120 protein-coding genes, 3 pseudogenes and 1 riboswitch (1 of these 124 running past the window's edge) are annotated in these 115,343 nt (G+C 39.1%); of the genes and pseudogenes, 22 read left to right on the top strand and 101 right to left on the bottom strand.

What is annotated here, in order from left to right:
- Positions 1–78 carry the beginning of a DNA-directed RNA polymerase subunit beta gene (rpoB, locus tag HT724_RS02590; protein WP_173276162.1) on the bottom strand. Its footprint begins 3,528 nt before the window's first position, so only the first 78 of its 3,606 coding nucleotides appear in the window; it begins with the start codon at positions 76–78; its stop codon lies beyond the left edge, outside the window.
- 390 nt (positions 79–468) lie between these two features.
- Between rpoB and HT724_RS02585 the strand changes: the two are divergent.
- Positions 469–630 (top strand): annotated as a pseudogene (locus tag HT724_RS02585) (helix-turn-helix domain-containing protein); the annotation flags it as partial.
- A 257-nt stretch (positions 631–887) separates the two neighbouring features.
- Here HT724_RS02585 and HT724_RS02580 read toward each other — a convergent pair.
- Positions 888–2,885, bottom strand: a complete 1,998-nt coding sequence (locus HT724_RS02580) for a thiol-activated cytolysin family protein (protein ID WP_173276161.1) — start codon at positions 2,883–2,885, stop codon at positions 888–890.
- Between the two features lie 579 nt (positions 2,886–3,464).
- On the opposite strand from HT724_RS02580, the pseudogene HT724_RS02575 reads away from it, so the two are divergent.
- Both HT724_RS02575 and HT724_RS10370 read left to right on the top strand, forming a co-directional pair.
- A pseudogene (locus HT724_RS02575) lies at positions 3,465–7,287 on the top strand (pullulanase).
- The gene (locus tag HT724_RS10370) at positions 7,254–7,589 is read left to right on the top strand and encodes an N-acetylmuramoyl-L-alanine amidase family protein (RefSeq protein ID WP_078748274.1); all 336 of its coding nucleotides are present in this window, start codon (positions 7,254–7,256) and stop codon (positions 7,587–7,589) included. The pseudogene HT724_RS02575 and the gene HT724_RS10370 overlap by 34 nt, the downstream one beginning before the upstream one ends.
- Positions 7,590–7,833: 244 nt before the next feature.
- On the opposite strand, the gene HT724_RS02560 is transcribed toward HT724_RS10370, so the two are convergent.
- The 9 genes from HT724_RS02560 to ruvB form a co-directional block, all read right to left on the bottom strand.
- Entirely contained in the window at positions 7,834–8,883 is a 1,050-nt protein-coding gene (locus HT724_RS02560) for an LLM class flavin-dependent oxidoreductase (RefSeq protein WP_173276160.1), read from the bottom strand.
- 118 nt (positions 8,884–9,001) lie between these two features.
- Positions 9,002–10,810: a glutamine--fructose-6-phosphate transaminase (isomerizing) gene (glmS, locus tag HT724_RS02555; RefSeq protein ID WP_173276159.1), complete on the bottom strand. Its 1,809-nt coding sequence runs from the start codon at positions 10,808–10,810 to the stop codon at positions 9,002–9,004.
- 192 nt (positions 10,811–11,002) lie between these two features.
- The gene (gene bglA, locus HT724_RS02550) at positions 11,003–12,382 is read right to left on the bottom strand and encodes a 6-phospho-beta-glucosidase (RefSeq protein WP_173276158.1); all 1,380 of its coding nucleotides are present in this window, start codon (positions 12,380–12,382) and stop codon (positions 11,003–11,005) included.
- Positions 12,383–12,480: 98 nt separating this feature from the next.
- Positions 12,481–14,334 carry a proline--tRNA ligase gene (locus tag HT724_RS02545; protein WP_173276157.1) on the bottom strand — a complete coding sequence of 618 codons (1,854 nt, stop codon included), beginning with the start codon at positions 14,332–14,334 and terminating at the stop codon, positions 12,481–12,483.
- Between the two features lie 12 nt (positions 14,335–14,346).
- Entirely contained in the window at positions 14,347–15,606 is a 1,260-nt protein-coding gene (gene rseP / locus HT724_RS02540) for an RIP metalloprotease RseP (protein WP_173276156.1), read from the bottom strand.
- Between the two features lie 21 nt (positions 15,607–15,627).
- Entirely contained in the window at positions 15,628–16,431 is an 804-nt protein-coding gene (locus HT724_RS02535) for a phosphatidate cytidylyltransferase (protein WP_173276155.1), read from the bottom strand.
- Between the two features lie 8 nt (positions 16,432–16,439).
- Positions 16,440–17,198: an isoprenyl transferase gene (locus tag HT724_RS02530; protein ID WP_000466722.1), complete on the bottom strand. Its 759-nt coding sequence runs from the start codon at positions 17,196–17,198 to the stop codon at positions 16,440–16,442.
- A gap of 345 nt (positions 17,199–17,543) precedes the next feature.
- Complete coding sequence (locus HT724_RS02525) at positions 17,544–18,116, bottom strand: nucleotidyltransferase family protein (RefSeq protein WP_173276154.1); 573 nt, start codon at positions 18,114–18,116, stop codon at positions 17,544–17,546.
- Positions 18,097–19,095: a Holliday junction branch migration DNA helicase RuvB gene (ruvB, locus tag HT724_RS02520; protein ID WP_345890303.1), complete on the bottom strand. Its 999-nt coding sequence runs from the start codon at positions 19,093–19,095 to the stop codon at positions 18,097–18,099. The genes HT724_RS02525 and ruvB overlap by 20 nt, the downstream gene beginning before the upstream one ends.
- Before the next feature lie 132 nt (positions 19,096–19,227).
- On the opposite strand from ruvB, the gene HT724_RS02515 reads away from it, so the two are divergent.
- A complete protein-coding gene (locus HT724_RS02515) occupies positions 19,228–19,344 on the top strand; it encodes a type I toxin-antitoxin system Fst family toxin (protein WP_173276153.1) in 117 nt (38 codons plus the stop codon).
- A gap of 422 nt (positions 19,345–19,766) precedes the next feature.
- The gene (locus tag HT724_RS02510; RefSeq protein ID WP_173276152.1) at positions 19,767–19,859 is read left to right on the top strand and encodes a type I toxin-antitoxin system Fst family toxin; all 93 of its coding nucleotides are present in this window, start codon (positions 19,767–19,769) and stop codon (positions 19,857–19,859) included.
- Between the two features lie 825 nt (positions 19,860–20,684).
- Here HT724_RS02510 and HT724_RS02505 read toward each other — a convergent pair.
- The 11 genes from HT724_RS02505 to HT724_RS02455 all read right to left on the bottom strand — a co-directional run bounded on the left by HT724_RS02505 (position 20,685) and on the right by HT724_RS02455 (position 33,147).
- Complete coding sequence (locus HT724_RS02505) at positions 20,685–21,101, bottom strand: GNAT family N-acetyltransferase (protein WP_173276151.1); 417 nt, start codon at positions 21,099–21,101, stop codon at positions 20,685–20,687.
- A gap of 11 nt (positions 21,102–21,112) precedes the next feature.
- Entirely contained in the window at positions 21,113–21,808 is a 696-nt protein-coding gene (locus HT724_RS02500; RefSeq protein ID WP_173276150.1) for a GNAT family protein, read from the bottom strand.
- 193 nt (positions 21,809–22,001) lie between these two features.
- Positions 22,002–24,503, bottom strand: a complete 2,502-nt coding sequence (leuS, locus tag HT724_RS02495) for a leucine--tRNA ligase (protein ID WP_173276149.1) — start codon at positions 24,501–24,503, stop codon at positions 22,002–22,004.
- A 350-nt stretch (positions 24,504–24,853) separates the two neighbouring features.
- The gene (locus HT724_RS02490; protein ID WP_164226681.1) at positions 24,854–25,942 is read right to left on the bottom strand and encodes a glycerol dehydrogenase; all 1,089 of its coding nucleotides are present in this window, start codon (positions 25,940–25,942) and stop codon (positions 24,854–24,856) included.
- A gap of 17 nt (positions 25,943–25,959) precedes the next feature.
- Entirely contained in the window at positions 25,960–26,628 is a 669-nt protein-coding gene (locus tag HT724_RS02485; RefSeq protein ID WP_164226680.1) for a fructose-6-phosphate aldolase, read from the bottom strand.
- 18 nt (positions 26,629–26,646) lie between these two features.
- On the bottom strand, positions 26,647–29,085 hold the full coding sequence (locus HT724_RS02480) for a glycyl radical protein (protein WP_173253801.1): 2,439 nt from the start codon (positions 29,083–29,085) through the stop codon (positions 26,647–26,649).
- Positions 29,086–29,245: 160 nt separating this feature from the next.
- Positions 29,246–30,535, bottom strand: a complete 1,290-nt coding sequence (locus HT724_RS02475; RefSeq protein WP_173276148.1) for a PTS sugar transporter subunit IIC — start codon at positions 30,533–30,535, stop codon at positions 29,246–29,248.
- Between the two features lie 16 nt (positions 30,536–30,551).
- Positions 30,552–30,860 (bottom strand): PTS sugar transporter subunit IIB, encoded by a 309-nt coding sequence (locus tag HT724_RS02470; RefSeq protein ID WP_000238723.1) that lies wholly within the window; start codon positions 30,858–30,860, stop codon positions 30,552–30,554.
- Positions 30,861–30,893: 33 nt separating this feature from the next.
- Entirely contained in the window at positions 30,894–31,214 is a 321-nt protein-coding gene (locus tag HT724_RS02465) for a PTS lactose/cellobiose transporter subunit IIA (RefSeq protein ID WP_000402908.1), read from the bottom strand.
- A 193-nt stretch (positions 31,215–31,407) separates the two neighbouring features.
- Positions 31,408–32,388, bottom strand: a complete 981-nt coding sequence (locus HT724_RS02460) for a sugar-binding transcriptional regulator (RefSeq protein ID WP_001070837.1) — start codon at positions 32,386–32,388, stop codon at positions 31,408–31,410.
- 12 nt (positions 32,389–32,400) lie between these two features.
- A complete protein-coding gene (locus tag HT724_RS02455; RefSeq protein WP_173276147.1) occupies positions 32,401–33,147 on the bottom strand; it encodes a DeoR/GlpR family DNA-binding transcription regulator in 747 nt (248 codons plus the stop codon).
- A gap of 121 nt (positions 33,148–33,268) precedes the next feature.
- Here HT724_RS02455 and HT724_RS02450 point away from each other — a divergent pair, with 121 nt between their 5' ends.
- The 6 genes from HT724_RS02450 to HT724_RS02425 all read left to right on the top strand — a co-directional run bounded on the left by HT724_RS02450 (position 33,269) and on the right by HT724_RS02425 (position 40,545).
- The gene (locus HT724_RS02450; protein ID WP_000406173.1) at positions 33,269–34,045 is read left to right on the top strand and encodes a glycyl-radical enzyme activating protein; all 777 of its coding nucleotides are present in this window, start codon (positions 33,269–33,271) and stop codon (positions 34,043–34,045) included.
- A gap of 174 nt (positions 34,046–34,219) precedes the next feature.
- Positions 34,220–35,869 carry a histidine kinase gene (locus tag HT724_RS02445; RefSeq protein ID WP_173276146.1) on the top strand — a complete coding sequence of 550 codons (1,650 nt, stop codon included), beginning with the start codon at positions 34,220–34,222 and terminating at the stop codon, positions 35,867–35,869.
- Positions 35,862–36,635 (top strand): response regulator, encoded by a 774-nt coding sequence (locus HT724_RS02440; protein WP_172923459.1) that lies wholly within the window; start codon positions 35,862–35,864, stop codon positions 36,633–36,635. The genes HT724_RS02445 and HT724_RS02440 overlap by 8 nt, the downstream gene beginning before the upstream one ends.
- A 111-nt stretch (positions 36,636–36,746) precedes the next feature.
- The gene (locus HT724_RS02435; RefSeq protein WP_000731166.1) at positions 36,747–37,793 is read left to right on the top strand and encodes an ABC transporter substrate-binding protein; all 1,047 of its coding nucleotides are present in this window, start codon (positions 36,747–36,749) and stop codon (positions 37,791–37,793) included.
- A gap of 12 nt (positions 37,794–37,805) precedes the next feature.
- Entirely contained in the window at positions 37,806–38,897 is a 1,092-nt protein-coding gene (locus tag HT724_RS02430) for an ABC transporter ATP-binding protein (protein WP_173276145.1), read from the top strand.
- A complete protein-coding gene (locus tag HT724_RS02425; RefSeq protein WP_173251624.1) occupies positions 38,887–40,545 on the top strand; it encodes an iron ABC transporter permease in 1,659 nt (552 codons plus the stop codon). Before HT724_RS02430 ends, HT724_RS02425 begins: the two co-directional genes overlap by 11 nt.
- A 101-nt stretch (positions 40,546–40,646) precedes the next feature.
- Here HT724_RS02425 and HT724_RS02420 read toward each other — a convergent pair whose 3' ends face one another.
- From HT724_RS02420 to HT724_RS02120, 62 genes are all read right to left on the bottom strand, one after another.
- A complete protein-coding gene (locus tag HT724_RS02420; protein ID WP_000241548.1) occupies positions 40,647–41,339 on the bottom strand; it encodes a histidine phosphatase family protein in 693 nt (230 codons plus the stop codon).
- A 244-nt stretch (positions 41,340–41,583) separates the two neighbouring features.
- Positions 41,584–42,921, bottom strand: a complete 1,338-nt coding sequence (locus tag HT724_RS02415) for a PFL family protein (RefSeq protein ID WP_049511414.1) — start codon at positions 42,919–42,921, stop codon at positions 41,584–41,586.
- 9 nt (positions 42,922–42,930) lie between these two features.
- Positions 42,931–43,197 (bottom strand): ACT domain-containing protein, encoded by a 267-nt coding sequence (locus HT724_RS02410; protein ID WP_049511413.1) that lies wholly within the window; start codon positions 43,195–43,197, stop codon positions 42,931–42,933.
- A gap of 264 nt (positions 43,198–43,461) precedes the next feature.
- A complete protein-coding gene (rplQ, locus tag HT724_RS02405; protein WP_000331493.1) occupies positions 43,462–43,848 on the bottom strand; it encodes a 50S ribosomal protein L17 in 387 nt (128 codons plus the stop codon).
- An 11-nt stretch (positions 43,849–43,859) separates the two neighbouring features.
- Positions 43,860–44,795 carry a DNA-directed RNA polymerase subunit alpha gene (locus HT724_RS02400; RefSeq protein WP_000568988.1) on the bottom strand — a complete coding sequence of 312 codons (936 nt, stop codon included), beginning with the start codon at positions 44,793–44,795 and terminating at the stop codon, positions 43,860–43,862.
- Between the two features lie 42 nt (positions 44,796–44,837).
- A complete protein-coding gene (gene rpsK / locus HT724_RS02395; protein WP_001118385.1) occupies positions 44,838–45,221 on the bottom strand; it encodes a 30S ribosomal protein S11 in 384 nt (127 codons plus the stop codon).
- A gap of 17 nt (positions 45,222–45,238) precedes the next feature.
- Positions 45,239–45,604: a 30S ribosomal protein S13 gene (gene rpsM / locus HT724_RS02390; RefSeq protein ID WP_000090781.1), complete on the bottom strand. Its 366-nt coding sequence runs from the start codon at positions 45,602–45,604 to the stop codon at positions 45,239–45,241.
- Between the two features lie 17 nt (positions 45,605–45,621).
- Positions 45,622–45,738, bottom strand: a complete 117-nt coding sequence (gene rpmJ / locus HT724_RS02385) for a 50S ribosomal protein L36 (protein ID WP_001808836.1) — start codon at positions 45,736–45,738, stop codon at positions 45,622–45,624.
- 24 nt (positions 45,739–45,762) lie between these two features.
- Positions 45,763–45,981: a translation initiation factor IF-1 gene (gene infA, locus HT724_RS02380; protein ID WP_001029883.1), complete on the bottom strand. Its 219-nt coding sequence runs from the start codon at positions 45,979–45,981 to the stop codon at positions 45,763–45,765.
- Positions 45,982–46,097: 116 nt separating this feature from the next.
- The gene (locus HT724_RS02375) at positions 46,098–46,736 is read right to left on the bottom strand and encodes an adenylate kinase (RefSeq protein ID WP_173276144.1); all 639 of its coding nucleotides are present in this window, start codon (positions 46,734–46,736) and stop codon (positions 46,098–46,100) included.
- Between the two features lie 222 nt (positions 46,737–46,958).
- The gene (gene secY, locus HT724_RS02370; RefSeq protein ID WP_049511466.1) at positions 46,959–48,269 is read right to left on the bottom strand and encodes a preprotein translocase subunit SecY; all 1,311 of its coding nucleotides are present in this window, start codon (positions 48,267–48,269) and stop codon (positions 46,959–46,961) included.
- 12 nt (positions 48,270–48,281) lie between these two features.
- Positions 48,282–48,722: a 50S ribosomal protein L15 gene (gene rplO, locus HT724_RS02365; RefSeq protein WP_000766087.1), complete on the bottom strand. Its 441-nt coding sequence runs from the start codon at positions 48,720–48,722 to the stop codon at positions 48,282–48,284.
- A 144-nt stretch (positions 48,723–48,866) separates the two neighbouring features.
- Positions 48,867–49,049, bottom strand: coding sequence for a 50S ribosomal protein L30 (rpmD, locus tag HT724_RS02360; protein ID WP_000057241.1), 183 nt, complete (start codon positions 49,047–49,049; stop codon positions 48,867–48,869).
- Positions 49,050–49,062: 13 nt separating this feature from the next.
- Positions 49,063–49,557, bottom strand: coding sequence for a 30S ribosomal protein S5 (gene rpsE / locus HT724_RS02355; RefSeq protein ID WP_173276143.1), 495 nt, complete (start codon positions 49,555–49,557; stop codon positions 49,063–49,065).
- Between the two features lie 17 nt (positions 49,558–49,574).
- On the bottom strand, positions 49,575–49,931 hold the full coding sequence (gene rplR, locus HT724_RS02350; RefSeq protein WP_000624044.1) for a 50S ribosomal protein L18: 357 nt from the start codon (positions 49,929–49,931) through the stop codon (positions 49,575–49,577).
- 83 nt (positions 49,932–50,014) lie between these two features.
- A complete protein-coding gene (rplF, locus tag HT724_RS02345) occupies positions 50,015–50,551 on the bottom strand; it encodes a 50S ribosomal protein L6 (RefSeq protein ID WP_173276142.1) in 537 nt (178 codons plus the stop codon).
- Positions 50,552–50,738: 187 nt separating this feature from the next.
- The gene (gene rpsH, locus HT724_RS02340) at positions 50,739–51,137 is read right to left on the bottom strand and encodes a 30S ribosomal protein S8 (protein ID WP_000245504.1); all 399 of its coding nucleotides are present in this window, start codon (positions 51,135–51,137) and stop codon (positions 50,739–50,741) included.
- 284 nt (positions 51,138–51,421) lie between these two features.
- A complete protein-coding gene (locus tag HT724_RS02335; protein WP_001085697.1) occupies positions 51,422–51,607 on the bottom strand; it encodes a type Z 30S ribosomal protein S14 in 186 nt (61 codons plus the stop codon).
- Positions 51,608–51,624: 17 nt separating this feature from the next.
- Positions 51,625–52,167, bottom strand: coding sequence for a 50S ribosomal protein L5 (gene rplE, locus HT724_RS02330; protein ID WP_000013542.1), 543 nt, complete (start codon positions 52,165–52,167; stop codon positions 51,625–51,627).
- Positions 52,168–52,190: 23 nt separating this feature from the next.
- Positions 52,191–52,496, bottom strand: coding sequence for a 50S ribosomal protein L24 (gene rplX, locus HT724_RS02325; RefSeq protein ID WP_000497691.1), 306 nt, complete (start codon positions 52,494–52,496; stop codon positions 52,191–52,193).
- A gap of 77 nt (positions 52,497–52,573) precedes the next feature.
- The gene (gene rplN / locus HT724_RS02320; protein WP_000616545.1) at positions 52,574–52,942 is read right to left on the bottom strand and encodes a 50S ribosomal protein L14; all 369 of its coding nucleotides are present in this window, start codon (positions 52,940–52,942) and stop codon (positions 52,574–52,576) included.
- Between the two features lie 25 nt (positions 52,943–52,967).
- Complete coding sequence (rpsQ, locus tag HT724_RS02315; protein WP_000440801.1) at positions 52,968–53,228, bottom strand: 30S ribosomal protein S17; 261 nt, start codon at positions 53,226–53,228, stop codon at positions 52,968–52,970.
- A gap of 24 nt (positions 53,229–53,252) precedes the next feature.
- Positions 53,253–53,459, bottom strand: coding sequence for a 50S ribosomal protein L29 (gene rpmC, locus HT724_RS02310; RefSeq protein WP_000772918.1), 207 nt, complete (start codon positions 53,457–53,459; stop codon positions 53,253–53,255).
- Positions 53,460–53,468: 9 nt separating this feature from the next.
- Positions 53,469–53,882, bottom strand: coding sequence for a 50S ribosomal protein L16 (gene rplP, locus HT724_RS02305; RefSeq protein ID WP_000960946.1), 414 nt, complete (start codon positions 53,880–53,882; stop codon positions 53,469–53,471).
- A gap of 3 nt (positions 53,883–53,885) precedes the next feature.
- Positions 53,886–54,539 (bottom strand): 30S ribosomal protein S3, encoded by a 654-nt coding sequence (rpsC, locus tag HT724_RS02300; protein ID WP_000529936.1) that lies wholly within the window; start codon positions 54,537–54,539, stop codon positions 53,886–53,888.
- Positions 54,540–54,551: 12 nt separating this feature from the next.
- Entirely contained in the window at positions 54,552–54,896 is a 345-nt protein-coding gene (gene rplV, locus HT724_RS02295) for a 50S ribosomal protein L22 (protein WP_173276141.1), read from the bottom strand.
- Between the two features lie 11 nt (positions 54,897–54,907).
- Positions 54,908–55,189 (bottom strand): 30S ribosomal protein S19, encoded by a 282-nt coding sequence (rpsS, locus tag HT724_RS02290; RefSeq protein ID WP_000533766.1) that lies wholly within the window; start codon positions 55,187–55,189, stop codon positions 54,908–54,910.
- Positions 55,190–55,292: 103 nt separating this feature from the next.
- Positions 55,293–56,126, bottom strand: a complete 834-nt coding sequence (gene rplB, locus HT724_RS02285) for a 50S ribosomal protein L2 (protein WP_000512910.1) — start codon at positions 56,124–56,126, stop codon at positions 55,293–55,295.
- Positions 56,127–56,143: 17 nt separating this feature from the next.
- On the bottom strand, positions 56,144–56,440 hold the full coding sequence (locus HT724_RS02280; RefSeq protein ID WP_173276140.1) for a 50S ribosomal protein L23: 297 nt from the start codon (positions 56,438–56,440) through the stop codon (positions 56,144–56,146).
- Positions 56,440–57,063, bottom strand: a complete 624-nt coding sequence (gene rplD, locus HT724_RS02275) for a 50S ribosomal protein L4 (RefSeq protein WP_173276139.1) — start codon at positions 57,061–57,063, stop codon at positions 56,440–56,442. Before rplD ends, HT724_RS02280 begins: the two co-directional genes overlap by 1 nt.
- A gap of 24 nt (positions 57,064–57,087) precedes the next feature.
- Entirely contained in the window at positions 57,088–57,714 is a 627-nt protein-coding gene (gene rplC / locus HT724_RS02270; protein ID WP_000160197.1) for a 50S ribosomal protein L3, read from the bottom strand.
- Positions 57,715–57,930: 216 nt separating this feature from the next.
- Entirely contained in the window at positions 57,931–58,239 is a 309-nt protein-coding gene (gene rpsJ / locus HT724_RS02265) for a 30S ribosomal protein S10 (RefSeq protein WP_033630409.1), read from the bottom strand.
- Positions 58,240–58,483: 244 nt separating this feature from the next.
- Positions 58,484–59,110: a phosphoribulokinase gene (locus tag HT724_RS02260; protein ID WP_173276138.1), complete on the bottom strand. Its 627-nt coding sequence runs from the start codon at positions 59,108–59,110 to the stop codon at positions 58,484–58,486.
- Positions 59,107–59,697: an anaerobic ribonucleoside-triphosphate reductase activating protein gene (gene nrdG, locus HT724_RS02255; protein ID WP_033678521.1), complete on the bottom strand. Its 591-nt coding sequence runs from the start codon at positions 59,695–59,697 to the stop codon at positions 59,107–59,109. Before nrdG ends, HT724_RS02260 begins: the two co-directional genes overlap by 4 nt.
- Positions 59,690–60,196, bottom strand: coding sequence for a GNAT family N-acetyltransferase (locus tag HT724_RS02250; protein ID WP_054367917.1), 507 nt, complete (start codon positions 60,194–60,196; stop codon positions 59,690–59,692). Before HT724_RS02250 ends, nrdG begins: the two co-directional genes overlap by 8 nt.
- Before the next feature lie 43 nt (positions 60,197–60,239).
- Positions 60,240–60,380, bottom strand: a complete 141-nt coding sequence (locus tag HT724_RS02245; protein ID WP_000521615.1) for a hypothetical protein — start codon at positions 60,378–60,380, stop codon at positions 60,240–60,242.
- An 11-nt stretch (positions 60,381–60,391) separates the two neighbouring features.
- On the bottom strand, positions 60,392–62,599 hold the full coding sequence (gene nrdD / locus HT724_RS02240; RefSeq protein WP_173276137.1) for an anaerobic ribonucleoside-triphosphate reductase: 2,208 nt from the start codon (positions 62,597–62,599) through the stop codon (positions 60,392–60,394).
- A gap of 119 nt (positions 62,600–62,718) precedes the next feature.
- Positions 62,719–64,257 (bottom strand): damage-inducible protein CinA, encoded by a 1,539-nt coding sequence (locus HT724_RS02235; RefSeq protein WP_173276136.1) that lies wholly within the window; start codon positions 64,255–64,257, stop codon positions 62,719–62,721.
- Positions 64,258–64,511: 254 nt separating this feature from the next.
- Complete coding sequence (gene cls / locus HT724_RS02230; protein ID WP_173276135.1) at positions 64,512–66,044, bottom strand: cardiolipin synthase; 1,533 nt, start codon at positions 66,042–66,044, stop codon at positions 64,512–64,514.
- A gap of 145 nt (positions 66,045–66,189) precedes the next feature.
- Entirely contained in the window at positions 66,190–66,648 is a 459-nt protein-coding gene (locus tag HT724_RS02225) for an SP_0198 family lipoprotein (protein WP_240156710.1), read from the bottom strand.
- A gap of 87 nt (positions 66,649–66,735) precedes the next feature.
- Positions 66,736–67,986: a folylpolyglutamate synthase/dihydrofolate synthase family protein gene (locus HT724_RS02220; protein ID WP_173276133.1), complete on the bottom strand. Its 1,251-nt coding sequence runs from the start codon at positions 67,984–67,986 to the stop codon at positions 66,736–66,738.
- A 259-nt stretch (positions 67,987–68,245) separates the two neighbouring features.
- Positions 68,246–68,551 (bottom strand): DUF1292 domain-containing protein, encoded by a 306-nt coding sequence (locus HT724_RS02215; protein ID WP_000017620.1) that lies wholly within the window; start codon positions 68,549–68,551, stop codon positions 68,246–68,248.
- A gap of 15 nt (positions 68,552–68,566) precedes the next feature.
- Positions 68,567–68,986, bottom strand: coding sequence for a Holliday junction resolvase RuvX (ruvX, locus tag HT724_RS02210; protein ID WP_004239076.1), 420 nt, complete (start codon positions 68,984–68,986; stop codon positions 68,567–68,569).
- A 3-nt stretch (positions 68,987–68,989) separates the two neighbouring features.
- Positions 68,990–69,256: an IreB family regulatory phosphoprotein gene (locus HT724_RS02205; protein ID WP_000507059.1), complete on the bottom strand. Its 267-nt coding sequence runs from the start codon at positions 69,254–69,256 to the stop codon at positions 68,990–68,992.
- A gap of 86 nt (positions 69,257–69,342) precedes the next feature.
- Positions 69,343–69,912, bottom strand: coding sequence for an SP0191 family lipoprotein (locus HT724_RS02200; RefSeq protein WP_173276132.1), 570 nt, complete (start codon positions 69,910–69,912; stop codon positions 69,343–69,345).
- Positions 69,913–69,977: 65 nt separating this feature from the next.
- Positions 69,978–70,376 carry a transcriptional regulator Spx gene (spx, locus tag HT724_RS02195; RefSeq protein WP_000591165.1) on the bottom strand — a complete coding sequence of 133 codons (399 nt, stop codon included), beginning with the start codon at positions 70,374–70,376 and terminating at the stop codon, positions 69,978–69,980.
- 135 nt (positions 70,377–70,511) lie between these two features.
- Positions 70,512–73,172, bottom strand: a complete 2,661-nt coding sequence (gene mgtA / locus HT724_RS02190) for a magnesium-translocating P-type ATPase (protein ID WP_173276131.1) — start codon at positions 73,170–73,172, stop codon at positions 70,512–70,514.
- 194 nt (positions 73,173–73,366) lie between these two features.
- Positions 73,367–73,517: riboswitch (M-box (ykoK) riboswitch) on the bottom strand.
- Positions 73,518–73,574: 57 nt separating this feature from the next.
- A complete protein-coding gene (locus HT724_RS02185) occupies positions 73,575–74,636 on the bottom strand; it encodes a Xaa-Pro peptidase family protein (protein ID WP_141230336.1) in 1,062 nt (353 codons plus the stop codon).
- On the bottom strand, positions 74,629–77,460 hold the full coding sequence (gene uvrA, locus HT724_RS02180) for an excinuclease ABC subunit UvrA (RefSeq protein WP_173276130.1): 2,832 nt from the start codon (positions 77,458–77,460) through the stop codon (positions 74,629–74,631). The genes HT724_RS02185 and uvrA overlap by 8 nt, the downstream gene beginning before the upstream one ends.
- Before the next feature lie 467 nt (positions 77,461–77,927).
- Positions 77,928–78,062 carry a hypothetical protein gene (locus tag HT724_RS10365; protein WP_275690479.1) on the bottom strand — a complete coding sequence of 45 codons (135 nt, stop codon included), beginning with the start codon at positions 78,060–78,062 and terminating at the stop codon, positions 77,928–77,930.
- Positions 78,063–78,115: 53 nt separating this feature from the next.
- The gene (locus HT724_RS02175; protein ID WP_173276129.1) at positions 78,116–78,508 is read right to left on the bottom strand and encodes a transcriptional regulator; all 393 of its coding nucleotides are present in this window, start codon (positions 78,506–78,508) and stop codon (positions 78,116–78,118) included.
- A gap of 111 nt (positions 78,509–78,619) precedes the next feature.
- Entirely contained in the window at positions 78,620–78,934 is a 315-nt protein-coding gene (locus tag HT724_RS02170; protein WP_049523637.1) for a hypothetical protein, read from the bottom strand.
- A 54-nt stretch (positions 78,935–78,988) separates the two neighbouring features.
- The gene (locus HT724_RS02165; protein ID WP_173276128.1) at positions 78,989–79,492 is read right to left on the bottom strand and encodes a hypothetical protein; all 504 of its coding nucleotides are present in this window, start codon (positions 79,490–79,492) and stop codon (positions 78,989–78,991) included.
- Positions 79,493–79,562: 70 nt separating this feature from the next.
- A complete protein-coding gene (locus HT724_RS02160) occupies positions 79,563–80,093 on the bottom strand; it encodes a hypothetical protein (RefSeq protein ID WP_173276127.1) in 531 nt (176 codons plus the stop codon).
- Positions 80,094–80,424: 331 nt separating this feature from the next.
- A complete protein-coding gene (locus tag HT724_RS02155; protein WP_173276126.1) occupies positions 80,425–81,948 on the bottom strand; it encodes a DNA primase family protein in 1,524 nt (507 codons plus the stop codon).
- A complete protein-coding gene (locus tag HT724_RS02150; RefSeq protein WP_049543975.1) occupies positions 81,941–82,456 on the bottom strand; it encodes a hypothetical protein in 516 nt (171 codons plus the stop codon). Before HT724_RS02150 ends, HT724_RS02155 begins: the two co-directional genes overlap by 8 nt.
- Positions 82,453–82,725 carry an XRE family transcriptional regulator gene (locus tag HT724_RS02145; RefSeq protein ID WP_173276125.1) on the bottom strand — a complete coding sequence of 91 codons (273 nt, stop codon included), beginning with the start codon at positions 82,723–82,725 and terminating at the stop codon, positions 82,453–82,455. Before HT724_RS02145 ends, HT724_RS02150 begins: the two co-directional genes overlap by 4 nt.
- Positions 82,718–83,059 (bottom strand): hypothetical protein, encoded by a 342-nt coding sequence (locus HT724_RS02140; RefSeq protein ID WP_000058832.1) that lies wholly within the window; start codon positions 83,057–83,059, stop codon positions 82,718–82,720. The genes HT724_RS02145 and HT724_RS02140 overlap by 8 nt, the downstream gene beginning before the upstream one ends.
- Positions 83,056–83,271, bottom strand: coding sequence for a hypothetical protein (locus HT724_RS02135; protein WP_045605154.1), 216 nt, complete (start codon positions 83,269–83,271; stop codon positions 83,056–83,058). The genes HT724_RS02140 and HT724_RS02135 overlap by 4 nt, the downstream gene beginning before the upstream one ends.
- Before the next feature lies 1 nt (position 83,272).
- Positions 83,273–83,782 carry a hypothetical protein gene (locus HT724_RS02130; RefSeq protein ID WP_138702106.1) on the bottom strand — a complete coding sequence of 170 codons (510 nt, stop codon included), beginning with the start codon at positions 83,780–83,782 and terminating at the stop codon, positions 83,273–83,275.
- A gap of 266 nt (positions 83,783–84,048) precedes the next feature.
- The gene (locus tag HT724_RS02125) at positions 84,049–84,675 is read right to left on the bottom strand and encodes a Rha family transcriptional regulator (RefSeq protein ID WP_173276124.1); all 627 of its coding nucleotides are present in this window, start codon (positions 84,673–84,675) and stop codon (positions 84,049–84,051) included.
- Between the two features lie 37 nt (positions 84,676–84,712).
- Positions 84,713–84,922 carry a helix-turn-helix domain-containing protein gene (locus HT724_RS02120; RefSeq protein WP_049543983.1) on the bottom strand — a complete coding sequence of 70 codons (210 nt, stop codon included), beginning with the start codon at positions 84,920–84,922 and terminating at the stop codon, positions 84,713–84,715.
- A 111-nt stretch (positions 84,923–85,033) separates the two neighbouring features.
- On the opposite strand from HT724_RS02120, the gene HT724_RS02115 reads away from it, so the two are divergent.
- From HT724_RS02115 to HT724_RS02085, 7 genes are all read left to right on the top strand, one after another.
- The gene (locus tag HT724_RS02115) at positions 85,034–85,660 is read left to right on the top strand and encodes a helix-turn-helix transcriptional regulator (protein ID WP_049543985.1); all 627 of its coding nucleotides are present in this window, start codon (positions 85,034–85,036) and stop codon (positions 85,658–85,660) included.
- A 323-nt stretch (positions 85,661–85,983) separates the two neighbouring features.
- A complete protein-coding gene (locus HT724_RS02110; RefSeq protein ID WP_173276123.1) occupies positions 85,984–86,988 on the top strand; it encodes a virulence RhuM family protein in 1,005 nt (334 codons plus the stop codon).
- Between the two features lie 185 nt (positions 86,989–87,173).
- Positions 87,174–88,340, top strand: a complete 1,167-nt coding sequence (locus HT724_RS02105) for a site-specific integrase (protein ID WP_173276122.1) — start codon at positions 87,174–87,176, stop codon at positions 88,338–88,340.
- A gap of 160 nt (positions 88,341–88,500) precedes the next feature.
- The gene (locus tag HT724_RS02100) at positions 88,501–89,445 is read left to right on the top strand and encodes a magnesium transporter CorA family protein (protein ID WP_000815623.1); all 945 of its coding nucleotides are present in this window, start codon (positions 88,501–88,503) and stop codon (positions 89,443–89,445) included.
- A gap of 11 nt (positions 89,446–89,456) precedes the next feature.
- Positions 89,457–90,134, top strand: a complete 678-nt coding sequence (locus HT724_RS02095) for a DUF1129 domain-containing protein (protein ID WP_000078011.1) — start codon at positions 89,457–89,459, stop codon at positions 90,132–90,134.
- A gap of 141 nt (positions 90,135–90,275) precedes the next feature.
- Complete coding sequence (locus HT724_RS02090; RefSeq protein ID WP_173276121.1) at positions 90,276–91,310, top strand: S66 peptidase family protein; 1,035 nt, start codon at positions 90,276–90,278, stop codon at positions 91,308–91,310.
- A gap of 105 nt (positions 91,311–91,415) precedes the next feature.
- Positions 91,416–91,679: a SemiSWEET family transporter gene (locus HT724_RS02085; protein ID WP_173276120.1), complete on the top strand. Its 264-nt coding sequence runs from the start codon at positions 91,416–91,418 to the stop codon at positions 91,677–91,679.
- Positions 91,680–91,763: 84 nt separating this feature from the next.
- On the opposite strand, the gene HT724_RS02080 is transcribed toward HT724_RS02085, so the two are convergent.
- From HT724_RS02080 to HT724_RS02045, 9 genes are all read right to left on the bottom strand, one after another.
- On the bottom strand, positions 91,764–92,327 hold the full coding sequence (locus HT724_RS02080; RefSeq protein ID WP_173276119.1) for a DNA-3-methyladenine glycosylase I: 564 nt from the start codon (positions 92,325–92,327) through the stop codon (positions 91,764–91,766).
- A gap of 9 nt (positions 92,328–92,336) precedes the next feature.
- Positions 92,337–92,930 carry a Holliday junction branch migration protein RuvA gene (gene ruvA / locus HT724_RS02075; RefSeq protein WP_000273417.1) on the bottom strand — a complete coding sequence of 198 codons (594 nt, stop codon included), beginning with the start codon at positions 92,928–92,930 and terminating at the stop codon, positions 92,337–92,339.
- A gap of 15 nt (positions 92,931–92,945) precedes the next feature.
- On the bottom strand, positions 92,946–94,895 hold the full coding sequence (gene mutL / locus HT724_RS02070) for a DNA mismatch repair endonuclease MutL (RefSeq protein ID WP_173276118.1): 1,950 nt from the start codon (positions 94,893–94,895) through the stop codon (positions 92,946–92,948).
- 326 nt (positions 94,896–95,221) lie between these two features.
- On the bottom strand, positions 95,222–96,277 hold the full coding sequence (locus tag HT724_RS02065; protein WP_173276117.1) for a lanthionine synthetase LanC family protein: 1,056 nt from the start codon (positions 96,275–96,277) through the stop codon (positions 95,222–95,224).
- Positions 96,270–97,040, bottom strand: coding sequence for an arginase family protein (locus HT724_RS02060; protein WP_173276116.1), 771 nt, complete (start codon positions 97,038–97,040; stop codon positions 96,270–96,272). Before HT724_RS02060 ends, HT724_RS02065 begins: the two co-directional genes overlap by 8 nt.
- 30 nt (positions 97,041–97,070) lie before the next feature.
- Complete coding sequence (locus HT724_RS02055) at positions 97,071–99,968, bottom strand: lantibiotic dehydratase (RefSeq protein WP_173276115.1); 2,898 nt, start codon at positions 99,966–99,968, stop codon at positions 97,071–97,073.
- Positions 99,969–100,003: 35 nt separating this feature from the next.
- A complete protein-coding gene (locus HT724_RS02050; protein WP_173276114.1) occupies positions 100,004–101,590 on the bottom strand; it encodes an ABC transporter ATP-binding protein in 1,587 nt (528 codons plus the stop codon).
- Between the two features lie 305 nt (positions 101,591–101,895).
- On the bottom strand, positions 101,896–102,030 hold the full coding sequence (locus HT724_RS10360; RefSeq protein ID WP_262081937.1) for a hypothetical protein: 135 nt from the start codon (positions 102,028–102,030) through the stop codon (positions 101,896–101,898).
- A 148-nt stretch (positions 102,031–102,178) separates the two neighbouring features.
- Positions 102,179–103,045, bottom strand: coding sequence for a helix-turn-helix transcriptional regulator (locus tag HT724_RS02045; protein WP_173276113.1), 867 nt, complete (start codon positions 103,043–103,045; stop codon positions 102,179–102,181).
- Positions 103,046–103,477: 432 nt separating this feature from the next.
- Here HT724_RS02045 and HT724_RS02040 point away from each other — a divergent pair, with 432 nt between their 5' ends.
- From HT724_RS02040 to HT724_RS02030, 3 genes are all read left to right on the top strand, one after another.
- On the top strand, positions 103,478–103,918 hold the full coding sequence (locus tag HT724_RS02040; RefSeq protein ID WP_007284769.1) for a LytTR family DNA-binding domain-containing protein: 441 nt from the start codon (positions 103,478–103,480) through the stop codon (positions 103,916–103,918).
- On the top strand, positions 103,915–104,373 hold the full coding sequence (locus HT724_RS02035) for a DUF3021 domain-containing protein (RefSeq protein ID WP_173276112.1): 459 nt from the start codon (positions 103,915–103,917) through the stop codon (positions 104,371–104,373). Before HT724_RS02040 ends, HT724_RS02035 begins: the two co-directional genes overlap by 4 nt.
- 215 nt (positions 104,374–104,588) lie before the next feature.
- Positions 104,589–105,851, top strand: a complete 1,263-nt coding sequence (locus HT724_RS02030; RefSeq protein ID WP_050214054.1) for an NRAMP family divalent metal transporter — start codon at positions 104,589–104,591, stop codon at positions 105,849–105,851.
- A gap of 282 nt (positions 105,852–106,133) precedes the next feature.
- Here HT724_RS02030 and nrdI read toward each other — a convergent pair whose 3' ends face one another.
- The 5 genes from nrdI to HT724_RS02005 form a co-directional block, all read right to left on the bottom strand.
- A complete protein-coding gene (gene nrdI, locus HT724_RS02025) occupies positions 106,134–106,604 on the bottom strand; it encodes a class Ib ribonucleoside-diphosphate reductase assembly flavoprotein NrdI (RefSeq protein WP_000849609.1) in 471 nt (156 codons plus the stop codon).
- A 77-nt stretch (positions 106,605–106,681) separates the two neighbouring features.
- Complete coding sequence (locus tag HT724_RS02020; RefSeq protein ID WP_000729017.1) at positions 106,682–107,215, bottom strand: hypothetical protein; 534 nt, start codon at positions 107,213–107,215, stop codon at positions 106,682–106,684.
- A 60-nt stretch (positions 107,216–107,275) separates the two neighbouring features.
- Positions 107,276–108,562 (bottom strand): response regulator transcription factor, encoded by a 1,287-nt coding sequence (locus HT724_RS02015; RefSeq protein WP_173276111.1) that lies wholly within the window; start codon positions 108,560–108,562, stop codon positions 107,276–107,278.
- Positions 108,563–108,573: 11 nt separating this feature from the next.
- Positions 108,574–110,244, bottom strand: coding sequence for a sensor histidine kinase (locus HT724_RS02010; protein WP_345890302.1), 1,671 nt, complete (start codon positions 110,242–110,244; stop codon positions 108,574–108,576).
- Complete coding sequence (locus HT724_RS02005; RefSeq protein ID WP_173276110.1) at positions 110,222–110,836, bottom strand: DUF624 domain-containing protein; 615 nt, start codon at positions 110,834–110,836, stop codon at positions 110,222–110,224. Before HT724_RS02005 ends, HT724_RS02010 begins: the two co-directional genes overlap by 23 nt.
- A gap of 133 nt (positions 110,837–110,969) precedes the next feature.
- On the opposite strand from HT724_RS02005, the gene HT724_RS02000 reads away from it, so the two are divergent.
- On the top strand, positions 110,970–111,539 hold the full coding sequence (locus tag HT724_RS02000; protein WP_173276109.1) for an MptD family putative ECF transporter S component: 570 nt from the start codon (positions 110,970–110,972) through the stop codon (positions 111,537–111,539).
- A gap of 194 nt (positions 111,540–111,733) precedes the next feature.
- Here HT724_RS02000 and HT724_RS01995 read toward each other — a convergent pair.
- The 3 genes and pseudogenes from HT724_RS01995 to HT724_RS01985 form a co-directional block, all read right to left on the bottom strand.
- Positions 111,734–111,952, bottom strand: a pseudogene (locus HT724_RS01995) (hypothetical protein); the annotation flags it as partial.
- A gap of 22 nt (positions 111,953–111,974) precedes the next feature.
- Positions 111,975–113,219: a transporter gene (locus tag HT724_RS01990; protein WP_173276108.1), complete on the bottom strand. Its 1,245-nt coding sequence runs from the start codon at positions 113,217–113,219 to the stop codon at positions 111,975–111,977.
- Positions 113,216–115,150, bottom strand: coding sequence for a kinase (locus HT724_RS01985; RefSeq protein WP_173276107.1), 1,935 nt, complete (start codon positions 115,148–115,150; stop codon positions 113,216–113,218). The genes HT724_RS01990 and HT724_RS01985 overlap by 4 nt, the downstream gene beginning before the upstream one ends.
- Positions 115,151–115,343 lie beyond the last annotated feature (193 nt).

The following is a 115,343-nucleotide window of genomic DNA, read 5'->3' as shown; positions in this document are numbered from 1 at the left end:
TAAGTCAAGAACTTCTTTGATTCTTGAAAAACTACGACGGGTACGATGTTTCCCGTATTGAACGTCATGTCCTGCCAAGATGATTCTCCTTTGTAAATAAGTTCCAAGCCTTGTCAATCAGGCTTTTCTAATCGTCATATGGTTTTAAAAACCCCTATCACCGTGTCCTCTTGATGAATTTTCAGAATCTTTAAATCTTTGTTACAAGCACTCAAAATCCTGAAAAAAAGCACAAAAAGAGCAGCTAAATCTGACTTTTTCAGAAGATTTAACTGCTGTGAGCCTTGTCTGGACAATATTTCAGACAAAACCTACGACAAATGATTACTCATATTATACCCTATTTAGCTAGATTTTTCAAGGGATTCAGTAGGTTTTTGGTAATTTTTTTCGTAGGTAACTTCTCAAAGTAACTTCCACTTGACTTGCCGAAGTGGAAATTAGTCTAAAACGGATTTTTATGGTGGAATTAAGTCTGAGACTTTTCGTTCCATCGTTGAGAAGACGGGAAAAGACCCGTCAACGATTTCAAAGGAAATCAAGCGCAATCGGCATCATGCATCCAACATCTATCAAATCTGATTGCACGGATTGCCCACTTCTCAAAAAGCTCCTTATGTCTGTAACAACGCATTTTTCTCATACTAAAAGCTAGGTTGTGGAAAACTGGAAGTTAGTTTTATATTGAATTGAAATAAGATATGAACAAATCTATTGGGAAAGTCAACTTAATTTCTAGAAATGTTTTAATAGCAACAACGTACTATTCTAGTTTCAATCTGCTATAGAAGTTACCCTTTTCATTCTCTCAAAAGCCAATCATAAAAGAGGAGAAATCGAAGTTTCTCCTCTTCACTGTTTACTATCGAATCAAGTAAATCAAATCGTTACTCATTCACAATTTTTTCATCAACTTTAGGGTTTAGAGTTGTTCCCCAATGTGTAATTGTACGCTGTTGTACTAGTGGTAAGTCTGTGCGATTGTAAACTGTACGCCATGGTTCCCATACAAGACCCGTCTTTTCTTGAACCTTGATACGAAGATTACGGACATTTCCTCTAAATTGAATCTCTGTTTGGAAACCTGAAGTTCTGTTTTTTCCGTTATCTTCCCATTGATGTGAACGGATTTCTGGATTGCCTTGTTCATCATATGTAATTTCATCCCAATAGATGTAGTAACGCGCAACATAAGCACCCTTATGATGAAGTTTCAAGAAACCATTTTTGTAAGAAGTAACCTTCGTTTCGATATAGTCTGTACTATTTTGTAAAGTTGCTTGGGCATTATCTTTTAGGAAGGCAGTCTTATATGAGATTGGCACAGCTGGACTTTGAGCGCTAAAGTTAGCTCCTTCTCTGATGAGTTCCTTCAAGTTTTCGACTGTTCCTGTGACAACTTTGGCGGCACCGCTAGCATTACCTCCTACAATTACCGCTGTTACAGAAGTATTCTTCAATAGACGGCTCCATTCAGAATTTGGAGCAATTGTTGCACCTTTGATAACCGCATTAATAGCTGCTTTTAATTCAGTAGACTTACTTGTTGACTCAAACTTAACATAGATTTGACGTCCGTAAGAAACGTTTGATACATATACAGGTGGAGTTTGTGAATCAACGCCTCTTTGTTTTAAATCTTCAGGTGTCACACTCTTGTCAAATACAGCTGCTGGATTGGTCGGTGCATCAAATGTCGCTGTATAGTAGATTTGTTTAAAGTTTACAACTTCAATTTGCTTTTCACCCTTTTGCACAGCCTCAAAGTCAATCTTGAGCGGTGCGCCTGCTTTTTCAAAGTCTGCACCAAATTTTGCTTTCAATTGATTCATGCTATAGGCTGTAGTTGATTCATACTGAACACGGGCAGGAACGGAATGGCTAGATGAGTAATTCTTTGTCCATCTTTCAACCAAGGTATTCATCGCAGACTGCATACCACTAGTTGTAGGAACTGCTTCAATTCGGCTGTCAGACTGAATCATACCAGGTAAATCGACGCTGACTGTCCCCTTTGCACGGGCAAGACTAATCAATTCTGGCTGATTTTCTAGCAGATTTTGGTTTGCTTTATACAAGCCACCTAGGAAGACATTTTGATTTCCATTGATGGAAACATCTGCTGTGCCTGTAGAGAGGGTTTTCTTGATTTTTTCTACAACGACAAACTCTCCATTTTGTTCCTTAGCACTTGTGTTGTAGCGATTTTCTAAGGTTTCTCCCTTGCGAGTTAAAATATCTAAAGGATTATAAGTTAAGCCAAAAAGGTAGTCTTTCAATGCTGATGTTTGATCTACTACTGGTGCAGTTCTATCCTGTCCAACTTGAGTTGTTGCTGAACGGAATACTTCCACTTCTGCCAAGCTCAATGGGGTATTTTTAGTTTTCAACTCCACTTTTACATAACGAGCGCCTTTGGCGGTGAAGAAAACTTCAAGTTCTGCCTTCCCATTCAAACTATCAAAGTGTTGACGAGCAACTTCTTGTTTTGCTTCATTTAACAAAACAACATCAAAATTAGAAAGACGATTAGCTACATTCCCATCTCCACGATTGTAAAGTTTAACTTTTCCAACATTCTCTGTTTTTCCAAGATCGACTTGCCACCAAGCATTGTCTTCAAAGTTTGTATGCGTTACAGAATGGTGCCCATAGTCACTATCAACATTACCATCCACTGCTCGTGTAGCAGCTCCTCCATAAGCAGTAGAACTTTGACTAGCTTGTTTTCCACGAGCGATGTTTTCTGTCTCAACTGGACGATTCCCTTGCTCTGTAGCCAAAGCTACTCCCTGAGCGCTCAATAAAAAGGCCGCAACAACAGCACTACACACACCGAGTCCACACTTTTTGACAAAGCGATGCAAACGTTTTTCTTGATTCATTCCTTATTCCTCCGTTTTTAAATGAATACGTTTTCCTATTTGTCTATAGTTTATCAAATTTCAAGTAAAAGTCAAGCACAAATCAGCAAAAAAGTCAAGAAAATAAGAAGAAAACGTTTGCTGAATTTTTCTGATATTTTCTTTAAATTTCCAGTAAATACTATAGTTTGGAAACTAGATAAAACTTGAGAAGCGCTTGCTTTTTCTCTTCCTATTTATAGTTTCGCTAGATGAACTTTTTAAAGAAATATTAGAGAGCAATTTCTGAATAAAAATAGCTGGGAACACATCATCTTCCTAATAATACGTCTTGTCTTATGTGACATTTTTATACTCTTCGAAAATCTCTTCAAACCACGTCAACGTCGCCTTGCCGAACTCAAGTACAGCCTGCGGCTAGTTTCCTAGTTTGCTCTTTGATTTTCATTGAGTATTATTTCCATTATTTATACTGATATATAAAATAATACGGAAAACTTCTCAAAAGTAAGAATTTCTTTGACAAACCAAAGAAAACGCTTGCACTATTTCCTACTGCATGCTATACTGGTATAAAAATTTATTGATTGGAGAATCATTATGAGAAAAACACCATCTCAAACTGAGAAAAAAATGGTTTACAGCATCCGTTCCCTCAAAAATGGGACTGGTTCTGTCCTTATCGGAGCAAGTCTTGTCCTACTTGCCATGGCTACCCCAACTATCTCAGCCAACGAAAGTACACCAACCACTAACGCAAGTAATAGTGAAACCACTACTGCCCTTGCCCAACCTCTTACTGATGCAACAAACATCGCTGGCAAGAACGAAAGCGATTTTTCTTCACCTAACAATGCAAACGCTTCCCTAGAGAAAAAAGAAGAAAAACCTGCAACAGAGCCAACAACTTCTGCTGCAACTCCCGCCGATTCAGCACCACAATCCGGACAAGATCGTTCAAATGAGCCAACTACTTCTACTAGTCCAGTAGCAACTGAAACTAAGGCAGAAGAGCCAATCGAAGACAACTACTTCCGTATCCATGTCAAAAAACTTCCTGAAGAAAACAAGGATGCTCAAGGACTATGGACTTGGGATGATGTTGAAAAACCATCTGAAAATTGGCCAAACGGAGCCTTGTCCTTCAAGGATGCCAAAAAAGATGACTACGGCTACTACCTAGATGTCAAATTAAAGGGAGAACAAGCCAAGAAAATTAGCTTCCTCATCAACAATACAGCTGGAAAAAATCTAACCGGCGATAAATCTGTAGAAAAACTGGCACCAAAGATGAATGAGGCTTGGTTGGACCAAGATTACAAGGTTTTCTCTTACGAACCACAACCTGCAGGAACTGTTCGCGTCAACTACTACCGCACAGATGGCAACTATGACAAGAAATCTCTCTGGTACTGGGGAGATGTGAAAGAGCCAAGTAGTGGTGAATGGCCTAACGGAACAGACTTTACGGCTACTGGCAAATATGGTCGCTATATCGATATTCCACTCAAAGATGCAGCTAAAGATCTTGGATTTTTATTACTAGACAGAAACAAACAAGGAGACGACGTGAAAATCCGTAAAGAAGATTATAAGTTCACAGATTTGAAAAATCATAGCCAAATTTTCCTAAAAGATGATGACGAAACGATTTACACAAATCCATACTATGTCCATGATATCCGCATGACAGGGGCTCAACACGTAGGAACTTCTAGCATTGAAAGTAGTTTTTCAACACTTGTTGGTGCTAAAAAAGAGGATATCCTCAAGCACTCCAACATCACTAATCACCTAGGAAACAAGGTAACTATCACTGATGTTGCAATCGATGAAGCTGGTAAGAAAGTGACTTACAGCGGAGATTTCTCGGACACAAAACATCCCTATACTGTTAGCTACAATTCCGACCAATTCACTACCAAAACAAGCTGGCGACTTAAAGATGAGACATACAGTTATGATGGCAAACTTGGAGCTGACCTCAAAGAAGAAGGAAAACAAGTTGATTTAACCCTTTGGTCACCAAGTGCTGATAAGGTTTCTGTCGTTGTCTACGACAAGAATGACCCTGAAAAAGTGGTTGGAACTGTCGCTCTTGAAAAAGGAGAAAGAGGAACTTGGAAACAAACTCTAGATAGCACAAACAAACTCGGAATCACAGATTTCACTGGATACTATTATCAATACCAAATCGAGCGTCAAGGTAAAACTGTTCTTGCACTCGATCCTTACGCTAAATCTCTCGCTGCTTGGAACAGCGATCTTGCAAAAACAGACGCTTCCCATAAAGTGGCTAAAGCCGCCTTTGTAAATCCAGCTAAACTAGGACCTCAAGACTTGACTTATGGTAAGATTCACAACTTCAAGACTCGTGAAGATGCCGTTATCTACGAAGCTCATGTGCGTGACTTCACTTCAGATCCTGCCATTGCAAAAGACTTGACCAAACCATTTGGTACCTTTGAAGCCTTCATTGAAAAACTAGACTATCTCAAAGACTTAGGTGTAACCCACATCCAGCTCCTTCCAGTCTTGTCTTACTACTTTGTCAATGAATTGAAAAACCATGAACGCTTGTCTGACTATGCTTCAAGCAACAGCAACTACAACTGGGGATATGACCCTCAAAACTACTTCTCCTTGACTGGTATGTATTCAAGCGATCCTAAAAATCCAGAAAAACGAATCGCAGAATTTAAAAACCTCATCAACGAGATCCACAAACGTGGCATGGGAGCTATCCTAGATGTCGTTTATAACCACACAGCCAAGGTCGATATCTTTGAAGATTTAGAACCAAACTACTACCACTTTATGGATGCTGACGGAACACCTCGAACTAGCTTTGGTGGTGGACGTTTGGGAACAACTCACCATATGACCAAACGCCTACTAGTTGATTCTATCAAATATCTAGTTGATACCTACAAAGTGGATGGCTTCCGTTTCGATATGATGGGAGACCATGACGCCGCTTCTATCGAAGAAGCTTACAAGGCTGCACGCGCCCTCAATCCAAACCTTATCATGCTTGGTGAAGGTTGGAGAACCTATGCTGGTGATGAAAATATGCCTACTAAAGCTGCTGACCAAGATTGGATGAAACATACCGATACTGTCGCTGTCTTTTCAGATGACATCCGTAACAACCTCAAATCTGGTTATCCAAACGAAGGTCAACCTGCCTTTATCACAGGCGGCAAGCGTGATATCAACACTATCTTCAAAAATCTCATTGCTCAACCAACCAACTTTGAAGCTGACAGCCCTGGAGATGTTATCCAGTATATCGCAGCCCATGATAACTTGACCCTCTTTGACATCATTGCCCAATCTATCAAAAAAGACCCAAGCAAGGCTGAGAACTATGCTGAAATCCACCGTCGTTTGCGACTTGGAAACCTCATGGTCTTGACAGCTCAAGGAACTCCATTTATCCACTCTGGTCAGGAATATGGTCGCACCAAACAATTCCGTGACCCAGCCTACAAGACTCCAGTAGCAGAGGACAAACAACCAAACAAATCTCACTTGTTGCGTGATAAGGATGGCAATCCGTTTGACTATCCTTACTTCATCCATGACTCTTACGATTCTAGCGATGCAGTCAACAAGTTTGACTGGACTAAGGCTACAGATGGAAAAGCATATCCTGAAAATGTCAAGAGCCGTGACTACATGAAAGGTTTGATTGCCCTTCGTCAATCTACAGATGCCTTCCGACTTAAGAGTCTCCAAGATATTAAAGACCGTGTCCACCTCATCACTGTCCCAGGTCAAAATGGTGTAGAAAAAGAGGATGTAGTGATTGGCTACCAAATCACTGCTCCAAACGGTGATATCTACGCAGTCTTTGTCAATGCGGACGAAAAAGCTCGCGAATTTAATTTGGGAACTGCCTTTGCCCATCTAAGAAATGCTGAAGTTTTGGCAGATGAGAACCAAGCAGGACCAGTCGGAATTGCCAACCCGAAAGGACTTGAATGGACTGAAAAAGGCTTGAAATTGAATGCCCTTACAGCTACTGTTCTTCGAGTCTCTCAAAATGGAACTAGCCATGAGTCAACTGCAGAAGAGAAACCAGACTCAAGCCCTTCCAAGCCTGAACATCAAAATGAAGCTTCTCTCCCTGCACATCAAGATCCAGCTCCAGAAGCTAGACCTGATTCTACTAAACCATCTGCAACAGTAGCTGATGCAGAAAATAAACCTAGCCAAGCTACAACTGATTCACAAGCTCAACAACCACATAAGGACAATAATACTCAATCACTTCCATCTACGCCTACTCAAACTATTGTCACTTCCTATACTCCAGCTTATACAAATAAGAAATCGGAAACTCCAAATCAGACAACTAAAGCTAGTTGGAAACAAGAAAATGGTATCTGGTATTTCCATAAAGCAGACGGTTCTCTAGCTACTGGTTGGGTAAAAGATGGAGATACTTGGTATTACCTAAAAGATGATGGCTCTATGGTTACTGGCTGGGTGAAAGATGGTAATGTTTGGTACTTCCTAAATAGTAACGGTTCTATGTCAACCGGTTGGGTTAAGGATGGAGATACTTGGTACTATCTAGATCCATCAGGAGCTATGAAAGAAAATCAATGGTTTGAAGTTTCTGGCAAATGGTACTATGTTGATTCATCAGGTAAACTTGCAGTTAATACAAGAGTTGAAGGCTATTTGGTCAATGAAAACGGTGAATGGGTCAGCTAATACTGCTACTGTATAACCTTTGCTTAGCTAGATATAACTAATTCAAATACAGGAAGCTCAACGATAACAAACTCCTGTTTGCAGGAATTAGTCTCCTTGCCCTTCTAGGTCTCGGGTTCTTGCTAAAAAACAAAAAAGAGAACTAAACTAGCCCTCCTATAGAAAAATCCCCCTAGACTTAATGCTTGGGGGATTGATTTTTGTACAATATTTGTTGTCCTAATAAACTTGATTAGATTTTTTATTAAGCCTCTTTCATGGCAAAGTAAGCTCGAACTTTTGGTGCGACTTTCGTTCCAAAGAGTTCAATAGCTCTCAGAACTTGATCATGAGGCATGGAACCAAGCGGTAGATGGAGCATAAAGCGGTCCAAACCTAAATCCTCAATCATGCGAATCAATTTTTCGGCCACCTGATCTGGATTGCCAACAAACATGGCGCCATTTGACCCTACCTGCTCCAAATATTGTTCATAACGCAATTCCTGCCAGTGCGGACGGTCTTTGGAAATAGCATCCACCACTTGCTTGGTCGGATGGAAATAATCTTTTACCGCTTGCTCGCCATCCTCAGCAATCCAACCCCAAGAATGAGCTCCAACCTTTAGTTCCTGACTGGCATAACCCGCTTCGCTCCCAATCTCACGATAAGCCTGAATCAACTTTTTAAAATAACGAGGGTTACCACCAATAATGGCATAGACAATCGGTAGGCCTGCCTGAGCAATCTTCACTGTTGATTCGACATGACCACCTGTCGCTATCCACAAGGGTAATTTGTCCTGAACTGGACGAGGATAAACTTCTTGGCCAGAGATTGTTTGGGTCAAGCGACCTTGCCAGTCTAGTTTTGTTTTTTCATTGACTAACTGAAGCAAGTCTAATTTCTCATCAAAGAGGGCTTCGTAGTCTTTCAAATCATAGCCAAACAGAGGAAATGATTCCGTGAAAGAACCCCTTCCAGCCATAATCTCCGCACGTCCATTTGACAAAGCATCGATAGTGGCATATTGTTGGAACAAGCGAATCGGATCCATACTTGAGAGAATGCTGACTGCACTGGTCAAACGGATTTTCTTGGTATTGACTGCCCCAGCTGCCAGGACAATCTCTGGAGCTGATACTGAAAAATCTGCTCGATGGTGCTCACCAATACCATACACATCCAAACCAACCTTATCAGCCAGTTCAATCTCCGCCAGCAACTGGCGAATACGTTCGGCATGACTGTAAGTTTGCCCAGTCCCTTCAAGCTCCGTTGTTTCCCCAAATGTTGAAATTCCCAATTCTACCATTGCGATTCTCCCTGTCTACCTCTGTCCTTCAATTTGAAAAATTATTCTAACACGAATCTTGAGTACAAGCAACCGATTTGCTCACAAGAAAAAGCCTAGATAACTAGACTTTTTTAGCTTATTCTACCGTTACTGACTTGGCAAGGTTACGTGGTTTATCCACATCAAGGCCACGGTGGAGTGTTGCAAAGTAAGCGACCAATTGCGTTGGCACGACCATTGAGATTGGTGAGAGGTAAGGGTGTACGGTTGTAAGGACGATATCATCTGTCTCTTTAGCAACATTTTCTTCTGCGATAGTGAGAACCTTGGCACCACGGGCTGCGACCTCTTGGATATTTCCACGAGTGTGGTTGGCAAGGACTGGATCTGACAAGAGGGCCAAAACAGGCGTTCCTTCTTCAATCAAGGCAATAGTTCCGTGCTTGAGTTCTCCTGCCGCAAAACCTTCACACTGGATGTAAGAAATCTCTTTGAGTTTGAGACTTGCTTCCATAGCTACATAGTAATCTTGACCACGTCCGATATAAAAGGCGTTGCGAGTTGTTTCAAGAAGCTCACGAACCTTGGCTTCAATGGTTTCTTTCTCTGAAAGAGTTGATTCGATCGACTGAGCTACGATTGACAACTCATGAACTAGGTCAAAGGCTTGCGCTTTAGCATTGCCGTTTGCTTGACCGACTGCTTTTGCTAAGAATGCAAGGGCTGCGATTTGTGCTGTATAGGCCTTGGTTGAGGCCACGGCAATTTCAGGACCTGCATGAAGAAGCATGGTATGGCTAGCTTCACGAGAAAGAGTTGAGCCTGGTACGTTTGTCACTGTCAAGCTTGGGATTCCCATTTCATTAGCCTTAACCAAAACCTGACGGCTATCCGCTGTTTCACCAGACTGGCTGATAAAGATGAAGAGTGGTTTCTTGCTGAGAAGTGGCATACCGTAGCCCCACTCAGAGGAGATACCAAGTTCAACTGGTGTATCTGTCAATTCTTCCAGCATTTTCTTAGAAGCAAATCCTGCATGGTAAGATGTTCCAGCTGCAAGGATGTAGATACGGTCTGCGTCTTGAACAGCCTTGATGATAGCTGGGTCTACGACAACTTGACCAGCCTCATCTGTGTAGGCTTGGATGAGTTTGCGCATAACTGTTGGTTGTTCATCGATTTCCTTGAGCATGTAGTAAGGATAAGTTCCCTTACCGATATCTGACAAATCAAGCTCAGCAGTGTAGCTAGCACGCTCACGACTATTACCATCATAGTCTTGAACTTCGACACTATCAGCCTTGACAATGACCAACTCTTGGTCATGAATTTCCATGTATTGGTTGGTCTCACGAATCATAGCCATGGCGTCTGAACAAACCATGTTGTAGCCTTCCCCAAGACCAATCAAAAGTGGTGATTTATTTTTAGCCACGTAGATGACTTCAGGATCTTGTGAGTCAACCAAGGCAAAAGCATAAGAACCACGGATAATGTGAAGAGCTTTTTTGAAGGCTTCAAGAACTGACAAGCCATCTTCTTCCGCAAATTTTCCAATCAAGTGAACGGCTATTTCCGTATCTGTTTGCCCTTTGAAGTGGTGACCTGCAAGGTATTCTTCCTTGATTTCAAGGTAGTTCTCAATCACTCCATTGTGAACCAAGACAAAACGTTCTGTCTCAGAGCGATGTGGGTGAGCATTGTCTTCAGTTGGTTTTCCATGAGTAGCCCAACGAGTATGTCCAATACCAGTTGTTCCCTCAACACCAGCTGTCTTGGCAGACAATTCTGCTATACGACCAACAGCCTTGACTAGATGGTTCTCAGCACCACCTAGGACAAAAATCCCCGCAGAATCATAACCACGGTATTCGAGCTTTTCAAGCCCTTGAATCAAAATATCAGTTGCATTTGTGTTTCCAACAACACCAACAATTCCACACATAGTATATACGACACAGACCAGCTGTGCTTTCTCCTTAAAATTGGTATAGTCTAATTCCTCTTTTATAGAATCAGCAAAAACAGTATATACTTGTTTCTTTCACTTGTCAAGAGTAAAAATTGGTATAGTTCAAATTACGCTCCTGTAAGCAAAAGACTCTGACCAATTAGGATAATCAGTCAGAGTCCTTTTTTAAAATCCATTATTATCGCTTAACTCCTTGAACCAGTGCCCTGACTTTTTCAGACGACGTTCTTGCGTTTCCAAGTCAAGCTCAACTAGACCATATCGGTTTTTATAGCTATTGAGCCATGACCAACAGTCAATAAAGGTCCAAATTAAGTAGCCCTTACAATTGGCTCCGTCTTCAATGGCACGATGCAGTTCACGAAGATGACCTTTTACAAAGTCAATACGATAATCATCTTGGATCATTCCATTCTCACGGAATTTTTCTTCCCCTTCAACACCCATACCATTCTCTGTCAACATCCACTCAATATTGCCATAATTTTCCTTGATATTTTGAGCAATGTCATAAATCCCTTGCTCATAAATCTCCCAGCCACGATGAGGATTGATTTTACGTCCAGGCATCACATAAGGCTCGTAAAAATGTTCTGGTAAGAGTGGACTCTCTGGATGCTTAGCAAATCGAGGAGCCATAACACGCAAAGGTTGATAGTAGTTGACACCAAGGAAGTCCACCGTATTGTTACGAATGAGATCCAACTCCTCCTCTGTAGCATCAGGCAAGAGACCGTGTTCATGCAAGATTTCTACTAACTCCTGTGGATAAGTACCCAAAACGGACGGATCTAAGAAAGATTGGGCCTGAAAAATGTCCGCAATACGAGCCGCCTTGACATCAGCAGGATGCTGGCTACGTGGATAAGCCGGTGTCAAGTTGAGGACAATCCCAATCTTGGAATCAGGCAAGAGTTCATGACAGGCCTTAACCGCCCGGCTGCTGGCCAATTGTGTATGATAAGCTACTTTAACGGCTGCCTCTGCATCCACCTTATGTGGGTAATGGGCATCGTAAAAATAGCCAAATTCCACAGGAACGATGGGCTCGTTAAAGGTAATCCATTGATCCACTAAATCTCCATAAGTCTCAAAACAAAAACGAGCATAGTCTTCATAGGCTGAAACAGTCGCCTTATTTTCCCAACCATCATCATCCTCTTGAAGGGCAAAAGGCAGATCAAAATGATAAAGATTGACTAAAAGACGAATTCCCTTAGCCTTAATAGCCTCAAAGACCTTACGATAAAAATCCACACCTTGAGGATTGACTTTTCCACACCCTTGTGGAAAAATCCGTGACCACTGAATAGAAGTCCGAAAGGCCGTGTGACCAGTTTCTAACAGTAGCTCAATATCCTTTTCCCAGTTTTCATAAAAGGTTGATGTTTTATCTGGACCAATCCCATTATAGTAACGATTTGGCTCCACTTGGAACCAGTAATCCCAGAGATTATCTCCCTTACCGTCACCAGCTATACGTCCTTCCGTTTGTGGTCCAGAAGTAGAGGATCCCCAGACAAAATCCTTTGGAAATCTTAGCATACATTTACCTCTTTATCTACTCATTTTTCCCATTATACAGAAAAAACAAGGTAAAAACTAGTTACATTTTTTCCTTGTTTTTCTTCTGATTATAGTTTTTATTTCTTGCTGAGGATTTCAAGCGTTTCGAGCACGTTATCTGCATGAACTTCTATGGTATCACCAGTTGCTTTAATCTTCACTTCGACGATGCCATCAGCCGCTTTTTTACCAACAGTAATACGGATTGGTAATCCAATCAAGTCGCTATCGCTGAATTTAACACCGACACGTTCGTTACGGTCATCTGTCAAGACTTCGTAACCAGCTCCCATCAAGCTTGTTTCAAGTTTTTCTGTCAGAGCTTGTGCTTCTTCGTCCTTGACATTGACAGTAATCAAGTGCACATCAAATGGCGCCAATTCTTTAGGGAAGTTGATTCCCCATGCATAACGGTATTCACCTTTTGGCGTTTTGTTAACAAAGAGACGAGCGTGTTGCTCCATAATTGCTGAAAGGAGACGGCTGACACCGATACCGTAACATCCCATGATAATTGGCACAGCACGGCCATTTTCATCCAAAACATCTGCTCCCATGCTTGCTGAATAGCGAGTGCCGAGTTTGAAGATGTGACCAATTTCGATACCACGCGCAAAGTTAAGGACACCTTGTCCGTCTGGAGAAATTTCACCCTCACGAACTTCACGGATATCCACATATTCCGCAGTAAAATCACGACCTGGATTCACACCAGTCAAGTGGTAGCCATCTTCGTTAGCACCGACAACTGCATTGCGAACATCTTGCACCTTACGATCTGCAATAATTTTAATATTCTCTGGCAAACCAACTGGGCCAAGTGAACCAAATCCTGCTTGAACAACATTTGCAATTTCTTCTTGGCTAGCAACGTCAAAGAAATCTGCTCCCAAGTGGTTTTTCAACTTGACTTCGTTGAGTTGGTCATTTCCAACTAGAAGGGCCGCAACAAGCTCACCATCTGCCATGTAGAAGAGGGTTTTAATCGTTTGTTCTTCTGGAACATTGAGGAAGGCTGCAACTTCATCAATTGATTTAACATCTGGAGTTGCAACACGAGTCACTTCTTCTTCAGCGACAACACGGTTGCTTGGTTTGTACTCGTTTGTTGCCATTTCCAAGTTAGCTGCATAACTAGACTCACTTGAGTAGGCAATAGTATCTTCACCAGAAACCATCCACTTAAGCAATTCTGCCTTAATCTCTTCTTGCACTTCTGTAGGAATTTCATCAAATGAGGCAACTGACTTGTCCAAGACAACCCAGCGGTCAAGGTCTGTACGAGCAGGTGTAATCGCCATAAATTCTTGGCTGTCCTTACCACCCATGGCTCCACCGTCACCAATGATAGCCTTGAAGTCTAAACCACTACGAGTAAAAATACGCTCATAAGCAGCCTTATACTCATCGTAAACACTGTCCAAGCTATCATAGTTAGCGTGGAAACTGTAAGCATCCTTCATGATAAACTCACGTGTACGGAGAAGTCCATTACGTGGGCGTTTTTCATCACGATACTTAGGCTGGATTTGATAAAGGTTAAGTGGCAATTGCTTGTAAGACTTAACAGAATCACGGACAATAGCTGTAAATGTTTCTTCGTGAGTTGGACCTAGGATAAAGTCTGATTTTTCACGGTTTTTTAGTTTATAAAGGTCTTCACCATAGGTTTCGTAACGACCTGATTCGCGCCACAATTCTGCACTGAGAAGGGCAGGAGCCAACATCTCAACGGCACCAATCTTGTCGAATTCTTGGCGCATGATGTTTTTGGCTTTTTCAATCACACGGTTGGCAAGTGGTAGATAAGAATAAACACCTGCTGAGACTTGACGAACATAACCAGCTCGCAACATAAGAGCATGGCTGATAACTTGAGCATCGCTTGGCATTTCGCGAAGCGTTGGGATAGGCATTTTACTTTGTTTCATAATATTCCTCGATTATCTAAAAAAGAGTCGCATAATGTCATTCCAGGTCACAGCAATCATCAAGACAACCATGATGACCACTCCGGCCAAGGTGACATAGGTTTCAATTTCTTGTTTCAATGGTTTGCGGCGGATAGCTTCTAGGATATTGAGCACAATCTTACCACCATCCAGAGCTGGAATCGGAATAAGATTAAAAATCCCGATATTGATGGAAATCATTGCTAAGAAGTACAAGACATTCTCAATTCCATTTTTAGCAGCATCACTACTTGCCTTAAAGATGGCAACAGGTCCACCTAGCTTGTTCAAATCCGGTTGGAAAATCAGGTTTTTCAGAGCTGATAGAATTCGGAGGGCCGAGTCAGCAGCAGTTGTAAAACCGCCTACAAACATGGATACAAAATCTGACTTAATCCCCGGTTGAACACCTAGAAGGTAACGGCCTTGACTTTCTTCCGGAGTAACCGTAACTTGTTTGTCACTACCCTTTTCAGAAATAGTCACATCCAAACTTGGGGCCGTCTTATCTTTGGTTTCTGTTTCCACAGCCTGAATCAAACTTTCCCAGTTGCTAATCTCATGTGAGCCAATCTTGGTAATCTGTGCCGTTTCTGGCACTCCCACCTTGGCCAAAGCCCCTTGAGGCATGACATGGAACTGGTTGGTATCAACATCTCTGACACCACCCTGCATAAAGATTAAAATCCAGAAAACAACGACACCTAAGATAAAGTTGTTCATAGGGCCTGCAAAGTTGGTAATCAGTTTGCCCCAGATAGTTGCATTTTGATATTGAACATCTAAAGGTGCAATCCGAACCTCAGTTCCATCTGCTTCCACAACCGTTGCATCGTGATCCACCGCAAATGTTTTTTCTTCTTCCAGAACCAAGCCCTTGATAAAGAGCTTATCTTCAAAATCAAACTGAGTCACCTGCATAGGGAGGGCTGTTTGATCTAATTTTTTACCTGAAAGATTGATGCGTTTAACTTTACCATCATCAGTAAGCGTCAAACTAACAGGAGTGCCTGTCTTAATTTCAGTTGTATCATCACCCCAACCGGCCATGCGGACATAGCCGCCCAGAGGCAAGATTCGGATGGTATATGCCGTCCCATCCTTGCCAATGTGAGCAAAGATTTTGGGTCCCATACCAATGGCAAATTCACGCACTAGAATTCCTGATTTCTTGGCAAAGTAGAAGTGGCCGAACTCGTGCACTACTACAATAATCCCGAAAACCAGAATAAAGGTTAAAATTCCGAGCATAGTGTTTCCTCCATCTTTTGATTAAAAGAGTCCAAACAAGTGCATGATTGGAAATACAAGCAACATACTATCGAAACGATCCAAAACACCACCATGTCCAGGGATAAATTTCCCAGAATCCTTAACACCAAAGTGACGCTTGATCGAACTTTCCAGTAAATCACCAAATTGTCCAGCAATGCTAAAGAAAATAGCAAAGACCGACATCTTGTAAATTCCATACGGAAGAGCAACTGTACTGTCAACTATCATAAAGATAATAGTTACTAAAATCGCACCTAAAATACCACCCAAGGCACCCTCAAAGGTTTTATTTGGAGAAACTGTCGGAGCTAATTTTCGTTTACCATAGTTCATCCCAACAAGATAGGCACCACTGTCTGTCGCCCAAACGATACATAAGGCTAATAGTGCCTTATCTAACCCTGCAATTCTAGCATCTAGTAAAGCATTAAATCCAAAGCCCACATAGAAACTCATAGCCAGAGGGAAAACCGCATCCTCAATCGTATACGACTTGCTAAAAACAGTCGTTCCTAACATGATTGAAATCAACACACTATAAGCAACCACATTCCCATCAACTGGCAAAAAAGTCAGGTAATTTTCCAAGGGAATGGTCAAGGCAAAGGTTGCAAAGAGGGTCAAGAGGCCCTCCATCGTCATGGTCTCTAGACCTCTCATCTTCAAAAGTTCATGCATGGCTAGCATAGCTATGATTCCAATTGCTATCTGAAGCAAGAGTCCCCCAATCATCAAAATCGGTAGGAAAATAGCCAGAGCAACCCCTGCAAACAAGGTTCTTTTCTGTAAATCCTGTGTCATATTTCCTCCTAAACTCCTCCAAATCGGCGATGACGACGATTGTAGGCAAGAATGGCTTCCTGCAAGGCCGCCTCGTCAAAATCAGGCCACAAGGTGTCCGTAAAATAGAGCTCACTATAGGCTCCCTGCCATGGAAGGAAATTGCTCAAACGCAATTCTCCACTAGTACGGATAATCAAGTCTGGGTCTCGTAACTCCTTAGGCAAATGCTGGGTGAAGAGATAGTTGCCAATCAATTCCTCTGTGATGTCACCTGGGTTGATTTTGGCATCTAACACATCCTGGGAGATCAACTTAAGAGCCTGTGTAATCTCAGCACGTCCACCATAGTTAAGAGCAAAATTAAGTATCAAACCTGTGTTGTTCTTAGTCAATTCCTCAGCCTTGGTCAGAGCTTCAAAGGTTTGCTTAGGCAGGCGGTCCGTTTCCCCAATCATTTGAATCTTAACATTATTCGCATGCAATTCAGGGACATAATTATCATAAAACTCTACTGGCAAGTTCATGATAAACTTGACTTCCTGATCTGGACGGGTCCAATTTTCCGTAGAAAAAGCATAAACTGTAATCACCTTGACGCCTAGTTTGTTGGCTGCCTTGGTCACAGTTTGCAATGCTTCCATGCCCGCCTTGTGTCCAAAGACTCGCGGTTGCATACGTTTTTTAGCCCAACGACCATTCCCATCCATGATGATGCCGATATGAGCAGGAACCTGTGTCGGAACCTCTACTTCCACAGCCTTATCTTTCTTAAAAAATCCAAACATGATCTTATTCCTATTCAAAAATCTATCGTTTCATTATACCATATTTTCCTATTTTCTTCTATCACTAAGCTATTTATACTCTTCGAAAATCTCTTCAAACCACGTCAGCTCTATCTGCAACCTCAAAACAGTGTTTTGAGCAACCTGCGGTTAGCTTCCTAGTTTGCACTTTGATTTTCATTGAGTATTATTCTCAGGCGCAAAGCCCATTTTTCAAAAAAATAAGCCGCCTGATTGGGCGACTCTATTTTTTATAGGGAGATTATTATGAAAAAGTTTTAGGAGTTTAAGTTAAGGTCTTCTTAACTTATGAACTTAGTATACACTTCCTAGCTTAAAGTTTCCTTAAGTATTTTTAAAAATCAAATTTTTCCATTTCTCCTGCCAATTTTTCTTGGATAGACGTGTTCGATAAAGTTCCATTCGGTCTTCATTTTCTAAGAAATGAGGAGTTGGACGAACTTGAAAATTCAAAATATCCTCCAAACCATAAGGTACATAGAACTCAAAATCCGATTCTTCATTCAAGCGTAGTCCAACAGCCGTACATCGTTCTGGATACTTACTCATGGCATCACGGGAACTGGTATAAGGAGCAGTATGAGGGCTATGCTGGTGCATATAGACTTGATTTTTCAATTCCCACTGATACTCAGGAAAGTCCGCTCTTAGTTTTTTCTCTAGGGACAAGGTTTCCTCATAAGAAATATCTGGATCAAAGAAAATTACATCCACATCTGTTTCACAGTCAAAAGGGGATTTGTCTGACAAGAGATTCCAGATAAAATTTCTGACAGAACCTGCTGCCAACCAGGAATCTGTCAACTCCAGGTTTTGGATGATAGTCAGAATAGCCATCATATCTGGATTTTTTCTAAAAGCCTCTAGAATTTCTTGTTCATTTTTCACTGTAATCATACCCTAAATGCTCATATGCCTTAGCTGTCGCCACTCGTCCAGAACGTGTTCGCATGATAAAGCCTTTTTGAATCAAGTAAGGCTCATACATGTCTTCTACAGTCTCACGCTCTTCGGCAATATTGACAGAGAGAGTTCCTAATCCGACAGGGCCACCACCGTACATCTCAATCATGGTCCGAAGAATTTTTTGGTCCACATAGTCCAAACCTTCATGGTCAACATCCAGCATGGTCAGAGCCCTATCGGTAATAAGATCATCGATAACCCCATCCCCCATTATCTGGGCAAAATCGCGCACGCGCTTGAGGAGACGATTGGCAATACGAGGGGTTCCACGACTCCGCAAAGCCAACTCAGAAGCTGCCTCATGAGTGATTTCCATCTCAAAAATATCTGCCGTTCGCTCGACAATTTCTGTTAAGTCAGCATGAGCATAGTACTCCATATGACCTGTGATCCCAAAACGTGCCCGTAGCGGATTGGAGAGCATACCTGCCCGAGTCGTCGCACCAATCAAGGTAAAAGGTGGCAACTCCAAATGAACACTGCGACTGCCTTCACCAGCCCCAATCATAATATCAATGTAGAAATCCTCCATAGCACTATAAAGCACCTCTTCCACCGACATGGGCAAACGATGAATCTCATCAATAAAGAGAACATCCCCAGGCTCTAAGTCATTCAAAATCGCTACCAGATCACCGGCTTTTTCAATGACAGGTCCAGACGTCTGCTTGAGATTGACACCCAGTTCGTTGGCAATAACAAAGGCCATGGTCGTTTTCCCCAAACCTGGAGGTCCAAATAAAAGGACATGATCCAGCGCTTCATCCCGCATTTTGGCAGCTTCGATAAAGATTTGGAGCTGATCCTTGACCTTATCCTGCCCGATATATTCACGTAAATACTGAGGACGGAGTGTGCGTTCTACTAACTCCTCATCCCCCATTATCTCATTATCTAAAATTCTACTCATGGCTCTATTATATCAAAAAACCAAGCCACAAACAAAAAAGCCACTGAATTGGTGCCTCCTGAGTTTAACACTTATGTGGTATAATATTCTACGGCACTGCTACAGCTCCTACGAAAGGAGGTGAGATAGCCCATGATGGATACAATACTTAAAACTATCATCGGACCAATTGTGGTCGGTGTCGTTCTTCGCTTATACTCAATGAAAATCAAAGAACAAACTAGGAAGCTAGCCGCAGGCTGTACTTGAGTACGGCAAGGTGAAGCTGACGTGGTTTGAATTTGATTTTCGAAGAGTATTAGTTGATAAATGGCTAAACAAGGACAGATAGTGTCAAAAAGACCCCAAGCTTATTTGGTCGTGAGCTTGGGGTCTTTTCTAGCCTATGATATAGACACAATACTTAATTCCCTTTTATTATCCCATAGTTCACAAAATTTGTCAAAGGTTTATATCTTCATCAATTCAGCTTCTCCAACTTTAGAATCTGTCCAATAAAGTTTATAAGATTAAGTAAAAGTTATCGGAAAATGATGTTTAAAATAGTCCCCAAAAGCCTGAAATAGAGCAAAAAAACTCCACCCGATTGGGTGACTCCTGAGTTTAGCACTTATGTGGTATAATATTATACGGCACTTCTACACCGCCTACGAAAGGAGGTGAGATAGCCCATGATGAAACTAATCCTTAAAACTATCATCGGACCGATTGTGGTCGGTGTCATCCTTCGCTTAGTCGATAAATGGCTAAACAAAGATAGATAGTGTCAAAAAAGACCCCGAGCTTAATGTGGAAGTTAGCTTGGGGTCTTTTCTAGTCCATGATATAGAACTAATCCTTAATTCCTCTCCATTATCCCACAGTTCACAAAATTTGTCAAAGGTTTATATCTTCATCAATTCAGCTTCTCAAGCTTTAACCGCTTTACAACAAGACTTTCAAGTTTAAGAGAAAATTAGGGATTCTATCAATTTCATAGAAATTTTGATTTCGTAAACGAAGAGACAATCTTACATGTCACTTCTCATTTAATACGCCACTACTAGACAAGCAAAATCATTATTACAGTAGTTCCAGTCCTTCAATTAACAGTCACTTACAATCAAATTGAGTTTGAAGTAGCTGAAGTAACAACAAACCTATTTCTTAGTCATATTTCCTAAAAAAGTCCCCGCCAATTCCCCGACCAAAATCCGAAAAATATCGAAAAATGATTTTTAGAATAGTAACCAAAAGCCTGAAATAGAGCCAAAAAACTCCACCTGATTGGGTGGAGTTAAGGGAGATTATTATGAAAAAGAAAAGTTTAGGATTTTATTAAATAAAGTTAGGAGGTCTTTATTTAATAACTATATGATACAAGACGAAGCTTAAAACTAGCTTAACTTTTCTCAAATTTTACTATTCTGCAAAAAAATTCTATCACCATCACCTACCCACGAAAAAAGCCACCTGATTAGGTGGCTTCATTAGGAGATTATGATGAAAAAAGTTTTAGAATTTCATTAAATAAAGTTAGGAGGTCTTTATTTAATAACTATATAATACTAGACCATCCTTAAACTTTACTTAAGAACAAACAAGTTTTATTATTTTTCTCTGTTTATCCAAGTCATTCCTATACAATCATAGGTAGATAAGTCTTCAAAACCCAAAGAACGATAAAATCCCACGTTTTTTTCTGTCTGTTCTGTCACCAGCTGGACTTGATAAGCATCTTTGTAATCCTCTAAAGCCTCTTTCATCAAGGAGCTACCAATCCCTTGGCGCTGATAGCTAGGCAAAACAATCAAATCCTGTACAAAAACTGATGAAAAACCATCTCCAACCAAACGAATCAATCCCACCACAGCATCACCATCAAGTGCCAGATAAATTACTAATGAATGAGACAAGGCCTTCTCCAGCATCTGAGGTTGATGGGTATAATTTGTCCAACCTACTGCCTGATAGAGATGCAAAATATCCTCTAGCTTGATAATTTCTTGCTTTCTAATAGTTATCATGTCATCACCTCTTAGAATTCTCTCAAGCTCTTGTACTGCCGTCCATTTTTATCAAAATTTTCAGGCGCCAACCATGTTTCCAAACGAGATTTGACTTTAGGCCAGTCCTTATCAATCATAGACAACCAATTCGTATCTCTCGTACGCCCCTTATAAATGACTGCCTGACGGAAGGTTCCTTCATAGACAAAGCCCAAACGTTCCGCAGCTCGTCTTGATGGCAGGTTAAGAGCATCGCATTTCCACTCATAGCGACGATAGTTAAGCTCCTCAAAGACATAGCAAGCCAAGAGATACTGGGCTTCTGTTCCTATCCGTGTCCCCCTGAGCTCTGGAGAAAAAGTGACAGCTCCCACTTCTATTACTCGGTTATTCTGGTCAATGCGCATAAGAGAAAAACTTCCCAAAGCCTTACCAGTTGCCTTGTCTATGATTGCATAGTAAAAACGGTCCTTACGAGCCAACATCTGATTTAAAAGAGTAACCAGTTCCTCTCTGTCTGCCACTGATTCCTGAAAGAGGTAGGTCCACATTTCCCGAGGCGTATCAGGGCCATAAACAGCTAATAAATCCTCCGCATGCTTTTCTACCGAGAGAGCCTCTATTCGAGCATAACGCCCTTCTAAGAAATCAATAGCAGGCAATTCACCTGGTGTATAACCTGCCATTGACTCCCCAATCATCTGACCATATTCGTTTACTGGCATTTTTTTCTCCTTGTTTTACTTTTCAAACTTTATAGTTGCACATAGTATATCATACTTTCATAAGAAGATTCAAAAAATCCTCCAGATTCTACTCTGAAGGATTCCTATCTTATTTCACAACGATATTAACGAGTTTAGTTGGCTCAAACAGTTTGGGAAACTGTTTGAGGTTGGAAATCAGCAAATAAATTGGTTATTTTACAACAATATTAACCAATTTATTTGGTACACTAATCACTTTCATGATGTCCTTACCGTCAATTTCTGCTTTGACTTTTTCATCCGCTAGAGCAATTTCTTGCAATTCTTCGCGTGACAAGTCTTTAGCGACCATGAGTTTAGCGCGAACTTTTCCTTTGATTTGGACAACGATTTCGATTTCGTCTTCAACTAATTTGCTTTCATCCCATGTTGGCCAAGCTACGTAAGAGATTGACTCACCTGTTGCTGCAACAGTTTGCCAAAGTTCTTCTGCCAAGTGAGGTGCAAATGGGGCAATCAATTGGATAAATCCTTTGGCATAGTCTACATAAAGCTTATCTTCCTTGTTAGCTGCGTTGACAAAGACCATAAGTTGGGCAATAGCTGTGTTGAATTTCATAGACTCGATTTGCTCAGTAACAGCTTTGACTGTTTCATTGTAGACCTTGTCAAGAGCACCATTGTTTTCCGCAGCGATTTCTTTACTTGTCATCAAACGGTAAACACGATCCAAGAATTTACGGCTTCCTTCCAGACCTTCTTCTGACCAAGCGATTGAAGCATCAAGTGGCCCCATGAACATTTCATAGACACGAAGGGTGTCGGCACCGTATTGTTCCACCACATCGTCTGGGTTAACAACGTTCTTAAGCGATTTAGACATCTTAGCTGGTGCTTGCTCCAACTCTTCTCCTGTTTCCACATGGAAGAAAGAACCGTCACGTTTTTCAACCTTGTCAGTCGCTACAAGAGCTCCACGGTGGTCACGGTAGCTTGTTCCCAAAATCATTCCTTGATTAAAGAGTTTTTGGAATGGTTCTTTCGTCGGAACAACACCGAGGTCATAGAGGAATTTGTGCCAGAAACGAGCGTAGAGCAAGTGAAGAACGGCATGCTCTGCACCACCAACGTAGATATCTACTGGCAACCATTGTTTAAGAAGATCCTCATCGGCCAATTTCTCAGTATTGTGTGGGTCAATATAGCGGAGGTAGTACCAGCTTGAACCTGCCCATTGTGGCATGGTGTTAGTTTCACGACGACCTTTGACACCATCTTCACGAGTCACTTCAAGCCAATCTGTCAAGTTAGCTAGTGGACTTTCACCAGTACCTGAAGGACGGATATCCTTGGTTACTGGCAAGACAAGTGGCAATTCACTTTCAGGAACAGCTGTTGACGTCCCATCTTCCCAATGAATAATAGGAATTGGCTCACCCCAGTAACGTTGACGGCTAAAGAGCCAGTCGCGGAGACGGTAGGTAACCTTCTCTTGTCCACAGCCTTTTTCTTCCAACCAAGCCACAATCTTGGCAATAGCGTCTTCTTTGTTGAGTCCATCTAGGAAGTCTGAATTAACGTGAAGGCCATCTTCTGTGTAGGCAGCTTCTTCAACGTTTCCACCTTCAAGTACTTCGACGATTGGAAGGTCAAATTGTTTGGCAAATTCCCAGTCACGTTGGTCGTGGGCAGGCACAGCCATGACAGCACCTGTTCCATAACTAGCAAGAACGTAATCCGCAATCCAGATTGGGATTTCCTTACCATTGACAGGGTTGACGGCATAAGCACCAGTCCAAACCCCTGTTTTTTCTTTAGCAAGGTCTGTACGAGCCAAGTCAGACTTGAGGCTAGCTTGGTGTTTGTAGTCTGCTACTGCCTCTGCTTGCTCTGAACTTGTGATAGCGTCTACTAATTCATGTTCAGGAGCCAAAACAGTGAAAGTCGCACCGAAAAGGGTATCAGGACGAGTGGTAAAGACTGTGAATTCCTTGTCTGTCCCCTTAACTTTAAAAGTTACATTAGCACCAGTTGATTTACCAATCCAGTTGCGTTGCATGTCTTTGATAGACTCTGGCCAGTCCAGGTCATCCAAGTCACTGAGCAAGCGCTCTGCGTAAGCCGTGATTTTGAGCATCCATTGACGCATTGGTTTGCGGACAACTGGATAGCCTCCACGCTCAGAAGTTCCATCAGGAAGGACCTCTTCGTTGGCAATGGCTGTTCCCAATTCCTCAACCCAGTTTACTGGCACTTCCGCTTCATAGGCCAAGCCTTTTTCGTAAAGCTTGGTGAAAATCCATTGCGTCCACTTGTAGTAGTTTGGATCTGTTGTGTTGACTTCACGATCCCAGTCATAAGAAAATCCAAGCGCATTGATTTGGCGTTTGAAGTTGGCAATGTTCTCCGCCGTAAATTCTGCTGGGTCATTACCTGTATCCATAGCGTATTGCTCTGCAGGCAAACCAAAAGCATCCCAACCCATTGGGTGAAGGACATTATAGCCTTGCGCACGTTTGTAACGACTGAGGATATCGGTTGCAGTATAACCTTCTGGGTGTCCTACGTGCAGACCAGCTCCAGACGGATAAGGGAACATATCAAGAGCATAAAACTTCGGTTTTGATGCATCTGTACCTGTCTCAAATGTATGATGTTCTGCCCAGTAGCCCTGCCACTTAGGCTCAATTTCTTTATGATTATAAAAACTCATGGTCTCTCTCCAATTTTGTGATGTTACTATTATACCATTTTTGAGGGAATTTGAAATGTGTTAAAAGAAAAAACTGTATACTGTATTTCATTAATTTTGATGGCTCTGAATTGCTCTGTCACCCACTTTTTTATCTTATTGTTATGCGGGAAATCAAAGAGCAAAATAAGAAGCTTATCTCTTATAACACAAAATACTAACTTTAGACCGAAGATACGACTGGAATGCTAATTAATGTATTTATAATAAATAGCCGACAACCTATGTCGCTTTTTGATTTATGAAGAACGTCGGATTCAATACGAGGATCAATAAAAGACTACCATTTGGAAAACAGTAGTCCTTATTGTTTATTTTGAATTTACATAGGCGTCTACAGCGATGATAGCTTGAGCAACATCTGAAGGCGAAATCTTAAACGGCATCTGATGGATTGTCTCACCCTCCATAGTTGCTTGTTTACCAACTTTTATTAAATCATCATATCCAACTTGATCTAAATGCATTTCTTTTAGAGTTGTTGGCATGCCAATTTTTTTGTAAAACTCAATATACTTATCAAGTTCTTCTTTAGGTCTATTTTCCAATAAAAGTTGTACCAAAGTTCCATAAGCTACTTTTTCACCATGTGTTAAATGATGAATGTCACCTGTTAATGCAGTAAAACCATTATGAATTGCATGCGCCGCAGCTAATCCTCCACTTTCAAAACCTAGACCACTCAATAGAGTATTAGCTTCAACAATATTTTCTAATGCTGGTGTCACCACTTTAGCTTCACAAGCTGCCATAGCCTGTAAACCATCTGCAAACAGCGTTTCTTCACATTTCTTCGCAATTGCAACTCCAGCCAACGTTTGCTGTTGTCCCAACATAGTTTTTCCATTTGCCTGCATAACCGCACGCGCCTCAACCCAAGTTGCTAAACCATCTGCAATACCAGACGCTAATAAACGCTTAGGGGCTTGTGAAATAACTTTTGTATCAACCAAAACTAAATCTGGATTTTTAGAATAAAATAGATAATGATCAAATGCACCTTCATCTGTATAAATAACAGATAAAGCAGATACAGGTGCGTCGGTCGATGCAATTGTTGGAGCAATAATAACAGGCTTTTCAATCAAATCTGCAATAGCTTTTGCGCTATCAATCGTCTTTCCTCCACCAAGACCGATAATACTATCACAATTTTCTTTCTCAGCCAAGGCAACAACTCGATTGATTTCATTGTCAGAAGCTTCACCATTAAACTTGGCTAGAACAATATGGAAACCATACCTATGTAGGTAATCTTCAAATCGTTTTCCAACAATATCATAAACCAACTGATCGCATAATAGAATAGGACGATTCCCCAAATCCAATATTGATTTGGCATTTTCGAACAAGGCATTTTCCCCTTGAATATATCTCGAAGGACTAGCAAAAATTCTCATGTTTGTTTCCTTTCTACCTAAATGGAACGACTATGTTGAGTAACAAACCAGTCGTCAGAAAAATCATCAACCGCCTTTTGGATAGATGGCATGGCGAAAGCTGATTCAAAAACATCTGCTCCTGCTGTAACAGCATGCGCACCTGCAGCTAAAGCATTATTTACTTGTGCTACATTTTTAAAGGATGCAGCTAAAATCTTACTAGGAGAGTTCTGTCTATCAATAGCAAGAGCTAATTGACGAATGACAGAATTTGAATCAATGTTCAGATTTTCCATTCTATTATAATATGGAGCTAGGTAATCCGCTCCTGCTTCGATAGCTAATAATCCCTGAATAACTGTATAAATAGCTGTTGCAGTGATATGGTAGCCCTCTTTTTTTAGCACCTTTATTGCACGTAATCCAGCTGGAGTAACAGGTACTTTGATAAATATATCATCTCCTGCTTGTCTCCGAATTTCATGAGCATCCTTTAAGATGCCTTCAAAATCTTGAGAAATCACCTGAACATGAATAGAGGGTGCAGAGCCAATCAATTCTCTTACATCTTTGATTCGTTCAAAAAAATTAATAGAACCCTCTCTTTTTGCAATAGTGGGATTTGAAGTTACCCCAGCTAGCGGTAAAATTTCAGACCACTTTTTAATCTCATCTAAATTTAATGTGTCAAGCATAAATTCCATAAAAAGAACCTCTTTATTTTACAAAGTATGCTCAGTACGTCCTATAATATCATCTTGGGTTGCCTTAGAAAGAACATTGAAGAATGCAGAGTATCCTGCAACACGAACAATTAAGTCTCTGTGTTTTTCAGGATGTTTCTGAGCGTCAATCAACGTCTCTCTGGAAACAACATTGTATTGAATATGGTACCCATGTAAACGATTAAAGAATGTTCGTAACAAAGCAATTAGTTTTAATTTATCTTCTTCTTTGGCTAAGGTTTGAGGATTTACTTTCTGATTTAAGAGAACCCCACCTACGATTTCATCTGTTGGTAATTTTGAAACAGATTTTAAAACAGATGTAGGGCCGTGTTGATCCATATTATGTGATGGTGAACAACCCTCTGCTAACGGTGTACCCGCGTTGCGTCCATCTGGAGTTGCTAATGTTCCACGTCCCTGCCCTACGTTGGCTGAGATAGAAGATGTTCCTGAATAACGAATTCCTCCAATAGGACCTCTTCCATAACGTGTATTAGGATATTTAGCAATTTCATCAACATAAATGTCATAAGCAGCAGTAACCAATTTGTCAGCATAATCATCATCATTACCGTACTTAGGTGCATCATGAATCAACATTTCTTGAATGACCTTACCTTCTTCTCCGGCATAATCTGTTTCCAGTGCATACCAAAGCTGACTTGGGCTTATACGTTCTTCCTCAAATACCAATTTTTTAATTGCAGCTAATGAATCCGACAAATTTGCAATTCCAACTTGCAAACCTGATATATAATCATATACTGCTCCACCTTCTTTAAGGTGTTTTCCACGACCAATACAATCATCAGTCAATGCTGAACATAGAATATCAGGAACTTCTCGTTCCAATGATAAATCAATAGAATTTTCAACAATAACACTCATTCGTGTCAAATATCTTAGTGTTTTATCCCAAGCATTTTCTAATTCAGAAAAGTTCTTCATATCCTTAAAATGACCAAAGCTTGGTGCAAACCGTTTACCCGAAGCCGGATCAATTCCATCATTCATCGTGATAAGTAGAACCTTAGGGAAGTTCATATAACTCATACCTGTGCAACGATAGCCCCATTTCCCTGGAACTGCCGTTTCAACACATCCAATGGCACTGTAATCATAAGCATCATCTTCCAATACTCCTTTTGCAATAAAAGAAGGAATGATAATCTCATCATTATTAAATGCAGGCATACCAAAACCAAGTTTCATCACTTCAATACACTCATTCATGAAACGAGCATCTAAACCTGCATGGTAACGTACAGTTAGATTAGGTTGCGGTAGATGGGTTTGTGCAACTGATTTTAATACCAAATAAGATAATGGGTTAACAGCATCCTTCTTATCTCGAGTCTGTCCACCAATTGTAACATTTTGATATAAAGGACTTCCTGCTGAAGAAAATGTATGTGCTTGACTGCGGACCTTATTAATTGTAATGGTTTTAATCCAAAGATTTGTCAGACGTTCAACAATGCTATCTTCTGTTTCTTTACCACTTTCTAAATCAGCCTTCATATATGGATACATATATTGATCAAAACGGCCATATGAAAGAGAGTGGCCATTAGATTCAATTTGTAAAATACATTGAATAAACCAAACTGATTGAATAGCTTCTGCAAAAGTAGTTGCCGGTTCATATGGGACTCGAGAACAAATATCTGCAATCTCAAGTAATTCTTTCTTACGTTTAGGATTTGCATTTTCGGCTAAACTTTTAGCAAGATCAACAAAGCGATTTGCATATACTTTAATAGCATCTATTACGATAAATATAGAGTCGTAAAAATGATATTTATCAATACTTGCTGGATCTGTTAAATCTAGTGCTGCTTTCGCTTTACGAGCCCGCTCTTCAAAACCTCTTAAACCAAATTGCAACAGTTTCTGATAGTTAACTGCTAAGTGAGCATCTCCAGAGTTCATCTTACCTTCCATACCGAAGAATCCTGTTTCCATATAAACAGACACTTCTTCAGGTAACAAGGCACCAGCTCTCGCACGTAAATTATTATTTTCCCAGAATGGAGCGATACTTCTAAGTTGTTCTTTTGTTTCTTCTGTAATATAGAAAACGTCTCCATCACGCTTTTCAAAAAGATCCAACTCATTAAGAACAAATTCTAGCGTATATTCTGGAAAAATAGGAGCATCTTTATTGGAAGAAGCTTGATTTCCCGCAATCATAGATTCTTCTTCGATATAGATAGTCATATTTTCCAAAATTTCTTTGAGCATATAGGCGCGTTTTAGGACATTAGGTTGTTCCTTATATCTATCATAAGCGCGTGTTGCTAGAACTGCTCTCTCAGCATCAATATAAGGTTTTTTATTTAAGACATCTTCTCGATATTTGTTCATCCTTTCAGTAAGGCTGCCAAAATATTCTGTCTTGATTGTTGTTCTTGCTACTTCTGTATTTACCATCGTAAGCACCTTTCTTTCGAAAATATTTTTGTTTCTTTCGAAAATATAATACCTGGTTTTTTAGAAAATTTCAAGCTTTTAACTAGAAAAACTTTAACTCTCTAATTTTTAGCACAAATGTGTGTGTTTAATGATAATACACAAATGTTTTTTAGAATTATCATGCTTCATTCTGATAAGCTAAACGATCCTGTACTTTAAAGAATGGGAAATAAACTAATATAGACATCGCTAATATCACCAGCTGAGTAATAACTCCTTGCCATCCACCAACCATAAATCCTGATATAATAGCCGGGGTGCTCCAAGGTAATGTAACTCCTGAAAATGGCTGCATGAAACCTGTTGCAATAGCTCCATATACTATCACAGCTGCAAGTACAGGAACAAGAATGAAAGGTACAAACATAACTGGATTCATGACAATCGGAAATCCAAATACAACTGGCTCATTTACGTTAAATATTGCTGGAAAAGCTGCAACTTTTCCTAAGGCTTGGTATTGTTTTGATTTTGCTGCAAAAAGCATGGCAACTACAAGACCAAACGTAATCCCTGAACCTGATAGAATTAAAAATGAATCTAAAAATTGTTGAGTAACAATATGTGCACCATTTTCTAATGATAGATTACCAGAGGCTAACATAGCTTTATTAGCATCAAGATTAGATAAAAGCAGAGCTGTCACTACTCCATTTACTACCGATTGTCCATGAACACCAAACCACCACAAAAATGATATAAAGAATGCAATTCCAATTGCACCATACAAAGATCCAGTTAAACCTTGCAATGGAACTTGAATAGCAGAATAAATCATTTCTATGAATGTTCCGCCATTAGTCAATGAGCTCGCTAAAATATATACAATCATAGAAAGTAAGAAAATTACAAATGCTGGAATCATTGCTTCAAACTGTTTCGCAATAGCTTGTGGAACTTGTTCTGGCATCTTAATAACAATTTTTCTCTTTATAAAGAAGGTATAAATACTTCCTACTACCAAACCTATAATGATAGCACCGATAATTCCTTGACCTCCAAACCAAACTTTACTAATAGCATCCCCAATTGCCTCACCTTGTTTAGGGATATAAGATGATCTTAGCAAAATAAAGAATGCAGATACAGATAGAACCCCAGCTGGCAAAGCCTCTACTCCGCTATTCTTAGCATAAGAATAGGCAATTGAAAAACAAGAAATTAGACCCATAATCGCAAAAGTTCCTGAATACACTTGCATAAACGGCTCTGTCCAATTTGCTCCAAATACACTAGCAATGCTCTTGTTTAATCCTTCAAATGGCAATTGTCCCATAATCAAGAATAAACTACCAACTACTGTCAATGGCAAAATTGCTAACATACCATCTTTTAGAGCTATAATACCACGCATATTCACAAATTTCATCATAGGTGCAATGATTTTTTGAACATCCATCTTTGCCATAATAAATCTCCTTTTCTTACCCACTAATCAAAGATAGGGCCAAATCTAATACTTTTTTCCCATCTAACATACCATAGTCCATCATCGGAATAACAGCTATCGGAACATCACACTTATCACAAATTTCTTTTGATTTATCTAATGTATAAGCAACTTGAGGCCCCAACAGTGCAACATCTAGATTTGGGGCATAATCCGCTAATTTAGACTGAGAAAACGCCTCTATTTCTGCCTCAACTCCACTAGATTGAGCTGCAATTTTCATATTATTTACAAGCATACCAGTAGAAAAGCCTGCTGCACAAAACAAACCAATCTTCACCATTATATTTTCCTCCTCTATGTTAATACTCTAGTATTATTTTTTATGAAGTTCTTTTCTCAAACTAATAATTTCTTTGATTAAATTAATCTCCGTCATGCTAGTCATGAGATGATCTTGTGAATGAACAAAGAGAGCTGTTATTTCTGTCTTTGTACCAGACGCTTCCTGTGCCAAGAATTTTGTTTGTAGATTATGGGCTTCTAATAAGGCTGCATCAGCTAACTGGATTTCTTCTTCACATCGTTCACATGTACCGTTTTTTATATAATCTAACGCTTTATAAATATGTTGTTTCGCATCGCCAGCATATAAAATTAAACCCATGATAATTTGATCTGGAACAATAATTTCCATAAATTCCTCCTCATTTCACTATGTAAAAAGCTTTTTTCATTTGAAATTTTAAAATTTTCTTTTGTAACTATAGAATACAACTACATAATAAACTTGTCAATCTAAAAACAACAAATAAACTATTTTTATTTATATAAGCACAAATGTGCAATTGATTAAAAAAAAACGATAAACTGATATCAGTCTATCATTTTCACTCGCATAAAATATTTCGAAAAGAAAAATCACCATCTTCTTCTAAAACTTTTAAAATTGTATTTTTATCTGTAATCAAATGATTTACTAGATTAGCACGCAAAACAGAAAGAATCGCAGATACTTTCGTATCACCGTAAGCAACAGCTAAACTTTGAGGAATATTTTTTAAATCTTCCAAAGAGATGGCTATTGTTCTTTCCTGTAAGTTCTCATAGACTTCTTTACCTTTTGAATCAAAAAATCGACAACAAATTTCTCCTACAGTTTTAACTTTTGTCAATTCTTTAAAGTCATCCTCTGTAAGCATGTCTAACCATTGATGTTTTCCTTTATTACTAAAATCACCAATCCCAACCACAGCTATATCTAAATCTTTCCAACTATTTTTCAAATCTTCAAAATATCTTGATTGCAAAATACCATCTGCTAACAATTTATTTTCTTGCACAATTGTTGCATTCATAAATGTACACTCTCCATGAAATTTTCTAGACATTTCATAAATCAGTGTATTCACATGGTATTTAGCGTGTATGTGACTAGGACCACCTGCTAGAGGATAGAAGTGAACATTTCGAACACTTTTGCTGTGGATTAAATCTACTAAATTACTTAAACTTTTTCCCCAAGAAAAGCCAATTTTCATATTATCATCAATTAAATTCCTAAGGACACCTGCTGCAACTTGAGAAATTCTTTCAGATAAAATTGTTGGATTGTCATCAAATTCATTTGGAATAATTTCTAAACTTTCCAGACCATATTTTTCTTTTACATAATTTTCCAACTTAAACATATTGGTATCAAAATTCTCTATTTCAATTTTAACAATTCCTGCATTCCTTGCTTCTGTTAACATTCTACTAATAGAGGTTCTATAAATTCCTAATTTTGCTGCTATTTGTGACTGATTTAAGTTTTCAATATAATACAGATAAGCAATTTTAGAGAGCAGTTTATTCCTATCTTGATTCATACACTTAACCTCTTACGAAACTACCTTAACCATTATCCCAGCATTTTCTAATGTAGCTACATTTTGTTTAGAAAGTTTTTCGTCTGTTATTACTTCATAGACTTGACTTAAAGCAAATCTTCTTACTGTACCTCTTTTATCAAATTTACTTGAGTCAGTTAGCACAATGACTTTATCCGACGCTGCTGAAATATATTGAACTACCTCACTGCGCATTAAATCTTTTCCTGTAAAACCCATCTCTTTATCGTAGCCATCTGTCCCAACAAAAGCTTGACGCACATGAAAAGTCTGTATCATTTCTTTTAATAAAGGTCCTACGGTAACCTGTGAATCTTTCTGAAACTCTCCACCAAGAACAATAACACGACATGAATCATAACCTCTTACAAAATTTGCTATAAAAAATGAATTTGTTACAATAGTGACATTTCTTTTTTGCTTGCAAATTTCCTCAGCAAGTAAAGCACAGGTTGAACCAGATTCTATCATTATTGTTTCATTATCTGATACCAATTTTACTGCTTCTTGAACAATTTTTCTCTTAATTTCATAATTAATTGACAAACGTACATTTAAGTCATCTCCACTATTTAACACAGCATATCCATGCTCTCTGTGTAATAAGCCTTTTGACTCTAATTTATCTAAATCTTTTCTAATCGTTACTTTCGATACATTTAATTTTTCCGATAATGTATTAACATCAATCTTTTCATATTCTGATACTAATTTAATAATTTGTTCCAATCTTTTCATTTTACACCTCCGTTTTATTCTACCAAAATAAAAAGCAAAAAACAACAAATTAAACTTTCGTTCGTAATTGTTTTTCTTTCGTTTTTGTGATAGGATAGAATTATAAAGAGGAGGAACTCTTATGGAAATATCTAAAGGAATTATTTTTAATATTCAACACTTTTCAATTCATGACGGTCCGGGTATTCGTACAACTGTTTTTTTAAAAGGATGTCCTCTGCGCTGTCCATGGTGTTCTAATCCTGAATCTCAAAGAATGAAACCTGAAAAAATGAAAGATGCTCAACGAGAAAAATTCACTTTAGTAGGTGAAGAAAAAACTGTAGAAGAAATTATTACAGAGGTATTAAAAGATAAAGAATTTTACGAAGAATCCGGTGGAGGTTTAACTTTATCAGGGGGTGAAATATTTGCTCAGTTTGAATTTGCTAAAGCCATCTTAAAGTCAGCTAAAGAACATCACATACACACTGCCATTGAAACTACTGCCTTTGTTGATCATGAAAAATTTGTTGATTTAATCCAATATGTGGATTTTATCTACACAGACCTAAAACATTATAATTCTATAAAACATAAAAAAGTGACTGGGGTTTTTAATCAAATGATTATTAAAAACATTCATTATGCCTTTTCTCAACATAAAACTATCGTTTTAAGAATCCCGGTTATTCCTGATTTTAACAATAGTTTAGAGGATGCAGAAGAATTCGCTACTCTATTTAACTCATTAAATATCGACCAAGTCCAACTACTCCCTTTTCATCAATTTGGTGAAAACAAATATCGTTTATTAAATCGAAAATATGAAATGGATGGAGTCAACGCACTTCATCCTGAAGATCTTATTGATTATCAAAAGGTATTTCTGAACCATCATATTAATTGTTATTTCTAGTTTATTTCCTTGAAATGCTCTAGCTATTTGCAGATAACAATCATCTATAATACATACTTAACTTTTCAAAAGGTTTAGCTAAAAAATTTTAGCCAAACCTTTTCTATTTTACCTTGCTCTAAAATTTTTAAACTGCTATACTTATAACAGAAAACCCTTCCAAGGAGGTAGCAGATGTCTCATTCCTTTAAAAAATCTCTCCAAAAAGAAATTCTCCATAGAAGCTCTATCGCAGCCTTTGTGACCTCTCTTTTACTACTCATTTTACTTTTTGGTTTTTCCTATTTTTTACAAAAGCAACAACTCTCCAAAGATACGAGACAGATTGTCAAACAAGTTCAAGAGATGAAAGAAGCAAATAATGAGCTCCTGACTACTATGAACCATAAAATGATTCCTGAATTTTTGGACGGCAAACACACAGAGCGAGAAGTCTTTAGCTTATTTTACGAGACAAAAGCTAAATTAAAACTTAGTTCTGACCTCATTATCCTAAGCGATACAGGTGAGTTACTATTTAGTACCAATCGAAATCATCAAGAAGGTATTTTATCACCCTACTATCTAAAACTGCTCATTCAAAATCCTTCTCAAGAAAAAGTGACAGAAAAAATTGCACTCTCTTCAGACAAGCAACATTACACACTCTTTATCAAACCACTACTTCAAAACCAACGAGTTAAGGCCTATACTATTGCTTTCGTAAATGAGAATGATTTTATCTCAAGTTTCCCAATGATCAATTCCAAATACATTATTACCGATGGCTTTGGAAATATGTTTTCTAACAATACAAACCAGTTCACTCGCTCCACTCTTGAAAAATTGGATGAAAAACTCCTACACTCTCGCACCCACTGGTATGCGAACGAACCACTTATTGTTCAAAAAGAAAAAGTCGGTGCTATTTTTTCAATCTATACTTTTCAATCCTTCTTTCCCATTCCTAGCTTACTTGGTCTAGCCTCCATTCTCACCTTATGTATATTCTTCCTCTACTTCTGGCAAGCAAGACGAATTGCTCATAAGATTGCTACACACAACGCTGTTCCCATTGAAAGCTTAGTTTACCAACTTCAAGAGATTCCCAAACAAGAAGAAAAAAGAGTTTATTTACAAACAGGTGATGAGTTTGAGTTTATGGCCGAAAAAATTAACGATATGCTACATGAATTAGATCAACTTCATCAAAAAATGCTAACCATCGAAAAAGAAAAGTGGATTTTTGAAAGAAAAATGCTGGAAGCTCAGTTCAATCCTCATTTTCTCTACAATACACTTGAAACGATTAAAATCACTTCTTTAATGGATGCCGCTCTCACACAAGACCTAATTCAAAATCTCACGCGCATTCTTCGCTACAGTATCACCGATTTAGAAAAAGAAACAACCATTTGCCAAGATTTAAAGATCATAGAGGATTACCTGATGATTCATAAGATTCGTTTTGAGCACTTTTCTTATGATATTGTCTGCCCAGAAACTGTTGATAATCAACCTATCCCTAAGCTTTTCTTGCTTCCTCTAGTAGAAAATGCTATAAAATATGGGATGCAATACCGTATTGATCTTCATATAGATATCCAAATTACCTTAAAAGCAGATTCTCTGACTTTTTTAGTCAAGGATAATGCCGGAGGGCTCACAAAACAAGAGCGACTCGCTATTTTAGACTCTTTAGAAAGCCCTCATACCCAGCATGGCATCGTGAACAGCTACAAACGATTGAGCAATTTCTTTTCTGATGTCCAGCTAGATTTAGGAGTCAATCGCCATGGAGAAACTTGGGTCAAATTTATAACGAAAGGACTAACTCATGTTTAAGCTCATTATCGTAGAAGACGAACACCTCATTCGAAAATGGCTAGAGATTGCCGTAGACTACTCTGCCTTGGGTATCCAAGTCGTAGGAACTGCCAGTCACGGTCAAGAGGGAATGAAACTCATCCAAGAAAAAGAACCTCATATTGTCTTAACAGACATCACAATGCCAATTATGGATGCTTTTATGATGTTTGAAGCCACTCGTACCCTTTCCTATGAAAAAGTTATCTTATCAGGTTATAACGATTTTCAAAATGCCAAAAAAGCCATGCAATATGGAGCAGTTGATTTCTTATCCAAGCCAATTGATACCAAGGAATTGACAGAATGTCTTCAAAACATTGTTTTGCGATTACAAGGTAGCACCTATCAAGAAACTCCTTTTTTAGAAGAATATCAAACTTTACTCACCTCTATCCAACAGGTTGATACACAAAACCAAATCATTCAACAAATTATTTCCTTTGTCCACAAGCATTATGCAGAGCATTTTACGATTGCGACTATTGCTGAAGCTTTAAACTATAGCGAAAGCTATCTATATAAAGTGATCAAAGAAGATTTCCCCATGACTCTAAATGAATATATCTTACAATATCGCCTGAAACAAGCTATAGAGAAGATGGCTGAATCTCCCAACTCCCCTCTAAGCGACATCTCTGACCAAGTTGGATTTTCAGACTATAAATATTTTGCCAAAGTATTTAAAAAGTATCTCCATATTTCCCCAAAGGAATTGAAATCACTCGGAAGAATAGTAAAATAAGCTATTCTTCTTTTTGTAGAGAATTTTACTCTAATAGAATAGAATTGTCGGTTTTAAAAACGCTTACATTGTTTTAAAATAAACTTAAATAACACAACGGAGGTATCCATCATGAAAAAGAAATGGATGTATTATGCTGCTTGCGGACTAGCTCTTTTTGGTCTTGCTGCTTGTTCTTCTAATGAATCTGCCGATGGCGGTTCATCTGATAAAGGAGACGGCGGTTCGCTAGTCGTTTATTCACCAAACTCAGAGGGCTTAATTGGAGCAACTATTCCTGCCTTTGAAGAAAAATATGGTATCAAAGTAGAACTGATTCAAGCTGGTACTGGAGAACTTTTCAAAAAACTAGAGTCAGAAAAAGAAGCTCCTGTAGCTGATGTCATCTTTGGTGGTTCTTATACACAATATGCTACCCACGGAGAACTCTTTGAAAACTATACTTCAAAAGAAAATGATAATGTTATCAAAGAATATCAAAACACAACTGGCTACTCTACACCTTATACACTAGATGGTAGTGTTTTAATCGTCAATCCTGATTTAACGAAAGGCATGAATATCGAAGGATATAGCGACCTTCTCAAACCTGAACTCAAAGGAAAAATTGCAACTGCTGACCCAGCAAACTCTTCTAGCGCCTTTGCTCAATTAACAAATATGCTACAAGCTCAAGGTGGTTACAAAGACGATAAAGCCTGGTCTTATGTAAAAGATCTCTTCACGCTTATTGATGGTAAAATCGGTTCAAGCTCATCTGGTGTCTATAAAGCAGTCGCTGACGGAGAAATGGCTGTTGGTCTCTCTTATGAAGATCCAGCAGTTAAACTCTTAAATGACGGAGCTAACATTAAGGTAGTCTATCCAAAAGAAGGAACCGTCTTCCTACCTGCTAGTGCTGCTATCGTTAAAAAAGCGAAAAACATGGAAAATGCCAAGAAATTTATCGATTTCATTATCTCTCAAGAAGTACAAGATACACTTGGTACAACCACTACTAACCGTCCTGTTCGTAAAAATGCCAAAACAAGCGAAAATATGAAACCAATTGACAAAATCAAAACACTCACTGAAGATTATGATTATGTCATCAAAAATAAATCAGATATCGTTAAGAAATACAACGAAGTCTTTACAGATATCCAATCTAAACAGTAAAAGAGGTTCACTATGAGTGAGATCAAAATTATTAACGCCAAAAAAATCTACCACGATGTCCCTGTTATTGAGAATTTGAACATTACAATTCCAAAAGGAAGTCTCTTTACCCTTCTTGGGCCTTCAGGGTGTGGGAAAACGACCCTTCTTCGTATGATTGCAGGTTTCAACAGTATCGAAGGCGGAGAATTTTACTTCGATGATACAAAAATCAATAATATGGAACCCAGCAAACGCAATATCGGGATGGTTTTCCAAAACTACGCTATTTTCCCACATTTGACTGTTCGAGATAATGTTGCTTTTGGTCTCAAGCAAAAGAAAGTCCCTAAAGAAGAATTGATCCAACAGACCAATAAATATCTTGAACTCATGCAAATTGCTCAATATGCGGATCGGAAGCCCGATAAACTCAGTGGTGGACAACAACAACGTGTCGCCTTGGCACGTGCCTTAGCAGTTAATCCAAGTGTTCTCCTCATGGACGAACCACTTAGTAACCTAGATGCCAAACTTCGCTTGGATATGCGTCAAGCTATTCGAGAAATCCAACACGAAGTGGGAATTACAACTGTTTATGTGACCCACGACCAAGAAGAAGCTATGGCTATTTCAGACCAAATTGCTGTTATGAAAGATGGGGTGATCCAACAAATCGGCCGACCAAAAGAACTCTATCATAAACCAGCTAATGAGTTTGTAGCAACCTTTATCGGACGCACAAATATTATCCCTGCCAATCTCGAAAAACGGAGCGATGGCGCTTATATCGTCTTTTCAGATGGCTATGCCCTTCGAATGCCAGCTCTTGATCATGCTGAGGCACAAGCTATTCATGTAAGCATTCGTCCAGAAGAATTTATCAAAGATGAATCTGGAGATATTGAAGGAACTATTAGCGATAGCGTCTATCTTGGACTAAATACGGAGTATTTCATCGAGACAGGCTTTGCCTCAAAAATTCAAGTTAGTGAAGAATCAACTTTTGAAGAAGATCTACAAAAAGGCGATCGTATTCGTCTACGAATCAATACCCAAAAATTAAACGTCTTTTCTGCAGATGGTTCCCAAAACCTGATAAAAGGAGTCAACCATGGAACGTAAAAAACTAAATATTTGGACAGCCTCCTCTTTCTTCATCTTTCTTACCTATCTTGTCTTTCTCGTTTATCCTATCGTTACCGTGCTCAAGCAAGCACTTATACATGAAGGGCAATTCTCACTAGCTAATTTTGTCACTTTCTTTGGTAAAGCCTACTACTCTGAGACACTTGTCAACAGTTTCAAGGTTTCCATTACCGCTACTGTCACTTCCTTAGTTGTAGGAACCCTATTAGCTTATCTCTTCTCTATGTATGACTTCAAGGGGAAGAAATTTCTACAAATATTGATTATCATTGCTTCCATGTCAGCTCCTTTCGTGGGAGCCTACTCCTGGATTCTCTTGCTGGGACGAAATGGGGTCATTACTAAATTCCTGACAAATACCCTTCATCTTCCAGCTATCGATATTTATGGATTCAAAGGAATTGTACTTGTCTTTACACTGCAACTATTCCCACTGGTATTTCTATACGTTGCTGGAACAATGAAAAGCATTGACAATTCCCTACTTGAAGCCGCTGAAAGCATGGGGTCCTTCGGATTTAAGCGTATCGTAACGGTTGTTTTACCTCTCCTCGTTCCAACCTTACTAGCTGCTGCCCTGCTTGTATTTATGAGAGCATTCTCAGACTTTGGAACACCTATGTTGATTGGCGAAGGATATCGGACTTTCCCTGTCCTGATTTATACCCAATTCATTAGCGAGGTTGGAGGAAATTCTGCTTTTGCATCTGCTTTAGCCATTATGGCGATTATCATTGCCTTGGCGATTTTCCTTATCCAAAAATACATTGCAAACCGCTACAGTTTCAGCATGAATTCGCTCCATCCAATTGAGCCTAAAAAAACTACAAAAGGAAAAATGGCTGCCATTTATGCAACAGTCTACGGAATTATCTTTATCTCTGTTTTACCTCAAATCTACTTGATTTATACCTCTTTCCTAAAAACATCAGGTATGGTATTTGTCAAAGGCTATTCTCTAAACAGTTACAAGGTAGCTTTCAATCGTATGGGATCTGCTATTTTCAATACTATTCGTATCCCTTTGATTGCCTTAGTCCTAGTTGTCCTTTTCGCAACATTTATCTCCTACCTAGCTGTTAGAAAACGGAATTTGTTTACAAACTTAATTGACAGCCTCAGTATGGTCCCTTATATTGTACCAGGAACCGTTCTAGGGATTGCCTTCATTTCTTCCTTCAATACTGGCCTATTTGGAAGTGGATTTCTTATGATTACAGGAACTGCTTTCATCTTGATTATGTCCCTATCTGTCAGAAGATTACCTTATACTATTCGCTCATCTGTTGCTAGCTTGCAACAAATAGCCCCAAGTATTGAAGAAGCCGCTGAAAGCTTAGGAAGTAGTCGTCTCAATACCTTTGCTAAGATTACAACTCCAATGATGCTATCTGGTATCATTTCTGGAGCCATCCTATCTTGGGTCACAATGATTTCAGAGCTCTCCACTTCTATCCTCCTCTACAATGTCAAAACAAGAACAATGACTGTAGCCATTTATACAGAGGTTCTCAGAGGAAATTACGGTGTAGCCGCAGCCTTGTCAACTATCTTGACTATTCTAACAGTAGCTTCCTTGCTCTTGTTTATGAAAATCTCTAAAAGCAATAGCATTACACTTTAGTTTCCCCATCAAAAACAGCCGAAAGGATTACCCTCGGCTGTTTTTTCTTGTCTTGATATTCTTATCAAATCCCTAGTTCAGAGCAAGCAAGTCTAGACTGATTAAATAGAGGCTTCCTCCATCTTCTCCCGTCCTAGTTCTCGGTAACTACGATCGCCGACAACCTCAACGCTAAACTGACCGTCCTCATATTCAAGAATTGTCACGCTACCATTATCGAGACCATGCGGATGCATACCATTGATCAGATAAACAATGGTTCCAATAGTCATTCCGTGACTCACGACAAGAGCATTGCCCCCACCTTGCTCTTCCATTTCTTTGGCAATCGCTTCAAAACCTTCCTTGATTCGACCACTGAGTTTTTCCCAACCTTCAGCCCAACCAGCTGTATCAACCTCTACCAAGCCCTCAGCCAGTTCAGCATAAGACAATTGGTGAACGTGGTCCACATTAAAGATACGAGGAATAATGCCCATGAAAAGATCGCCATCGTAAGCTCCGTCAAAGCTACCAAAACACCATTCTCTGATACGCTTGTCCATGCGATAAGGGATTTTCCCCTGCAGGCCAAGTTCATCAAGGATAATTCCCATAGTCTGAATGGTGCGACCAGAATCACTGGAATAAGCACGCTCAAACTGTAGACCAGATTCTCGCAAACCGATTCCTAATTCTTGAATCCCTCTCTCACCTTCAGCTGTTAAGGGAGTATCGCTCCAACCTTGCGCGCGACCAATCGTGTTAAACATGGTCTTGCCATGACGTACCAAATACAATCGTACTTTTACCATTTTCCGTCCTCCGTTTGCTTCTATTATATCATGGATGATAAAACAAAAGCCACCCAGACAGGTGACTTTTGCAGGAGATTATTATGAAAAAGTTTAGGAGTTCTATTAAATAAAGATATTAGATGAAAATCAAATTCAAACTAAATCAGTGTTATCTGTTTCAAATAATATTAGGAGGTCTTTATTTAATGATTATAGTATACACATCCAACCTTAAATAGAACTTAAAATTTCTCCTATTTTCTTAATTTTTAAAACTATGAATTGGTGCTGGGATTTGTCCTCCACGAGAGATGAAATCAACAGACGAAGCCTCATTGACCTTCATAACGGGTGCAGTTCCTAATAGGCCACCAAATTCAATCATATCGCCTTCTTTTCCTTTTGGAATGATACGAACAGCCGTTGTTTTCATATTAATGACACCAATTGCAGCCTCATCTGCAATCATAGCCGCAATGGTTTCAGCAGGCGTATCTTCTGGTATAGCAATCATATCCAAACCAACAGAACAGATAGCCGTCATAGCTTCTAGTTTTTCCAAATTAAGAGAGCCATTTTGCACTGCAGCAATCATCCCCTCATCCTCAGAAACAGGGATAAAGGCACCAGACAAACCACCAACTTGGTTGCAGGCCATCACTCCACCCTTCTTAACTTGGTCATTCAAGAGAGCCAAGGCAGCCGTCGTTCCGTGCGTACCAACTGTTTCTAGCCCCATTTCTTCAAGGACACGTGCAACAGAATCTCCAACCGCAGGAGTTGGCGCCAAACTCAAGTCCACAATACCAAACTCCACACCCAGTCTCTCACTGGCCAACTGACCAACCAATTGACCGATACGAGTGATTTTAAAGGCAGTTTTCTTAACTGTTTCTGCTACTACATCAAAGCTCTGTCCACGAACTTTTTCCAAGGCACGCTTGACCACGCCAGGACCAGAAACTCCGACATTGATGATAACATCTGCTTCCCCAACACCATGGAAGGCACCAGCCATAAATGGATTGTCCTCAACAGCATTAGCGAACACAACCAACTTGGCCGCTCCCATATCTGATAGATTAGCCGTTTCCTTGATAACTCGTCCCATATCCGCCACAGCCGTCATATTGATACCAGACTTTGTTGAGCCGATATTGACTGACGAGCAGACCTTGTCCGTTTCAGCCAAAGCACGAGGAATAGAATTGATGAGAATCTCATCTCCCTTTTGGTACCCCTTTTGTACCAAGGCAGAGAAACCACCAATAAAATCCACACCGATTTCTTTCGCAGCCTTATCAAGCGCTTTTGCCAGAACTACATAGTCTGTCGCATCTGTCGCTGCTCCAATCAAAGAAATAGGTGTCACCGATACACGCTTATTAACGATTGGAATTCCCAACTCAGCTGCAATTTCATCACCAACAGCCACTAAATTAGCCGCCTTGATCGTTATCTTTTGATAAATTTTCTCCGCAGCACGATTGATATCTGGATCGATACAGTCTAAAAGGGAAATCCCCATGGTAATGGTTCTAATATCGAAGTTTTGCTCCTCAATCATGGCAATGGTTTCAGTAACTTGTCTAATATCCATGTGCACCTCCTAGATATTATACATAGCTTCGAAAATCGCTGCACTCTGAATGTTGATTTTCACATTTAAAATTTGCCCAAAAGTTTCAAACTCATTTCTCAGATAAGTAAAATCTTGCTTTTTATCACTAGAGACGACAGCCATCATCGTGAAATATTCATCTAAGACAGTTTGAGAAATATCGTCTATGTTCAAACCCAATTCTGCAATTTTACCAGAAACACCTGCAACAATTCCAGATTTATCTTTACCAACAACAGTTATAATCGCTTTCATAAGCAAACTCCAATTCTTCTTAAAATAAGAAACCTGAACATTAAACAGGATTCTTTTCAAATAGTATAGCATAATTCTAACGAAAATACTCAAAAACGCCTGCTTACGAAGTTGTTCTTAAGCAAAAAACAATTTCGTAAACAAGCGTCTACTATCCCAACTTATGATGAGTGTTCCCGCTAGGACCGAAATCCTAGCGGTAGACCAGAGCTAGACTAAGAGCACAAGACTCCATCATCATAACACTCAACAAAATTGATGATTTTATACTAATTCGATGATCGCCATTGGCGCTGCATCACCACGACGTGGTTCAGTTTTAAGGATACGAGTGTATCCACCGTTACGTTCAGCATAACGAGGTGCGATTTCTGAGAATAATTTTTGAAGTGCTGTAGTAGAAGTGTACTTATCAGTTGCTTCATCATAGTTTTCAGATGCGATTTCATTACGTACGAAAGCAGCTGCTTGACGACGTGCATGCAAATCACCACGTTTACCTAGAGTAATCATTTTTTCAACAGTTTTACGGATTTCTTTAGCACGAGCTTCAGTTGTCACGATTGATTCGTTGATCAAAAGGTCCGTTGTCAAATCGCGAAGCATTGCTTTACGTTGTGAGCTAGTGCGTCCTAGTTTACGGTAAGCCATGTATTCCTCCTTTATTTATCTTTTAATCCAAGACCCAAATCAATGAGTTTGAGTTTCACTTCTTCCAAACTCTTGCGTCCAAGATTTCGTACTTTCATCATCTCTGCTTCAGATTTTTCTGTCAAATCATGCACAGTATTGATACCGGCACGTTTCAAACAGTTGTATGAACGCACAGACAAGTCCAGTTCCTCAATCGTACGATCCAAAATACGGTCGTCAGATTCAGTGTCAGCTTCTTTCATCACTTCAGTTGACTTAGCAATCTCAGTAAGATTTGTAAACAAATCAAGATGTTCTGTCAAAATACGTGCTGAAAGCCCTAAAGCATCTTCTGGAATAATTGTTCCATTTGTCAAGATTTCAAGGGTTAATTTGTCAAATCCATCATTGCTACCTACACGAGCAGGTTCCACTTGATAGTTGACTTTTGTAACTGGTGTATAAATAGAATCTACAGCAAGTGTTCCAACTGGTGCATTATCCTTTTTATTTTCATCAGCAGGTACATATCCACGACCACTGTTAACAGTCATAGTCGCTTTTAGAGAAGAACCTTCACCGATTGTAAAGAGATAATGATCTGGATTTACAATTTCAATATCGCTATCTGTCAAAATGTCACCAGCTGTTACTTCAGCAGGACCTTCAACATCCAGTTCGATGATTTTTTCGTCTTCAACGTACGATTTCACTGCAATTCCTTTAATGTTCAGAATGATTTGCATCACGTCTTCACGAACACCTGGAACTGTGTCAAACTCATGTAACACACCATCAATGTTGATAGATGTCACAGCTGCTCCTGGTAGAGAAGCTAGAAGTACACGACGAAGAGAGTTACCAAGAGTTGTACCGTAACCACGTTCAAGTGGTTCGATTACAAACTTGCCATAATCTTTATTTTCATCAATTTTTGTTATATTTGGTTTTTCAAACTCGATCATTTAGTTACTCCCTCTTAAACGAAAAGCAGTGTAATGCGATGATTATACACGGCGACGTTTTGGAGGACGAGCACCATTGTGTGGCACTGGAGTCACATCACGAATTGCTGTTACTTCAAGACCAGCGGCAGCAAGCGCACGAATAGCTGACTCACGACCAGAACCTGGACCTTTTACAGTAACTTCAACTGATTTAAGACCGTGTTCTTGTGCAGATTTAGCAGCAGCTTCAGAAGCCATTTGAGCAGCGAATGGTGTAGATTTACGAGAACCTTTGAAACCAAGAGCACCAGCTGATGACCAAGCAATTGCATTACCATGCACATCAGTAATCATAACAATAGTGTTATTAAATGTAGCGTGAATATGAGCAATACCAGATTCGATATTCTTTTTCACACGACGTTTACGTGTTGGTTTAGCCAAGACTTTTACCTCCTATATTATTTTTTCTTACCAGCAATCGCAACAGCTTTACCTTTACGAGTGCGAGCGTTGTTTTTAGTGTTTTGTCCACGGACAGGAAGTCCACGACGGTGACGGATACCACGGTATGAACCGATTTCCATCAAACGTTTGATGTTCAAGTTTACTTCACGACGAAGGTCACCTTCAACTTTGATTGCATCCACTTCACGACGGATAGCATCTTCTTGATCTGATGTAAGATCACGTACACGAACATCTTCTGAGATTCCAGCAGCAGCCAAAATTTTCTTAGATGTTGCAAGTCCGATACCATAAACATAAGTCAATGAGATTACTACGCGTTTGTCATTTGGAATGTCAACTCCAGCAATACGAGCCATGTTTTCTCCTTTCTATCTTATCCTTGACGTTGTTTGTGTTTTGGATTTGCTGGGCAAATTACCATAACACGACCATTACGACGAATAACTTTACAGTATTCGCAAATTGGTTTGACCGATGGTCTTACTTTCATTTCTTATCCCTCCAAGTTTTTCGATTATTTAAAGCGGTAAGTGATACGTCCACGTGTCAAGTCATATGGACTCATTTCGACAGTAACACGATCTCCCGCTAAAATACGAATATAGTTTTTACGAATTTTACCAGAAACTGTTGCTAAAATCTGATGTCCATTTTCAAGTTCAACCGTAAACATTGCATTCGGCATTGTATCAACTACTTTGCCTTCAACTTCAATCACATCGTCTTTTGCCACGCAAAAGCACCTCCATAAATTTCGATTCGATGCCTCTAGACACAGAGACAACAATTATAAGTCAGACTATCTCAGTATAACATTTGTAGCGGATTTTTGCAAGTGTGAAAAACGCTTTATTTCAAATTTGTCAATACTTTTTCAATATCTGAGAAGACATCATTGATATCTTGATTACCTTCGATGTCATGAACCAAACCTTTGGCACGGTAGTGAACAATGATTGGTTCTCCTTGAGCAATATTCACATCCAAACGACGTTTGACTGTCTCAGGCTTATCATCTTCACGTTGGTAGTAATCTTCTTCTTTATAGTCAACTGGTGGGTTAAAGACCTTGTGGAAAGTTTCTCCAGTTACGCGGTGGATGATACGGCCACTCAAACGTTCCAAGAGGCTGTCTGGATTCACTTCGATGTTAATAACACCTTCTAGTTCGATGCCAAGTTCAGCCAATGTTTTGTCCAAGGCATGAGCTTGTTCGATCGTACGTGGGTAACCATCCAACAAGAATCCTGTTTCTTTAATATCATCTTGTGAAAGACGTTCTTTTACGATCCCATTTGTAACTTCGTCAGGAACCAATTCACCCTTGTCAATATATGACTTAGCAAGAACACCCATTTCAGTTTGATTTGCCATAGCAGCACGGAACATATCACCTGTTGAGATATGTGCAACATGGAATTGTTCTACGATTTTTGCTGCTTGAGTTCCCTTACCTGCACCAGGTAAGCCCATAATCAAAAGATTCATGATTTGATCTCCTTATTTTATTTTTAAATAGAAGCAAAAAGTCTTTTCACCCCTATTTAAAAACAAAATAGAAGAGGGGAGACCAAACTCTCACAAATGTCAGAGTTTAAACCTCCACTCCCTCAGCATTTACTGCTTCATACTCAATGAAAATCNNCTTTGAGGTTGCAGATAAAGCTGACGTGGTTTGAAGAGATTTTCGAAGAGTATCAGTAAATACTTTTATTCTGTTCTATCCATGAAACCAACATACTTACGTTTCAATAGGTAACCTTCCAATTGCTTGATTCCTTCAATACCTGTAGAGATAATGATCAAAAGACTTGTTCCCCCAAAGGCAACAACATCAGAAAGACCAAATACATCTTTAGCTGCAATCGGCAAAATGGAAATCACACCAAGGAAGAGGGAACCAACCGTTGCAAGACGACGAAGAAGTTTAGACATATATTCTTCTGTACCTTTACCAGGACGAACTCCATGGATATAGGCACCGCTCTTTTGTAGGTTCTCTGCCGCTTTTTCAGGATTAATCTGTACAAACGTATAGAAGAATGTAAAGAGAATAATCAATAAAGCATACATGGCAATACCAGTTGGTGAAGTGGTTGCCAACATCTCTTGTGCTACCCTTACCCAAGCCCAATCATGACCTGTAGCGCTCAAAAATTGAAGAATCGCCGCAGGCGCTGCAGTAATCGAACTGGCAAAGATAACAGGGATAACTCCAGCAGGGTTTACCTTCAAAGGAAGATAAGAGCTAGATGGAGCACCTTGTGCAACCTTAGTATATTGGATTGGAATTTTGTATTCTGCTTGTTGAACATAAGTTGTAAAGTAAATAATCAACAATACAGTAATAATCAAAATGATTACGAAAATGATAGATGAAGTGATACGGCTACTTGGGACGTTCACAAAGTAGTCCACATAGATGCCCTGAATCATCTCTGGAATTGAGGCAACAATCCCGGCAAAGATAATCATGGAAACACCGTTTCCGTATCCCTTATCTGTAATTTGCTCACCCAACCAAGTGACAATCATACTACCAGCTGTTAAGATGATACCAATCGTCAGAAAAACTTGTGGAGTTAAAGCAGTTTTAATCAATTGAGCTCCAGCCAAGGTATTAAAACCAGCTGTAATCCCGATAGATTGCACAAAAGCGAGAACTAGAGCAATATAACGAGTAGCTTGATTCAATTTTCTTCGGCCTACTTCCCCTTGTTTTCCCCACTCTACAAACTTGGGTAAAATATCCATTTGCAAGAGTTGGACAACGATAGAAGCAGTGATATAGGGACTCACTCCTAGGGCAAAAATCGAAAAGTTTTTTAGGGCATTCCCTGAGACCAAGCTCAACATGTTTAAGAAGGATAATCCACTTAAAGCATTCAAGCTATTGGCATTCACACCAGGAACTGTAATGCTAGTCCCGATACGAAAGACCAAAACGATAAAAATTGTAAATAAAATTTTTGATCGAACCTGCTTGACTTTAAGAGCTTCTCTTAATAATTTAAAAAACATAGGTCACCTCTCTTAGATGACTTCTACTGAACCACCTTTAGCAGTGATAGCTTCTTCAGCTGATTTAGAGAATTTAGCTGCTTTCACAGTCAATTTCTTAGTCAACTCACCGTTACCAAGAATTTTAATACCTGATTTTTCAGCTTTAACAATTCCTGCTTCGATAAGAACAACTGGAGTTACTTCAGCACCATCTTCAAAGACGTTCAATTGGTCAAGGTTCACAATTGCGTATTCTTTAGCGTTGATGTTAGTGAATCCACGTTTTGGAAGACGACGGAACAATGGAGTTTGTCCACCTTCAAAACCAAGGCGAACTCCGCCACCGCTACGAGCTTTTTGACCTTTTTGACCACGACCAGATGTTTTACCGTTACCTGATGAAGTACCACGACCAACGCGGTTACGTACTTTACGAGAACCTTCTGCAGGTTTCAATTCATGAAGTTTCATTTTTATTTTCTCCTCTTTTGTAAAATGCTAGCGCCGATAAGGGAGAAAAGGTTGTCTCCCCCATCAACTCGCCTATACGACGTCATCATAGATGACTATATCTAGTTTTAGGGGATGGTATAGTGCACATCCCCTAAAAATTCATTAGTTTACTTCTTCAACTGTTACCAAGTGAGATACTGCAGTGATCATACCACGGATAGCAGCGTTATCTTCTTTAATAACAGAGCTGTTCAATTTGCCAAGTCCAAGTGCTACAACAGTTTTACGTTGTGATGGAATGCGTCCGATTGGAGACTTAGTCAAAGTAATTTTAATTTGAGCCATTTTATCCCCTTTCTTATGCCAAATCAGAAACTGAAATACCACGAAGGGTAGCAACTTCTTCAGCGCGTTTCAATTGTTTCAAACCTTCAACAGTTGCACGAACAATGTTGATTGGAGTGTTAGAACCAAGTGATTTAGATGTAATATCTGCCACACCTGCCAATTCCACAACGGCACGAACTGCACCACCAGCGGCAACTCCAGAACCTTCTACAGCAGGTTTCAACAATACTTTAGCTCCACCGAATTCTGAAAGAACTTCGTGTGGGATTGTTGTTCCAACCATAGGAACTTCGATCAAGTTTTTCTTAGCATCATCTACTGCTTTACGGATTGCTTCTGGAACTTCTTGAGCTTTACCAGTACCAAATCCTACGCGACCGTTGTGGTCACCAACAACAACAAGAGCTGCGAAACGAAGACGACGTCCACCTTTAACAACTTTTGTAACACGGTTGACAGCAACTACGCGTTCTTCTAATTCAACTGCATTGTCTTTAAATGCCATTTTCTAGTGTCCTCCTATTAGAATTTCAATCCGTTTTCACGAGCTGCATCAGCCAAAGCTTTCACACGTCCGTGATATAGATATCCACCGCGGTCGAACACCACTTCTGAAATACCTTTAGCGTTTGCACGTTCTGCAACGAGTTTACCGACAGCAACGGCTTGTTCAGTTTTAGTTCCTTTTGAAACTTCTTTGTCAAGAGTTGAAGCACTTGCGAGCGTTACACCCGCTACGTCATCAATCACTTGAGCGTAGATGCCTGTATTAGAACGGAATACGTTCAAACGTGGGCGATCAGCAGTTCCAGAGAGTTTTCCGCGAACGCGACGGTGGCGTTTTTGGCGGAGTTTGTTTTTATCTGGTTTTGAAATCACAGTTTTCACCTCTTTAGTTTTAAATCGTGTGCTATGCACAAAGTTGGAAAATAGGTCGGTGGTTGAGAATCAACCACTCAACATTATTTACCTGTTTTACCTTCTTTACGGCGAACGAATTCACCAACGTAACGGATACCTTTACCTTTATATGGTTCTGGTGAACGAAGGCTACGTACGTAAGCAGCTGTTTGACCAACTACTTCTTTTGAAATTCCGCTAACAACGATTGTTGTTGGGTTTGGAAGTTCAAAAGTAATTCCTTCTGGAGCTTCAACTTCGTCTGGATGAGATTTACCAACAGCCAAAACAAGTTTAGATCCTTGAAGTTGTGCACGGTAACCAACCCCGCGCATTTCAAGTTCTTTCTTGAATCCTTCTGATACACCAACAACCATGTTGTTCAAAAGGGCACGAGTAGTTCCGTGGATAGTTTTCATTTCTTTTGAATCGTTTGGACGGTGAAAAGTTACTTCAGTACCTTCCACACGGATTTCAATATCTTTTGAGAACTCACGAGTAAGTTCTCCTTTAGGTCCTTTTACAGTTACAACGTTGTCATTGTTAGTGATTTCAACACCAGCAGGCAACACGATAACTTTATTACCAATACGTGACATGTTTATTTTCTCCTGTTAGATTGTCAGGCCAGAACGGCCAGTTTTCACGGGGTTAAATCGATTTCTCGATTTAAAGGAACATTTAGGTTTCAATTTCAAAGTGAATCTAGGCATCGTCTCGCAGGCATAACTTTGGGTTAGACAAGAGACGATAACGAAGAGTCACAAAGAAATTGGGAGCTAAATATTACCAAACGTAAGCGATAACCTCACCACCAACATTCTTTTGGCGTGCTTCTTTATCAGTAAGCAAACCTTCAGAAGTTGAAAGGATAGCAATTCCAAGTCCATTAAGAACTTTTGGAAGGTCTTCACGTTTTTTGTAGACACGAAGTCCTGGTTTAGAAACACGTTTCAAGTTAGTGATAACTTTCTCACCGTTTGGTCCGTATTTAAGGAATACACGGATGATGCCTTGTTTGTCATCTTCGATGATTTCAACGTTTTTTACAAAACCTTCGCGTTTAAGGATTTCAGCAATCCCTTTTTTGATGTTTGATGCAGGTACTTCAAGTACTTCGTGTTTAGCTTGGTTAGCGTTACGAATACGAGTTAGGAAGTCTGCGATTGGGTCAGTCATAACCATTTTGTTTTTCTCCTCTTACTAGTAGTTTGCAAGTTGCACTTGCTAGTTAATACATGATACAAAGAGCGTAACAGCAAGAGCAAAAATAGGCAAGTTGACGCAGGAGCGATGCCCCAAAGAAAATTGGTCTTTTTTGCCAAAGCTGTAGCTCGTGTTCAAATTGGCAAGCCCAACTGAACCCGGGCTAAACTCTGTGTGAAAAAGATAAACTTTCCTAGAAACTTCAGTTTCTTCGTCAAGTTTCCTATTTTCACTTAGAGTTTTGACGCCCTTGATATCTTAAATTACCAAGATGCTTTTGTTACACCAGGAATTTGTCCTTTGTAAGCTAATTCACGGAAGCAAACACGGCAAAGTTTAAATTTGCGGTAAACTGAGTGTGGACGACCACATTTTTCACAACGAGTATAAGCTTGAGTAGAGAACTTCGCTGGACGTTTGTTCTTAGCAATCATTGATTTTTTAGCCATTAGATTTACCTCCTATATTATTTTGCAAAAGGCATTCCAAGGCCTGTAAGCAATGCACGTGACTCTTCGTCAGTGTTAGCAGTTGTTACGATAACGATGTCAAGACCACGAGTTTTGTCAACGTCATCGAAGTTGATTTCTGGGAAGATCAATTGTTCTTTCACACCAAGTGTGTAGTTTCCGCGTCCATCAAATGATTTTGTTGGAACACCGTGGAAGTCACGTACACGTGGAAGTGAAACTGAAACCAATTTATCCAAGAATTCGTACATACGTTCACCACGAAGGGTAACTTTTGCACCGATCGCAACACCTTCACGAAGACGGAAGCCGGCGATTGATTTTTTAGCTTTAGTGATAAGTGGTTTTTGACCTGAGATAAGTGCCAATTCTTCAGCAGCTTTTTCAAGGCTTTTAGCGTTTGATACAGCTTCACCAACACCCATGTTCAAAACGATCTTATCTACTTTAGGCACAGCCATCACTGATGAGTAGTTGAATTGTTCTGTCAAAGCAGGAACTACTTCATTAAGATATTTTTCTTTTAAACGATTTGCCATTATACTTCTCCTTTCCTTCGTGATTAATCAAGCACTTCGCCTGATTTTTTGTTGTAGCGAACTTTTTTACCGTCTACAAATTTGTAACCAACACGACCAGCTACACCATTTTTGTCCAATACTTGAACGTTTGATACGTGGATAGCTGCTTCTTTCTCGATGATACCACCTTGAGGAAGTTCGTTAGTTGGACGTTGGTGTTTCTTAACAATGTTAACACCTTCAACGATAACTTTGTTTACTTTTGGAAGGGCAGTAAGGACAACAGCTTCTGTTCCCTTATCTTTACCAGCGATTACGCGAACTTTGTCGCCTTTTTTTACAAACATTAGGTTTCTCCTTGATTTTTCTTACGCCCATAAGGGCACCCTAGCTTGAAGCTAGGGGACTAGTTTGTTTCTAAAAATTAAAGTACTTCTGGAGCAAGTGACACGATCTTCATGAAGCCACCTTCACGCAATTCACGTGCAACTGGGCCAAAGATACGTGTTCCGCGAGGAGTTTTGTCTTCACGGATGATAACTGCTGCGTTTTCGTCAAATTTGATGTATGAACCATCAGCACGACGAGCACCTGATTTAGTACGAACGATAACTGCTTTAACAACGTCACCTTTTTTAACCGCACCACCAGGAGTAGCTTGTTTTACAGATGCCACGATAACATCACCGATGTTTGCAAATTTACGTCCTGAACCACCAAGAACTTTGATAGTCAAGATTTCGCGAGCACCGCTGTTGTCTGCGACTTTCAAACGAGTTTCTGTTTGAATCATTTCAGTTTTCTCCTTTCAGGTTTGATTAGATGATGACCGCTTCTTCAACAACTTCTACAAGACGGAAACGTTTTGTAGCTGAAAGCGGGCGAGTTTCCATGATACGTACGATATCGCCTTCTTTGGCAACATTGTTTTCATCATGAGCTTTGTATTTTTTAGAGTAGTTAATACGTTTACCATAGACTGGGTGGTTACGTTTTGTTTCAACTACAACTGTGATTGTCTTGTCCATTTTGTCAGATACAACACGTCCAACAAGAACTTTACGATTATTGCGTTCCATTGAAATTTCTCCTTCCCTAGTCTATTATTTCGCTTCAGATTGAACTGTTTTGATACGAGCGATTTGTTTTTTAACTTCTTTCAAGCGAGCTGTTTGTTCCAATTGACCAGTAGCAGCTTGGAAACGAAGTTCAAACAATTCTTTTTTCAATTCGTTTTCGCGCTTCGCGAGTTCTTCTTGAGAAAGACCACGAAGTTCTTTAACAAATTCTTTTACTTCATTAAGTTTCATGCCTTCTCCTTATTCTGCTTCACGTTTTACGAATTTACATTTAACTGGCAATTTGTGGCTAGCAAGACGAAGCGCTTCGCGAGCGATCTCTTCAGATACACCAGCGATTTCGAACATCACTTTACCACGTTTAACTGGTGCTACCCAACCTTCAGGTGCCCCTTTACCAGATCCCATACGCACACCGATAGCTTTAGCAGTGTATGATTTGTGTGGGAAGATTTTAATCCAAACTTTACCACCACGTTTCATGTAACGAGTCATGGCGATACGAGCAGCTTCGATTTGGCGGTTAGTGATCCAGTGGCTAGTTGTAGCTTGAAGACCGTATTCACCGAATGCTACTTCTTTTCCACCTTTTGCTTCACCGCGCATTTTTCCACGGAATTCACGACGGTGTTTAACACGTTTAGGTACTAACATTGGTTATTTACCTCCTTTAGTGTTTTTGCGAGCTGGAAGAACTTCACCACGGTAGATCCATACTTTAACACCAAGTTTACCGTATGTAGTATCTGCTTCTTCCCAAGCGTAATCGATATCTGCACGAAGTGTGTGAAGTGGAACAGTTCCTTCAGAGTATCCTTCAGCACGGGCGATATCTGCACCGTTCAAACGACCTGATACTTGAGTTTTGATTCCTTTAGCTCCAGCACGCATTGCACGTTGAATTGCTTGTTTTTGTGCACGACGGAAAGCAACACGTTGCTCCAATTGACGAGCAATACCTTCACCTACAAGGTGAGCATCCAAATCAGGTTGTTTGATTTCGATGATGTTGATGTGTACTTGTTTTCCAGTCAATTTGTTAAGTTTTGCACGGAGTGCATCAACGTTAGCACCACCTTTACCGATAACCATACCTGGTTTAGCAGTGTGAAGTGAAACGTTAACTTTGTTTACTGCGCGTTCGATTTCAATAGTTGAAACTGCTGCGTCAGCAAGTTCTTTTTGAACGAATTTACGGATTGCAAGATCTTCATGAAGGTAATCCGCGTATTCTTTTTCAGCATACCATTTGGCATCCCAATCACGGATGATGCCGACACGCATACCAATTGGATGTACTTTTTGACCCACGATTTTACCTCCTTATTTTTCTGCAACAGCTACAGTGATATGAGCTGTACGTTTGTTGATTGGTGAAGCTGAACCTTTCGCACGTGGACGGAAACGTTTCATAGTTGGTCCTTCGTTTGCGAATGCTTCAGATACTACCAAGTTAGCTTTATCCAAACCAAAGTTGTTTTCAGCGTTAGCTACAGCTGAGTTCAAAACTTTCAAGATGATTTCAGCAGCTTTGTTTGGAGTGAATGTCAAGATTGCGATTGCATCGGCTACGCTTTTACCACGGATGTTATCAAGAACAAGACGTGATTTACGAGATGAAACACGTACTGTACGAGCCATTGCTTTAGCTGAAGTAATTTCTGCCATTTATGTTCTCCTTATTTTCTACGTGTTTTCTTGTCGTCTGCAGCGTGACCTTTGTAAGTACGAGTTGGTGCAAATTCACCAAGTTTGTGACCTACCATGTCTTCTTGGATGTAAACAGGTACGTGTTTACGTCCGTCATAAACCGCAATAGTGTAACCAATGAAACTTGGGAAGATCGTTGAACGACGTGACCAAGTTTTAATAACTTTTTTCTTTTCGTCGTTAGCTTGAGCTTCAACTTTTTTCATCAAATGCTCATCGACGAAAGGTCCTTTTTTAAGACTGCGTCCCATTTTTATATTTTCTCCTTTAAATGTTGTACCACAGCGGCTTGCGCTCCTATGGAGCGCTACCGAGCTGGCGGATTTACTAGTTGCTTAGGCGACTAGTTTAATATTATTTCTCGTTGCGACGACGAACGATAAGTTTGTCAGATTTCGCTTTCTTGTTACGAGTTTTAAGACCAAGAGCAGGTTTGCCCCATGGAGTAGATGGTGCTTTACGACCAACTGGTGCTTTACCTTCACCACCACCGTGTGGGTGATCGTTAGGGTTCATTACAGAACCACGAACTGTTGGGCGGATACCTTTCCAACGGCTACGTCCTGCTTTCCCAAGGTTTACAAGTCCGTGTTGTTCGTTTCCGACAACACCAACTGTAGCGCGGCAAGTTCCAAGAATCATACGAACTTCACCTGATTGAAGACGAACAAGAACGTATTTACCTTCTTGACCCAATACTTGAGCAGATGCACCAGCAGCACGTACCAATTCACCACCACGACCTGGTTTCAACTCGATGTTGTGGATCAAAGTACCAACTGGGATGTTAGCAAGTGGAAGAGCGTTTCCGACTTTGATATCTGCTTCTGGACCTGAAACGATACGTTGACCTACTTCAAGACCTTTTGGAGCGATGATGTATGCTTTCACACCGTCAGTGTAGTGTACAAGAGCGATGTTTGCAGAACGGTTTGGATCGTACTCGATTGTTTTAACAACTGCTTCAACGTTGTCTTTGTTACGTTTGAAGTCAACCAAACGGTAGAAACGTTTGTGTCCACCACCTTGGTGACGAACTGTGATACGACCGTTGTTGTTACGACCAGCCTTGCTCTTCAAAGCAACAAGCAATGATTTTTCAGGAGTGCTTGTTGTGATTTCAGCGAAATCCAAAGAAGTCATATTACGGCGACCGTTTGTTGTTGGTTTATAAACACGAATTCCCACGATATTTCCTCCTTAGATTATTCAGCTTCAGCAGCAAACAACTCGATTACTTTAGAATCAGCTGTAAGTGTGATGATAGCTTTTTTAGTTTTGTTAGTAAAACCAGTGTAACGTCCAACACGTTTAGCTTTTGGTTTTACGTTGATTGTGTTAACGTTGGCAACTTTAACACCTTCGAAAGCAGCTTCAACAGCTTGCTTGATCAAAAGTTTGTGTGCACGAGTGTCAACTTCAAATACATATTTTCCTGCTTCAAGTTGAGCCATTGAGCTTTCAGTGATGACAGGTTTTTTGATAACATCATACAAATTCATTATGCAAGAACCTCCTCGATTTTAGAGATAGCTGCTTGTGTGACAAGAAGTTTGTCGCTATTTGCGATGTCAAGAACACTTGCAGTTGTAGCAGTTGCAACTTTCACGTTTGGAAGGTTACGAGCTGAAAGAGCTGCGAATTCATTTCCTTCTTCAAGGATAACAAGAACTTTAGAATCGATGCTCAATGCTGCAAGAACTTTTGCAAATTCAGCAGTTTTTGGAGCTGTAAATTCAAGAGAATCAACGGCTACAAATTTGTTTTCAGCAACTTTTTCAGAGTAAACTGATTTAAGAGCTAGGCGACGAACTTTTTGTGGAAGTTTGTAGCCGTATGAACGTGGAGTTGGTCCGAAGACAACACCACCACCACGCCATTGTGGTGAGCGGATAGAACCTTGACGAGCACGTCCAGTTCCTTTTTGACGCCATGGTTTGCGTCCACCACCTGATACTGCAGAGCGGTTTTTAACAGCGTGTGTTCCTTGGCGAAGGCTTGCGCGTTGGCTGATGATCACATCAAACACAACTGATTGGTTTGGTTCGATACCAAATACTGCATCGTTAAGAACAACTTGGCCAGCTTCTTTACCAGTTTGGTCAAATAATGTTACGTTTGCCATTGTGACTGATTTCCCCTTTCTTTATTATTTACCAGCTTTAACTGCTGATTTGATAGTGATAAGAGATTTCTTAGCACCTGGTACGTTACCTTTGATAAGGATAACGTTCTTTTCTGGAACAACTTGTACAACTTCAAGGTTTTGAATTGTTACGCGGTCGCCACCCATACGTCCTGCAAGGTTTTTACCTTTAAATACGCGGTTAGGTGCAACAGGTCCCATTGAACCTGGACGACGGTGGTAACGAGAACCGTGAGCCATTGGTCCACGTGATTGTCCGTGGCGCTTGATAACACCTTGGAAACCTTTACCTTTAGAAGTACCAGTTACGTCAACAACGTCTCCAGCTGCGAATGTTTCAACTGTAATTTCAGCACCAACTTCCAAGCCTTCAACGTTTTTGAATTCACGAATGAAGCGCTTAGGAGCCGTGTTAGCTTTCGCTACATGTCCTTTAGCAGGTTTGTTGCTCAATACTTCGCGTTTGTCATCGAAACCAACTTGGATAGCGTTGTATCCGTCTGTTTCAACAGTTTTAACTTGAAGGACAACGTTTGGAGTTGCTTCAATAACTGTTACAGGGATCAATTCGCCAGCTTCAGTGAAGATTTGAGTCATTCCCACTTTTTTCCCTAAGATTCCTTTTGTCATGAGAAAATAGTTCCTTTTCTATATTTTTTATTCAAAAAGTTTTTAACGAGCGTTTTTTATGCTCAAGTCTAAGATACAAAGGGCGTCAAACTCAAAGTGAAAATAGGAAACTGACACAGTGTCTGGCAGACACGAGGAAGTTTATCTTTTTCACACCGAGTTTAGCCCGTGTTCAATTAGATTGAAACACCAGCCTCTGCTCTTTTATATTTTAGATTAAAGTTTGATTTCTACGTTTACACCACTTGGAAGATCCAATTTCATCAAAGCATCAACTGTTTTTTGAGTTGGGTTAACGATATCGATCAAACGTTTGTGTGTACGCATTTCAAATTGTTCGCGAGAGTCTTTGTATTTGTGAGTCGCACGAATGATTGTGTAGAGGCTACGTTCAGTTGGAAGTGGGATTGGACCCGCAACTTGTGCACCTGTACGAGTAGCTGATTCTACGATTTTTGTAGCCGCTGTGTCAAGCGTACGGTGTTCGTAAGCTTTCAAACGGATACGGATTTTTTTGTTTGCCATCTTTTTCTCCTTTTCGTCTATTTAAGATAATAGGCTAGCTCCACAAGAAAACCGACGCGGTGTTGCGTGGCAATGCAACCGAGCGTGTCGCAACCTCTTGCATCAAAGCTAAAGCTGTAATTTACAGCACCATAATAGAATAACACAAAGCCCCTGCGATTGCAAGGGATTTGTTGCTATTTTTTCGTTTTTTTACAATGAAACTGTTTTCCTATTTTTTCTTTTTAAAATTAGGGATTTTCTTCTATATAAACTGACTCCTCTTGGCATCAAATTTATCTTCTGATTGGTCCACTAAGATATCCGCCTTAGACTCAGTTTCTTTATAGTATAACAGATACTGCTCCCGTCTCATCTGATGACTAGCCAATATAAAGGATGCATCACGATTTCTCACTGTCGTATCTCGATCTAGACGCCTTTTTAATTCGGTGTCCTCATCCGTGTAGAAACAGATGGTTTTGTCAAAGAGTTCTTTGGGTAAAAAGCCAACAGACATCCCTTCGACAATCAGAATTGGCTTTTCTCCAGACAAGACCTCACTAGCTTTCCAAGGTTCTTCAATTGTTAAGATATCCATGCCAGCCTTTAAAGCGAGAATGTCTCTTTCTAAACTTACCAGTTCATGAGCCACAGGTAAACAAGCGGTCACTTTTTGATCTGGAGTCTCCTTTGGCACCACTAAATGACGATTTGAAGCAATGTAAGGATCGGTTTCCAATAAGTTTACCTTTGCAGAATCTAGGGTTTGGTACAATTCCTGTGCAAAAGTTGATTTACCCGAAGCCCCATGACCGTATATTCCCAGTGTCCTGACTTTCCCCGTCTCGATCTCTGAGACTAGTTGGTCTACTAAGTCTTTTTTCTTCATTCTCTCTTCACCTGTTCATAGCTTTCTTTTCCGTCATTAAGCTTGTCCCAAATCACTACTTGCCCACTTTGGAGCGATTTTTGCACATCTATAATTCGTTGGTTGGACGAACCTCGAAACTGGAGCATGAGATTTCTCTTAGTTCGATCGTATCGTCCATCGACAAGAATGTCAATCAATGATAAGAGTTCCAGTTTATCTGGAGTTTCCAACATCATTTCTTCCCATGTATAGCCCGTCCAGGACCAGATATCCTTATCTGGCAATTCCTTCCGGATACGTTTAACAAGTGGCAAGAGAATACCCGTATTGAGAAAGGGCTCCCCTCCCAACAAGGTCAAGCCTTGAACATAAGGTTGAGCCAGATCTGCCATGATCTGTTCTTCTAGCTCTGCTGTATAGGGAATGCCAGCATTGAAAGACCAAGTCGCAACATTATAACATCCCTCGCAGTGAAACATGCAGCCTGATACATAGAGAGAGTTACGCACACCCTCTCCATCCACAAAGTTGAAGGCCTTGTAATCAATAATACGCCCTTGACTGAGTTCCTCGCTTTTCCATTCTTGTGGTTTTGGATTATTCATTCGCTACCTCTATCCAATAACGCTCCACACCATTACGAACGTCCTCAAGGAGCCCACCATTTGCTAAAATGACTGCTCTACTAACAGTATTATTCACACTACAGATCACCAGAGCTTTCTTGATGTTCTTTTCCTTAGCAACTTGCAAGCCCTGACGGAGAGTTTCCTTAGCATAACCTTTGCCTCTTTCAGATGGGCGAATAGAATATCCTATATTCCCTGCATAATTCAGCAGTCCCTCATTCAGTCTCAATCGCAGATTCAAAAATCCTAGAGCACGACCTACATCATCAAATGATACAAATTGAATAGAAGGAACACGATTTTCAGGCAAGTTTATTCCCATCTCTTTTTGCATATTTGTTTCCAACCACTCTTCATACACAAAGTTCTCTGTATCCCAAAATCCTCCATCATGGGCTGATTGGCTCTTTTCAAACTCTGCCATCATCTCTAAAACTGTTTCTTTATCTGCTAATCTTGGTCTGCGTAATTCCATCCTTACCTCCCACTATGAGAAAAGCGAGAGCTGACTCTCACTTTTATTTCTTCTTATTCTTGTTTAAAAATTGTTCTTTGAGGTTGAGCAAGCGTTCTTTTTTACCAGCTCCACCTTTAGAGTGTTTCTCGTGATAACGAGTCACTTGTGCGCGACCCTTATCGTCTAATTGATATTTCCCCATCTCATTTCTTTCTAATTTGTTACTTGATGGCCAGCTATTTTAATCGTTGAGCCATTCATATGTTTGACACGCGCAGCGATTTCCTTGTGACGGCCGTTGACCATGGGTCTCGCTTGAGGATTGCCAAGATAGCCACAAGTCCGTTTAACAACGTCCACTGTTTTAGGGTCGCTATTGCCACAGTTTGGACAAGCAAATCCTCTCTCAGTTGGTTCAAAATCCCCTTCAAAGTCACACTTGTAGCAACGGTCAATTGGAGTATTAGTTCCCAGATAACCCACACGGTCATAGGCATAATCCCAGACAGCTTCCAAGGCCTTTGGATTTTGCTGGAGAACTGGATACTCACAATAATGGATGAAACCACCCGACGCACCTGCTTCTGGATAGATTTTTTCAAAATCCAGTTTTTCAAACGGTGTTGGATTTTTACGAACATCGTAGTGGAAAGAGTTGGTGTAGTATTCCTTGTCTGTAATATCAGGAATAGAACCAAACTTTTCTGTATCTAGTCGGCAGAAACGGTCTGTCAAACTTTCAGATGGTGTTGAGTAGATAGAGAAATGATAGCCATATTGGTCAGACCACTCTTCTACACGACGTTTCATATCACGAATGATATCCAGCGTAAATTCCTTAGCATCTGGATTACTTTCCCAGCTGTTACCAAAGAAAACTGTCGCTACTTCGTACAAACCGATATAGCCTAGTGAAACTGTCGCACGACGATTCTTAAAGAGCTGGTCAACACTTTCTTCCTTACCTAGACGATGGCCAAAAGCACCGTACTGATAGAGGATAGGAGCATTGGCTGGCGTCGCCTCTTTAGTGCGTTCGACACGGTAAACCAGAGCATCTTCAGCGATATTCATACGCTCGTTGAAGATCTCCCAGAACTTATTCATGTCTCCCTCAGACTCGAGGGCGATGCGAGGAAGATTGACCGTCACAACACCTAGATTCATGCGACCTGAATTAACTTCTACACCATTTTCATCCTTCCACCCTTGAAGAAACGAACGGCAACCCATAGGCACCTTAAAAGAACCTGTCAAGTCAACAATCTTATCGTAAGACAAGACGTCTGGGTACATCCGCTTGGTTGCACACTCAAGAGCCAACTGTTTAATGTCGTAGTTGGGAGTCCCTTCTTCCAAGTTAAGACCTCTTTTAAGCGTAAAGATGAGCTTAGGGAAGATAGCTGTTCGATGTTCCGAACCAAGGCCCTTGATTCGGATGTTTAAGATAGCTTTTTGAATTTCACGCTCAAAACGATTGGTTCCTAGACCAAAACCTAGCGAAGTAAAAGGTGTTTGCCCATTCGAAGTGAAGAGTGTATTGATTTCATACTCAAGAGACTGCATGGCATCATAGATGTCTTTTTGGGTTTTCTTCCAGGCATAATCTTCTCGTTTTTCAGGCAAAACCCATTCTTCCGCATCCTTGAGGTGTTTTTGGTAATTCTTCTCTGCATAAGGCGCCAAAACTTCATCGATACGGTCAGCTGAACAGCCACCATACTGGCTAGAAGCAACGTTGGCGATGATTTGAGAAATCTGAGCTGTTGCAGTCTGAATAGACTTGGGACTTTCTACCTCTGCATTTCCAATCTTAAAACCATTTTCCAACATCCCCTTAAAATCAATCAAACAGCAGTTGGTCATAGGGGTATAGGGACTGTAGTCCAAATCGTGATAGTGGATATCCCCTTTTTGGTGGGCATTGGCTACGTGCTTAGGAAGCATTTGCAGTCCGATTGATTTCCCAACAATCCCTGCTGTCAAATCACGCTGGGTGTTGAAGACATCGCTGTCTTTATTAGCATTTTCATTGACAACTGCCTGGTCTTTGTTGAGAAGTTTATGGATACTAAAGTTAATATCTGTCGCTTTTGAGCGCTCAAAATCCCTCTGTGTCCGATAAGTAATATACTCCTCAGCCAGCGCATATTCTTTGGCTTCAAGCAATTCATGTTCTACGATATTTTGAATTTCGTAAATCTTAACCCCCTGTGGAAATCGACTATGAATTTCTGTGACAATTCGCTCGGTCAGAGCATTTAGGCGCTTTTCAACCAAGGGTGTCACATCCATAACCTTGTCTGCCGCCTTGTGGAGAGCCTTGTCAATCTTGTCCACATCAAATACAACACGTCTCCCATCTCGTTTCTCGACGAAGAGAGTTGGCAAAATTGTAATTTTTTCTTCTAGTGCAATCATATGCATGCTCTTTTCTAAAATGTTCTTTCTAAAAAGTATTATACCACTCTAAAAAGAAAAATCAATATCTTGTGGTAAAAATCCTAAAATTTTTAAAAATGCACAAGATATTGATTTAGTTATTTAGTTTTATAGACTTTAAACTCTGAGTAATCTGTCTTTACTTGTTGGTAATTTTCTTTCAAGATTGTTTCTACTTCAGACCACACTGGCACCTTGTCATTTACCACAATCACCTTGGGTTGTTTTTCTTTCAAGTCATTAAGTAACTTATTCCGATTTTCTTCAGTTGCTGTATAGTGCATCGGGGACAAAATAGCCGATGGCGACAAGCGCTCACTCTTACGATAAAGAGTCGCAGTATCATCCCATGCATAGATAGCATCTTCCGTATTCGTCTCCTCTTTTACCAAATCAGCAAGACGATCACGTTCTTGATAAGGTACCGGATAAAGGACAAACCTCATCAAAAAAGGAACAGACAAAAGATAGACAAGCCCTAAAACTGGCAGATATAGATTTCCTTTGAAGAAACGACTCCATAGGCTAACTGGTGTTTCTCTTCGTCTTCTTCTAACACTACGCCCTCTCTGTTGACTCTTAATATTGGTTACCAATAAAAGTAGGAAAACAGGGAAGACGACCATCAAATAAGAAGCGTGCAGAGGCTCTTGTGAAAAGAAAAGCAAAATCAAACCTAAAATTGTCACAAGACTCGCAGGCACTGAGATGACATATAGTTTAGAGGGTTTGGATTGAAAGAGACCTAAAAAGATACAAACTACAAATCCCAAACCAAGGGACAACAAGCCATAAAAAGCCATATTCTCTAAAATTTTAGAAGTGAAATCAAAGCGAATACTGTCAATAGGATAACGAATACCACTAATGGCATCCCCAAAACTTCCTGTTGCAACACTATAGTAGGCAGTTGGATAAAAGACAAGTGAAAAACCTAAAGTCACTGCAAGAAACTGATAAAACCCATGGGCAAAGCGTCTATGCCCAAGGTTAAAGACCAACAAGCCTAAACTCACTACAACAATAAACAGGAGCGATGCCAAGGGAGCAAAGAAAAATCCGCCCGCCAAAGCCAGCCCAATCCGTACAAATCCCTTATCATGGCTTGGATTGCTTAGATAAGCCGCAACTAAACTAAAGGCCGCGAATAAGAAAGGAAGCGCTAAAAGAGTCGCATAGCCTCCACCAAAAGCAAGACCTGTAACTAGCATATAAAAAATAGTCACCAGTTGTCCAGCTTGGTCTCCTTGCTCTGTCAAGGTGTCCGCTGATCTAAAAAGGAAAAATCCTCCTGCTACCAAGGCTAACCACTCAAAGATGGCAAAGAAAAATCCGCCCTGAGTCACGTAAGTCAGCAAATAATAAAGCAAGCCTTGACTTCCATAATAGTCGCTGTAAATCTTCCCTGTCTGATGAAGCGCCCAACCTGCATAAAAATCCTGCACTTCCTGTGCACTCATTAAATCGAGTAATAGCGGTACTCCTAGAGTTATCCCCGTTACAAGCGTACTCCATAGTAAAATTTTCACCAAAGGAAGACGACTTGATTCACGATGATGCGATTCTTGTTCGATTTGGTATTCTAGAGGTTCACGATTCTCCTGATGAACTTCTTCTACTCTACCATACACACTCATATCGTTTCTCCTATTCAATTTATCTGTCTTAGTATATCAAAAAGTCCTAGGATTGTCAGCTTGCGATGGCTGTTTGAGTGATTTTTTACATAGTTTCACAAAGATTTCAATTTCCCGAAAGCGGTGTAAATGTGTCTGTTTAAATGTTATGATATAATCCAATTCTTTCTGAGTCAGCATCGTTCCTCCTACATCTTCTTATTCGTAAAAGGCAAGAAAAATAGGACTGGTTTGTGTCCTCAGTCCTAGATTTCTTATAAGATTGGAGCGAATAACTGGGCGATTTCTTTTACAAGTTTTTGATACCAGCTCGTTTTGATAGAATGAGGATAGACTTCCTGAGAATCTGCAAATATATTTTGAAAATCTCGGGCTATTTCCATTATAGAAGGAGTTTTATAGAGTAAGACTGCATTTTCATAATGGTGTACCAAGCTCCGGTAGTCGAGATTGATTGTCCCCACCACCGCAAAATCTTCGTCTACCAACATCTGCTTACTATGAATAAAACCTGGACTATACTCATAAATTCGAACACCAGCAGAAAGAAGGTCTGGATAAGCGCCTCTTGTGACTAACTGAATGAGCTTCTTATCTGGTATGTAAGGGGTGATAATTCGAACATCGACCCCTCTCATAGCAGCATTTTTGATTGTCTCCGTTAAATCATAGTCTATGATCAAATAAGGTGTCGTAATATAGACCGATTCCGTTGCTTGATTGATCAAACTCTGATAAACCTTTTTCCCTACCTGCGTTCGAAAAATTGGCTTGGGTCCACTTCCGTATGGAATGGTTAATCCGTCACTTGGGATAGAATGATTTTCTAAATGATATTGATCAAAATCACTAATCTCTCCTCGATTGATGTACCAAGTGGTTAAAAACAAGCGTGTCAGGGCTTTTACCGCTAGTCCGTCCAAGCGAATTCCACTATCCTTCCAATAACCAAATCTCTCGACGTGGTTAATGTACTCATCGGCTAAGTTAATGCCTCCTGTATAAGCTATCTGACCATCAACAATCAATATTTTTCTATGATCTCTGTTATTATAGGCCACTGTCAAACGAGGAATAACTTTATTGAATTTGTGGGCCTCGATGCCTAGCTGACGAAGTCGATGTGCATAATCTCCTGTTAAAGTAGCCATACAGCCAATATCGTCATAAAGCAGTTTAACTTCAATGCCTTGAGCAACTTTTTGCTCCAAGATTTCTAAAATACGATTCCACATCAAACCTTCTTCTATAATATAATATTCCAAGAAGATAAATTTCTCAGCCTTTTTGAGATCTTCTACCATCTTTTTCCACATAGCTTCTCCGCTAGAAAAAAATATAGAGGCAGTTTGATCATAGATGTCAGCATTGGTATCCATACTCAATAAGGACTTGATGACACCATATGCTGCCTTGTCACTTTCTTTTAATTCCTCTTTTAGTAGCTGGCTATTTGCTTCTTGGAAATGCATGGAGCCTAGCTTCTTCAGTTGTTTGATTTCTTTTTTGGACAATCGCCTCTCACCAAACATCAGATAGAGCAAGGGGCCAAATACTGGTACAAAGGCTACTAATAACCAGGTTACCTTATTCTCAGGAGTCGTATTACGGTTGACTATCGAAATGATTGTGATGATACTCAGTAGAATGAGGATAGTAATCCATAAAATGGGAGCCATACGTCCTAAATAAAGAAAGAGACCAAAAACAAGACAAAGTTCAAGTAGCATAATCGAAAGACTAAAGCCATACTTGGACATCAATAATTGAAATTTTCTATATTTCATATCCCCTCCTTGATATTTTGAATGCTAAAAACAAGTAATTGATACTAGTATAACTCAGGTATTCGACAGAAGGCAAGTATTTATGATTATTTTCTAGGTAAAAGTAAAAAGACTGGAAAATCCAGCCCTTCCTACTTGCATAGTCTTATTTAGTTAAAACGATTTGGTCCGATGGGTCTCTATCCATATCATCTACGATGATTTGATTACCGTTTACAGTGTAAATTTTGACATCATCGCCAATAATCATGCGTTGATTTGCTGCATCAAATGTGACCTGTTTGACTTTCTGATCCCCGTCAGATTCGAGCTCAGTCCATGTACCAGTAGTTCCAGTTACCACTAAAGTGATACGGTCTCCGTCATCCTGACCGGTATAAGTCCCATCAATATTAGTTGGTTGAGCAACAGGTTGGTTCTGTACTGGAGCCGCTTGATTTTGATTACTTCCTGCATTTGCAGTATTGGTATTCTGTTGAGCAGGTTGTTGGACCTGCTGCTGAGCCACAGGCTGTTGAACTGGTTGTGTTCTTTGGGAACAAGCAACTAGCAAAGATACACTCGCTAAAGAAACAATAGAAAGTGCTGCTGTTTTGAATGTCATAATAAATGTCCTTTCTCTTGCCATGCTAGAAAAATAGATTTTCCTTAGCCAGCAATTCATCTAGTATAACAAAGACAAAAGAAGAGGTCAATTTATCTGCTCATGCCCCAGTAGGTGGCTCCGTACTTCTGAGATAAAATAGAGAGACCCTGTAATGAATAACAAGTCCTGAGCATCTGCTCTTTCTTCAAAATCGCTAATAAATTCTCTGTAAGAAGGAATGACATGGTAACCTGTTACATCTGTCTCATCCAGAGAACCTTGATAGTCAAAACCAGTCACCTTGAGTGCCACCTGAGGCAAATTTTCCGTCAGATAACCCAACATCCCTTGATAATTCTTCCGTTTCAAGGCCCCAAAAAGTATTTGAGGACGATAACCTTCCTGCTCTTTTTCTTTGATAAATTCAACCAAGCGAGTCAAGGCAGGGAGGTTATGAGCACCATCCAAGTAAATCTGAGGACGAATACGCTCCAAACGCCCAGCCCAATGGGTCTTCTCCAAAGCCTGTCTTACAACCTGCTCATCAACAGATTCCTGTCTTTCTCCCATAAAAAGAAGGAACGTTTGCAACGCCAAGGCCGCATTTTCCTGCTGATAAGCTCCTTCTAAACCTATTTTCAACTGTGAAAGGTTAGCCAAAGAGCTTGAAAAATCCCCATTCAGCATTGAAAAATCTTGGCCTGCCTGATAAAGGTCAACAGCTAAAGAGTCTGCTTTTTTCTGACAGACAAGTCTAGCTTCTGGAGGCAATTTCGCAATCACTGCCTTTTTACCATCCTTGAAAATACCAGCTTTCTGCTCTGCAATTGCTTCTAGACTATCACCCAAGGTTTCTTGATGATCGACCCCGATGGAGGTGATGACAGCAATCTCTCCAGTTACCACATTGGTCGTGTCAAGTAAGCCACCAATCCCTACTTCTAGTAAAACCAAATCCACCTCTTGCTCTCTAAAATAAAGAAAAGCAATCAAGGTCAGCAATTCAAAAAAGGACAACTGGTCATGGGTTTGCAGAAGCGTTTTCTCCATCTCCTTGACCTGCTCAGCCAAACGGATAAAGTCTGCGTCTGCTATAGGTTTCCCATTAATGCAGATTCGGTCATTGATGGAGACAATATGAGGGGAGGTAAAGGTCGCAACTTTCTTTCCATGCCCCATAAATAATTCCCTCATGAAAGCAATGGTTGACCCTTTCCCATTAGTCCCTGTTACGTGGATAATAGGGTAAGACTGCTCGGGATTCCCTAACAAATCCACCGCTTCTTGCATTCGATCCAAACCTGATCGAAAATTCAAACCAATCCGACTATGGAGCCATTCTTCTACTTCAAACATATACATCTCCTTAATTACAGGTTCAATCAACTGCCTCAATAAAGTCTCATAACTAACAAAAACGAGGTCAGGATTTTCGTCCCGACCTCTTACCTGGTTAGCTAATCACTAGCAACTATGAATATTAACGTGGGGTAAAAACGTCCCCCGGACGTTCCAACTCTCTCTTATTTAAAGGAACTGGGGTAAAAATGTTCACTGGATGTTCCAACTCTTCCCAATTTCTGGGAGTTGGGGTGATACAGTCTCCCAGACTGTATCACTCCTCCATAAAACTATTGAAGACTTCTTCAATCATGTTCCATTCGTCTTCTGAGTCTTCTGGGATTGGTTGCAATTCGCCTTCTGTTCCATCTTCGTTTTCGATGAATGAGTAAGCTTGGATTTCAACTTGTCCGTCTTCGTCTTCTTCTGCGTTAACTGGTACTAGAAGAACATAGTTTTTCCCAAATTCTTCTTTTCCGTCAATGGTCAAAAGGATTTCAAACAAGGTTTCATTCCCTTGCTCATCTACTAGTGTAATTAATTCACGTTCTTCGTGGTCGTGGTTATGATCGTGTGACATAGCCTCTCCTTTGTATTAAAATTTTCTATCTAAATAATTTTGTAAAATCAGCTGAGCTGCTAACTTATCAATGACTTTCTTACGCTTATTGCGACTGATATCTGCTTGCTCGATCAACATGCGCTCTGCGGCAACTGTTGTCAAGCGTTCATCTTGATAGTCTACTGGTAAACCAAAAAGCTCTTCTAGCTTTGCTCCGTAGGCTTGACTAGCTTCCACGCGCGGTCCGCTTGTATTGTTCATGTTTTTAGGCAAGCCCACTACAAATCGTTCCACCTTGTAAGTATCAACCAACTCCTTAACGCGGTCAAAACCAAATTGGCCTTGCTCCTCATTGATTTGGATGATTTCAAGCCCTTGAGCTGTAAAACCGAGCGGATCGCTAATCGCCACCCCTACCGTTTTTGAACCGACGTCCAATCCCATAATTCTCATAGGTTATAGATCGACTCCTTGTCCTTTGAGGTAGTAGCGAACCAATTCCTCAACGATTTCATCACGCTCATACTTACGGATTTGATTTCGTGCATTATTATAACGAGGAACGTAGGCAGGGTCTCCACTCAATACGTAACCTACGATTTGGTTAATTGGGTTGTAGCCCTTATCGTTCAACGAAGCATAGACATCAGTCAAAGTTTCGCTAATTTCTTTTTTATTGGAATCGTCCAATTTAAAACGTACTGTTTCTTCAGTAAATCCCATTCTAACACCCTCTTTCCTTAGAATAGTACCATTATAGCATAATTCCTTACGTTCTACAATTCAGGCAGTCTATTTATTTGGATTTTCTATTGTTCTGTCGCGCCATTTGCCAATCTGTCTGAAATATATTTGCTTGGTTCATTCTTCAAAAGATTTTCTAAGCCAATATTCTTCAAATATTCTAACTGAGAAGCCTTCTTGACATCCAGAACTTGAAAATCAAAACTAGTCGTTGTTTGAAGTTCTGTTGCACTCAATAGTTTAGTTTCAAGCTTAAATCCTGCTAATTTACGAGCTTCTATGATGGCCTCATCCTTCTCCTCTGCCTCGAGAAGAGCTTTTTGAGTTTCTTCCACTCCATGTTGGTCAATATAGATCTTCAACTCATCAGAGACTGGACGTTTTTGTTGAATGGTTAAGTTCAAAAAAGTCTTATCCTTGTATGTAATGGTTTGGGTTTGCTGGCTGCCATCATCTGACTTGGGCAAGACCAAAGTCTTGGTCACAACTGTATTCTTCTCGGCATTTTCAATAACTGGCAATGCTGACTGAAGCGTATCCTTTTCTGTTTTTGTAGCTGGTCCAGTTTCTTTTTTCTGTCCGCAACCAACCAGGACGAAAAGGAAAGCTAGACTAACAAGAACTATTTTTTTCATTTCTTTCTTCTTTCTTTTTAAAATTAAAATAGAATAAGACTGGGAGTTGCTCCCAGCCTTGATGTTTATAGAGCTGCACGCAAACGTGCTTCTGCATTTTCTACATTACGGACAGAGCGTGGTAGGAAGGCACGAATATCGTCTTCCTTGTAGCCAACTTGCAGGCGTTTTTCATCCACAAGGATTGGGCTCTTTAAAATTCTCGGCGTTTCCATAATCAGATTGAGGACTTCATTGACACTCAAATCTTCGATATCCACTCCAAGGGCTTTGGCATAGCGATTTTTAGATGAAACGATGCTGGCTATTCCGTTATCTGTTTTGGTTAGAATATCCAGTAATTCTTCTCTCGTAATCCCTTCTTTACCAAGGTTTTGTTCTTTATAACTTAACTGGTGGGCATTGAGCCAGGTTTTTGCTTTTTTACAGCTAGTACAACTTGAGACTGTATAAATTTTAATCATGTACCTACCCCTTTCGCTACATGTTACTATCAGTTTAGTCTATTATACCATAAAAAACATCCGACTTGCGACCTATTTTTAAATTTTTTTGACTTTTTTCGTCATTTTCGTACTTTTTTCTTGACAAAATAAAATTTACAGCCATTCGTTATATTTCTTGATATAGATTTTTTTCACAATTGTCACACTAATCATATACAAAATAATGATGAAAAGTAAAAAGATGAAATAAATCGATTTTAAAGGAGTTAGATGGAGAAGGCTAGCTAGTGGACTGTAGGGAAGGAAGGTCACAAAGGCTGCAGCCAATAAGGTTGTCACAAGGACTAGCCAAGCTGGACGACTTTGTAAAAAAGGAATTTTGGCTGAACGCAACATATGAATAACCATGGTCTGCGACCACATAGACTCGATAAACCAACCTGTCTGGAACAAGACAATAAATCCTACGGCCGACTCTGCTCCATGAACATAGGCATGACCTGTCGTCATGGGTACAATGATAAAATAGAGCAAAATAAAGGTCAAAATATCAAAGGCAGAAGAGATAGGCCCCATCCAAACCATGAAACGTGTGATGGACTTAGCTTCCCATATATGCGGATTTCTCAAAAAATCTTTATCCACCTTGTCAAAAGGCAAGGCAATACAAGACAAATCATAGACTAGATTTAAGATAATCAAATGGACTGGCGCCATCGGTAAAAATGGTAAAAAGATTCCAGAGACCAATAGGGATAAGATATTTCCAAAATTAGAACTCACTGTCATTTTGATATATTTGGTCATATTGGCATAGACCTTACGACCTTCAACAAGTCCTTTTTCAAGCACCATGAGATCCTTATCAAGTAGGATAACATCAGCTGTTTCTTTGGCAATATCTACTGCTGTATCAACAGAAATCCCCACATCTGCAACTTTCATAGAAGGAGCATCATTGATCCCATCTCCCATATAGCCGACAGCATGACCATTAGCCTTAAATTGCAGAATAATCCTTGCTTTTTGGTCCGGAGAAAGTTTGGCGAAGACAGTTACCTCCTCTACCGCTTGGGCCAATTCTTGATTACTCATCTGATCAATTTCAGACCCCAACAGCATCTGATTGATATCCAAACCAACCTTTTCACAGACTGCTTGGGTAACTTTTTCGTTGTCTCCCGTCAAAATCTTTGTTTGAACTCCATGTTCTAACAGAGCCTTAATTGCTGGTGCTGCAGATGGTTTAGGAGGATCTAGGAAGGCTAAATAACCAGTTAGAATCATATCCCCTTCATCATCAACTGTATAGGCATGACCTTCCCTCAAACCTGACTTATAGGCCACTCCCAAGACACGCAAACCTTGTTGATTTAGTTGTCTGACTTCTGCTAAAATTTCTTCTCTAATAACATCTGTCAAGGGAGTAATCACTCCTTGATATTCCGCATAACTGGAAATCGTCAACATTTCCTCTAGGGCACCCTTGGTTACCAAACTAACAACCTCGTGTTCATCCTTAACGATAACACTCATCCGTCTACGTTCAAAATCAAAGGGAAGCTCATCTATTTTTTGAAAAGTTTGAGCCAGATTTTGCAAGAGGGCGTGTTCTTTTGCTTCCTTTTCAGTCCGTTTGATGATGGCTCTGTCCATCAAATTTTTCAAGCCCGTTTGAAAATAAGAATTGAGATAAGCTCGTCTCAAGACGGTCAAATCCAAGCGTCCGTGGATGTCCAAGGGATATTCAAGGACAATCTCGTCTTGGGTTAGAGTTCCTGTCTTATCTGTACACAAAATATCAATCGCCCCTAAGTCCTGTATGGCATTGAGTTTCTTGATAACCACTTTTTCCTTGGCCATAATGATGGAGCCTTTTGCTAGACTGGCCGTGATAATCATAGGAAGCATCTCAGGTGTCAATCCAACACCAACACTCAAAGCAAATACGCCAGCTTCCAGCCAATCACCATCTGTTAAACCATTGGACAAGAAAACGATGGGCACCATGACCAGCATCAAACGAATCAAGAGCCACGAAATACTATTCATCTCCCGTTCAAACGAAGTAGGCTCGTCATAGGTGTTCAAAGTCTGCTCAATGGCCCCCATCATGGTATCATCACCAACTGCTAAAACCACGGCCTTGGCACTACCAGACAAGACATTGGTTCCCATAAAGGCGAGCGCTTCTGCTTCTAGCAGACTATCAGATTGTTGAACTGTTGCCTTGGTCAAGGACAATTTTTCAACCGATTCACTTTCACCTGTCAAGCCCGACTGTTGTACAAAGAAATCGCGCGACTCAAATAAAAGAAGATCTGCTGGAATCATGTCTCCAGCACTTAATTTAACCACGTCACCCACTACCAAATCATCGATAGGTACTTCTTGAATTTCTCCTTGACGAATGACAGTCGCTGTGTTGACAATCATTTTTGATAGATTGGTCGCAGCCTTATCACTACGGAGTTCTTGGACAAAGCGTATGCCACCAGAAATGAGGACTAGGACAACGATGATAATAGAAGTCGTCGGATCCTCTTGACCTGGTTTTGCCAACCAGACATTGGTCACCAAGGAAATCACGGCGATGACCAGTAAGATGATCGTAAAAGGATTGATAATGGATTCGTAAATCTTTTTGAGGATACTGTCTTCTTGACCCTTTGTGATGGTATTTTCGCCATATAGGTCACGATTTTTCTCCACCTGCTCCTCAGTCAAGCCTGTTAGACTTGTCTTATAAAAAGATAGAGTTTCGTTTAAAGCTGTATGAATAGCTGTTGCTAATCTTTCTTTTGTAGTTTTCATTGGTTTCTCCTATCTGTATGAATGATGTGTTTCATACACAGAGACCAATCACTTTATAAGGGCAGAACGACACAAATCAGCGATTGGCTGTGTATGTGCGGTTCCGGATGGTCGTCAATTTGCATCGTCTGTCTCCTTTCTTTGATTTAAACAGTAGAAAATCCCACCATAAAATGGCAGGATTAAAAAACTAATTATCTGTTTTTCGTTCAAGCTTTAACTCCATAGGGCAATGTAATGAGCTTAGTCTTGGCCTTCGCGACCAGGACTGTTGACCAACGAGTAGTGTCTCCACTGCTTTGCGGTAGTCATCCGTATCCCTATGGTAGCCTCACCTACCGTTTTCGTCTTTCAGTATAAACCTTTAAAATTTAAAAGTCAATCATTTGAGTTGTTTAACTCTTAAATAACTATCAACTCTTTTGGAGCAAGGGTCAATAATTCACAACCTGTCTCTGTAATCAGGATATCATCCTCGATACGAACGCCATATTTGCCTTCGATATAGATACCTGGTTCATCGGTCAATGCCATACCTGCCTTAATAGTTTCTGTAGAAGTCTGGCTAAAGTAAGGTTCTTCATGAATATCCAGTCCAATACCGTGTCCAATACCGTGGGTAAAGTAGTCGCCATAACCTGCCTCGATGATAATATCACGAGGAATTTTGTCAAAGTCTCGGAAACCTAATCCTGCCTTAGCCTGATCAATCAAGGCTTGGTTAGCTTTCAAAACCGTATTGTAAATCTCTGCTTGCTCGTCGCTAACATGCCCTAGATAGATAGTCCGTGTCATATCACTGACATAGTGGTCATAAAGGCAACCGAAGTCCATTGTAATGGCTTCTCCTAGCTCCACTGGTTTGTGCATAGGATGGGCATGGGGTTTGGAAGAATTGATACCGCTAGCTAGAATTGTGTCAAAAGACAAGCCAGATGCTCCCAACTCACGCATGCGGAAGTCAAGGAAGTTGGCAATCTCAATTTCAGTCTTTCCTGGCTTAATAAAGTCAAGCGCATCGCGAAAAGCTTGGTCTGAGATAGAACAAGCCTTGCGAATAGCTGCAATCTCCGCCTCATCCTTAATCATTCGAAGACCCTCAACAAACTGAGTCTGTGGAAGCAAGTCAATTCCTTCAAAGGTTGCCTGCATACGATGATAATAAGAGACCGAAATCTCATCTTCAAAACCGATTCGAGACAAGCCCATGTCCTTAACAATTCCTGCAATAACAGCTAATTCATCGCGGTCAGCTACAATCTCAAAGCCACTGGTTTCTTGCTTGGCTGCAATGATATAGCGAGAGTCTGTCACCAAGACCTGACGGTCACGGCTGATAAAGACTGTTCCGTTTGAGCCCCAAAAACCAGTCAAATAATAGACGTTTTTAAGGTTATTGATGATGATACCATCTAGTTCTTTTTCTTGCATTTTATCTAGAAATGCTTGTACGCGTTTATTCATGATGTAATTTTCCTTTCAAATACTGTCCTGTGTAGCTGGCTTGGTTAGCCGCTACTTCTTCTGGAGTTCCTGTTGCGATGATGGTTCCACCACCGACACCGCCCTCAGGTCCCAAGTCAATAATATGGTCTGCCGTCTTAATAACATCTAGATTGTGCTCGATAACAAGGACTGTATTGCCATCGTCTACAAAGCGAGCCAAGACTTTAAGCAAGCGAGCGATATCCTCGGTATGAAGCCCTGTCGTCGGCTCATCCAGAATGTAGAAAGATTTTCCTGTCGAGCGTTTGTGGAGTTCACTAGCCAGTTTCATACGCTGGGCCTCTCCCCCAGAAAGGGTGGTAGCTGGTTGCCCTAGCGTTACGTAGCCTAGCCCTACATCCTTGATAGTCTGGAGTTTGCGTTGAATCTTAGGAATGTGTTGGAAGAACTCCACCGCATCATTGACGGTCATGTCCAAGACCTGCGAGATATTCTTTTCCTTGTAGTGAACTTCTAGTGTTTCACTGTTGTAGCGGGTTCCGTGGCAGACTTCACAAGCCACATAAACATCTGGCAAGAAGTGCATCTCAATCTTGATAATCCCGTCACCCGAGCAGGCTTCGCAACGGCCACCCTTGACGTTAAAACTGAAACGTCCCTTCTTGTAGCCACGAATCTTAGCTTCATTTGTCTGAGCAAAAAGGTCACGTATATCGTCAAAAACTCCTGTATAGGTAGCTGGGTTGGACCTCGGCGTTCGTCCGATAGGACTCTGGTCAATATCAATCAAGCGGTCTACATGCTCAATCCCTGTAATCGTTTTGAATTTACCTGGTTTGTCTGAATTACGGTTGAGCTTCTGGGCAATGGCTTTTTTGAGGATGCTGTTAATGAGGGTCGATTTCCCTGAACCTGATACACCAGTCACTGCGATGAATTTTCCTAGTGGGAAGCGAGCTGTGACATTTTGCAGGTTGTTCTCACGCGCTCCTGTCACTTCGATAAAACGACCATTACCAACACGACGCTCTTCTGGTACTGGAATGGCACGTTTGCCTGACAAGTACTGACCTGTGATAGACTTGCTATTGCGAGCAACCTGCTTGGGCGTACCCGCAGCAACAATCTCCCCACCAAAAACACCCGCACCAGGACCAACGTCAATCAGATAATCCGCTTCGCGCATGGTATCTTCATCATGTTCCACCACAATGAGTGTATTACCCAAGTCACGCATCTTTTTGAGACTGGCAATAAGACGGTCATTGTCCCTCTGGTGAAGACCAATTGACGGCTCATCTAGGATATAGAGGACACCTGATAGGTTAGAACCAATCTGGGTTGCCAAGCGAATACGCTGACTTTCCCCACCTGAAAGGGTTCCTGCCGAACGAGACAGGGTCAGATAGTTAAGACCCACGTTATTAAGGAAGGTCAAACGATCCTTGATTTCCTTGAGAATAGGACGAGCAATGATGGCTTCATTTTCAGATAAGGTTAGCTGACTCACCAATTCCAAGTGATCTGCAATAGACAGGTCTGAAATTTCTCCGATATGTGGCCCTTGCTCACCACCCACACGGACAGATAAGGCCTGGTCATTGAGGCGATAACCATGACAAGTTCCGCAGGTCAGCTCATTCATGTAGAGGCGCATCTGGGTGCGAGTGTAGTCGCTGTTTGTCTCGTGATAGCGACGCTTGATATTATTGACAACTCCCTCAAAAGGAATGTCAATATCACGCACACCGCCAAATTCATTCTCATAGTGGAAATGGAATTCCTTGCCATCTGAGCCGTAGAGAATCAAGTTTTTGTCTTCTTCTGACAAGTCCTCAAAAGGCTTATCCATATCCACTCCAAAGGCTGTCATAGCCTGCTCTAGCATGTTTGGATAGTAGTTGGATGAGATAGGATTCCAAGGAGCCAAGGCTCCCTCGCGTAGCGTTTTGCTGGCATCTGGCACTACCAAATCAGTATCCACCTCCAGCTTGATGCCTAAGCCATCACACTCACTACAAGAACCAAAAGGAGCATTGAATGAGAAGAGACGAGGCTCTAACTCTGGAACAGTAAAACCACAAACTGGACAGGCATAATGCTCAGAGAAGAGCAACTCAGAGTCGTCCATGGTGTCGATAATGACATAGCCTTCTGAGATACGAAGGGCTGCCTCAATGGAATCAAAGAGACGACTACGAATACCCTCCTTGATGACAATACGGTCAACCACGACATCAATATTGTGTTGCCTGCTCTTAGACAACTCTGGCACTTCGGTCACATCATAGACTTCCCCATCCACACGGACACGAACATACCCATCTTTCTGAACCTTCTCGATAACACTCTTATGTTGGCCTTTTTTCTTGCGGATGACCGGGGCCAAGATCTGCAAGCGCTGGCGTTCAGGTAACTCCAAAACCTTATCAACGATTTGCTCCACAGAAGAAGCCTTGATAGCCCCGTGTCCGTTGATACAGTAAGGCGTCCCCACACGCGCGTAGAGGAGACGCAGATAGTCATTGATTTCAGTCGTTGTTCCCACCGTCGAGCGAGGGTTTTTGCTAGTCGTTTTCTGGTCGATGGAAATAGCTGGGCTCAGGCCATCAATGGCATCTACATCAGGCTTCTCCATGTTGCCCAAAAACTGGCGAGCATAGGCTGATAGACTCTCTACATAGCGACGTTGTCCCTCCGCATAGAGGGTATCAAAGGCCAGACTGGATTTCCCTGAACCTGACAAGCCAGTCACGACAACCAGCTTGTCTCGCGGAATCTCCACATCAATATTTTTTAAATTATGGGCACGCGCCCCATGAATGACAATTTTATCTTGCATCTTTGTTCTTTCTAGTCCATTATTGCTTACCATTATACCAAAAAAAGTGAGATTCTATTACCCAAAAGGCTGAATTTGTAGTATAATAAAAACTTCTTATTTTATGTTTCCTTAGGGCTTCCTAACCCTTATATCACGCGCTTTTGAACAAAAAATACTAATATTACTTTTTACTACTTGCTCCCCCAAAGTACGCAAAAAGGGGAGCAAAAAAGCCCCACAAAAGGGCTAAGATTTGACGAGTTCAGCAGGCAAGAAACTAGCACGGTCAAACGTGCTTTTTTTATTGCTGGTTGCTGATAGGTATATTATACCATGAAGCGCGTGGTTTATAAGATTATGACCTCACAAAAGCCCCCAGATTCGTTTCTGAGAGCTTCTAGTTTATCCATGGTGTTTTAGTTGTCCAGTACGAAACCAAGTGAAATAGGGGCGAATATGAAGCCTACGCCTACATTTGCCAACATTTACGCTTCTAATTCTTGTAGTAAGGTTAAATCTAAACCATCAAGGTCAACATCTATTTCAAAATCCATGTTTAAATCTATCTCCATACCCTCTAATTGGATATTCTCCAAATCAATCAAAAAATATTCAATCATGTCATCCCCCCTCACTTAAATCTCAACATTTCTCAACAAAACACCACAAACGCCTACTTATACACTTCTAGCTCTCCGTTCTGGTGGATTCTCGCAAAGTTTAAGACGGCTATCTGTTTGTATCGGTGGTAGCTAGTGGAGCTAGTACCTGCCATCTCTACGCATTCGCTTATAGTTTTCTTTCTCATGTAGCAATAATGGATAATAAAGTATTTTCTGGCTCGTTTGTTATCTATACTGTTGATGTCGTGGGCGAATATCTCCAACCCCTCACGGATTGCCTTTTCATGTTCACCACTCAAATTCCACCGATCAGGTAAGATAAGTTTCCAAGCCTCTTCGTCTATCCTAACTTGGTTTTCACTCCCTGCCATCCTCTGGAAACGTAGAAAGTAAGTCATCCGCTCTCTGACGTTCATCATCGTTTTAAACTTATCCAGCTCCATTAGTTCGCTCCTTTGTGATATAATAATATTATTGAGATTATAGCTGAGGCGGAGCGCCTTGGCTTTTTTTCGTTTTCTCGGCGTTCGCTCGGAGTTCAAGTATATGCCCCCTTACCATTCTTCTGATTCGCTAAACATACTCTCAGGTAAGCCACAAACCGAAATCAAATACTGACAAGCGTTATAATCTACCCAAAGCGCCCCATCTTCAGAATGGTGGAAATACTTGTCTGGTAGTGTTCCAAGGTATGCACCATTTTTATATATAGACACCCCACCTTTTCGGCTTGGTAACAGTCCAGTGTATCCTCTGCATAGTCCATGCTTCAAAGCGTTGCTATTGCCATATTTTGGCTTTCTGTTGCCCCTGTTGCCTTTTGCTACTTGGTTACCTGGTAAAAATCTCCCTCGGCTATCACGTTCCATATTTCCCCCTTATACGGTGTTCGTTTTGTAAATTGCACACTACTTCATATTGTCTCACAATCTAGAACCATTCAGCCAAAATCTATCCCCTTTTTTAGTATACTTCAAAAACTTCTTATAGTGCTTATGATACCTGTCACGCTTCATATACTTTGGTCTTTCAGGGAAACCATCAAACATATATCCACCACGTCTAGGACTCCACCCTGGTTCTACCTTTCTGGCTTCTTTTAGTGCAAGTTCCCAGTAGTATTGGCAATCCGTTTTACTACGGTTAAGAGTGCTCTTGTGGATATCTAGACAAGTACCGCAACTAAAATACAAATACCGTTTATAAAGCAACCTGCACCGTCTACCACAATCAGGGCAAAGAAAGAAATAGCGATAACCTCCCTTAGTTCCTGCTATTCTGTCTAATTCAAATGACTCTCCACCAAAATCAATCATTAAATTATCCAAATCAATCTCTAAACGTTGACCGTCCAACTCAGCTATACCCTTAGTTATTCCTCTCAGCTTCATTGGTTTAGTGATTGTTTCTATTGCTAACCGCTTCATTATTTCCCCCTATATGGAAAAACCCAAAACTATTGACTTGATAACAAAAAGGGGATTGCTCCCCTGTGTTCTACTTCAAATGCTCTGTATAACCAGCAAGGCCTTTATATTCGCCCTCTACGTCCAACTTTTGGAGTAGGCTAATACTTTCATCGCCTAGCTTTTCCAACGTACCAAAAGCAGTCATAGAGTCCATAGGGATAGGCGTATCAGAAAGCAAGCGATCAGCATAGTCTAATAGTTCCAGCTCGTAGTCTGTGACCTTTTCCAGCAAACTCTCAAAATCCTCTGACTCTTTGAGTTGAAGCACGCGCTCCCGTTTGTAACGTTCTTCAAATGCTTCATCGTCCACTAGTTGGTTGTAATAGTCTTTGAAACTGTCACAAATACGCTTGAAGGTCTTGTTTAGTTTCTTATCCTCCACATACTCAGCTACAAGCGTCCCTTTATCCTTGTGAGTTATTGAAATAGATGGTACTTCATAAGTCCCAGTCATATATCCTAGTAGCGCGTGACCTGCTACCAGAGCAGTATCTAGGTCTTTAAATTCGTAAGTGAAAGTAAATGTTTTGGCTTTATCCGAAAATGTTTTTAATGTCATGTTGTTTTTCCTCTTTCTGTTTTAAGGTAAATTATGTAAAATACCTTGTTTTTGCCATTTTTATCTATGTTTTTTATACACTTAGAAAAAGTTTTATACACTTTATTTTTGAAGTGTATAAAATTAAAAGCCTGTCATATCAAGGGTTTAAGCCCTGTTTTATACGCTTTATACACTTTATACACTAGTTTATATAATTTACAGGAATTATAGTGCTTAATACTGTAAAAGAAAAAACCTGCCGTATAAAGTGTATAAGTGTATAAAGTCCTTGGCGCTCTAAGGGTTGCAAGTATAACACTTTTTTATCAAGTGTATAAAGTGTATAAAGTTATTGCTTCTTTTTTGCTTTACCATTAAAGTATCCCCGTTCATTTCTAGCTTTTCTCCGTTGCTCTGGCTTTTCCCTACCGTTAAAATATGGATGTGCGTAAGGCGCTGTATCTTCATGCGGATAGAAACCAGAATGAAGTTGTCTCCCTGATGGTATTACTTTCTGGCCTGTGGTTATCCAACTTGGTAGATTACTTTTTATCTCTCGATGCAACCCCATTTCTGTCTTGTGTAGTTTCACCCCATAATATTCCGTAAATCCTTTCCAGTTATGGAAAACAAAACTATTAGGCAAAAACTCACTTGATAGTTCATCAGTAAAGAATGAAGATACAAAAGCGATAACTGGGTTGTTATCCTCATGGTATTCTTGCAAAATCTCCTTTGATTTCTCTAGTGTGATGTCCTTTGTCGGTGTTTCAAGGGCTAGGCGTGTGAGATACTCTAATACTTCTTTCCTGTTGATGTAGTCGTCTTTAATTGCCTTGTTTGGTTTCCCTTTAAAGACCTTGGTAAATGGTAGAATCTTAAACCGCCTGTCAATCGCTGACCTGTCCCCGTTCATTCTTGGTAAGCCGTTGGATGACTGGATAATAGTCATATTCAAGCGTAAACTATAGGGGCGCTTCCCTTTGTCCTCTATAGTCATAATGTCCCCAGTCGCAAGGCTAAACATATTTGACGTATCTTTAATAACTGCATCCTTTTGTACGTCGTCCCCAATAACCAGACTCTTACCTAACAGAATGGAGGTAGAAAAACGGCTTTTATCGAACTCAGTCATCTTGAGACTTGCAACGTTCTCCATGCCTACTAGATTAATAAGTAACTGCTGAAAAGTTCCTTTACCAGTCCCACCCTCGCCATAAAGCCAAAAGATATTTTTTAGGGTTCTACCTGTGATACTTGCTTTAATAATCTGGATAGCTAGGTTATATAATTCTTGATCATTGTCAAATAATTCAGCAAGCCACTTGCTGGGCTTCCAACCGTGTATAGTAGGCTCATAGGCTTCTGGGTCGTACCTTGTACGGATTTTTCTAGTTACAATAATGCTAGGTGTTAAAGGTTCAAATGTTTCCTTACTAGCGTTATATAGCTGGTTTCCGATAACCGTATAATCATTTTGGATAGACTTCAACGGGCTACGTCTAGCGATTTTGTAAATCGTATCAAAGGCTTGTTTTTCTGTCGTATCAGGTTGAATGGTTGAGATTAAATCTTGAAGTAACTCGTTATCTTCTAACCAAATCCCCTTATCAGGATGATAGAAATACAAGGGCGTTTTCTGTCCCTGCGCTTCTGGTCTGATTCTCACAAATCGGATATACTTTCTAAGAAAGTCAGCAACCCCCAAAGATTTAGACGGTCTATCTTCCCCAAGATTCTTACATACGTTGAATAAAAAGCCTTGTACCCCTTTAAAGGTTGTCAGATAGCTTTCTGATTCTTCTATTGCCTTAATGGGTTCACGTTGCTGATTCTCTTCAATGATTTTATTTACAATGTCGTCACTATTCAAAAGCCACCTCCTTATAGAATTTTGTCGCTACTTCTAGGAAATAGCTTGCTAGGTCTTTACGCTTGACGATTGTAGAAAACAAGTCCACCAGCTGACTAAAACTGTAGCCATTCACAAATAGCAAGCGGACAAATAGAGAAGTCTCGTACCTGGTATAAATGCCGTTACAAATCAGGTCGAAAATCCAGCCTTTCAACTCCATGCCAAGCCCCTGCCGTTGCTCGGTCAATTTGTTTACCTCTAAATCTTTCAGAATCATCAGCAAGTCAGGACTGGCCAAACCTATCTCTAAATCTCTGGTCAGTTCCCAGCCCTCTGCTTCCTCGTTTTCGTCTTTAACTGCCACATACAAACCTTTGTAGTGGAAAGCCGTCAAGCCCTCGCCTATTGGCTCAAAGTAGATAAATTTGTAATGTTCCCCATTCTTCCATACTTGAGTAGGATTTGACTTGAGAAAGCCAAACAAAGGCAATTTGTCAGCGGATAGAATTAACTCCAGCACCCTCATTCATCCACCCCCATAAACTTCATCAAGTCAGAAATTCTATAATAGATTTTCCTAGTATCTTCTAGTGGTGGTTGATACCGTCTTAGCCCTGCTTTTTCCCACTTTTGGAGTGTCATGTATTTTATATCTAACTCGTCCATGATTTCCTGGGCTGATATTAAGCCTGTCAGTCGTGGTTTGAGTCTATCACGCGCTTCATGGTATCTTTCCACTACCTCCAGAATGCCATGCACTAGGTCTTGCTCACTTTCTCGGCTTAGGCTAAACATATCCGCCCACCTCCTTCAAGGTTTCTTTGTAGCTCTCTAAATCAGCATTTAAAAGGACAGTTAGGCGTTTCTGTTCTTCCTGTACTTGGTTATAGAATGCTTTTGCTCCGTCCAGTAACTCCTCTTTGTTAGCAGGGATAAAATATCCTCTAAATGTTCCGTGTCGAACCCCAACAATAGGAACGCTATGGCGCGTGATTAGACGGCTGATAATATCTTGCACGGTTCTTTCTGCTAGCTTAGTGATCAGGCTGATTTCTGCCCCTGTTATGGAGTTTTCAGCCCCTACCTTGATTAGTCTTAATACTCGTTTGTCATTCTCTGATAGACTCATTCAGTGCCTCCGTAAACTCTTACCCCTGCAAGCTGGATATATCGCCCATAATCAGGGTTTAAATCCTCGCTAGGTGTTTCTATCGTCTGTTGGTTTTCTCGCTCAAATTGGGCGCTTTTTTTGCGGTCTCGGTGGTTTAGATAGACCAGTAAGCCAATCAGTACCACGGAAAAGATAAGCGCCTGTGTATTGGTTAAATCTAGTTCATTCATGTCAGTTTTCCTCATAAATCATCTTGCTACGGGTGTACTCAGTCGAACTTGTCCATAAATCCAAGAGGTTCTTTTGCCCTCGTTTTTTCTTTGCAATATCAACTGCCAAAAGTTCCCAGACGTAATTTAATAATTGACTTCGATTCATAGGATAGCCATTTTCTTTAGTTATTTCAGCTAGGTAAGTACTCAAAAAAAGAAATCCATCAAATCTAGAAACCAGTTTTATAAAATTAGAGTTGCCCCAATAATTTTCATAAAAAGACCGTTCTTTTTGCTCTAATTCTCCTATTACCTCAGATACTACTCTCTGTTTCATCCTTTCCGTCTGTTCCTTAAGTGTTTGCTGTTGTTCATGGTATTCTGTGCTAGTCAGTTCATTATAAACATCGTCCAAGTCATTCAATACCCTGCTGATTTCTCTTTTAGCTAATGCAGTTCCATCTCCTACAAGAATTTCTTGTATTTCTTCTAAATTTGTTGAAATAGCTTCTAATTGATCTGCTATCATATTTTCCTCCGTTGGCCTTTTAATGGTTGTTTACTATACAGGATATCCTCACGCTCAGAGTCGCCAAATTGAAAGCGTGAGAAAGTACCAGTTTTAAGAGTTGGCGCTCTCCGTATGGTCAAATTACCCTAAATATGCTATAATCTAGGTATAAATCTTACTAAAACCTCTTTGATAATAGCTTGCCTGCTTTTTGTTAAATTCGTTTTAGTGTTAGTGTTAAAGGCTCTGCGGTGTGGTTATTGCTAAGCCTTTTTTTGTTGCTCTCACGCGCTTCTTTGGCGTGTTTTTTTATTTCTGAATGCCATAGCTTTGATTTCCTGATAACTCATATTCAAGCCAATCATGGCTATTACCATATCCTCAAATGCTTGGTATTGCTCCAGCTCGTCACTGGTCAAGCTATCAATGCCATTGTAGCCCCCACGCTCTTCCCTTAACTGCTTAGCGTTCCTGTCAGTTACTGCCTTCAGTAGCAGGTTGTTCATGGTGCTATGCGCGTGCTTTGGTGCTTGTTCCCAGTTCTCAATGCTGTCATGCAAGGTTTTTCTTTTTGGCTTTTCTAGCGCCCTCTGCATACGGAACTTAGAAAGTTCATCACGCATTTCAAAGAATGCTTTGACTAGGTTCTTCTTAAACTCTTTTACGGGTTCTGTATTTCGTAAGTAAGTGATTAACAAAGTAGCTTGTTGCTCGTTCAAAATATAATCTCGTACATTTTGCCCACTCTCTGAAGGTGAAATTTTAAATTGCACCTTTCCGAAGCTCTCAAAGTCCTCGCGGTGCTTATTCAGCAAAATCTTCAAATGTCTGTGCTTAATTCCAGCGCATTCAGCTATGATTGCACTCGTAGTATACGGCTCTTTTTTACCGTCCATATAGACTAGTTCCATTGGTTTACTCCAATCTTTACTTTTGCATACTTTTTGTTTAAAAAAATATATCTTCAATAGTGATATCTGGAAACATTGGTAATAGCAATTTTTTGAAAGCTATTTTCTCAGTATCCGTAAATGAGCAGCGCCCTGTTTCTTTGTTGTAGTATGTTTGCTTTGTCATACCTAATTTTTTTCCTAGCTCTGCTTGGGTTAGCCCCAACATATTTCTGTAGCCTTTAATTTTATATTTTGGCAATCTCATCACCTCCTTTACTTTTGCATACCTTAATTGTAACCAATATTTTTTAAAAAGTCAATACTTTTCTTTACTTAAAAACAAAAAATAGTTATAATTTAAATACGAGGTAAAAAAATGGAAGTGAATAATATTGAAGTAGGAAACCGAATTAAAAGTATTAGGCTTGATCAAGGTGCAACTATGGAGGAATTTGGTAAAGCATTTAATACCAGTAAGGGGACTGTTAATAATTGGGAAAAGGGGCGTAATTTGCCTAACAAAGAAAATTTGTTAAAAATAGCAAAACTAGGAAATCTTAGCGTTGAGCAACTATTATATGGCAGTTCTGCTAGAAGTCGATATAACTGGGACTATATCCTAGATTACATGGAAAAAACTAGAGAAGAGCTCGATGAAGAAGCTTTTGAAAATACCAAACAAGCTATCGATAGTGCATTTTTTATTCGATTAGACTTGAATGATATTATAAATCTATATAACTATAATCTCCGAAATCCTATTCCTGTTAAGGATTTAAACGGTATGAAAAAATTCTACGAATCACAGGCCAATTTCTTAGAAGAATATATTTCTAGTCTTGACTATACAGAGAATAATATGGATATGATCATGGATTTGGAAATTGAAGCTAACTTTAATCGAAGATATATAGACAGAATTGACCGATATCAAAAAACGGGGATTTGGGCAGAAGACTATCTAAAAGAGTTAGAAAAATTCAAGCAAAGCCAAGAGAATTGAACAATAGCAACAAAAAAAGGTAAGTCAATACCCTTACCTTTAACCAACCTAATATAATCAACCTAATTGAACCAGATGGAGCTGGTGTTAACTCTCTACACACTATAGAGGACGCTCCCGATAAGATGATTACAACATCATTATACCACTCTTGCATTTAAAAAGCGACTTACACCATACCCACGCGCCACAATGTTCAACAATCCTGAAGCGCGTGGATTCTCGTGGTTCGTTCGAGCTTCAAGCCAATATAAGCCCCATATCTACTAATTTTGTTGATGTCAACAAATGTCAACCACTTACAATATTTTAGAAAGGATCTCATGAACGAATTACAATTCTTAATCTATACTGCTGATAACGATAGCGAGACAGCTAGTGTCATCATCAAAGGCGAAACGATTTGGGCTAGTCAGAAAGAAATGGCTAGACTTTTTGACGTCGGTGTTCCTGCAATCAGTAAACACCTAAAAAATATCTTTGAAGAGGGCGAATTAGAAGAAAAAGCAACTATTTCCAAAATGGAAACAGTTCAAATAGAGGGTAGTCGTGAAGTTGTCCGCCAAGTTGATTTCTACAATCTTGACGCCATCATTTCAGTTGGTTACCGTGTCAATTCTCAAAAAGCCACGCGGTTTAGACAGTGGGCTACTTCAGTACTTCGTGAGTACATGATAAAAGGGTTCGCCATGGATGACAACCGTCTGAAACAAGGCGAAAACTTGCTAGAAAAAGACTATTTCCGTGAGCTCTTGGAGCGCGTGCGTTCTATCCGAGCTAGTGAGCGTCGTATATGGTTGCAGATTACAGATATTTTTGCAGAAATCTCTATCGACTATGATCCACAAAGTACGTTGACTAAGCAATTCTATGCTGATGTACAGAATAAGTTTCATTATGCAATCACTGGCCAAACTGCTGCGGAAATTATCTACACGAAAGCTGACCATACAAAAGACAACATGGGACTTACAACATGGAAAAACTCCCCTAACGGTCGCATACTGCAAGCAGATACCCAAATAGCAAAGAATTACCTTTCAGAAACAGAAATCCGCTCCCTTGAAAGAGGAATATCTAGCTATTTTGATTATCTGGAAAGACAGATAGAACAGCGAAAAGCTCAGACAATGCAACAACTAGCCCAAAGCATTGACCGCTTTTTGACTTTCCAAGAATACGATATTTTAGAAGGTCATGGGAAAATCACTTCCAAGGTTGCGAAAGATAAAGCAAAAGCAGAATACCAACTATTCAACAAAACTCAAAAGATAAACTCGGACTTTGAAAAAACTTTAAGACAGCTAACTGACGACAAAAAACTTTAAATACAGGCCTGTTTACTATAAACAAGCCCATATAAGCCCCATATCCGCCTTGTTTCCTACTCTGGTATTATTTACCGTCTGACTATTCAAAAACGAAAATAAGGGGGTTCTCGTAGCCCCTAGCATGATATAAAACCTTTTTGATAATGGCTTGCCTGCTGATGTATTTTAGAAAGGTTTAAAACATGCAAATAACTGAAGTTATAAAAAAAGACGGTAGCAAAGTTTACCGTGCTAATGTATATCTAGGAGTTGACCAGGTTACAGGAAAGAAAGTCAAAACTAAGGTAACGGGGCGGACACAAAAGGAAGTTAAGCAGAAAGCCACTCAAGAAAAAATTGCTTTTCAGAAAGCAGGATCTACTAGACAAAAGGCTAGCACCATAAAAAACTATCAAGAATTAGCCAATCTCTGGTTAGAAAGTTATAAGAATACGGTTAAGCCAAACACTCAAGGCAATGTTAGAAAGTTAATTGATAATCATATATTGCCTATTTTTGGGGCTTATAAGCTCGATAAGCTCACTACTCCACTTATCCAGTCAATTATCAACGAACTTGCTGACAAGACCAATAGAGGGGAAAAAGGGGCTTTTCTACACTATGACAAGATACATGCTTTAAACAAACGTATCTTACAGTATGGCGTAACCATGCAAGCTATACCGTCCAATCCTGCGCGTGATGTTGTTTTACCTCGTAACACTCAGAAAGCAAAGCGCCAAAAGGTAAAACACTTTGAAAATCAAGAACTAAAAAAGTTTCTTGGTTATCTCGATAATTTAGATAGCGATAGATATCGTTACTACTATGAGACAACGCTCTATAAGTTCCTATTGGCTACTGGTTGCCGTATCAATGAAGCTTTAGCTCTTTCCTGGTCTGATATAGACTTAGATAATGCCGTTGTGCATATTACCAAAACACTAAATCGGGATCTAGAAATCAATAGCCCAAAATCTAAGGCTAGTTATCGGGATATAGATATAGATCAAGCGACTGTTAGCATGCTGAAACAATACAAGCTACGCCAAACTAAAGAGGCCTGGAAGATAGGGCAACGTGAAAGCGTGGTATTTTCTGATTTCATTCATGAGTATCCTAGCAGTTCAAGACTTAAAAGAAGATTGCAAACACATTTTAAGCGTGCTGATGTTCCTAACATTGGATTTCACGGATTCCGTCACACTCACGCTAGTCTCTTGCTTAACTCTGGAATACCATACAAAGAACTCCAGTACCGCCTAGGTCATTCCACTTTATCAATGACCATGGATATATATAGCCACCTCTCAAAAGAGAACGCAAAAAAAGCAGTATCATTCTACGAAACTGCACTAAAAGCACTATAGAGGGAGCAAAAAGGGGAGCAAATTTAAAAATCAACATTTCAATACAAAGTAAAAATCCAATAGCAACAGGTTTTTTGTTAGATTTATTTTGAAAAAGGCTGAATTTGTAGTATAATAGTACGGTGTGAAAAAATCTGAAAAATGAGAAAGGATAAGGGATATGAAACAAGTTTTTCTCTCTACAACAACTGAATTTAAAGAGATCGATACGCTTGAACCGGGTACTTGGATCAATCTCGTTAATCCGACTCAAAATGAATCACTCGAAATCGCCAACGCCTTCGATATCGATATTGCCGACCTTCGTGCACCACTCGATGCGGAAGAAATGTCTCGTATTACCATCGAAGATGAGTATACTTTGATCATCGTGGACGTGCCGGTCACAGAAGAAAGAAATAACCGCACCTACTACGTCACCATCCCGCTTGGTATTATCATCACTGAGGAAACCATTATCACTACTTGTTTGGAACCATTACCGGTCCTCGATGTCTTTATCAACCGTCGCTTGCGTAATTTCTATACCTTCATGCGCTCACGTTTTATCTTCCAGATTCTCTATCGCAATGCAGAACTTTACCTAACAGCCCTTCGTTCGATTGACCGTAAGAGTGAACAAATCGAAAGTCAACTGCATCAATCAACTCGTAATGAAGAATTGATTGAGCTCATGGAATTGGAAAAAACCATCGTCTATTTCAAGGCCTCCCTCAAAACAAATGAGCGCGTGATTAAGAAATTAACCAGCTCAACCAGCAATATCAAGAAATACCTTGAAGACGAAGACCTGCTTGAAGACACCCTGATTGAAACCCAACAGGCCATCGAGATGGCAGACATTTATGGAAACGTCTTGCATTCTATGACAGAGACCTTCGCCTCTATCATTTCCAACAACCAGAACAACATCATGAAAACCTTGGCCCTTGTGACCATCGTCATGTCCATCCCAACCATGGTCTTTTCTGCCTACGGGATGAACTTTAAGGATAATGAAATCCCCCTAAACGGCGAGCCGAATGCCTTCTGGTTAATCGTCTTTATCGCTTTTGCTATGAGTGTCTCGCTCACTCTCTATCTCATCCATAAAAAATGGTTCTAAGAGGAGTTCCTATGTCTCAGATTGATCTACAAAAATTAACCAAGAAAAACCAAGAGTTTGTCCACATCGCTACCCAACAATTCATCAAAGATGGGAAAACAGACGCTGAAATCAAGGCTATTTTTGAGGAAGTTATTCCCCAAATCCTTGAAGAGCAAGCCAAGGGTACGACTGCTCGTTCCCTCTATGGTGCACCCACTCACTGGGCTCATAGCTTCACTGTTAAGGAGCAATATGAAAAAGAGCATCCAAAAGAAAATGATGATCCGAAACTCATGATTATGGACTCAGCTCTTTTCATCACTAGCCTCTTTGCCCTTGTCAGCGCCCTCACAACCTTCTTTGCGGCAGATCAAGCTTTCGGCTATGGATTTGTCACTCTCCTATTAGTTGGACTGGTTGGTGGATTTGCCTTCTACTTGATGTACTACTTTGTTTACCAATACTATGGACCAGATATGGACCGCAGCCAACGTCCACCTTTCTGGAAATCTGTACTGGTTATCCTAGCTTCTATGTTCCTTTGGCTGCTTGTCTTCTTTGCAACAAGCTTCCTACCAGCTAGCCTTAACCCAGTACTTGCTCCATTGCCACTGGCTATTATCGGAGCAGCCCTCCTAGCTCTTCGCTTCTATCTCAAGAAACGCTTGAATATCCGTAGCGCAAGTGCAGGACCAACACGCTATTAAGAAGAATCATAAAAGCAACTGCAGGTGCGGTTGCTTTTTCACTTACTTTTTTGATTTTAAAGAATTCTTCTGACATCCCACATAGCTCTATCTAATCTTTTGTGATAAAATAGGCTCAATCTATTTCCAGGAGGATAAAATATGATTTCTACTATTGGTATTGTTAGTTTATCTAGTGGCATTATCGGAGAGAACTTTGTCAAACACGAAGTGGACTTGGGTGTCCAACGTCTCAAGGACCTGGGACTCAATCCTATCTTTTTGCCCCATTCGCTAAATGGATTAGACTTTATCAAGGACCATCCTGAAGCGCGTGCAGAGGACTTGATTCATGCCTTTTCTGATGATAGCATCGATATGATCCTATGTGCCATCGGTGGAGATGATACCTATCGCCTACTACCTTATCTTTTTGAAAATGACCAACTACAAAAGGTTATCAAACAAAAAATTTTTCTTGGCTTCTCGGATACAACCATGAACCATCTCATGTTGCATAAACTAGGAATCAAGACTTTTTATGGTCAATCCTTTTTAGCGGACATTTGTGAATTAGACAAAGAAATGCTAGCCTATAGCCTTCACTACTTTAAAGAATTGATTGAGACTGGAAGAATCTCAGAAATCCGCCCTAGTGACGTTTGGTATGAGGAACGAACTGACTTCAGTCCCAAGGCTCTAGGAACACCTCGTATCAATCATACAAATACTGGCTTTCACTTGTTACAAGGAAATGCCCAGTTCGAGGGAGAAATCCTCGGTGGTTGCCTCGAATCCCTCTACGATATCTTTGACAACTCTCGATACGCAGACAGCACGGAGCTCTGCCAAAAATACAAACTTTTCCCTGACTTGTCAGACTGGGAAGGAAAAATCCTCTTGCTAGAAACAAGCGAAGAAAAACCTGAGCCGGAATATTTCAAAAAGATGTTGCAGACTTTAAAGGACACTGGGATATTTGAGGTCATCAGCGGACTCTTGGTCGGGAAACCTATGGATGAAACTTTCTATGACGACTATAAAGACGCACTATTGGATATCATTGACAGCAATATCCCGATTGTCTATAATTTGAATGTCGGCCACGCAACTCCAAGAGCCATTGTCCCCTTTGGCGTTCACGCCTATGTAGATACAAAGGAGCAAATCATTCGCTTTGACTATAACAAAAAATAAATAGTTTCTCTATTTTTATGCTTTTGTATTGGTTTTCGTTACAATTTGTATCTGAATTTATTGCATTTCGCTAATTTCTATGATATCCTTTTAAAGGAGGTGTATATGACAAAACAAAAAATTAATCGAATCGTAGGTTCTATTGGTGCCTTTATTGGAATTATAGTATTTATTGCCTACATACCTCAAATTATCGCTAATTTACAGGAAAATAAAGCTCAACCATTTCAACCTTTATCAGCTGCAATATCTTGCTTAATCTGGGTTATTTATGGATGGACAAAGGAACCTAAGAAGGATTGGATACTAATCATTCCAAATTCAGCTGGTGTTATTTTAGGTGGAATCACTTTTCTGACTTCACTCTAACCAATCTAATAGTATATATAAAAAGCTGGGAAAAATTTCTCAGCTTTTTTCTATATTCTCAGATATGCTAGTTACCTGTACACACTAGTGACCGCTTTTCCACTCACAATCATTCTCATGGTCATCAACTAGCCCTGCTGCTTGTAGAAAAGACAAGACAGCGACTGGGCCTGTGAACTTGAAACCTCGTTTTTTGAGATCTTTGGCTAATTTCTCAGACAAGGGTGTTTTAGCTGGGGCTTGGCGGTAGTCGGGAACATCATTGACGATAGTTTTTCTCTCAACGAAAGACCAGAGATAGCTATCAAAAGAACCATACTCTACCTGTAATCGTAGAAAGGCTTGGGCGTTAGCGCGTGTAGCAAAAATCTTGGCTCTATTTCGAATGATGGCTGGATTATCCAGCAAGTCTTCCAGTTCGGTGTCGGTCATCTCTGCGACTGAGTGAATTTGATAACCATGAAAGGCTTCTCGGAAAGCTTGACGTTTGTTGAGCACCGTTTCCCAAGACAGGCCTGCCTGATAGGTTTCCATACACAACAACTCAAACAATGCTTGGTCATCATGGAGGGGCTGACCCCACTCCTCATCATGATAGGCAATGTAGAGCGGATTGGTCATCTTGACCCACGAACAACGTTTTGTCATGCTCTGCTCCTATTTGACCAACATTTTGAGGGCAGACTTGATGTAGTTCTCAGCTGTATCTGTCGTTCCTTCAAAGAATTTCTTGATTTTCTTGAGCTCTGTTGCCTTGTAGCCCAGAGCCAACATGGCCTCCATAGCTTCTTCCAATTCTTGGTTTTCAGCGCTTGCTTGCACTGCCACCTTAGCAGGAAGGTCATCTCCAGCAACTACTACCTTGCCTTCCAAGTCCAGTACCATCTGCTGGGCTGTTTTCTTACCAATTTTAGGGAATTTGGTCAAGTAGGTGATGTTCTTGGTTTCAATGGCTTGAACCAAGCCAGCATTGTCATCAGCAGCTATAATAGCAAGAGCTGATACAGGACCAATCCCAGATACCGAAATCAGACTGAGAAAGAGCTTTTTCTCGTCTTCTGAGCGAAATCCATAAAGCAGATGAGCGTCCTCACGTACGACCTGATGCACATAAATTTGAGCTTCTTGGTTAACCTGACCTGAATAAGCATAGGGGTTGGCTACATGCAGGATATAACCGATACCATTGGTTTCAAGAACAATGTATTTAGCAGTGATTTTGGTAATGATTCCTTTTAAATATTCGTACATAGTTTTCCTTTTAGTTTAATATTTCCCCAACTCACGGAGACTGGTGTGATTTTCCTGAATACGTCGGAACATCTTTTCCATATCTGACTTGGTAAAATGCACCAAAACAGGACGCCCGTGGGGACAATTGTAGGGATTGTCACATTGAGAGAGCTGATAGAGGAGCTGTCTAGCCGAATGGTCGTCAATACGATGGTTGGCCTTGATGGACCGCTTGCAGGACATCATAATAGCCAACTCTGCCCGGTATTTCTTGATAGAAACTTCCTTGGTCAAAAGGAGCATGTCGCACATCTCATAGATGCCTGACTCAATCTCTTCTTCTGCCATCCAAATAGGATGTTCACGTAGGATGAATTGATTTTCCCCGTACTCTGCTAGAAAGACTCCAACTTCCTCTAAAAGAGGCATTCTTTCCTTGAGACGAAGGGCATCATCCGCTGGAAATTCAAAGATATAGGGCACTAAGAGTTGCTGCTGGCTCTGGTCAACATCGCCAATGCTTTCACGGTATTCCTCGTATTTGACCCGTTCCTGCGCCGCATGTTGGTCTATGATGTAGAGCCCATCTCGCCCTTGGGCGAAGAGATAGGTTCCATGCATTTGCCCGAAAAATTCCAACTCTGGAAAGCTTGAAGATTCTTCTCGCTCCAGCTTGTCATAAGCCTTATCAAGACTCGCAAGGTCTAACTCTGGGTGATCTAGCTGGTCGTAGTTAGCAGGCTTTCTCTCTGCAAAATGGAGTTTGCTAGGCTTAGTCAGCTGCTCCAAGGTTTCCTTGGCAAACAGGGTTAAATCCTGTTTCTCTTCAGTCAGATTCACCTGATAATCAGCTACTTCAGCTTGACTGGATCTTATCGGCTCTGTTTGCTCATAGTAGAGCATATTTTCTTTGAGTGGGAGAATGGTTTGCTCCACCTTCTCACGATTGCGCACAGCCGATTTGGCAAGATTTTCCAAGGCATCTGGAATCAAGGTTTGTTCCTTGAGACTATTTGCAATAGCTTCTGAAACCAAGGTCATCAGTTCTTTTTCCTTGGAAATCCGCACCTCTTGCTTGGTTGGATGCACATTAACATCCGCTAGATAAGGGTCAATATGAATGTGAATGACAGCCAGTGGAAAACGGCCTACCATGAGCTTACTACCATAGCCATCAAGAATAGCACGATTGAGTAAAAAGTTCTTGATATAACGGCCATTGATGAAGAGACTGATATAGTTGCGGTTGGCTCTAGTTAACTCAGGCAAGGACACAAAGCCTGAAATTTCGAAATCAAGGTCAGAATTCTCAATTTCAATCATCTTCTTGGCACTGACCAAACCATAAATTCCTGCGATTGCTTGTCGCAGTTGACCAGTCCCTGCTGTCCGCGTCATTTCCTTGCCATCACTAATCAAACTAAAAGAAATCTCAGGATGGGCTAAACCCAGACGATTGACAATATCAATGATATGAGACAACTCCGCTTGCTGACTCTTCATATACTTGAGGCGGGCAGGCGTGTTGAAAAAGAGATCCTCCACACAAACCTTGGTTCCCACAGGACTGGTCGCTGGGATTATTTCCTCTACTTCTCCCCCACGCGCGACCAGCTTGGTCCCGTGACTAGTACCATCTACCGCCGTTAGCAGAGTTAAGACACTAACAGACGCTATAGAAGGAAGGGCTTCACCACGAAAACCAAGCGTCCGAATTCGAAAGAGGTCTGCTTGATTTTTTATCTTACTAGTCGCATGGCGGCGCAGGGCCAATTCCACCTCATCGTGGGCAATTCCATGACCATTATCTGTGATTTGAATCTTCTTGAGACCTGCTTCCTCAATCTCAATGATAATCTGACTAGAACCCGCGTCAATGGCATTTTCTACCAGCTCCTTAACAACGCTAGCTGGACGCTCGATAACCTCTCCAGCTGCAATCTGGTTTGCCAGCACCTCTGGCAATTCAATAATATGAGACATCTTTCAGCCCCTTTCTGTATCTGTTTTCCTAGAAATTGATAGTGCTATTATACCATATTTCAGAAAGGACAGAAAAGCAAGCGCCACATAGGAGCCAAATTCCTCCACATAGACAAAGTCCCTTGCCAGGGGGCATAAAATAGTGGTATACTCAATAAAAATCAAAGAGCAAACTAGAAAGCTAGGCGCAGACAGTACTTTAGTACGGCAAGACGACGCTGACGTGGTTTGAAGAGTAAGTTATAGTTGCTTAGTTTAAAATAAGCAACTATAAAAGAAACAGTTATATGTTTGGGATAAACAAAAAACCGAGATTGCCTCAGTTTTCATAGTGTTAGCATGATTTTGTTAAGAATTTCCACTTTATTAGAATAATCATTAATAAGAGCCAGTATGACCCCTAAGCAATTTTCAATGATATTCGGTGATTGATTTAGATTACCAAGTAAATTTTTACTATTTTGTAATTCTTCACGAAGCTTCTCTCTTACAAAAATTCTATTTTTTCCTGTGTAATTAAATGCACACATCATAATGCTCATTCCAGCATAACCATGGCAAAGATATGAATCATCATATTTCCAACTTCCACTGCTATCAAATATCTCTAATAATTCATTATACAAGTAGCCACTTATCTCTTGTTCAACTGGTAGTGAATATAGTAATAAAAGTATAGAAAGTCTACTGTTACACCATCCCATTTTTTTACCAAAAATTTCCTCAAATTTTTCTTTGTCTATAACTAGCTTCAAGTAACAATCCATCATTTTATTATATATTTCATTTATTTCTTTAGATTCTTCTTTTTCCAAATAACTACGAAATATTTTCAAAAACGATACCATTCCATGTATAAGCGAAATATCAAAACTTTCTATATTTATTTCTTTTTTTATAACCCCTAATAATTTATTTAAACTTTCTTCTAAAATGTACGATTCCTTATGATTTATTGGTGTTTTTCTCTGTAAATAATAATATACAATTCCTAACAAGCCTCCAAAAAATTCATACTCTTTCTTTGAATCCTTAAAAAAAGGAAGTAACACCAACATAGTATCGCTTATAGTTTTATTGAAATATTGACTCAATAAATCAGAATACTCGCTATTCAACTTACTATGTTCTAACAAGAAAACAATACCGGTCATACCATTATAAAATGACAACTTAAATCTTGATTTATTAAGATATATTTCTTTTAAAATAAATTCATAGAACTGTTCATCAATGTAATCTATATATTCTGAATCTGATAAACCAGACAAAAAAAGTAATATATTATACAATATTTCTGGATAATTTTCATTATTCGATAGTTCTTTAAAATCTAATTGCAGAAAATCTTGCTCAATTTTGTTCAGTATTCTTTCAATCATATTTGGTATAATTATCTGTATTAATTTCCGTTAGTATACGCTGTAAGGTGATGTTAGAAATTGTAGACTCTACTAGAGGATTATATTCAACCAAGTCCCAAATTATATTTTTTCCATGTATTTTTTTGATTTCTTTTATTTGTCTGATAAAGTATACAAGATTTACTAAACTTAACCCCCCAGGCATTGGAAAGCTAACACCTGGAAAGTCCGATACATTTAGAACATCGACATCAAGACTAATGTAAATAGTATCAAATTTTTCAAAGTATTCTTTTATATTTTCTAGGATAATTTCTTTATTTTCATATACTGCGATATCATCATAAACTTTATATTTTCTAGGGGTAAGAACCTTATAATAATCGTGTCTAGTTCCTATTATCATACCACTCTCAATACTATCCTCTATCCAACTAAGAACATTCCAATTATAATATCCATCCGATATATCTCCTTTATCTAAATGAGCATCAAATATTATAATTCCGATACTTTTCTCAGTATCAATAATATGATCAAAAACAAAACTGGTAGTACAATGATCACCGCCAAAAATAAATATGTCCTCTTTACTATACCGAGAAGATATTTTTGATTTCAATTCTGATATTAAATCACTATTTTCATAATCAGAGGCATTTATAAAGTTATTTTGTAAATAATACTTTCTCTCTAAATAGTTATTTCTAATAAAATTATTAAATCCACATTCGGATCCTGGTACTTTCGTTCGTCCTTTATAAGGCAAATTTATAAACATTTACTCCTCCTTAATCATTTATAATCAAACTTACATTTTAGATTTCTGGATAAATTTTTTATCCATTAAATATAGATAGAATAGTTGATAAATTTTCTCCTCATAAAATTTATTGAAAAAAATTTTATTTAAAAATAGATGTATATATCTCTTAGCAATTTCTATTTTTTCAGATGTATTAACTTTTCGTTTACTCTCAATTTCATTTAATAGTTCGACTAAATATTTACATTTTTTGAAAAGTTCCTCACTAAATGGAAAAACATCTAAATCTATATTTTTGATTTCTTTTTTTACATTTCTATATAACGAGTAATTTTTTGATACTTCAATGTCCTTAAAATGTTTGATTAATTCCGCATTGTCTATTTCAAATGATTCAAAAATACTTTGTAGTATAAGTACATAATATTGTATCGGGAGTGTTCTCAAAATGGAATAATTAGAAATAACATAAAGAGAATCTAGTGTTAATATCTTCTCGATATTCCAAGCACTATCTGAACCACCAAGTAGTGAAAAATCTATTCGATACGGTAGCATCTCATACCGTGTTAGAAGTCCGTCGTCTATACTAGATGAAAAAAGTTTTATCATTAACATTAAGACTTTAATTTTATCAGTATCATTTGTTCCGAAAATTTTAATTCTAAATCGAATATGATATTCATCGTAGTAATATTGAACAAAATTTATACTATATTGAATATCGTCATCAATCAAATTTAAGAACCTCTTTAAAATATCTTCTACACAAATCGATGTTAATTCCTCTTTACAATACAAATGAAAACTAAACCAGTCTTTAGATACCAGATGTACTTCCTCCAAACTACAGTTTTTTTCTAAACACTGTGTACTATTATCTATATTTTTTGAAAATGCTATTATTTCATTAGAGCTTTTTAACTCCCCTAAGTACTCTGTTAAAACTACTTTATCTGTCTTTAATTTTTGTTTTACCTTCTCTATATCTCCTTTTTTATCTAAATTTATCAGTAACTCCATGTCCCCCTCTACTAAATTTACAAATTTCGGAACATTATAGTTTTTTATAAACTTATCAAAATTAGAATTTTTAGATAGCCTCCATGTTTCAGGATATACAATTATATCTTTATAGACTATCCTATTTTGATAATGTAAATACTCAATTGAAAAAACCTTATAGAAATCATAATACGATAATTGATTGCAAAAAATACTATATAAAAATCGGGTTTGATTATTTAATAGATTTGGAGAAATTCTATTTCTCTTTATAACACGCATATGAGTATTTGTTTTCTTAGAAAAAACTTGAAAGTTATTCTTGTCATCTAAGTATATATATACATCTGAAATATCAATATTTTTAAAAAATGGAAAATCTAATATCAAGCTATCTAAAGCATTCTCTCTCTTGATGTCATTTAACACTAAATTACTATGAAACTCATCAACTCCAACTAAAAGTTCATTATAAAATTTTCTCTCTATTTCTAACATTTCGTGTATATTGAAATATTCTTTAAAGCACGGCACATATTTCCCAGAAATCGAAAAAAAATTATCTGAATATTGATTTCCATGCCATTTTAATTGAATTCCATTATCAATTTCATAAATTGAGAAAACTACTTCTGCAGTAGGAAAACTATCTTTAATCGTCCCTTCTTGTTCAATTAAATTCTCTAATTTTATCTCTTCACCACTGGTAGTGTTCAAAATCTGATTCACTAAATCATGTTGGAATTTATCTGTTCCATCATTAATATTTAAAGTTTCTCCCAAATAAGTACTCAAAATTGGGTTTGAATAGTTTGAGGGAGAACCTAACCCTTTAACTGAAAGCAATTCCGTTAAAGGCACTAAATTGTTACTACCATACAAATTATAAAATTTTCTTGTATATTCTTTCAGACTGCGCTCTTGCTTATATTTTAAATTAATAGTTAATAGTATATTAAGAAATTCTTCTATTTCATTCTTTATCTGATAATCTATCTGAAATTTCTGATGACTAATACATAAAATATTAAGCGGAGTATTTACCTTACATATATCGTCCATAATACTATATAAATCTATCAGAATTCGACTCCCCTCTCCCAGAGGAATACTATTATATAATTCTATTTTTGATTTTATACAAGAAATTTGCCTTTTTAATTTTGCAGGTATTAATTCTATTCCATTAATAAAATCATCTATCAAGTTTATTTTATTGTCTCTGGTTAATATCTCAAAACATTCAAAAAATAATATCTCACTATCTATCAATTGCTGTATATAGTCATAAATAGTATTTAATTCAAATCCCTTCTCTAATAACAAATTGACTAGAGAACTTATTTTTAAAGGTGTTTTACAAGTCTCAATAATGTCTGAAAGAACAATGTTTAAATCCGTCAAGACAATTTTTTGTATATCTGATTGGCAAAAATACAGTTTCTGATTTAACAGCTTTGCTCCGACTCCTATTAAATTGGGATTTAAAAATACGAATAGTTCTTTTAATACATCTCGTTCTCTCAAAATCAATTTTAAAAAATCAAAAGCCCACTCTGTAGAAATATCTGTTATCTTTTCTACACTCTTTGATTCACATTTCAGATTTTCTTCTATCCCACCATGAGAAAATTCTCCTACTCCTACATATCCAAACGTGAAGAATGTTGAGGGACGTGTACAAAATCTAATAAAATAATTTTCTAAAGTTCGTAATAGTCTTCTCTTATTTTTCTCTGATTTTTTATAAAAATTTGATAACTCCATAAAAAGAGTTCGATTACAAAGTAAAATTGCTTCTTGAAGTAAAATGTTTTTCCAAATATACTCATAGTAGCTATCTACCTTATCAAATTTTATCGAGTAATATTCCTTTAAAGCTGCACTATTACCCATTTTATCTCTATAAACATATTGAGGTAGTATTTCTTTTTTCATAAATTTTTCCTAAGTCTATTATGATATTTTTACATCTAAGTAATCATTCCTTCTTCAAGAGTTATTACTTCATCAAACATTGAGATGAAATTATCTGATGGTTCGTGAGCAATACAAATAACCATTTTCCCCTGCACTGAGGCCACTAATTCTTCAATACGCAATCTATTTTCTTTATCTAGAGACGATGTAACCTCGTCCAAAAGTAAAATTTCCTTATTCGCAAGTAGAGACCTAGCAAAATCTAGTCTCCTCTCTTGTCCCCCAGACAACTTATTTTTGATGCTATCCTCTAAATTAATATTTTCTAAGCTTACCTTCTGTAACACTTGATGAACTAGACTTTTATCATAATCTTTATACATTGTCAAATTATCAATAGCTGGTTTATCAAAAATAAAGGTTTTCTGCTCCACGTAAGCAACTGACGAGTAATCTAACTTAATACTAGTTAAATCCTGTCCATTAACTAAGATGTTCCCATTAATATTAAAACCATCTGGTATCAAACCTATTAATGAATTCAAAAGCGTACTTTTCCCACTACCACTTTTTCCAACAATGAGATATTTTTTATCTACCTTAAATGTTAAATTTATATTTTGTAATATATTTTGCTCCCCACCAGATATTCCAAAATCAACAAGCTCAATTGTATTAATTTTTACATTTTTCATATTAGCGGTATCCGCTGGTACTCGATTTATAGTTGCAACCAGATTATTAACCAATTTTTTTGAAGATAATATATCAGTATAGCTATGTTTCATATTAGTAATTGGATAAGTAATATACATAACTAATTGACGAAGTCCAATAAATTCTCCTAGAGAAAGTCTTCCCTTGAGTACAAAAAAACCTCCTACTACCCAAGCTCCCTGATTTACAACCATTGTAATTGCGTATGATATTGCCTCTATTGAGTTTGCCTTTTTGTAATAAGCTACATTAGATTGTCCTAACTGCTTACTTTTTGAATTCACAATATCAGTGAAAGGGTGCACTGCATTAAATAGTTTAACTGTCTTTAAACCAAAGTAAAAATCTGATACTACACTAAAATAACTTTCTTTTGACTTTACGCTTACATCTCTTGCACTTTGTAAAGAATTTTGAGTTAATAAAGGATAAAAAAGAGGAAGTAAACTCAAAACGACCATTATTATAGTATATGACGGTTGTAAAAATAAAGATATAACTGAAGCAAAAACAAAAACTAAAATATCATTAGTTATACTAATAATTTGTTCTAAGTATTGTTTTTCTAAAACTTCTAATTCATTAGTATAAGTTGAGATATGGTTTTCAGGATTACTACGAAAAACATCAATCAATGCTTTTCTTCCGTTACTTTCAGTCAGATCACTTCGTATATCATGTAAAATTTTTTGAATTAATTTTTGATTTGAAACTTCAACACAATACTCCATTACGGAATCAAAAACTATATAAACTAATAGCAATACTACATATAATATGAATGTTTCTGAATTAACATTTGAAATAGAATCAATAATACCTTCTAGAACAAAAGCCAAGCTCAGTACAGAAATGGCTCCAATGATATTTGCTATTAAAAATTGACCTACTAAAAAGGAATTTTGATAAAAATATTTTTTCATTTGAGATTCTTTTATAACTTCTTTAATTAAATTAACCTAATAAAAATCAGGAGCGATAATAATCACCACCCCTGACTCAACAAAATGTACTTTAGCATCTGCGCTGGCTTGGTTGATTTCTTCCAATCAAGATAGCATCAAGATCAACATCAACGTCAATATCCAGAGAAACATTCTCTTGTTTTAGAGTAAGATCTGTATTTTCCATAGCATGTTTATCCTTCCATAAATATATTTAAGATTTTTATCCGGTGAGGAGAAATCTTATCAAACCTCATAATGTCGTTATAGATTAGTCTGAATAGTTAGAGAGCTTTCCCATTCGCTGGACCTGGATCAATCCCTCTAGCTATCTTATGAACTTGAGGTGTTCTCGCAATTCCTAACAGAATCAAGCCAATAGCTAATACAGCAACTATTTTCTTAAACAAACTTCTCATATACCTCTCCTTTTTTCTTTCATTTATTTTATCACTTCAAAATTAGCTCGTCAAGTATTTTATAACATTTTTTTATTTTTTTTTTTTTAATACTTTTTTGTATCTAAGATAAGTTTAAAAAACGATGCTCACTTGAACACCGTATTCATTATTCTATTATATCTGCAATGTAATGCTCAACTTTCAAAGCCATTGACATGTTTTCCTCTAATTTGTAAAGGAAATGAGCTGTTTCAAAATATTCTTTCACTGAACTTTTAGAAGAGAAATTTTCACTTACGTTTCCCATCAATAAGTACAAATCAGCCAAAAGATAATTCGTTCTGTAAGCCTTACATTGTTTTATAGTGGCTGTAATTTTAGTAATAGCTTCTTCAATATTTTTCTGTAACCATAGATAACGACAAACGTTGTAGTTAAACTTAATAGATAGTTCTAACTCTTCGATTGTACTCAAATTGAGTTGATTTACTTGATACTCTAGTTTTTCACGAATTTTATTGAAACGACCTAAATCTCCAATATCATAATAAAAATTGAATAGGGTGTTTGAAACTTGGAGATAGTTCAAATCAGATACACTTAACTGTGATAATACCCCCTCTAATCGTACAATCGCATCTTCTTTTTGTCCGTAAAAATAAAAATCTATCAGAGATTTTATCCATTCCATGTAGATTTTATCTGCTAAAGATAGGCGGTAAGCTTTTACATTCTCCAATTCATATATATATTTCAAAGACTCATAATTGCGATTTGTAATAAATGTCTGTGCTAATTTCTTAAATTCTGATAACTCCTCAACTTTCTCTACAACCTGCTCATCAAAAAAATAATCCATACTGACTTTTAACTTCTTAGCAAGGGCATGCAGGAAATCCGCTCCAGGGGTAAACTCTCCGCTCTCTAATCGGCTGATTTGCCCCTGTTTACAGATACCTTCAGCTAGTTCTCGCTGAGACATTTTTAATTCTTTCCGTCTATTTTTTAATCTTGTTGCTAGTAGTGTGCCCACGTTTGTATTTTCCTCTTCTATTTGATTTCAGTTTTAATTGTAGCATGATTAAATCTAAAATTCAAATCAACGATTTGAAAGATACAAATTGTAGATAAAATCTATTTTGTAATTCATCGTCAACTTATTTACTTTCCATTTCTTCATTCAAACGCTTTATAAACTTATTCAGCTTCAACGCCACTTTTCATACCTATCACTTTCTAATTCCAACTGTTCCCCTAGTTCTTTCAGCCCCTTTCCGTATCTATTTTCCTAGAAATTGATTAGTGCTATTATACCATATTTCAGATAGGACAGAAAAACTCCACCACATAGGAGCCAAATCCCTCCACATAGACAAAGTCCCTTGCAAGGGGCTGAAAAATAGTGTTTAATAAAGGTGTACAAGAAGTGATCACAATTTTGTATGAAAAACAAGGAGAGAAATTTATGAAAGTAGAACTACAGATTAGTGAAACTTACGAAGAGGAAAAGCTGATTGTCCAAGCACCTCAAGAGACCGAAAAAGTCCAAAAAGTCATCGAGTTCGCAGAAAATCTTGACCGAACAGAAAAAATCAAAGGAAAAATCGATGATCAGGTCTATCTAGTTGAGATTGGCAAGATTCAGCGCTTCTATATTGAGAATCGGAAGGTTCTAGCAGAAACGGCGAGTCAGACCTACACCATTGACTTACGACTCTATCAGATCCTTGAACTCTTGCCAAGCAATTTTATCCAAATTTCCCAATCAGAAATCATCAATATCGACTCCATCTCCCATCTCAAGCTTACGCCCAACGGCCTAGTAGAAATTTTCTTGAAAAACGAAAGCTTCACCTACTCTTCACGCCGTTATCTAAAAACCATCAAGGAGAAATTAGAACTATGAAAAAACAAATCTTCCACGACGCAGCTACTGGTGTCCTCATCGGCCTCATCCTCTCTATCATCTTTTCACTCATTTATGCACCAAATACCTACGCACCACTAAATCCCTACTCTCTCATCGGCCAAGTGATGGCTCAACATCAGGTTCACGGTGCCCTGGTCTTGCTCTACTGTACTCTTATCTGGGCAGCCATCGGTATTCTCTTCAACTTTGGCAACCGATTATTCAGCCGTGACTGGAGCATGCTCCGTGCAACTCTGACTCATTTTTTCCTTATGCTGGCTGGCTTTGTCCCACTAGCAACCCTAGCAGGTTGGTTCCCCTTCCACTGGATTTTCTACCTCCAGCTCATTATCGAGTTTGCGATTGTCTACCTCATCATTTGGGCTATTCTTTATAAAAAAGAATCTAAAAAAGTGGACCACATCAATCAACTCTTGGAGCATAGAAAGTAAGAAACTCATAATAAGCAAATCCGAGAAAGAAACTTCTCGGTTTTTCTTTATCCTGCTGCACCTTGCTATCATAGCAGTTATTTTCAGGTCTTCTTTGTGAATTTTCTGTAATTTTCTATCTTTTTTCAAAATATTCTTGCATTTTTCCAAAGTTTTTTGTAGAATATAGATTACATATCCAGATTATTCTGAAAATTCAAAAAGGAGTATTTATCATGTCACAAGCTATTTCCTTAAATCAATCAACCTGGGCAAGCAAGCTAAAAGCAATGGGACCTGGAATCCTAATGGCAACTGCCGCTGTTGGAGGTTCCCACATTGTATCCTCCACTCAAGCTGGCGGTTCTTACGGTTGGTCTCTACTTCTCTTGGTCATCTTAGCCAATGTCTTTAAATATCCATTTTTCCGTTTTGGTGCTGAATACACAGCTGATACTGGAAAGACTTTGGTTGAAGGTTATGCCGAAAAAGGAAAACTCTATCTCTGGATTTTCTTTATCCTCAATGTCTTTTCGGCTATGGTCAACACAGCTGGTGTCGCCATTCTGTGCTCAGCTATCATCGCCAGCGCCTTCCCAATGATTGAACTTAGCATTACTCAATGGTCCCTCATTCTCGTTGCAATCATTTGGGCTATGCTACTCTTTGGAGGCTACAAACTTTTAGACGGCATGGTCAAATGGATTATGTCTGCCTTAACCATTGCAACTGTTCTTGCAGTTATCATCGCAGCGGTCAAGCATCCAGAATACAGTTCTGATTTTGTCGAGAAAACACCTTGGCAAATGGCAGCTCTACCCTTCATCGTTTCCCTCTTAGGGTGGATGCCTGCTCCTATTGAAATTTCAGCTATCAATTCACTTTGGTCTGCTGAAAAGAGAAAGACCGTCAACTTTAACACAGAAGACGCTCTGTTTGACTTTAACACTGGTTATATTGGAACAGCTATTCTAGCCGTCTTCTTTGTGGCACTGGGAGCACTGATTCAGTATCCTACAGGGCAGGCGGTTGAAGCTGCTTCAGCCAAATACATCTCTCAATTCGTGGGCATGTATGCCTCTGTTCTTGGCGAATGGTCCCGTTACTTGATTACCTTTATTGCCTTCCTCTGTATCTTTGGAACAGTTATCACTGTTATTGATGGCTATTCTCGTGTCAATCAGGAATCTCTCCGACTGCTAATCAGTCAAAAAGAAGACAATCGTAAATCTTTGAATATCTGGATGACTATCACTGCTATCATCGGTATCGTCATTATCAAGTTCTTCGCTGGTCAGGTTTCAACCATGCTCCGCTTTGCCATGATTGGTTCTTTCCTGACAACACCATTCTTCGCTCTTTTGAATTACGCCTTGGTAACGCGTGAAAACAAAAATCTTCCTTCTTGGCTCAAACACCTTGCCATTGCAGGATTGATTTTCCTCTTTGGCTTCGCCATCTTCTTTATCTACGCACTCGCAATCGGAAAAGCAGGATAACTGACAAGCGCGAGATGAAGATAATACTCTTCGCAAATCTCTTCAAACCACGTCAACGTCGCCTTGCCGTACTCAAGTACAGCCTGCGGCTAGTTTCCTAGTTTGCTCTTTGATTTTCATTGAGTATAAGGTTTCATTTCAAGAGAAAATGCAGCAAATATTTCTATGATAAAAAGCATAAGAACAAGGTTTTGAAGACCTGAACTTATGCTTTTTTACGTTCTCAAAGACTGTTTATACTCAAAAACAGTTGAAAAATCCCAAGCGCCTCTTATATTGACTTTAATTCTCCTTTTCCAACTCATACAAATCTGCGATAATCGCTGCGACACGTTTGATATCTTCCAGCATGCCTCGCATTTCAAAGTCAGCCAATACAGGGAAACCAAAGCGTTGACTGTATTGCTTGGCTGTCAGGCAGTATTGGTTATTAAAGTTACGATTTCCTGAGCCAACTACACCAAAACACTTACTAGCATTGTCACCATAGGCGATAAAATCCCCAACGGGTGTCGTCAAGATCTCGACATCTCCGTTATCAACGCCATTCCCACCTTCGAGATAGGTCGGCAAAAAAGCGACATAGGGATGGTCCATCTCATAGAAATTTTTACCTTCCTTGACCAAATCCTTGATATGAATCTTTTGAACCTCAATTCCCTCGTACTGGGACAAGAGATAATCTTTCAAGCGCGTCACAAAACTTTCAGTGTTGCCACTCAAACTAATATAAACTAAAGAAATTGTCTTCATATGTACCTCCATGATTTTATTTTTAATCGAAAAAGAACTACCAAGATTGTATCTTGATAGTTCTTTTTTGTCAATACTTAGGCAAGATTTTCTGCTTCCTCTTCTTCTGCCAAGGCTTTCTGTTGTCGCCACATCTTATAGAAGACAAGAGCTAGGAAGAGAATATTGATGACGATATAGAAAATGCTGACAGCTTTTGAACCAATACTCATTGTCAAACGCATGGTCTCATCTTGAACCAACTGCACAGCGTCCTGTAAACCAACATAGCCATAAATCGAACCGATAATAGCTAACAAAACATAGCCAACGTAAGTATAGTTTGCATATTGCAAATTCTTACGAATAAGGAAGACAATCGCTACGACCACTAAAATAGCAGATAGCACAATCAAGGCCATATTAAAAATAGAATGATACGCTTCTGCTACTCCATAGTTGTAATTAAGCTGGTCTTCTAATTGCTGAGCACTGACCCCTGCAACTTGTTTCTGAGCGGCACGAAGAGCTTCTTTGCTAGGTAAGGGACTCAACATTCCAAACAGAGACATTGCTGAAATAAGGGCAGACAAGATTAACAAGACCCATAGATAAATCGGTTTCTTTTTCATGATAGAACCTCCTAATAATATTATTCATATTATAGCACTTTTTGTAAAGGAATACAAATCTTATAGTATCGTTTCTACCTGTTTTCGGTAGGCTTTTGGCGATTTTCCGCACAATTTTCGGAACACTTTATAGAAATATCCAAGGTTACTGTAACCAACAGCATAACAAATATCTTCGATACTATCACTAGTCGAAAGCAAGAGCTGCTGGGCAGCCTTAATACGTTGTTTGTTTAGTAACTCTGCAAAGGTCGAATCGGTTTCACGCTTAATCAACTGTCCTAGATAGACAGGATTGATAAAGAGGGCCTTACTGATATCCTTGAGGGACAGCTCCTTTTGGTAATCACGACCAATGACTTCCAGCACACTGACCACATTTTCATTCATACGGTATTGACCGAAAAAGCTGGTCAGAGTTTCCTTGATATAAGAAACCAATTCATCGAAGGATTGAATAGCATGAATGGTTTTGACAATGTCCGTCATATCATCAGCTTTGAGATGTTCAAACAAGTGAAAGACATCCATGACAAACTGGATAAAAAGCTGTTTGGTAATCGGAACACGCGGTGTATTTTCAAGAACCACCTTCTCCAAAAGGTTCAATTCTTCCACGATTTGATTGAGATTCCCCTGAATGATAACCCTATAAATCGGTTCGTAGTAGGCAAAGAGACTCTGAGACTGCTGTAGATTTACAGAGCCGTAAAAGAGGGCTTTCTCAGCATTCAGCTTCCAGCGTTCAAAGTGTTCTTGATAAGGAGCTTCAAAAGGTGTAACGACCAAACCATCTAGGGGTTGGTCAGAAATGAAAATCTGCCAATCTTGACCCAAGACATAGTAGGGAATAGTGAAGGAGCCCTGTTTTTCCTTTGAAAGACCTATCCACCAATTCTCCTTACCACCTAAATAACTAACAAATCCAGCCTCGTCTAATTCTTGACTAAGAGTCTGACTTTTCTTCCCTCTCTCGCCGAGCTGACCTGCAATCTTCTCCAGCAGATTTCCCAGCTCTACCTTATCAACAGGCTTGACCAAATAGTCCACCACACTAAGGTTCATTGCTCTTTTTACATAATCAAACTCCTGATAACCTGACAGCAGGATATAGGCAGCATCTGGTAAGATTTCTTTCATCTCTCGAATCATATCAAGCCCTGTTTTGTCGGGCATATTGACATCGGAAATGATGACATCGACAGGATTTTCCTGAACATATTCTAGAGCTTCATCGGCATGACTGGCTGTTGCGACGACCTCCATATCCCACTTATCAAAGGGAATCAAACGCTTCAGACCTTCTGTCACCATGTACTCATCATCTACTAATAATACTTTATACATTTTCTCCCTTTCTACTCATCTTGAATTGTAATACGATACTGAACACCGGCTTGCTCTGCAGACTCTATAGTAATGGCATAGCGGTCTCCAAAATAGAGCACAAAACGCTCATGTACATTGACAATCCCGATAGACTGCCTTTGATCACTGTAGCTGGCTTGGTGTTCAAAATGTCTCTGACTTAATTTTTCTCGAATACTTTCCAGCTTTTCAGCAGACATCCCACGACCATTATCTACCACTAAAATTTCCACAAAACCATCCTGTTTAAGAGCCTTGATACTAATCACATTATCTGTCCGTCTATGGTCAACACCATGCGCGAAATAGTTTTCTACCAGCGGTTGCAAGGTAAATTTAGGAATCTTCATATTCTCTAACTCTGGGGCTATCTTGAAACCATAGGCAATGGACTTTGGATAGCGAACCATGCAGAGATAGCTGTATTTACGGCAAAATTCCAATTCCTGTTTGAGAAGAGTTTCTCTTTCATCAGAAATATTGTTCCGCAAGAGACTACTGAACTCATAAATAATATCTGCCAACTCATCTTGACTCTGCATAACTGCATACATGCGCAAGAATTCCAGCGTATTATACATAAAATGAGGATTGATTTGAGCTTGTAGGGCTCGCATATTGGCATCTTTTTGACTGAGCTCTAGCTGATAAATATCATGAATATTCTTTTCTAAACGGTCCAACATATCATTGGTGGTCTCTGCGATTAGGAGCAATTCCTGGTCCTTTTCAAGCGTATCGATGCGAAGACCTTCTTCCCCTTGGGCAATAGCTTGGATGGAATCCACCAAATCCACTACCTGCTTTTGATAGTTGGCAAAGGTCTGCCTCAAAGTCAGATAGAGAATGACAATAAAGAGAAGACTCAAGCCCACAATCAAAGCAGAGCTAGTCACTGTTCCTTGTAAAACAAAGTTTTTGGGAACTGCCACCTGAACCTGATAGCCATGAGAGGTCACACCAACAAACCAGTCTTCATTCTCCATAGTAACCTTCTCACCAATATGGAATATCTCCATGTCAAAAGGTGAAGTCACGGTAACAGCCATCGGGATATGACCTCGGGTATTATCAATAGCAGCATGTAAGACATTCGGCGATAAGGAAATGTAGACGACTCCCAAATCCTTATCAGAAACAGGGTCAGAAACAGGGATGGCGAAGCTATTAGTTGCTGGTTTAAAATTTTCAGCTAGGATTTTTTCTCCACTCCGTTTATCCCTAGAAGAAACATAGACTTCCTTATAATCTTGGAAGGCAATTGCTACTCCTGTCACAAAATCATTTCGAACATACAAGTCATCAATATTTTCATACAAAGATACAGATACATATGGAGAAGCTTTACGCTCTAGTTGCCAATAAAAGTAATCTGGTGTACTAAGACTGAAATATTTATAGATTCCTTCAATTCGAGCCTGATTATCAACTAAGGCTTGTGCTATCTGAGTCGACTCTCTATAATAATACTCTATTTCACTAACCATTCGAGTCGTCACACGTTGAGCAACTCTTTGAGCCTCCTTCTCGCGCGAATCCCAATCGGCATAAGATATCATAATCGCAAAACTAGCAATAATGATAATCATGACAAGGCTATAAATTTTTAATAGAGAATGAATCCAAAACTGCTTCATTTTATTTTGTCGCCAATTTTTCATGGATACTTTCATAGATCGGTTCCAACATATCACTGATAAAGAAATGCCACATCCCAATTCCTACAAAGAAGAGAAGAGCAGGCATATAGTAACCAATTGCCACAAGTAGCACTGTCCCAAGGAGAACCTTAGCCACAGCTGCTAGACTCATAAAAATGCCAATCAAGGATAGTTTGAGACTATTTCGATAGGACAAGTCAAAATAAACTTGTAGTTTCAAAGACACTGTATAGGCCAAAAAGAGCAGAGCTACTACTAGGACATTCAAAAAGGTCGCAATCAAATGAAGGATAGTCTGGTGAGGTAATTGCACCAAGAGATACAAGCCATAAACTAAAACTAGATCCACGCCTAGAAAGCTATAGAAAATCAGATTGCTGGAGACAAAATTTTGCTTATAAAGAGACCAAGCCTCCTTCAAACTGTATTCCCGAAAACTATAACCATATTCTGCATATAAGCTCATCAAGGTGGCGCTAGCCGGCGCTAGACCAAGGATAATTCCTCCTGCCAAGGTTAATAGCCAAAAGAAGGCTGTCGCAATCATCCCTAAAAAGAAACGATTAAAGACAAAGTCTAAAAACCTACCCATGATACCCTCCTAAAATTAACTATGAAACTATTATATCATATTTCAAGCGTTTTCAAAACTTATAGTCCCCATTTACAATCCCATCAAACCGTGGTACAATGAGAATTATGAAAAAATTATCAGGAGACAATTCATGAAAAAATCTATCTTAACGACTCTGCTTTTTGCAGTTCTTTACTTCCTCTGCATGGGGATTGGTGTCCTTTTGGGAAATCTCTTTGACCAAACTGGAAATATGTTTTATGCGCCTGCCTTTACTGCCCTTGTCGGCGGTAGCGCCTATATGATTCTGGTCGCAAAAGTTCCGCGCTTTGGAGCCATTACCACTATCGGCCTTGTCATTGCCCTCTTTTTCTTGGGAACTAAACACGGTGCTGGTGCCTTCCTTCCTGGAATTATCTGTGGTCTCCTAGCAGATGGAGTAGCTAACCTAGGAAAATACAAGGACCAAACAAAGAACTTCCTTTCTTTCATTCTCTTTGCCTTTAGCTCAACAGGTCCAATCTTACTTATGTGGATTGCTCCCAAAGCCTATATGGCTACCCTTCTGGCAAGAGGAAAATCTCAAGAATATATCGACCGTATCATGGTCGCGCCAAATCCTGGAACCATCCTTCTATTTGTCGCAAGTGTTGTCATCGGAGCCCTAGTAGGTGCCTTGATTGGACAGGCCTTGAGTAAAAAATTTGCACAGAAAATCTAATTACTTAAAAAGAGCCGCACGGCTCTTTTTATTTATGGCTCAAGACTTAGTCAAGAAGTCTCCCAAGAATTGATACTCTTCAAAAATCAAATTCAAACCACGTCAACGTCGCCTTGCCGTATATATGGTTACTGACTTTGTCAGTTCTATCTACAACCTCAAAACAATGTTTTGAGCAGCCTGCGGCTAGTTTCCTACTTTGCTCTTTGATTTTCATTGAGTATGAATTTAAAGATAATCAAAATGATAATGATGGTTGCCAAAATGGTCACATCGTGATTGTAGCGGTTAAATCCATAAGCGATGGCCACGTTACCGATACCACCAGCTCCAACCGCACCAGCCATAGCTGTTTCCCCAACAAGGGAAATCAAGGTCACAGTCGTCACACGGATCAAGTCTGGAAGACCTTCTAGTAAGACTGAGCTTCCTTGGTTAAAATTTTTTACCCGAAAAACTTCTTTTTTCTAGTGATAAAATCAACCCTATCACACTCACTACCAAAAACACCCACCAACAAAGCCTGATATCTTGTAAAGCTAAGAAGGAAAATACAGACATCCCCAAGGGTAATGTTAGGGAAAAAATCATACTCAAGAGATTATTACTTCTAGCTAATACATCCGCACTCAAATTAGACAATAACAGAGTATCTAATTTAGGCATTGATTTCGACATCAAATACATGACAAAAGCTAAGCAGGCAACACCTACTAGAGGAGAAAAATCTAAAATATTAGCAGTAGCAAGCAAGACAAACAGACTTGCATTGAGCGATAGCAAACTTGAAAAAGACCATTTCCCAAAATAATCATGGGGAGTTAGGCTACCAATAATAGCTCCTCCCAAGCTAACACATTCAATTAAAAATAGGGCTTGAGCATAGCTGAGATGATAGATAGTATGATCTAATAAGTAAAAGTGATAAATACCTCCAACAGCTCCTCCCAAAGTATTCATTACTAAAATAACAAGAATAATTTTAAACAAAGATTTACTTTCTCTCTGTCTAAATATATTATCCATGTCCGCATAGATTGCCTTAACTTGTTGAAGTAAACTAATAGGCTCATTCTCTACCGTTACAGACAAATACGTCAATTCTCTTCTATTTTTGAACAAAATAAGAGAAGATAGTAAAAAGAAGCCAGCATTCACAATCGCAACAAAAGAAAAATTTTGATGGCTGGTTGTGAGTAACCACACTCCTAAGGCTTGACCTCCTAGATTTGATAAATAGGAGACAAACTGAGTAAAGGAATAAGCTTCATAGAGCTTATCTTCCGAAATATTATGCTGGATAATCGGCATACGAAGGCCTGCTGTATAATCCGATAAAATATCTGAACAGATATTAACCATACAGATAAAAGCAAACGTTACGAAGTTCTGATCATGAATCACACTAGCAATCAAAAGAAATAGGAGACTTTGCACACAACCAACCCAGATAATTGTCCCTGCTTTATTCCGAGTATGATCAGCTTTAATCCCAACATAAAAAGTAAATAGGAAAGGTAAAATCGTAATCATATTCGCCATAAATACAGCTATATTTTTAAAGGGTAGACTCGCAGCATAAACGATAAATACCAGATTATAAATATAAGCTCCACTTGAGCTTAAAAACCTTGATAAGGTCAGTATTCTAAATAAATGATGTTTTAAAAATAATTTCATAGCAGACCTCCTTTGCAATCCAGTAAACTATCCATCTTCACTCTAGGAATAAGATTTTCTGTATTTGACTCCACGTCCTTTAGAATAGAACTAGTTATTAATAATTCTTTTGCTGCTACAATAAATTCATTATTAGGAAAATATTTGTTAACTGCTAACAGAGTATCTGCTAACCCAACCATTCCCATCCAATATACAGAAAACTGAGCATACTCAACCAATATACTCGAGCTCAGATCCAAAATAATATCTTTGTATTTAAATGGATCAATATATAACAACATTCTTATGACCCCAGATGTTCCATCTAACAAATAAGGAGAAACTGTAGTGGTAGAATTTTTCAAAAACTTTCTACCACCTATGTCTAACAGATTAGATAAGACAATCTCAATACCTCTATTTATAGTATATCTACTGAAAGAAATTTTATGTAAAAAAATTAAAAATCCCGATAAACCATTTAAACCATAAGTATTAAAACTATCAAATATATCTAACGATTCATCAGAGATTATATCTATACTTTCTGTAAAATCAAATCTTGACTCTAATAAATTCAGAAATTCTTCATCGCTTAGTGGTATAAATTCCGTACTTGAGGATGTAATGTTTGTTTCTTTCTGTCTCTCTGCATATATATTTGAAAATATTTTTTTAGCAGTAAGTATATCTGGATTATCACTGAATAGATAATTTATTAGAATATCTATATTCGTTACTATTCCTTTTTGAAGAAGTAATTCTTTTACTTTATTAGTTTTTAAATCCTCTTCTTCTCTCAAGTGTAATCTCCCCAGCAAAAACAACATCAAGTTTGCAATTTTATAACAATCTGCTTTTTTACCTTCTATACAATTCCATTTTTTTAAACAAATGTCATTATAAATACCTACTGTCGGAGATTCAGATGATTGATATGAGTTTTCTAAGTCAATAAAATACAAATCTAACATTTCTGTAATCAGAATATTATCTGAATGAATATCATTCAACACAATATTTTCTTTATGAAAGTATTCAACCACTTCAATTATTTTTTCAAAAATTCTTAATAAAGTAAGAAAATTGGAGTAATTTTTCATAATGTCACTACTAGAATAAGAATATAAGTTATAATCATCTACAAAATCTTTTAATGTGTAGCCGTCTATAAATTCATAAATAAAATATCCATTTGTCCATTCATTAATATTTTCAAGCGATTTGGGAATATATTTGATTAGCTTCTTAGATAACTCCCACTCCCTTTCTCTAAACTCCCTCTTTTCTACATTTATATATGATAAAACGAAATTACGGCATTCCTTTATCACAACTTTCCTATTATATTTTTTTGAATTAGCTAAATATATATTACCGCCATTACTAGATTTTATTATTGAATTTATTTCATAATTATTAGACATGTATGTATCTTCAAATATTTGAGGTTCTTGAATATCTTCAATCCATTTAGGTAAGTCAAAATAAGATTTTTGATAATCTTGCCAAACTTCCCCATCTGGTCCATACATACTAGGTAAGCCGTCAATTAAATGCGCTTCATTAACAATATTACATCCAAATCTGTAGAAAATATTATTTGAATTTTTATATTTTCTATCACTTAGTATATAAATACCTTGGAAATCACAAGGTATTTTTTGATAAAGCTTTTCAAGTAAATCTATACAGTGCTCTCTATTCTTTGGATAAATAGTTATAAACTTCCCTGATTCTGCAGATGATTCATTTTCTGAAAAATTTTTATAAATTTTATCAAAGTCAGACAAGCATTTATACATAGTTCTTTCTCGTTCTAGCAACTTACTAACTATATCAAATACTTGTGTATAATTCTTTATAGTAGCAGAAATATGAATTTTAAAACCAAATTCTTCCAATTTATATAAATTATCATTATAGTATGTGAAGTCCATTCTATCCATAGTTCACCTTTTTACAAATAGATAAAGGAGTATGATATACAAATCTATACTCCTTATAAAATATTGCCAATCTGAGTTCATTATCCTTTATGAACTGAACATTTGTAAGTAGCTACAAATTCTTTGACTGGTTCTGCATGTTTTGATGCAGTCATTGCAAATTTTGTCATTTCTGTTACCTCCTTTGTTTTAT

This window comes from Streptococcus sp. k-402 (assembly GCF_013277515.1).
Classification (GTDB): Bacteria; Bacillota; Bacilli; order Lactobacillales; family Streptococcaceae; genus Streptococcus.
Note: the sequence above shows the minus strand (reverse complement) of the source record. Positions and strands in the feature narration are given on the sequence as shown.

Coding starts and splice junctions, on each gene's coding strand:
- HT724_RS02010 (WP_345890302.1), bottom strand. CDS start 110,244: ATGAAAAATTGGCGACAAAATAAAATGAAGCAGTTTTGGATTCATTCT.
- HT724_RS02475 (WP_173276148.1), bottom strand. CDS start 30,535: ATGGCAAAGATGGATGTTCAAAAAATCATTGCACCTATGATGAAATTT.
- HT724_RS02030 (WP_050214054.1), top strand. CDS start 104,589: ATGTCACAAGCTATTTCCTTAAATCAATCAACCTGGGCAAGCAAGCTA.
- rplQ (WP_000331493.1), bottom strand. CDS start 43,848: ATGGCTTACCGTAAACTAGGACGCACTAGCTCACAACGTAAAGCAATG.
- mutL (WP_173276118.1), bottom strand. CDS start 94,895: ATGTCTCATATTATTGAATTGCCAGAGGTGCTGGCAAACCAGATTGCA.
- HT724_RS02425 (WP_173251624.1), top strand. CDS start 38,887: ATGGAACGTAAAAAACTAAATATTTGGACAGCCTCCTCTTTCTTCATC.
- HT724_RS02100 (WP_000815623.1), top strand. CDS start 88,501: ATGAAACAAGTTTTTCTCTCTACAACAACTGAATTTAAAGAGATCGAT.
- rplC (WP_000160197.1), bottom strand. CDS start 57,714: ATGACAAAAGGAATCTTAGGGAAAAAAGTGGGAATGACTCAAATCTTC.
- HT724_RS02160 (WP_173276127.1), bottom strand. CDS start 80,093: ATGACATTAAAAACATTTTCGGATAAAGCCAAAACATTTACTTTCACT.
- HT724_RS02000 (WP_173276109.1), top strand. CDS start 110,970: ATGAAAAAATCTATCTTAACGACTCTGCTTTTTGCAGTTCTTTACTTC.
- HT724_RS02065 (WP_173276117.1), bottom strand. CDS start 96,277: ATGATTGAAAGAATACTGAACAAAATTGAGCAAGATTTTCTGCAATTA.
- rplN (WP_000616545.1), bottom strand. CDS start 52,942: ATGATTCAAACAGAAACTCGTTTGAAAGTCGCAGACAACAGCGGTGCT.
- ruvA (WP_000273417.1), bottom strand. CDS start 92,930: ATGTACGAATATTTAAAAGGAATCATTACCAAAATCACTGCTAAATAC.
- HT724_RS02140 (WP_000058832.1), bottom strand. CDS start 83,059: ATGAGTCTATCAGAGAATGACAAACGAGTATTAAGACTAATCAAGGTA.
- mgtA (WP_173276131.1), bottom strand. CDS start 73,172: ATGAAAACTACAAAAGAAAGATTAGCAACAGCTATTCATACAGCTTTA.
- HT724_RS02335 (WP_001085697.1), bottom strand. CDS start 51,607: ATGGCTAAAAAATCAATGATTGCTAAGAACAAACGTCCAGCGAAGTTC.
- HT724_RS02440 (WP_172923459.1), top strand. CDS start 35,862: ATGTTTAAGCTCATTATCGTAGAAGACGAACACCTCATTCGAAAATGG.
- HT724_RS02415 (WP_049511414.1), bottom strand. CDS start 42,921: ATGGATATTAGACAAGTTACTGAAACCATTGCCATGATTGAGGAGCAA.
- HT724_RS02455 (WP_173276147.1), bottom strand. CDS start 33,147: ATGAAAAGATTGGAACAAATTATTAAATTAGTATCAGAATATGAAAAG.
- HT724_RS02560 (WP_173276160.1), bottom strand. CDS start 8,883: ATGGTAGAATTGGGAATTTCAACATTTGGGGAAACAACGGAGCTTGAA.
- HT724_RS02445 (WP_173276146.1), top strand. CDS start 34,220: ATGTCTCATTCCTTTAAAAAATCTCTCCAAAAAGAAATTCTCCATAGA.
- HT724_RS02090 (WP_173276121.1), top strand. CDS start 90,276: ATGATTTCTACTATTGGTATTGTTAGTTTATCTAGTGGCATTATCGGA.
- HT724_RS02430 (WP_173276145.1), top strand. CDS start 37,806: ATGAGTGAGATCAAAATTATTAACGCCAAAAAAATCTACCACGATGTC.
- HT724_RS02400 (WP_000568988.1), bottom strand. CDS start 44,795: ATGATCGAGTTTGAAAAACCAAATATAACAAAAATTGATGAAAATAAA.
- HT724_RS02580 (WP_173276161.1), bottom strand. CDS start 2,885: ATGAATCAAGAAAAACGTTTGCATCGCTTTGTCAAAAAGTGTGGACTC.
- uvrA (WP_173276130.1), bottom strand. CDS start 77,460: ATGCAAGATAAAATTGTCATTCATGGGGCGCGTGCCCATAATTTAAAA.
- glmS (WP_173276159.1), bottom strand. CDS start 10,810: ATGTGTGGAATTGTTGGTGTTGTTGGAAACACAAATGCAACTGATATT.
- HT724_RS02015 (WP_173276111.1), bottom strand. CDS start 108,562: ATGTATAAAGTATTATTAGTAGATGATGAGTACATGGTGACAGAAGGT.
- HT724_RS02215 (WP_000017620.1), bottom strand. CDS start 68,551: ATGTCACACGATCATAACCACGACCACGAAGAACGTGAATTAATTACA.
- HT724_RS02510 (WP_173276152.1), top strand. CDS start 19,767: ATGATGAAACTAATCCTTAAAACTATCATCGGACCGATTGTGGTCGGT.
- HT724_RS02465 (WP_000402908.1), bottom strand. CDS start 31,214: ATGGAAATTATTGTTCCAGATCAAATTATCATGGGTTTAATTTTATAT.
- rplO (WP_000766087.1), bottom strand. CDS start 48,722: ATGAAACTTCATGAATTGAAACCTGCAGAAGGTTCTCGTAAAGTACGT.
- rplE (WP_000013542.1), bottom strand. CDS start 52,167: ATGGCAAATCGTTTAAAAGAAAAATATCTTAATGAAGTAGTTCCTGCT.
- rplP (WP_000960946.1), bottom strand. CDS start 53,882: ATGTTAGTACCTAAACGTGTTAAACACCGTCGTGAATTCCGTGGAAAA.
- HT724_RS02375 (WP_173276144.1), bottom strand. CDS start 46,736: ATGAATCTTTTGATTATGGGCTTACCTGGTGCAGGTAAGGGAACTCAA.
- HT724_RS02535 (WP_173276155.1), bottom strand. CDS start 16,431: ATGACACAGGATTTACAGAAAAGAACCTTGTTTGCAGGGGTTGCTCTG.
- HT724_RS10360 (WP_262081937.1), bottom strand. CDS start 102,030: ATGAGAAGTTTGTTTAAGAAAATAGTTGCTGTATTAGCTATTGGCTTG.
- HT724_RS02200 (WP_173276132.1), bottom strand. CDS start 69,912: ATGAAAAAAATAGTTCTTGTTAGTCTAGCTTTCCTTTTCGTCCTGGTT.
- HT724_RS02505 (WP_173276151.1), bottom strand. CDS start 21,101: ATGATAACTATTAGAAAGCAAGAAATTATCAAGCTAGAGGATATTTTG.
- rpsM (WP_000090781.1), bottom strand. CDS start 45,604: ATGGCTCGTATTGCTGGAGTTGACATTCCAAATGACAAACGCGTAGTA.
- HT724_RS02150 (WP_049543975.1), bottom strand. CDS start 82,456: ATGAGGGTGCTGGAGTTAATTCTATCCGCTGACAAATTGCCTTTGTTT.
- ruvX (WP_004239076.1), bottom strand. CDS start 68,986: ATGAGAATTATGGGATTGGACGTCGGTTCAAAAACGGTAGGGGTGGCG.
- rplD (WP_173276139.1), bottom strand. CDS start 57,063: ATGGCAAACGTAACATTATTTGACCAAACTGGTAAAGAAGCTGGCCAA.
- HT724_RS02225 (WP_240156710.1), bottom strand. CDS start 66,648: ATGACATTCAAAACAGCAGCACTTTCTATTGTTTCTTTAGCGAGTGTA.
- HT724_RS01990 (WP_173276108.1), bottom strand. CDS start 113,219: ATGAAATTATTTTTAAAACATCATTTATTTAGAATACTGACCTTATCA.
- HT724_RS02125 (WP_173276124.1), bottom strand. CDS start 84,675: ATGGAACTAGTCTATATGGACGGTAAAAAAGAGCCGTATACTACGAGT.
- HT724_RS02050 (WP_173276114.1), bottom strand. CDS start 101,590: ATGAAAAAATATTTTTATCAAAATTCCTTTTTAGTAGGTCAATTTTTA.
- HT724_RS02545 (WP_173276157.1), bottom strand. CDS start 14,334: ATGAAACAAAGTAAAATGCCTATCCCAACGCTTCGCGAAATGCCAAGC.
- HT724_RS02135 (WP_045605154.1), bottom strand. CDS start 83,271: ATGAATGAACTAGATTTAACCAATACACAGGCGCTTATCTTTTCCGTG.
- HT724_RS02120 (WP_049543983.1), bottom strand. CDS start 84,922: ATGAGATTGCCAAAATATAAAATTAAAGGCTACAGAAATATGTTGGGG.
- HT724_RS02515 (WP_173276153.1), top strand. CDS start 19,228: ATGATGGATACAATACTTAAAACTATCATCGGACCAATTGTGGTCGGT.
- HT724_RS02530 (WP_000466722.1), bottom strand. CDS start 17,198: ATGTTTGGATTTTTTAAGAAAGATAAGGCTGTGGAAGTAGAGGTTCCG.
- HT724_RS02450 (WP_000406173.1), top strand. CDS start 33,269: ATGGAAATATCTAAAGGAATTATTTTTAATATTCAACACTTTTCAATT.
- HT724_RS02185 (WP_141230336.1), bottom strand. CDS start 74,636: ATGAATAAACGCGTACAAGCATTTCTAGATAAAATGCAAGAAAAAGAA.
- HT724_RS02095 (WP_000078011.1), top strand. CDS start 89,457: ATGTCTCAGATTGATCTACAAAAATTAACCAAGAAAAACCAAGAGTTT.
- HT724_RS02245 (WP_000521615.1), bottom strand. CDS start 60,380: ATGGGGAAATATCAATTAGACGATAAGGGTCGCGCACAAGTGACTCGT.
- bglA (WP_173276158.1), bottom strand. CDS start 12,382: ATGCTAAGATTTCCAAAGGATTTTGTCTGGGGATCCTCTACTTCTGGA.
- HT724_RS02145 (WP_173276125.1), bottom strand. CDS start 82,725: ATGTTTAGCCTAAGCCGAGAAAGTGAGCAAGACCTAGTGCATGGCATT.
- HT724_RS01985 (WP_173276107.1), bottom strand. CDS start 115,150: ATGGATAGAATGGACTTCACATACTATAATGATAATTTATATAAATTG.
- HT724_RS02235 (WP_173276136.1), bottom strand. CDS start 64,257: ATGAGTGTGTATGGTAGAGTAGAAGAAGTTCATCAGGAGAATCGTGAA.
- HT724_RS02205 (WP_000507059.1), bottom strand. CDS start 69,256: ATGGGATTTACTGAAGAAACAGTACGTTTTAAATTGGACGATTCCAAT.
- rpmJ (WP_001808836.1), bottom strand. CDS start 45,738: ATGAAAGTAAGACCATCGGTCAAACCAATTTGCGAATACTGTAAAGTT.
- HT724_RS02435 (WP_000731166.1), top strand. CDS start 36,747: ATGAAAAAGAAATGGATGTATTATGCTGCTTGCGGACTAGCTCTTTTT.
- rplF (WP_173276142.1), bottom strand. CDS start 50,551: ATGTCACGTATTGGTAATAAAGTTATCGTGTTGCCTGCTGGTGTTGAA.
- HT724_RS02165 (WP_173276128.1), bottom strand. CDS start 79,492: ATGAAGCGGTTAGCAATAGAAACAATCACTAAACCAATGAAGCTGAGA.
- HT724_RS02170 (WP_049523637.1), bottom strand. CDS start 78,934: ATGGAACGTGATAGCCGAGGGAGATTTTTACCAGGTAACCAAGTAGCA.
- rpsJ (WP_033630409.1), bottom strand. CDS start 58,239: ATGGCAAACAAAAAAATCCGTATCCGTTTGAAAGCTTACGAACACCGT.
- HT724_RS02260 (WP_173276138.1), bottom strand. CDS start 59,110: ATGAAGAAAAAAGACTTAGTAGACCAACTAGTCTCAGAGATCGAGACG.
- HT724_RS02115 (WP_049543985.1), top strand. CDS start 85,034: ATGGAAGTGAATAATATTGAAGTAGGAAACCGAATTAAAAGTATTAGG.
- HT724_RS02110 (WP_173276123.1), top strand. CDS start 85,984: ATGAACGAATTACAATTCTTAATCTATACTGCTGATAACGATAGCGAG.
- rplX (WP_000497691.1), bottom strand. CDS start 52,496: ATGTTTGTAAAAAAAGGCGACAAAGTTCGCGTAATCGCTGGTAAAGAT.
- HT724_RS02080 (WP_173276119.1), bottom strand. CDS start 92,327: ATGACAAAACGTTGTTCGTGGGTCAAGATGACCAATCCGCTCTACATT.
- leuS (WP_173276149.1), bottom strand. CDS start 24,503: ATGAGTTTTTATAATCATAAAGAAATTGAGCCTAAGTGGCAGGGCTAC.
- rpsH (WP_000245504.1), bottom strand. CDS start 51,137: ATGGTTATGACTGACCCAATCGCAGACTTCCTAACTCGTATTCGTAAC.
- HT724_RS02060 (WP_173276116.1), bottom strand. CDS start 97,040: ATGTTTATAAATTTGCCTTATAAAGGACGAACGAAAGTACCAGGATCC.
- HT724_RS02105 (WP_173276122.1), top strand. CDS start 87,174: ATGCAAATAACTGAAGTTATAAAAAAAGACGGTAGCAAAGTTTACCGT.
- HT724_RS02500 (WP_173276150.1), bottom strand. CDS start 21,808: ATGCCAGTAAACGAATATGGTCAGATGATTGGGGAGTCAATGGCAGGT.
- HT724_RS02130 (WP_138702106.1), bottom strand. CDS start 83,782: ATGATAGCAGATCAATTAGAAGCTATTTCAACAAATTTAGAAGAAATA.
- ruvB (WP_345890303.1), bottom strand. CDS start 19,095: ATGAGTAGAATTTTAGATAATGAGATAATGGGGGATGAGGAGTTAGTA.
- rpmC (WP_000772918.1), bottom strand. CDS start 53,459: ATGAAACTTAATGAAGTAAAAGAATTTGTTAAAGAACTTCGTGGTCTT.
- HT724_RS02040 (WP_007284769.1), top strand. CDS start 103,478: ATGAAAGTAGAACTACAGATTAGTGAAACTTACGAAGAGGAAAAGCTG.
- rpsS (WP_000533766.1), bottom strand. CDS start 55,189: ATGGGACGCAGTCTTAAAAAAGGACCTTTCGTCGATGAGCATTTGATG.
- spx (WP_000591165.1), bottom strand. CDS start 70,376: ATGATTAAAATTTATACAGTCTCAAGTTGTACTAGCTGTAAAAAAGCA.
- HT724_RS02005 (WP_173276110.1), bottom strand. CDS start 110,836: ATGGGTAGGTTTTTAGACTTTGTCTTTAATCGTTTCTTTTTAGGGATG.
- HT724_RS02485 (WP_164226680.1), bottom strand. CDS start 26,628: ATGGAATTTATGCTTGACACATTAAATTTAGATGAGATTAAAAAGTGG.
- cls (WP_173276135.1), bottom strand. CDS start 66,044: ATGAAATATAGAAAATTTCAATTATTGATGTCCAAGTATGGCTTTAGT.
- nrdD (WP_173276137.1), bottom strand. CDS start 62,599: ATGATTGCACTAGAAGAAAAAATTACAATTTTGCCAACTCTCTTCGTC.
- HT724_RS02460 (WP_001070837.1), bottom strand. CDS start 32,388: ATGAATCAAGATAGGAATAAACTGCTCTCTAAAATTGCTTATCTGTAT.
- rpmD (WP_000057241.1), bottom strand. CDS start 49,049: ATGGCTCAAATTAAAATTACTTTGACTAAGTCTCCAATCGGACGCATT.
- HT724_RS02280 (WP_173276140.1), bottom strand. CDS start 56,440: ATGAATTTGTATGATGTTATCAAAAAACCTGTCATCACTGAAAGCTCA.
- nrdI (WP_000849609.1), bottom strand. CDS start 106,604: ATGAAGACAATTTCTTTAGTTTATATTAGTTTGAGTGGCAACACTGAA.
- HT724_RS02490 (WP_164226681.1), bottom strand. CDS start 25,942: ATGAGAATTTTTGCTAGTCCTTCGAGATATATTCAAGGGGAAAATGCC.
- nrdG (WP_033678521.1), bottom strand. CDS start 59,697: ATGAATAATCCAAAACCACAAGAATGGAAAAGCGAGGAACTCAGTCAA.
- HT724_RS02055 (WP_173276115.1), bottom strand. CDS start 99,968: ATGAAAAAAGAAATACTACCTCAATATGTTTATAGAGATAAAATGGGT.
- rpsE (WP_173276143.1), bottom strand. CDS start 49,557: ATGGCATTTAAAGACAATGCAGTTGAATTAGAAGAACGCGTAGTTGCT.
- HT724_RS02480 (WP_173253801.1), bottom strand. CDS start 29,085: ATGGTAAATACAGAAGTAGCAAGAACAACAATCAAGACAGAATATTTT.
- rpsQ (WP_000440801.1), bottom strand. CDS start 53,228: ATGGAACGCAATAATCGTAAAGTTCTTGTTGGACGTGTTGTATCTGAC.
- rseP (WP_173276156.1), bottom strand. CDS start 15,606: ATGCTCGGAATTTTAACCTTTATTCTGGTTTTCGGGATTATTGTAGTA.
- HT724_RS02420 (WP_000241548.1), bottom strand. CDS start 41,339: ATGGTAAAAGTACGATTGTATTTGGTACGTCATGGCAAGACCATGTTT.
- HT724_RS02175 (WP_173276129.1), bottom strand. CDS start 78,508: ATGGAGCTGGATAAGTTTAAAACGATGATGAACGTCAGAGAGCGGATG.
- HT724_RS02020 (WP_000729017.1), bottom strand. CDS start 107,215: ATGAAAAAGAAACCGATTTATCTATGGGTCTTGTTAATCTTGTCTGCC.
- HT724_RS02470 (WP_000238723.1), bottom strand. CDS start 30,860: ATGGTGAAGATTGGTTTGTTTTGTGCAGCAGGCTTTTCTACTGGTATG.
- HT724_RS02250 (WP_054367917.1), bottom strand. CDS start 60,196: ATGGAATTACGCAGACCAAGATTAGCAGATAAAGAAACAGTTTTAGAG.
- rplV (WP_173276141.1), bottom strand. CDS start 54,896: ATGGCAGAAATTACTTCAGCTAAAGCAATGGCTCGTACAGTACGTGTT.
- HT724_RS10365 (WP_275690479.1), bottom strand. CDS start 78,062: ATGATTGAATATTTTTTGATTGATTTGGAGAATATCCAATTAGAGGGT.
- secY (WP_049511466.1), bottom strand. CDS start 48,269: ATGTTTTTTAAATTATTAAGAGAAGCTCTTAAAGTCAAGCAGGTTCGA.
- HT724_RS02085 (WP_173276120.1), top strand. CDS start 91,416: ATGACAAAACAAAAAATTAATCGAATCGTAGGTTCTATTGGTGCCTTT.
- HT724_RS02220 (WP_173276133.1), bottom strand. CDS start 67,986: ATGTTTGAAGTAGAAGAATGGCTCCATAGTCGGATTGGTTTGAATTTT.
- HT724_RS02525 (WP_173276154.1), bottom strand. CDS start 18,116: ATGATTACAGTGAAAAATGAACAAGAAATTCTAGAGGCTTTTAGAAAA.
- HT724_RS02035 (WP_173276112.1), top strand. CDS start 103,915: ATGAAAAAACAAATCTTCCACGACGCAGCTACTGGTGTCCTCATCGGC.
- HT724_RS02410 (WP_049511413.1), bottom strand. CDS start 43,197: ATGAAAGCGATTATAACTGTTGTTGGTAAAGATAAATCTGGAATTGTT.